Annotated in this window: 101 protein-coding genes, 6 tRNA genes, 3 rRNA genes, 1 pseudogene and 1 riboswitch (1 of these 112 only partly in view); of the genes and pseudogenes, 40 read left to right on the top strand and 71 right to left on the bottom strand. The window is 37.3% G+C overall.

Features of this window, described 5'->3' with window-relative positions; all coding sequences use genetic code 11:
• Positions 1–9 precede the first annotated feature (9 nt).
• Together GQS55_RS16800 and hemL are read left to right on the top strand one after the other, a co-directional pair.
• Positions 10–1020, top strand: a complete 1011-nt coding sequence (locus tag GQS55_RS16800) for an aspartate carbamoyltransferase (protein ID WP_201294526.1) — start codon at positions 10–12, stop codon at positions 1018–1020.
• A 79-nt stretch (positions 1021–1099) separates the two neighbouring features.
• The gene (gene hemL / locus GQS55_RS16805) at positions 1100–2407 is read left to right on the top strand and encodes a glutamate-1-semialdehyde 2,1-aminomutase (protein WP_159821584.1); all 1308 of its coding nucleotides are present in this window, start codon (positions 1100–1102) and stop codon (positions 2405–2407) included.
• Positions 2408–2454: 47 nt separating this feature from the next.
• On the opposite strand, the gene GQS55_RS16810 is transcribed toward hemL, so the two are convergent.
• Positions 2455–2844, bottom strand: a complete 390-nt coding sequence (locus tag GQS55_RS16810) for a hypothetical protein (RefSeq protein WP_159821585.1) — start codon at positions 2842–2844, stop codon at positions 2455–2457.
• Between the two features lie 106 nt (positions 2845–2950).
• Positions 2951–4186 (bottom strand): molybdopterin molybdotransferase MoeA, encoded by a 1236-nt coding sequence (gene moeA, locus GQS55_RS16815; RefSeq protein ID WP_159821586.1) that lies wholly within the window; start codon positions 4184–4186, stop codon positions 2951–2953.
• 218 nt (positions 4187–4404) lie between these two features.
• A riboswitch (molybdenum cofactor riboswitch) is annotated at positions 4405–4585 on the top strand.
• On the opposite strand from moeA, the gene moaA reads away from it, so the two are divergent.
• From moaA to GQS55_RS16865, 10 genes are all read left to right on the top strand, one after another.
• Complete coding sequence (moaA, locus tag GQS55_RS16820; RefSeq protein WP_159821587.1) at positions 4571–5542, top strand: GTP 3',8-cyclase MoaA; 972 nt, start codon at positions 4571–4573, stop codon at positions 5540–5542. Its footprint overlaps the riboswitch before it by 15 nt.
• A 1-nt stretch (position 5543) precedes the next feature.
• Positions 5544–6188: a molybdenum cofactor guanylyltransferase gene (gene mobA, locus GQS55_RS16825; protein ID WP_159821588.1), complete on the top strand. Its 645-nt coding sequence runs from the start codon at positions 5544–5546 to the stop codon at positions 6186–6188.
• 36 nt (positions 6189–6224) lie between these two features.
• Complete coding sequence (gene moaB / locus GQS55_RS16830; RefSeq protein ID WP_159821589.1) at positions 6225–6767, top strand: molybdenum cofactor biosynthesis protein B; 543 nt, start codon at positions 6225–6227, stop codon at positions 6765–6767.
• A complete protein-coding gene (gene moaC, locus GQS55_RS16835) occupies positions 6767–7267 on the top strand; it encodes a cyclic pyranopterin monophosphate synthase MoaC (RefSeq protein WP_159821590.1) in 501 nt (166 codons plus the stop codon). Before moaB ends, moaC begins: the two co-directional genes overlap by 1 nt.
• Before the next feature lie 84 nt (positions 7268–7351).
• Positions 7352–7600, top strand: coding sequence for a molybdopterin converting factor subunit 1 (gene moaD / locus GQS55_RS16840; protein WP_159821591.1), 249 nt, complete (start codon positions 7352–7354; stop codon positions 7598–7600).
• Between the two features lie 56 nt (positions 7601–7656).
• Positions 7657–8121, top strand: a complete 465-nt coding sequence (gene moaE / locus GQS55_RS16845) for a molybdopterin synthase catalytic subunit MoaE (RefSeq protein ID WP_159821592.1) — start codon at positions 7657–7659, stop codon at positions 8119–8121.
• A gap of 13 nt (positions 8122–8134) precedes the next feature.
• Positions 8135–8947 (top strand): molybdate ABC transporter substrate-binding protein, encoded by an 813-nt coding sequence (gene modA / locus GQS55_RS16850; protein WP_159821593.1) that lies wholly within the window; start codon positions 8135–8137, stop codon positions 8945–8947.
• A gap of 1 nt (position 8948) precedes the next feature.
• A complete protein-coding gene (gene modB, locus GQS55_RS16855; RefSeq protein WP_159821594.1) occupies positions 8949–9638 on the top strand; it encodes a molybdate ABC transporter permease subunit in 690 nt (229 codons plus the stop codon).
• Positions 9635–10798: a molybdenum ABC transporter ATP-binding protein gene (gene modC / locus GQS55_RS16860; RefSeq protein ID WP_159821595.1), complete on the top strand. Its 1164-nt coding sequence runs from the start codon at positions 9635–9637 to the stop codon at positions 10796–10798. Before modB ends, modC begins: the two co-directional genes overlap by 4 nt.
• Before the next feature lie 64 nt (positions 10799–10862).
• A complete protein-coding gene (locus GQS55_RS16865) occupies positions 10863–11624 on the top strand; it encodes a HesA/MoeB/ThiF family protein (protein ID WP_159821596.1) in 762 nt (253 codons plus the stop codon).
• A 165-nt stretch (positions 11625–11789) separates the two neighbouring features.
• Here the strand turns inward: GQS55_RS16865 and rmf are convergent, their stop codons facing one another.
• Together rmf and GQS55_RS16875 are read right to left on the bottom strand one after the other, a co-directional pair.
• On the bottom strand, positions 11790–11963 hold the full coding sequence (gene rmf / locus GQS55_RS16870) for a ribosome modulation factor (RefSeq protein ID WP_159821597.1): 174 nt from the start codon (positions 11961–11963) through the stop codon (positions 11790–11792).
• Positions 11964–12444: 481 nt separating this feature from the next.
• A complete protein-coding gene (locus GQS55_RS16875) occupies positions 12445–13962 on the bottom strand; it encodes a S10 family peptidase (protein WP_159821598.1) in 1518 nt (505 codons plus the stop codon).
• Between the two features lie 268 nt (positions 13963–14230).
• Here GQS55_RS16875 and GQS55_RS16880 point away from each other — a divergent pair, with 268 nt between their 5' ends.
• On the top strand, positions 14231–15103 hold the full coding sequence (locus GQS55_RS16880) for a transporter substrate-binding domain-containing protein (RefSeq protein WP_159821599.1): 873 nt from the start codon (positions 14231–14233) through the stop codon (positions 15101–15103).
• A gap of 24 nt (positions 15104–15127) precedes the next feature.
• On the opposite strand, the gene GQS55_RS16885 is transcribed toward GQS55_RS16880, so the two are convergent.
• Complete coding sequence (locus tag GQS55_RS16885; RefSeq protein WP_159821600.1) at positions 15128–15748, bottom strand: alpha-ketoglutarate-dependent dioxygenase AlkB family protein; 621 nt, start codon at positions 15746–15748, stop codon at positions 15128–15130.
• A gap of 240 nt (positions 15749–15988) precedes the next feature.
• Here GQS55_RS16885 and GQS55_RS16890 point away from each other — a divergent pair, with 240 nt between their 5' ends.
• A complete protein-coding gene (locus tag GQS55_RS16890) occupies positions 15989–16657 on the top strand; it encodes a GntR family transcriptional regulator (RefSeq protein ID WP_159821601.1) in 669 nt (222 codons plus the stop codon).
• A gap of 132 nt (positions 16658–16789) precedes the next feature.
• On the opposite strand, the gene GQS55_RS16895 is transcribed toward GQS55_RS16890, so the two are convergent.
• From GQS55_RS16895 to GQS55_RS16910, 4 genes are all read right to left on the bottom strand, one after another.
• Positions 16790–17008, bottom strand: a complete 219-nt coding sequence (locus GQS55_RS16895) for a DUF6500 family protein (RefSeq protein ID WP_159822961.1) — start codon at positions 17006–17008, stop codon at positions 16790–16792.
• Complete coding sequence (locus GQS55_RS16900; RefSeq protein ID WP_159821602.1) at positions 17008–17685, bottom strand: YoaK family protein; 678 nt, start codon at positions 17683–17685, stop codon at positions 17008–17010. The genes GQS55_RS16895 and GQS55_RS16900 overlap by 1 nt, the downstream gene beginning before the upstream one ends.
• A 105-nt stretch (positions 17686–17790) precedes the next feature.
• Positions 17791–17985 (bottom strand): DUF1289 domain-containing protein, encoded by a 195-nt coding sequence (locus GQS55_RS16905; protein ID WP_201294527.1) that lies wholly within the window; start codon positions 17983–17985, stop codon positions 17791–17793.
• A gap of 142 nt (positions 17986–18127) precedes the next feature.
• Positions 18128–18517, bottom strand: coding sequence for a hypothetical protein (locus GQS55_RS16910; protein ID WP_159821603.1), 390 nt, complete (start codon positions 18515–18517; stop codon positions 18128–18130).
• 321 nt (positions 18518–18838) lie between these two features.
• On the opposite strand from GQS55_RS16910, the gene GQS55_RS19900 reads away from it, so the two are divergent.
• From GQS55_RS19900 to GQS55_RS16920, 4 genes are all read left to right on the top strand, one after another.
• A complete protein-coding gene (locus tag GQS55_RS19900; protein WP_201294528.1) occupies positions 18839–19006 on the top strand; it encodes a helix-turn-helix domain-containing protein in 168 nt (55 codons plus the stop codon).
• 135 nt (positions 19007–19141) lie between these two features.
• Complete coding sequence (locus tag GQS55_RS19905; protein ID WP_201294529.1) at positions 19142–19465, top strand: IS30 family transposase; 324 nt, start codon at positions 19142–19144, stop codon at positions 19463–19465.
• Positions 19459–19635, top strand: a complete 177-nt coding sequence (locus tag GQS55_RS20200) for an IS30 family transposase (protein WP_201294530.1) — start codon at positions 19459–19461, stop codon at positions 19633–19635. The genes GQS55_RS19905 and GQS55_RS20200 overlap by 7 nt, the downstream gene beginning before the upstream one ends.
• A 309-nt stretch (positions 19636–19944) precedes the next feature.
• The gene (locus GQS55_RS16920; protein ID WP_159821604.1) at positions 19945–20787 is read left to right on the top strand and encodes a hypothetical protein; all 843 of its coding nucleotides are present in this window, start codon (positions 19945–19947) and stop codon (positions 20785–20787) included.
• Positions 20788–20820: 33 nt separating this feature from the next.
• Here GQS55_RS16920 and GQS55_RS16925 read toward each other — a convergent pair whose 3' ends face one another.
• Entirely contained in the window at positions 20821–21726 is a 906-nt protein-coding gene (locus GQS55_RS16925) for a DMT family transporter (RefSeq protein WP_159821605.1), read from the bottom strand.
• A 72-nt stretch (positions 21727–21798) separates the two neighbouring features.
• Entirely contained in the window at positions 21799–23778 is a 1980-nt protein-coding gene (locus GQS55_RS16930) for a RecQ family ATP-dependent DNA helicase (RefSeq protein WP_159821606.1), read from the bottom strand.
• Between the two features lie 316 nt (positions 23779–24094).
• On the opposite strand from GQS55_RS16930, the gene GQS55_RS16935 reads away from it, so the two are divergent.
• Positions 24095–25936, top strand: coding sequence for a DUF885 domain-containing protein (locus tag GQS55_RS16935; RefSeq protein ID WP_159821607.1), 1842 nt, complete (start codon positions 24095–24097; stop codon positions 25934–25936).
• 112 nt (positions 25937–26048) lie between these two features.
• On the opposite strand, the gene GQS55_RS16940 is transcribed toward GQS55_RS16935, so the two are convergent.
• Entirely contained in the window at positions 26049–26399 is a 351-nt protein-coding gene (locus GQS55_RS16940; RefSeq protein ID WP_159821608.1) for a RidA family protein, read from the bottom strand.
• 2 nt (positions 26400–26401) lie between these two features.
• Positions 26402–27049, bottom strand: coding sequence for a DUF2959 domain-containing protein (locus GQS55_RS16945; RefSeq protein ID WP_159821609.1), 648 nt, complete (start codon positions 27047–27049; stop codon positions 26402–26404).
• Positions 27050–27394: 345 nt separating this feature from the next.
• Between GQS55_RS16945 and GQS55_RS16950 the strand changes: the two genes are divergently transcribed.
• Positions 27395–27532, top strand: a complete 138-nt coding sequence (locus GQS55_RS16950; protein WP_159821610.1) for a hypothetical protein — start codon at positions 27395–27397, stop codon at positions 27530–27532.
• A gap of 302 nt (positions 27533–27834) precedes the next feature.
• Here GQS55_RS16950 and bla read toward each other — a convergent pair whose 3' ends face one another.
• The 3 genes from bla to GQS55_RS16965 form a co-directional block, all read right to left on the bottom strand.
• Positions 27835–28728 (bottom strand): class A beta-lactamase, subclass A2, encoded by an 894-nt coding sequence (gene bla, locus GQS55_RS16955; protein ID WP_159821611.1) that lies wholly within the window; start codon positions 28726–28728, stop codon positions 27835–27837.
• 75 nt (positions 28729–28803) lie between these two features.
• Positions 28804–29295 carry a GNAT family N-acetyltransferase gene (locus tag GQS55_RS16960; RefSeq protein WP_201294531.1) on the bottom strand — a complete coding sequence of 164 codons (492 nt, stop codon included), beginning with the start codon at positions 29293–29295 and terminating at the stop codon, positions 28804–28806.
• A gap of 148 nt (positions 29296–29443) precedes the next feature.
• On the bottom strand, positions 29444–30214 hold the full coding sequence (locus GQS55_RS16965) for a sulfite exporter TauE/SafE family protein (RefSeq protein ID WP_159821613.1): 771 nt from the start codon (positions 30212–30214) through the stop codon (positions 29444–29446).
• 824 nt (positions 30215–31038) lie between these two features.
• Here GQS55_RS16965 and GQS55_RS16970 point away from each other — a divergent pair.
• From GQS55_RS16970 to GQS55_RS16980, 3 genes are read left to right on the top strand one after another with little or no spacing between them, the layout of a single operon-like run.
• A complete protein-coding gene (locus GQS55_RS16970; protein WP_159821614.1) occupies positions 31039–31326 on the top strand; it encodes a hypothetical protein in 288 nt (95 codons plus the stop codon).
• Positions 31323–32933: a PepSY-associated TM helix domain-containing protein gene (locus tag GQS55_RS16975; RefSeq protein WP_159821615.1), complete on the top strand. Its 1611-nt coding sequence runs from the start codon at positions 31323–31325 to the stop codon at positions 32931–32933. The genes GQS55_RS16970 and GQS55_RS16975 overlap by 4 nt, the downstream gene beginning before the upstream one ends.
• On the top strand, positions 32930–33160 hold the full coding sequence (locus GQS55_RS16980) for a hypothetical protein (protein ID WP_159821616.1): 231 nt from the start codon (positions 32930–32932) through the stop codon (positions 33158–33160). The genes GQS55_RS16975 and GQS55_RS16980 overlap by 4 nt, the downstream gene beginning before the upstream one ends.
• A gap of 488 nt (positions 33161–33648) precedes the next feature.
• Here GQS55_RS16980 and guaA read toward each other — a convergent pair whose 3' ends face one another.
• Positions 33649–35226 (bottom strand): glutamine-hydrolyzing GMP synthase, encoded by a 1578-nt coding sequence (gene guaA, locus GQS55_RS16985; protein WP_159821617.1) that lies wholly within the window; start codon positions 35224–35226, stop codon positions 33649–33651.
• A 246-nt stretch (positions 35227–35472) separates the two neighbouring features.
• The gene (gene guaB, locus GQS55_RS16990; RefSeq protein ID WP_159821618.1) at positions 35473–36945 is read right to left on the bottom strand and encodes an IMP dehydrogenase; all 1473 of its coding nucleotides are present in this window, start codon (positions 36943–36945) and stop codon (positions 35473–35475) included.
• Positions 36946–37169: 224 nt separating this feature from the next.
• Between guaB and xseA the strand changes: the two genes are divergently transcribed.
• A complete protein-coding gene (gene xseA, locus GQS55_RS16995) occupies positions 37170–38504 on the top strand; it encodes an exodeoxyribonuclease VII large subunit (protein ID WP_159821619.1) in 1335 nt (444 codons plus the stop codon).
• Positions 38505–38568: 64 nt separating this feature from the next.
• On the opposite strand, the gene GQS55_RS17000 is transcribed toward xseA, so the two are convergent.
• From GQS55_RS17000 to ndk, 10 genes are all read right to left on the bottom strand, one after another.
• Positions 38569–39246 (bottom strand): PilZ domain-containing protein, encoded by a 678-nt coding sequence (locus GQS55_RS17000; RefSeq protein ID WP_159821620.1) that lies wholly within the window; start codon positions 39244–39246, stop codon positions 38569–38571.
• A gap of 149 nt (positions 39247–39395) precedes the next feature.
• Complete coding sequence (gene der, locus GQS55_RS17005) at positions 39396–40892, bottom strand: ribosome biogenesis GTPase Der (protein ID WP_159821621.1); 1497 nt, start codon at positions 40890–40892, stop codon at positions 39396–39398.
• A 167-nt stretch (positions 40893–41059) separates the two neighbouring features.
• A complete protein-coding gene (bamB, locus tag GQS55_RS17010; RefSeq protein ID WP_159821622.1) occupies positions 41060–42307 on the bottom strand; it encodes an outer membrane protein assembly factor BamB in 1248 nt (415 codons plus the stop codon).
• A 14-nt stretch (positions 42308–42321) separates the two neighbouring features.
• Entirely contained in the window at positions 42322–42978 is a 657-nt protein-coding gene (locus GQS55_RS17015) for a YfgM family protein (RefSeq protein WP_159821623.1), read from the bottom strand.
• A 22-nt stretch (positions 42979–43000) separates the two neighbouring features.
• Positions 43001–44281 carry a histidine--tRNA ligase gene (gene hisS / locus GQS55_RS17020; protein WP_159821624.1) on the bottom strand — a complete coding sequence of 427 codons (1281 nt, stop codon included), beginning with the start codon at positions 44279–44281 and terminating at the stop codon, positions 43001–43003.
• Positions 44282–44393: 112 nt separating this feature from the next.
• The gene (ispG, locus tag GQS55_RS17025) at positions 44394–45524 is read right to left on the bottom strand and encodes a flavodoxin-dependent (E)-4-hydroxy-3-methylbut-2-enyl-diphosphate synthase (protein WP_159821625.1); all 1131 of its coding nucleotides are present in this window, start codon (positions 45522–45524) and stop codon (positions 44394–44396) included.
• 27 nt (positions 45525–45551) lie between these two features.
• Positions 45552–46565, bottom strand: coding sequence for a RodZ domain-containing protein (locus GQS55_RS17030; protein ID WP_159821626.1), 1014 nt, complete (start codon positions 46563–46565; stop codon positions 45552–45554).
• The gene (pilW, locus tag GQS55_RS17035) at positions 46566–47798 is read right to left on the bottom strand and encodes a type IV pilus biogenesis/stability protein PilW (RefSeq protein WP_236559681.1); all 1233 of its coding nucleotides are present in this window, start codon (positions 47796–47798) and stop codon (positions 46566–46568) included.
• 69 nt (positions 47799–47867) lie between these two features.
• Positions 47868–49040, bottom strand: coding sequence for a bifunctional tRNA (adenosine(37)-C2)-methyltransferase TrmG/ribosomal RNA large subunit methyltransferase RlmN (locus GQS55_RS17040; RefSeq protein WP_159821628.1), 1173 nt, complete (start codon positions 49038–49040; stop codon positions 47868–47870).
• 265 nt (positions 49041–49305) lie between these two features.
• Positions 49306–49737, bottom strand: coding sequence for a nucleoside-diphosphate kinase (gene ndk / locus GQS55_RS17045; RefSeq protein ID WP_159821629.1), 432 nt, complete (start codon positions 49735–49737; stop codon positions 49306–49308).
• 438 nt (positions 49738–50175) lie between these two features.
• Between ndk and GQS55_RS17050 the strand changes: the two genes are divergently transcribed.
• From GQS55_RS17050 to GQS55_RS17065, 4 genes are all read left to right on the top strand, one after another.
• Positions 50176–51588 carry a solute carrier family 23 protein gene (locus tag GQS55_RS17050; protein ID WP_159821630.1) on the top strand — a complete coding sequence of 471 codons (1413 nt, stop codon included), beginning with the start codon at positions 50176–50178 and terminating at the stop codon, positions 51586–51588.
• A gap of 18 nt (positions 51589–51606) precedes the next feature.
• Positions 51607–53232 carry an acyl-CoA synthetase gene (locus GQS55_RS17055; RefSeq protein ID WP_159821631.1) on the top strand — a complete coding sequence of 542 codons (1626 nt, stop codon included), beginning with the start codon at positions 51607–51609 and terminating at the stop codon, positions 53230–53232.
• Between the two features lie 141 nt (positions 53233–53373).
• Positions 53374–55383 carry a cache domain-containing protein gene (locus GQS55_RS17060; RefSeq protein ID WP_159821632.1) on the top strand — a complete coding sequence of 670 codons (2010 nt, stop codon included), beginning with the start codon at positions 53374–53376 and terminating at the stop codon, positions 55381–55383.
• Positions 55384–55406: 23 nt separating this feature from the next.
• Positions 55407–56108, top strand: a complete 702-nt coding sequence (locus GQS55_RS17065; RefSeq protein ID WP_159821633.1) for a response regulator transcription factor — start codon at positions 55407–55409, stop codon at positions 56106–56108.
• A 37-nt stretch (positions 56109–56145) separates the two neighbouring features.
• On the opposite strand, the gene GQS55_RS17070 is transcribed toward GQS55_RS17065, so the two are convergent.
• The 6 genes from GQS55_RS17070 to GQS55_RS17095 all read right to left on the bottom strand — a co-directional run bounded on the left by GQS55_RS17070 (position 56146) and on the right by GQS55_RS17095 (position 62336).
• Positions 56146–57834, bottom strand: a complete 1689-nt coding sequence (locus GQS55_RS17070; protein ID WP_159821634.1) for an NAD-dependent malic enzyme — start codon at positions 57832–57834, stop codon at positions 56146–56148.
• 513 nt (positions 57835–58347) lie between these two features.
• Positions 58348–58560 (bottom strand): Fe-S cluster assembly protein IscX, encoded by a 213-nt coding sequence (gene iscX, locus GQS55_RS17075; RefSeq protein WP_159821635.1) that lies wholly within the window; start codon positions 58558–58560, stop codon positions 58348–58350.
• Between the two features lie 182 nt (positions 58561–58742).
• The gene (locus GQS55_RS17080; protein WP_159821636.1) at positions 58743–60281 is read right to left on the bottom strand and encodes an aminotransferase class V-fold PLP-dependent enzyme; all 1539 of its coding nucleotides are present in this window, start codon (positions 60279–60281) and stop codon (positions 58743–58745) included.
• 74 nt (positions 60282–60355) lie between these two features.
• On the bottom strand, positions 60356–60820 hold the full coding sequence (locus GQS55_RS17085; RefSeq protein WP_159821637.1) for an Lrp/AsnC family transcriptional regulator: 465 nt from the start codon (positions 60818–60820) through the stop codon (positions 60356–60358).
• 212 nt (positions 60821–61032) lie between these two features.
• Complete coding sequence (gene dtd / locus GQS55_RS17090; protein WP_159821638.1) at positions 61033–61470, bottom strand: D-aminoacyl-tRNA deacylase; 438 nt, start codon at positions 61468–61470, stop codon at positions 61033–61035.
• A complete protein-coding gene (locus GQS55_RS17095) occupies positions 61467–62336 on the bottom strand; it encodes a virulence factor BrkB family protein (RefSeq protein ID WP_159821639.1) in 870 nt (289 codons plus the stop codon). The genes dtd and GQS55_RS17095 overlap by 4 nt, the downstream gene beginning before the upstream one ends.
• Positions 62337–62508: 172 nt before the next feature.
• Between GQS55_RS17095 and GQS55_RS17100 the strand changes: the two genes are divergently transcribed.
• Complete coding sequence (locus GQS55_RS17100; protein ID WP_159821640.1) at positions 62509–62733, top strand: hypothetical protein; 225 nt, start codon at positions 62509–62511, stop codon at positions 62731–62733.
• A gap of 93 nt (positions 62734–62826) precedes the next feature.
• On the opposite strand, the gene typA is transcribed toward GQS55_RS17100, so the two are convergent.
• Positions 62827–64665 (bottom strand): translational GTPase TypA, encoded by a 1839-nt coding sequence (typA, locus tag GQS55_RS17105; RefSeq protein ID WP_159821641.1) that lies wholly within the window; start codon positions 64663–64665, stop codon positions 62827–62829.
• A 365-nt stretch (positions 64666–65030) separates the two neighbouring features.
• Between typA and glnA the strand changes: the two genes are divergently transcribed.
• The 4 genes from glnA (at position 65031) to glnG (ending at position 69775) form a co-directional block, all read left to right on the top strand.
• Complete coding sequence (glnA, locus tag GQS55_RS17110; RefSeq protein WP_159821642.1) at positions 65031–66437, top strand: glutamate--ammonia ligase; 1407 nt, start codon at positions 65031–65033, stop codon at positions 66435–66437.
• A gap of 174 nt (positions 66438–66611) precedes the next feature.
• The gene (locus GQS55_RS17115; protein WP_159821643.1) at positions 66612–67127 is read left to right on the top strand and encodes a DUF4124 domain-containing protein; all 516 of its coding nucleotides are present in this window, start codon (positions 66612–66614) and stop codon (positions 67125–67127) included.
• Between the two features lie 109 nt (positions 67128–67236).
• The gene (glnL, locus tag GQS55_RS17120) at positions 67237–68310 is read left to right on the top strand and encodes a nitrogen regulation protein NR(II) (protein WP_159821644.1); all 1074 of its coding nucleotides are present in this window, start codon (positions 67237–67239) and stop codon (positions 68308–68310) included.
• 64 nt (positions 68311–68374) lie between these two features.
• The gene (gene glnG / locus GQS55_RS17125) at positions 68375–69775 is read left to right on the top strand and encodes a nitrogen regulation protein NR(I) (protein ID WP_159822965.1); all 1401 of its coding nucleotides are present in this window, start codon (positions 68375–68377) and stop codon (positions 69773–69775) included.
• A 4-nt stretch (positions 69776–69779) separates the two neighbouring features.
• Here glnG and GQS55_RS17130 read toward each other — a convergent pair whose 3' ends face one another.
• From GQS55_RS17130 to murB, 24 genes are all read right to left on the bottom strand, one after another.
• Complete coding sequence (locus GQS55_RS17130) at positions 69780–70163, bottom strand: MerC domain-containing protein (protein ID WP_159821645.1); 384 nt, start codon at positions 70161–70163, stop codon at positions 69780–69782.
• A gap of 207 nt (positions 70164–70370) precedes the next feature.
• Positions 70371–71348: an elongation factor P--(R)-beta-lysine ligase gene (gene epmA / locus GQS55_RS17135; protein ID WP_159821646.1), complete on the bottom strand. Its 978-nt coding sequence runs from the start codon at positions 71346–71348 to the stop codon at positions 70371–70373.
• A gap of 211 nt (positions 71349–71559) precedes the next feature.
• Positions 71560–72744, bottom strand: coding sequence for an elongation factor Tu (tuf, locus tag GQS55_RS17140; protein WP_159821647.1), 1185 nt, complete (start codon positions 72742–72744; stop codon positions 71560–71562).
• 88 nt (positions 72745–72832) lie between these two features.
• Positions 72833–74932 (bottom strand): elongation factor G, encoded by a 2100-nt coding sequence (gene fusA / locus GQS55_RS17145; RefSeq protein ID WP_159821648.1) that lies wholly within the window; start codon positions 74930–74932, stop codon positions 72833–72835.
• A gap of 225 nt (positions 74933–75157) precedes the next feature.
• Positions 75158–75631: a 30S ribosomal protein S7 gene (gene rpsG, locus GQS55_RS17150; protein WP_159821649.1), complete on the bottom strand. Its 474-nt coding sequence runs from the start codon at positions 75629–75631 to the stop codon at positions 75158–75160.
• A gap of 119 nt (positions 75632–75750) precedes the next feature.
• A complete protein-coding gene (gene rpsL, locus GQS55_RS17155) occupies positions 75751–76125 on the bottom strand; it encodes a 30S ribosomal protein S12 (protein WP_011045492.1) in 375 nt (124 codons plus the stop codon).
• A 289-nt stretch (positions 76126–76414) separates the two neighbouring features.
• On the bottom strand, positions 76415–80623 hold the full coding sequence (gene rpoC / locus GQS55_RS17160) for a DNA-directed RNA polymerase subunit beta' (protein ID WP_159821650.1): 4209 nt from the start codon (positions 80621–80623) through the stop codon (positions 76415–76417).
• A gap of 114 nt (positions 80624–80737) precedes the next feature.
• Positions 80738–84766: a DNA-directed RNA polymerase subunit beta gene (gene rpoB / locus GQS55_RS17165; RefSeq protein ID WP_159821651.1), complete on the bottom strand. Its 4029-nt coding sequence runs from the start codon at positions 84764–84766 to the stop codon at positions 80738–80740.
• Between the two features lie 246 nt (positions 84767–85012).
• Positions 85013–85378 carry a 50S ribosomal protein L7/L12 gene (gene rplL, locus GQS55_RS17170; protein ID WP_159821652.1) on the bottom strand — a complete coding sequence of 122 codons (366 nt, stop codon included), beginning with the start codon at positions 85376–85378 and terminating at the stop codon, positions 85013–85015.
• Positions 85379–85484: 106 nt separating this feature from the next.
• Positions 85485–85979, bottom strand: a complete 495-nt coding sequence (gene rplJ / locus GQS55_RS17175) for a 50S ribosomal protein L10 (protein WP_159821653.1) — start codon at positions 85977–85979, stop codon at positions 85485–85487.
• Between the two features lie 346 nt (positions 85980–86325).
• The gene (rplA, locus tag GQS55_RS17180) at positions 86326–87024 is read right to left on the bottom strand and encodes a 50S ribosomal protein L1 (RefSeq protein WP_159821654.1); all 699 of its coding nucleotides are present in this window, start codon (positions 87022–87024) and stop codon (positions 86326–86328) included.
• Positions 87025–87027: 3 nt separating this feature from the next.
• Entirely contained in the window at positions 87028–87456 is a 429-nt protein-coding gene (gene rplK, locus GQS55_RS17185) for a 50S ribosomal protein L11 (RefSeq protein ID WP_159821655.1), read from the bottom strand.
• 255 nt (positions 87457–87711) lie between these two features.
• Positions 87712–88323, bottom strand: a complete 612-nt coding sequence (gene nusG, locus GQS55_RS17190; protein WP_159821656.1) for a transcription termination/antitermination protein NusG — start codon at positions 88321–88323, stop codon at positions 87712–87714.
• Positions 88323–88706: a preprotein translocase subunit SecE gene (gene secE, locus GQS55_RS17195; protein ID WP_159821657.1), complete on the bottom strand. Its 384-nt coding sequence runs from the start codon at positions 88704–88706 to the stop codon at positions 88323–88325. The genes nusG and secE overlap by 1 nt, the downstream gene beginning before the upstream one ends.
• A gap of 71 nt (positions 88707–88777) precedes the next feature.
• Positions 88778–88854: transfer RNA gene (locus GQS55_RS17200), tRNA-Trp, on the bottom strand.
• 303 nt (positions 88855–89157) lie between these two features.
• Positions 89158–90870, bottom strand: a complete 1713-nt coding sequence (locus tag GQS55_RS17205) for a potassium/proton antiporter (protein ID WP_159821658.1) — start codon at positions 90868–90870, stop codon at positions 89158–89160.
• Between the two features lie 1046 nt (positions 90871–91916).
• Positions 91917–93101 carry an elongation factor Tu gene (gene tuf / locus GQS55_RS17210; protein WP_159821647.1) on the bottom strand — a complete coding sequence of 395 codons (1185 nt, stop codon included), beginning with the start codon at positions 93099–93101 and terminating at the stop codon, positions 91917–91919.
• A 97-nt stretch (positions 93102–93198) separates the two neighbouring features.
• A tRNA-Thr gene (locus tag GQS55_RS17215) sits at positions 93199–93274 on the bottom strand.
• A 16-nt stretch (positions 93275–93290) separates the two neighbouring features.
• Positions 93291–93365, bottom strand: a tRNA-Gly gene (locus GQS55_RS17220).
• Positions 93366–93429: 64 nt separating this feature from the next.
• Positions 93430–93514, bottom strand: a tRNA-Tyr gene (locus GQS55_RS17225).
• 43 nt (positions 93515–93557) lie between these two features.
• Positions 93558–93633, bottom strand: a tRNA-Thr gene (locus GQS55_RS17230).
• 150 nt (positions 93634–93783) lie between these two features.
• The gene (locus tag GQS55_RS17235; RefSeq protein WP_159821659.1) at positions 93784–94506 is read right to left on the bottom strand and encodes a type III pantothenate kinase; all 723 of its coding nucleotides are present in this window, start codon (positions 94504–94506) and stop codon (positions 93784–93786) included.
• Positions 94500–95480: a bifunctional biotin--[acetyl-CoA-carboxylase] ligase/biotin operon repressor BirA gene (gene birA / locus GQS55_RS17240; RefSeq protein ID WP_159821660.1), complete on the bottom strand. Its 981-nt coding sequence runs from the start codon at positions 95478–95480 to the stop codon at positions 94500–94502. The genes GQS55_RS17235 and birA overlap by 7 nt, the downstream gene beginning before the upstream one ends.
• Position 95481: 1 nt before the next feature.
• On the bottom strand, positions 95482–96525 hold the full coding sequence (gene murB / locus GQS55_RS17245) for a UDP-N-acetylmuramate dehydrogenase (RefSeq protein WP_159821661.1): 1044 nt from the start codon (positions 96523–96525) through the stop codon (positions 95482–95484).
• Positions 96526–96852: 327 nt separating this feature from the next.
• On the opposite strand from murB, the gene GQS55_RS17250 reads away from it, so the two are divergent.
• Together GQS55_RS17250 and GQS55_RS20335 are read left to right on the top strand one after the other, a co-directional pair.
• Positions 96853–97876 (top strand): IS630 family transposase gene (locus GQS55_RS17250; RefSeq protein ID WP_442872160.1). Its coding sequence is split into 2 segments (ribosomal slippage): positions 96853–97307 and positions 97306–97876, totalling 1026 coding nucleotides; the frame shifts between segments, so codons are not numbered across the junction.
• A gap of 22 nt (positions 97877–97898) precedes the next feature.
• Entirely contained in the window at positions 97899–98282 is a 384-nt protein-coding gene (locus tag GQS55_RS20335) for a helix-turn-helix domain-containing protein (protein WP_442872199.1), read from the top strand.
• Between the two features lie 254 nt (positions 98283–98536).
• Here the strand turns inward: GQS55_RS20335 and rrf are convergent.
• The 4 genes from rrf to GQS55_RS17280 form a co-directional block, all read right to left on the bottom strand.
• Positions 98537–98651, bottom strand: a 5S ribosomal RNA gene (gene rrf, locus GQS55_RS17265).
• A gap of 209 nt (positions 98652–98860) precedes the next feature.
• Positions 98861–101755: ribosomal RNA gene (locus GQS55_RS17270) — 23S ribosomal RNA — on the bottom strand.
• Positions 101756–102280: 525 nt separating this feature from the next.
• Positions 102281–102356, bottom strand: a tRNA-Ala gene (locus tag GQS55_RS17275).
• 96 nt (positions 102357–102452) lie between these two features.
• A 16S ribosomal RNA gene (locus GQS55_RS17280) occupies positions 102453–103993 on the bottom strand.
• The 16S, 23S and 5S rRNA genes sit together here with 1 tRNA gene alongside, the layout of an rRNA operon.
• A gap of 796 nt (positions 103994–104789) precedes the next feature.
• On the opposite strand from GQS55_RS17280, the gene GQS55_RS17285 reads away from it, so the two are divergent.
• Positions 104790–105263, top strand: coding sequence for an RNA recognition motif domain-containing protein (locus GQS55_RS17285; protein ID WP_159821665.1), 474 nt, complete (start codon positions 104790–104792; stop codon positions 105261–105263).
• Between the two features lie 340 nt (positions 105264–105603).
• On the top strand, positions 105604–106698 hold the full coding sequence (gene trmA / locus GQS55_RS17290) for a tRNA (uridine(54)-C5)-methyltransferase TrmA (protein ID WP_159821666.1): 1095 nt from the start codon (positions 105604–105606) through the stop codon (positions 106696–106698).
• Positions 106699–106751: 53 nt separating this feature from the next.
• On the opposite strand, the gene fabR is transcribed toward trmA, so the two are convergent.
• Positions 106752–107387: an HTH-type transcriptional repressor FabR gene (fabR, locus tag GQS55_RS17295; RefSeq protein ID WP_159821667.1), complete on the bottom strand. Its 636-nt coding sequence runs from the start codon at positions 107385–107387 to the stop codon at positions 106752–106754.
• Between the two features lie 188 nt (positions 107388–107575).
• On the opposite strand from fabR, the gene GQS55_RS17300 reads away from it, so the two are divergent.
• The 3 genes and pseudogenes from GQS55_RS17300 to GQS55_RS20110 all read left to right on the top strand — a co-directional run.
• Positions 107576–108694: an acyl-CoA desaturase gene (locus GQS55_RS17300; RefSeq protein ID WP_159821668.1), complete on the top strand. Its 1119-nt coding sequence runs from the start codon at positions 107576–107578 to the stop codon at positions 108692–108694.
• 92 nt (positions 108695–108786) lie between these two features.
• Entirely contained in the window at positions 108787–110217 is a 1431-nt protein-coding gene (sthA, locus tag GQS55_RS17305; RefSeq protein ID WP_159821669.1) for a Si-specific NAD(P)(+) transhydrogenase, read from the top strand.
• Between the two features lie 271 nt (positions 110218–110488).
• Positions 110489–110881: pseudogene (locus GQS55_RS20110) on the top strand (phosphoglycerate mutase family protein); the annotation flags it as partial.
• Between the two features lie 99 nt (positions 110882–110980).
• On the opposite strand, the gene GQS55_RS17315 reads toward GQS55_RS20110, so the two are convergent.
• The 7 genes from GQS55_RS17315 to rpsS form a co-directional block, all read right to left on the bottom strand.
• Entirely contained in the window at positions 110981–112222 is a 1242-nt protein-coding gene (locus tag GQS55_RS17315; protein ID WP_159821670.1) for a malic enzyme-like NAD(P)-binding protein, read from the bottom strand.
• A gap of 1187 nt (positions 112223–113409) precedes the next feature.
• The gene (gene rpsQ, locus GQS55_RS17320) at positions 113410–113661 is read right to left on the bottom strand and encodes a 30S ribosomal protein S17 (RefSeq protein WP_159821671.1); all 252 of its coding nucleotides are present in this window, start codon (positions 113659–113661) and stop codon (positions 113410–113412) included.
• A complete protein-coding gene (gene rpmC / locus GQS55_RS17325; protein WP_159821672.1) occupies positions 113661–113852 on the bottom strand; it encodes a 50S ribosomal protein L29 in 192 nt (63 codons plus the stop codon). Before rpmC ends, rpsQ begins: the two co-directional genes overlap by 1 nt.
• Entirely contained in the window at positions 113852–114265 is a 414-nt protein-coding gene (gene rplP / locus GQS55_RS17330; RefSeq protein WP_159821673.1) for a 50S ribosomal protein L16, read from the bottom strand. Before rplP ends, rpmC begins: the two co-directional genes overlap by 1 nt.
• A 12-nt stretch (positions 114266–114277) precedes the next feature.
• Entirely contained in the window at positions 114278–114973 is a 696-nt protein-coding gene (rpsC, locus tag GQS55_RS17335) for a 30S ribosomal protein S3 (RefSeq protein ID WP_159821674.1), read from the bottom strand.
• A 12-nt stretch (positions 114974–114985) separates the two neighbouring features.
• Positions 114986–115318: a 50S ribosomal protein L22 gene (rplV, locus tag GQS55_RS17340; RefSeq protein WP_159821675.1), complete on the bottom strand. Its 333-nt coding sequence runs from the start codon at positions 115316–115318 to the stop codon at positions 114986–114988.
• 11 nt (positions 115319–115329) lie between these two features.
• Positions 115330–115343: the end of a 30S ribosomal protein S19 gene (gene rpsS / locus GQS55_RS17345; RefSeq protein WP_011041718.1), read on the bottom strand. 262 nt of this gene lie beyond the right edge of the window; the window shows 14 of its 276 coding nt (coding positions 263–276); the start codon falls outside the window, past its right edge; its stop codon occupies positions 115330–115332.

Here is a 115343-nt window from a genome sequence, read left to right on the forward strand (position 1 = left end):
CTTCTAAAAATGATGAAATTTCAAGGTAATCACATACTTTCAGTATCCCAATTTGATCGTGACGCAATTGCGAAGATACTCGATGTATCAGCACAAATGGCACCTTATGCCGCTCGTCAAAAGCGCTGTACAGTGCTTGATGGTGCTATTTTAAGTAATCTTTTTTTTGAACCAAGCACACGTACACGTGTTAGTTTTGGTACTGCATTTAACTTATTAGGCGGTTTTGTTCGTGAAACCGTAGGCCAAGAAAACTCGTCGTTAAGTAAAGGTGAGTCATTACTTGATACGGCTCAAGTTATTAGTGGTTATAGCGATGTTATTGCCATGCGACACCCACAAATGCATTCTGTTGAGCAATTTGCCAAAGGCAGTACTGTTCCGGTAATTAATGGTGGTGACGGTGCTAATGAGCACCCGACACAGGCACTGTTAGATTTATTTACCATACAGTCTGAAATGATGCATTATCAAAAAGGGTTAGATAACCTTGATATAGTGTTGATGGGTGATTTAAAGCACGGCCGCACAGTACACTCTTTATCTAAACTGCTTAGTCTTTATAATAACGTTAAAGTAACAATGGTTTCCCCGAAAGCATTGCAAATGCCTGACAGTGTTGTTTCCGCTTTAGAAAATGCGGGTCATCAAGTGGTGATTACCGACACCATGGCAGGTAATTTATCTTGCGACGTTATTTACCAAACTCGCATTCAACAAGAGCGTTTTGCCAGTAAAGATGAAGCCGACTTATATCGTGGACATTTCAGTTTAAACAAAAGTGTTTATCAAAAGTATTGCCGTGAAAACACGGTTATTATGCATCCTCTGCCAAGAGACTCTCGCCCTGAAGCCAATGAACTCGACATTGATCTAAATGATTTAGACAGCCTAGCTATTTTTAGACAAGCACAAAATGGTGTTTTAGTAAGAATGGCACTATTTGCATTAACTTTAGGTGTTGAAGATCAATTAACGCAATATGAAAAAAGCGTAAACTGGCACACAAATAAGCGTTAATTAATCAATAAATTTTATGAATGATACCTTGCCTATGCAAGGCCAGTCAGTAACCAATAAACCAAAAAGGGTTTTTACTATGAATGGAACAACAAGCCTTTCAACGAGTAATTCAGAGCAATTATTTGCTAAAGCAAAAAGTGTTATTCCTGGTGGCGTTAATTCACCAGTACGTGCATTTAGCAGCGTAGGTGGCACACCATCATTTATCAAACGCGCAGAGGGCGCTTACATTTATGATGCCGACGATAATGCTTACATTGATTATGTTGGTTCTTGGGGACCGATGATTTTAGGTCACAATCACCCTGCTATTTTGGATGCTGTAATTACTACAGCACAAAATGGCTTAAGTTTTGGTGCGCCAACAGAGTTAGAAATTACCATGGCAGAAAAAGTACGTGAATTAGTTCCTTCAATGGAATCTTTACGTATGGTTAGCTCTGGAACCGAAGCCACAATGAGTGCAATTCGCTTGGCTCGAGGCTTCACTGGCCGTGATAAAATATTAAAATTTGAAGGCTGTTACCATGGCCATGCTGACTCATTATTAGTAAAAGCAGGCTCTGGCGCTTTAACATTAGGTGTACCTAACTCTCCAGGCATTCCTGAAGATTTTGCTAAACATACCCTAACAGTTAGCTATAATAACTTGGCAGAAGTTAAAGAAATATTTGCTAAGTACCCAGACCAAATCGCTTGTATTATTGTTGAGCCTGTTGCTGGCAACATGAACTGTATTCCACCTGTGCAAGGCTTTTTGGAAGGACTACGTGATGTATGTGATGAGTATAACTCTGTCCTTATTTTTGATGAAGTAATGACTGGTTTCCGTGTTGCTTTAGGTGGTGCACAAGCACATTACAATATCAAACCCGACTTAACGACGTTAGGTAAAGTGATTGGCGGCGGCATGCCTGTTGGCGCTTTTGGTGGTAAAAAAGAGATAATGGATTACATTGCCCCTCTTGGTCCTGTATACCAAGCAGGAACACTTTCTGGTAACCCTATTGCTATGGCAGCAGGGTTAGCAGCATTAACAGAATTATCACAAGGTAATAAGCACCAGCAGTTAAGTGATGCTACTGAAAAATTAGCGATGGGCTTAAAAGCTGCTGCTGACCGAAACGGTATTGATTTAAATATCAACTATGTTGGCGCTATGTTTGGCTTCTTTTTCACTAGTGATGAAGCTCCAATCACAAGCTTTGAACAAGTAATGGCATGTGACAAAGACAAATTTAATCGCTTTTTCCATTTGATGCTTGAGCACGGTGTTTACTTAGCGCCATCAGCTTTTGAAGCCGGATTTTTATCAATGGCGCATACTGATGATATTATTGAAAAAACCCTTGAAGCTGCGGCTGAGTGTTTTGCTCAGTTGTAATAATTTAGGCATTGATTAATTTACATATAAGCCTATAAAAAGAGTTATCAGCTAACAGCAGATAACTCTTTTTTTAACCAATCAAAACCGTCTTGCCAACCTAAATCTATACCTGAGAAGTTTTTTAAATTCCAACTGTCTACGGCTCTTAGGTTTTTCATTTTTTGAGTTAGTACTTCGCTTTCATCGCTATAATTAATAACCGCAATAACTTTTAATTTTTCATGAGATGCAATGCTTAATTTTGCTTCAAATGAGTAGTCATAACGATTAACTTTATTGATGAGTAAGCCAAAATAACTTGAAAAATGTGTTGATAAAAACTCATCATATTCTTCTACCATTTCTATCGACATTTCAACGGATTTATTCACAATGACTTCCGCTATATTTTCATTAAGAATATTTATTGAACAAAAACTAAGTTCATGTTTCATCTCTATTTCCTCGTATACACACAATAATAATTATAACTAAACCTTAATAACTAGGTTTTTATATTTTCTCAACACAACAAACTATAGAACATTATGAACAATTAGTTTAAATAATAAATTGATCGAACAATTGAACAGTCACTACTTCTCCGGCATTAACTCTGCCTTGCGCAGCGGGTAACACAATAAAACAATTTGCTTGTACTAAGCTAGATAGAATACCAGAGCCTTGCGAACCTGTTGATTCAACTACATTCTCGCCTTGGTCATTAATACTAAGTACGCCACGCTGGAAGTCCATGCGACCTGGTGATTTTTTCAAATCTTTAACACATTTTACCTTTAAATGAGTGCGCTTTAACGGTTCTGCATTTTGCATTTTAGTTAAACCAAGCATTGCTAACTGGTGAAAAGTGACTAACGCTGAAACAGGGTTTCCTGGTAAACCAAAAAAAATACTATTGGGTAGCTTACCAAAAGCAAAAGGCTTACCGGGTTTCATTGCTATTTTCCAAAAACCAATTTCACCTAAATCATCAAGCACTGTTTTAGTGTAGTCCGCTTCTCCCACAGAAACACCACCAGATGAAATAACCGCATCCGCCTGTTTATCGGCACTAACAAAAGCCGCCTTTATTAAGTCGAAATCATCTTCAACAATACCAAAATCAATGACTTCAATATGCAGCTTTTCTAGCATGCCACGTAAAACAAAACTATTACTCTCGTAAATATCACCTGACGCCAATACTTGTCCTGGTAATTTAAGCTCATCTCCTGTCGAAATTAACGCAACTTTAACTTGGCGATAAACCTTAACGGCACTAATACCTAACGAAGATAAAATGCCAATATCTACAGCTGATAACTTGTGCCCTAAGCTAAAAACTGGCTGGCCTAATTGAATATCTTCACCAGCTTTACGTACATGAGAACCAGGTGATTTTTCATTAAGGAAGGTTATATTATCAGCATCTACTTGCACGTTTTCTTGCATTTCAACACTATCACAACTCTCTGGTATCTTTGCACCGGTCATAATACGAATGCACTCACCTAATTTACACTCACCTTCAAAAGGAGAGCCAGCCATAGAACGACCAACTAACGTTAATACTTTACTGGTTTGAAAACTCTCAATAGCAAAAGCATAACCATCCATTGCTGAATTATCATGATTAGGGACATTTAATGGGCTGTTAATCTCTTGAGCTAAAACATAATTAAGCGCTTGCGAAATTGGTATAGTTAACGTTTCTGTCACCGGTGTTATTTGTGACAACAAATTTTCTAACGCATCCTCAAATGGTAATAAACCAGGAACAGAACAACAATCAGACATGATAATCTCGCTTAATTTTTTATTTTTGAAATACCTTTGAATATCTTAAAATATTATTTTATTAATCATTCAAAGATCATATGGTCGCTATTATTACCTAATTAGTAGCAAAAGTAATTGTGCTTTTTATTGCCTATATACAGATTAAGACAGAAAATCAAAAAGTACTATTATGCTGGCTATTAAGTGGTATACTTTTTCTTGAGTCATAAGACTATATAATTATTTTACACCGAGCTTAAATAGTTAACGCCAGACTTTATAAAGACTGGCCATGTTATTTAAAGCCGTAGTAATTGTTTTCATTGAATAATTTATTGATAGCAATTTACTGCCAGGGTTAACAAGGAAACGCGTTAGCCTCCCTACATTTGGAAAGGTGATATGTTAAAAGACAATTTTGGCCGTAGGTTTTATTATCTACGCCTATCGATTACGGACGTTTGTAATTTCAAATGCACATACTGCCTGCCTGACGGTTATCAGTGTGACCAACCACGTGACTTTCTTTCTCTTGCGGAAATAAAACGTTTAACTTCTGCCTTTGCTAGTTTAGGTACGGAGAAAATTCGGATCACCGGTGGTGAGCCAGCACTTCGTAAAGATCTTCCTGAGATCATCCATGCTTGTAAACAAACTCAAGGCATTAAAAAAGTTGCTATCACTAGTAATGGTTTTAAATTGCCTGAACATTTACCGCATTGGTTAGATGCTGGCATTGATGCCATCAACATCAGTATTGATAGCTTAGATCCTCGTAAGTTTCATGCTATTACAGGGCATGACAAACTCAATACTATTTTAAAAGGTATTGATATGGCTTTAGCTGATGGACGCCCAACGGTTAAAGTGAACACAGTATTAATGCGCGAATACAGTGGCTACGATATTCAAAGCTATTTAGATTGGCTAAAAGATACTCCTGTCACCTTACGTTTCATAGAGTTGATGCAAACTGGCGATAATAAAGCCTTTTTTGATGCACAGCATGTGCAAGGCTCTCGCATAAAACAAAACTTAATTCTTGATGGCTGGTTACCCGTGCTACAAGATAGATCTGCGGGGCCTGCACAAGAGTTTTATCATCCTGACTATCAAGGTCGTATTGGGCTAATCATGCCCTACTCCAAAGATTTCTGTAGCAGTTGCAACCGCTTACGAGTGAGTTCATCAGGAAAATTACATTTGTGCCTATTCAGCGAAAACGGTTTGTCTTTACGCGAACAATTACAATGTGATGATATTGAACCATTACAAGCACAAATATTGTCTTTACTAGGTGATAAAAAAGCAACTCACTTCCTACATGACAAACTTACTGGCGGCACAAAACATTTAGCGATGTTAGGTGGTTAGTATGAAAAATATTGTAAACACTGCCCCGATAGATACTGCATTATTAAGTTATGAATGCTTAGGCGTCGTTCTTGCTGGTGGCTTATCTTCTCGTATGGGCTATGACAAAGCCAAGTTAGTTAGAGGCAATAATTCACTACAGTCTATGCTAGCCTTTTCTAAGCAAACACTGACTAACTCAGGTATTAATAACATTGTTGTTAGTGGTGACCAATATGACATACCCGATAAAGTAGAAAAGAGTGGTCCTGTTGGTGGCATTTTAAGTGTATTAGCCAAGTACCCTAATGTGAAATCATTATTAATACTGCCCGTTGACTTGCCTTTTATGACCGCAAAAGCCCTAACAGACTTACGTATTAAAGGAGAATTAAGCCATAAGGCAACATTCTTCGAAGGTCATAGTATTCCTCTCTACTTGCCTAACAGTTCTTATGTAGAATTATTTTTAACACAAGCATTTGCACATAATCTAACAAATGAGCATTCACTACTGAATAGTGGTGAGGCTAAAAAAGGTCCTTCAATTAAGGCCTTGTTAAAAAATATCCCACATCAAGCAATACAGATTAATGACAAAGCTGTTTTATTTAATACAAACACGCCCGAACAATGGCAACAAGCAAAACAGCAACTTAACTTTTAACCGATTAATTTAAACAGATAGCGTAAAGGATAACTTATGTCAGCACATGGCGGCACAACTTTCATTCCCTTAAATATTGCAGTATTAACTGTTTCAGATACTCGTACAGAAGACAATGATACTTCTGGTCAAGCATTAGTCGAACGACTCACAACCGCAGGTCATACACTAGTAGATAAAGCGATTGTTATTGATGATATATACCAACTGCGAGCTCAAGTTTCTAAATGGGTTGCTGATGATAGTATTAATGTCATTATTTCTACAGGTGGCACCGGCTTTACCGAGCGAGACAATACACCTGAAGCATTAATGCCTTTGTTTGATAAAAATATTGAAGGTTTTGGTGAAGTATTTCGCTATGTTTCATTAGGTGAAATAGGTACATCAACAATTCAATCGCGCGCTTTAGGTGGTATGGCAAATAAAACGGTCATTTTATGTGTGCCAGGTTCAACTAATGCATGTAAAACTGCCTGGGATAAAGTAATCAAAGAACAATTAGATGCTAGCCATAAACCATGCAACTTCGTCCCTCATTTAAATATTAACGCTGAACAATGCGAGACACGTAACTAATGAGTAGTTCAACAACATCAACATCACCAACACTTAGCCACCTTAATCAACAAGGCGAAGCTAATATGGTTGATGTGACCGAAAAAGCGATGACCTCACGTACCGCTACAGCGCAAGGTGTTATAAGCATGAACCGCGCTACTTTTGAATTAATTACGACAGGTAAACATAAAAAAGGCGATGTGTTTGCCGTTGCTCGTATTGCCGGTATTCAAGCAGCTAAAAAATGTAGTGATTTAATACCTTTATGTCATCCGTTGATGCTAAGTAAAGTACAAGTTGATTTCAGTTTAGACGAAGAGAACTCACAAGTGAAGGTAACAAGTCTTTGTCGTTTAACGGGACAAACCGGTGTTGAAATGGAAGCTTTAACGGCAGTATCAGTTGCTTGTTTAACTTTATTTGATATGTGTAAAGCCGCAGATCCTGCGATGGAAATTGGCAATATTAAAGTATTAACTAAAGAAGGCGGTAAGTCAGGACATTGGCAGTCTTTATAAAGAAATACTTTCCTAAGAGCCTTTTAAAATGTGAATTTATTCGTAAGTGAACATTTACTTACCTTCATTGAAAGAGAGAAGAACATGATAAAAATCGTTTTTTTTGCCGCCTTGCGTGAGCAACTTAATTGCAGTGAGCTATCCATAAATATCCAAGGCTTAACTACGGTTGCCGATGTAAAAAAACAACTGGCGAATACCGATGAGCAATGGCAACAAATTTTTGCTAACGATTCATTACTGTCAGCCGTTAATCACGATATGGTTAGTGATGAACAAACTATTAAATCTGGCGATGAAGTTGCTTTCTTCCCTCCTGTTACTGGCGGATAAATTTCCCCTTTACGAACAGCGACTCTTATTTAGCTAATAACAGAACAGGTTACAAGATGACAACAACTAATCGCTCAGAAATATCAATACAGATCGAAGACTTTAGCTTAGCAGATGAAGTTGCCTTACTTGAGAAAGATAATGCGACAGATGGCGCTGTGGTAACGTTTACTGGGCGTGTTCGTAATCAAAATGAAGGTAAGAGTGTTACTAGTTTAACCCTAGAGCATTATCCTGTGATGACTGAAAAATCATTATCAGCCATTATTAATCAAGCAAAAGAGCGCTGGAGCATAGGACGTGTAAAAGTTATTCACCGTATTGGAGAGCTATTTATTGGTGATCAAATTGTGTTTGTTGGCGTAACTAGCCAACATCGTAAAGATGCATTCGCTGCCAATGAATTTATTATGGATTACTTAAAAGTACAGGCTCCTTTTTGGAAAAAAGAAGCCAATAAAGACGGTGTTAAGTGGTTAGACGCTAAATCAAGTGATCAAAATAAAGCGGCCGTTTGGTAAGGGAAAAGAACCAATGAAACTGTATTCATTTACTCAATCACTTGCTAATAAAATAGCCTTCCTTTTACTCATCATTAGCATAATACATAGTAATCAAGCCCTGAGTGCTAATAAAGCAGAACAAAACAATGGTAGTCTTGAACCGCTACGTATTGCCGTAGCTTCTAACTTTACCACCCCATTAAAAGAGCTTTTAAGAGATTTTCATCAACAAACGAATATCAATACACAAATTATTAGCGGTGCGACTGGCGCTATGTTTATACAAATACAACATGGTGCCCCTTTCGATATTTTCCTAGCTGCTGATAGCATCAGACCAGCAAAACTTGAACAGCAAAGTTTGATCATTGCAAATAGTCGAAAAACTTATGCACTAGGACAATTAGCACTTTTATCAATTAATTCCACAGCAACATTAGCAGACTTACAACACTTGTATCAAAAGGAAAATCAACGCTTTGCTATTGCAAACCCAGATACTGCCCCTTACGGCAAAGCTGCTAAAGAAACTTTAGAGCATTTAGCGCTATGGCAACAATATCAAAATAAACTTGTTGTCGGCATTAATATCAACCAAACGTTTGCTCAAATTCGTACACAAGCAGTAAGCAACGGTTTAATAGCCAATAGCCAACTGGTATTAAATAACCTAGCTGGCGCTGTTATCCCTTCAGATTATCATCAGCCAATAGAGCAGCAACTTGTCATCCTAAAAAACAGTAAAAATGTCGATAACGCAAAAAAATTAAGTGAATATTTACTGTCACCCAGTGTGCAAAAAAAGATTGTTGATTTTGGCTATGCGGCGATAGAGCAACGGTAACATGATAAATTCTGATGTACTTGCCTTATTAACCACTTTGAAAATGGCGGCCTTAACAACCTTAATTTTACTACTTATTGGTACGCCTTTAGCCTGGTATTTAGCTAAAATGCGCAGTCGTTTTAAAGTTATTATTGAAGCAATTGTCGCCTTACCTTTAGTGTTACCGCCAACGGTGCTCGGCTTTTATTTACTTATTGCATTTTCACCGCAATATTTGCCTGGACAACTTTGGCAACAAGCAACAGGGCAACAACTCGCCTTTAGTTTTTCAGCTATTGTTATTGGCTCTGTGCTCTACTCTATGCCTTTTGTAGTACAACCCTTACAAAAAGCGTTTGAGCAACTAGGCGATCCTTTGCTAGAAGCGGGTGCAATGCTAGGTGCTGGACCAATGGATAGATTTTTTAATATTGTTTTACCTATAACCAAAGCAAGTTTTATTACTGCCGCCAGTTTAGGCTTTGCTCATACCGTAGGTGAGTTTGGTGTAATACTCATGATTGGTGGTAATATTCCCGGTGAAACAAGAGTATTGTCTATTGCCCTTTTTGATCATGTTGAAGCCTTCGATTATGCCAGAGCCCATGTGCTAGCAATTAGCTTATTAATTGGCTCTATGGTTTTGTTAGCCTCAATTTATCTATTGAATAGTCCAAGAAAGCAAACCATGAATAGGGCGAAGAGATGACCGATGTTTCATTAAACACTACTTACCCCTTATCTCTCGATATTCAACTTTGCTTTGAGCAACTTGACTTTGAACAGCATGGTTTTGAACAATTTCAATTAACCGTTAAGCAAGGACTCTCACTGGAAGGTATTACTGGTATTTTTGGCCATTCTGGCTCAGGAAAATCAACACTTTTACGTGCTATTGCCGGTTTAGAAAAAAAAATCACCGGTTCAATTACCTTAAATAATATCGACTTAATTGATAGTAAAAACAATATATTCATCAAAGCAGAACAAAGAAATATTGGCTTAGTATTTCAAGACTCGCGTTTATTCCCACATTTAAACGTTGTTGATAATTTGAAATTTGCAACTAAGCGCTGTAAGAATAATCGATTGAATTTTGATGAGATCATTAAGTTAACAGCGTTAGATAACCTTCGCCATAAATCTATTAATGAACTTTCTGGTGGGCAAAAACAACGAGTAGCACTTGCTCGTGCTATTTTAGCTGAGCCAACATTGTTATTACTTGATGAGCCGCTTAGCGCTCTTGATAGAAAAGCAAAAACGAGCTTATTAAGGTTAATGCTTAAAGTTCAAAATGAGCTTCAGTTACCCATGTTTTATGTCAGTCATTCACTTGATGAACTTCAGCAGGTATGTGATAAATTACTCGTATTATCGCAAGGAAAAATTATTGGTTATGATGCTATTCATACCATGATCCATCAATTAAATTATTCAGATGCAAACAGCGATATCGATGACATTATTCATCAACAAACCAGTTTATCTCTACCGATAAAAACCTTAGATAATGGTCAAGGTCTCGCAATATTAGCATTGAATGACGTTGAAAATATTTATTTACCTGCGCTTGATGACAGCTTTACACAAGAAACACTACGCTGCTTTATTCTAGCCAGCGATATTAGTATTTCATTAACCGAACCAATTAATTCATCTATCGTGAACCACCTTTTTGTCAAAATAGTTTCAATTAATACGATGAAAAATAAAGTGTTAATTACTGCCACATCAGTAGAAGGTAAAATAGAACAAACGTTTTTTATTAATATAAGTACCTTTTCACAACAAAAACTGGCACTTAATATTAATCAGCGCGTATATTTACAATTTAAAGCCAGTGCTGTTCGCACTTACCTTTATTGACGTTACAATATCAAAACATCAACAAATAAATTATACACGTTCACTTAAAATTAAAGGTATCACAGTGTTAACAACGCAAGAGCAGCTTAAGTATTCACGACAAATAATGATGGGTAAAATTGGTGAGCAAGGGCAAATAGCACTGCGAAATGCCAAAGTACTCATTGTTGGGGTCGGCGGTTTAGGTAACCCTGTTAGCCTATATTTAGCGGCTGCTGGTGTTGGTACCTTATATCTTGCTGATGGTGATAATATAGAGCTGAGCAACTTACCACGCCAAATACAGTTTGACGAACAGGATATTAATCAAAACAAAGCGGATGTTGCCGCAGAAAAACTTAGTACACAATTTCCTGACAGCAATATTGAAGCCATTGATGAAATGTTAGACCAAGAGTTGTGTGACTATTATGTTCCACAAGTAGATTTAGTCTTAGATTGCTCGGATAACATTCAAACACGTTATTTAATTAACCAGGCCTGTGTCACACATACTGTACCTTTAGTAATAGGCGCTGCAACGGGGTTTGACGGCCAACAACTACTTGTTGACCCTCGAAATAAAGACAGTGCTTGCTATCATTGTTTATTTCCAACCTCATTAAAAGCACCAACGAATAATTGCCAAACACTCGGTATATTAGGCCCTGTACTCGCTATTATTGGTGGTATGCAAGCCTTGCAAGCAATAAAAGTATTAACAGCTGATGGTAGTGAGAATAACGTTCAAATTAATAAGCTAAATTTATATGATGGTTTAGCAAATCAATGGCAACAATTTAATATGAAAAAACAACAAAACTGCAATGTGTGTGGGAACAAGTAATATTAAACTGAGGTAAGTATCAATATACATGTAAATAATAAGATTGACGGTAATGATTGATATCAAAAGCGTGATGATATCAATCATTTTACAAAGTATATTGACCGCCTTAAGCCTAATTAAGACTGCTTACCTAAGCTTAAGTTGCGCTATTTTCGTAAGGTATCATCTGAATAACCCCATATTTCTATCGGTTAAGGCTTCACGCCATCCCCCTAGCCACTCAGACTTAGCATCAATACATTGATAAGGGCAATGTTCTTTTGATTTACCACTTAAGCCCGCTTGGTAACCATTTGAGTGCGCTCTTCCTAACCGATCTCTTTTCTGTCTTTTCATTACTTAACACCTCGTAAAAAGTATCTTTTAAATTATCACTGAAAAATCAATGATGACAAGGCAGATTAATTGTTCATTATCGCTATATTTAATAAGTAAAATTAACCAATTGTACTCACATAAACTTCAATTAAAGCTTCAATGATAGCTTTAATAAAGATGCTCAATAAACAATCAACCGACAATTGATTTAAAATGATTTTGAAAGTGGTTGCAAGTATGAAAAACGTAAAAAAGTGTGAATAAAAGTCAGGTTAATATTCATCAGAATAAATAAGATTACAATAAAATTGCTTCTATCAAATAAAACAATTCTTTAGCGTAATAGTCTACTTTTCACATATAAACAGATGGTATAAAAATAAACTGCTTATATGAATTCAGTTTAAAAAAGGGGCAATAAAATGCCCCTAAAATAATACCTGATATTTGGAGGGAGTTAATTAACCATAATTCAAATCAACTAACTACCAACCGGGTATTAATACTTGGCAGCTTCATCTTCTGCCGGTAATGTTTGCTGAATAAATTGACGAACATCTTGGTTTGATTGTTTTAAATCTTCATGACGAAGATACATCATATGACCACTTCTATAACCTTTGAAAGATAAACGGTCACGCATTTGCCCACTAGGATCTAATTGCCACATAGTATACTTGGCGTCAAAGTAATTAGTTGCGCCGTCAAAGTAACCTGACTGAATCATCACATTTAAATACGGGTTTTGTGCCATCGCTAAACGTAAGTTTTCACCTGTATTGTTATTACTACGATTCCATGGATGTACATTACCAAACATATTGTATTTAACATCTGTTTTGTAATTTAGCTCTTCACGTAAATAATAATTAATCGCTGGCGTAAAGCTATGCAACCACGATGTTAACTCTGCGTTATAATCTGGACGAGAACCGGCAACTTTTTTATCAATCCCTAAATAACGTGAATCTAAACGGCCAATCGTTTGCTTTCTGTCGCGCAATAACTCTTTCCAAAAAAAGTTATTATTTATATCTAAATTATTTGCTATTATCGCATCAACAGACAAACCTGAGTACATAGACACCCATTTTGCGATATTTAGTTTTTCATCACTTGAAATAAAACCACCCTTTGCTAACGCTGGCATATATTCATTTATCGTAAATTGCTCTACTTCAGGTAATAACTCATCTAAATCTTTGGCTTGATATAGAGCTGGTAAAGCGTTGTGATACCAAGCAGCGGCAGCAAAATAAGGTAAACGATTAGCTGATTTCACAGGGCCATCTCGCTTAATGCCAATATCTGTTGGCGAGACTAAAATAACACCGTTCACATACATCCATTGCTGCTGTTGTAGCGCTAAAGCCAAGCCGGAAACTCGGGTAGTGCCATAACTTTCTCCAATTAAATACTTAGGTGAACGCCAACGGTTATTTCGAGTAACGAACGTATTAACCCACTCAGCTAAGTACTTAACATCAGCATTAACACCAAAAAACATGGCTTTTTGTTCTTCCTTACTAGGAATTTTACCGTCTTTATTAGGTAAAACTCTTGAATAACCGGTGTTTACAGGATTAACAAAAACAATATCTGCTACGTCTAAAATAGAATAAGGATTGGTTTTAACACCATAAGGTTGCAGTGGATAGCCTTCATCATCGACATTCAGCACTTTTGGGCCAGTATAAGCAACATGCATCCACACGGAAGCTGAACCTGGGCCACCATTAAATGAGATTAATAACGGACGTTTGCTATTATTTTTAATATCAGTGCGTTGATAATAGGTATAAAAAAGACTTGCCGTTGGGCTTCCCTCGTCATCCCATACCGGTTGAGTGCCCGTGGTCGCACTGTATTTTATTTTTTTACCATTAATTTTAGTGCTGTGTTGGCTGGTTTGCTTTTCATCAATAACAAGTTTGCGTTCATTTTTTGCAAAAGTTGCTGATGAAAGAGAGATACCAACCAAGAAAACGATAGAAGTAAGTGTCGTAAATAATTTCATTTCATATCTCAGTAATTAATTTGTTAATAAACTACCATAAAGATCATTACCTATCAGTTAATTAAGTTAAACCTACACAATAATAAGATTAAATTATTAATTTAAAACAGTAGGCTTAATTCCTGTCATTAATCGAGTAAACAAGTAAAAATGTTATCCCTCCCATTTTCAATAATCGAGCTATACTTACAATACACGGGGTTGAAAGATACGCATATATAAAACCTAATCGGTGCAATGTTATATATTTATATTCTCCTGTAATAACTTGAATATAAAGGAGAATAAAATAAAACAAACTCACTTAATAAAACTACTTATTATTATATTTTTTGTCTTTACACCTAGAGTAATAGCAATTGATACTGTTAAGTTATTAAAGCCGTTACTAGCGGACGATAAAAGATCCAATCATAAAAACGAAGTGATTATTCGATCGCTCCAAATTACAGAAGAAGAGTTTGGCCCTTTTCTGTTTGAAGCAATTGAAATGAGCATGACGCCTAAAAGAGCCTTTATATCTCTAAAAAACAAGGAGAATATTAACGCTTACATAGGGCCGTATAACAAAGCTTGGGATAGTGAAGTCAGCATAATTAAAATTCCTATCAGACAAGGCCTACTAAACTATCGATTATTACTCGTTCGTGAGTCACAACTTGCTCAGTTTAGTAAAGTTAAAAACCTCGAAGACTTAGGTAAGCTAAATGCAGGGCTTCAGCACCACTGGGCGACAACAAAGGTATTTGAAAGCCATGGTTTAAAAGTAACAACAACGCATAACTTTGAAGGTTTATTTCAAATGTTAAAACGGGCTAGATTTGATTACATTCCTAGAGCTGTCTACGAGATTTATGATGAACTTGAAAGGCGTCAACCTGATTTAAAGAGTCTCGTCGTCGAGCCAACACTGGCGCTATACCTCCCTATGTCGACTTATATTCATATATCACCACAAGAACCCCGTATAGCAAGGCGCATAGAAGTAGGATTACGTAAATTAATAGCCAATGGTGAAATTAAAATGATATTAGATAAATATTATGCCGATGATATTAACCGTGCTAATTTGAAAAATCGTAGAATCATTAAAATAAGTAATCCTGACTACAACGATATAAGTCTTGAGGGTATTAATTAGTTTTCTGACAAATTGCGGATTTATTTATTGTTGTATGGTTCTAAAAGTTAGATTAATTCTTGGTTCAAGTACTTTTTTAGTGGGTGGTAATCGGTGTAACCAGTGCTTTTGCGTTTCACCTTTCATCACTAATAAACTAGCTGGCTTTAACTGTAATGAAATCATTTCTTTATTTGTTTTATGTTTAAAAGCAAACTTACGTTCCGCACCAAAGCTTAATGAAGCAATCGCGCCATTATCTTTAAGGTCTGTTTCGCCGTCACTATGCCAAGCCATGCCTTCAGCTCCGCTATGATACAAATTAAGCAAACACGAATTATAGGTTTCATTCGTTTTCTGCTCTACGAGTTCTTTCAAATAATGAAGATTAGGCGTCCAAGGTAACGAATATTTAGTCGTATTTGAGTAGGTATAACTAAAGGGCTCTTTTTGACCTGAATCACCGTACCAAGCCACCTTTCGCTTAGTTTCAATTAATTTTCCAAGAATGATAGCTTGATCACAGCGCCAATCTACTTCGTCTAATAAGCGGTTAAAATAAAAATCAGCCTCTGTTAGCGACATTACTTCACCGTAAAAATTAACAACGCCATCTTGAGGCAGAATATTTATAGGCTCCGCTAAAAATGCATCGAATAAGTTCATGATCCCCCTCACACAACAACTGTAAAAATAAACAGTACCATGGTATTCATACATCATCAAAATTTTTTAGCTGTATATCGTTATTTAAATACGATAATTGAGTAACTTTCCATTAATAAACCTAAAGCAAGCTAAAGATTTATCCATGACTCTTTTTTTCGTTGATAATATCTTTATAATGAATTGTATAAAATAGAAAATCCCCTTCAAACCTATAACAGCAAACAATGGCATAAAATAATGGCAATTGAATACAAAACTCGTACCCAGCTCGTTGTGGAAGTTTTACGTGAAAAAATACTTAGTGGGGAAATAATTGCTGGCCAACCACTGCGTCAAGCCGCGTTAGCAGAAGAATTAAACGTTAGTCGTATTCCTGTACGAGAAGCATTATTACAACTTGAAGCTGAAGGTTTAGTCTCATTTGAGCCGCATAAAGGCGCAAGTGCTACTAGCTTAAACCTTGATCAAGTTGATGAATTATTTGAATTAAGAGCAATGATTGAAGGTGACTTACTTGCCGCATCTTTGGTAAATATCACTGATGAAGCTTTAATAGAAGCCAATGAATTATTAATTAAACTTGATAGCGCTCTAGGTAAGGAAAATGCAGCAAATACCTGGAGCGAGTTAAATTCAAGCTTTCATAATTGCTTGTATTCTGGCGCTAAACGACCGCAAACTTCTGATTTAGTGAATATTCTAAATAAAAATGCAGACCGATATATACGTATGCATTTATTGTGGGCTGGCGGTATTTCTAAAGCAGGTCCTGAACATGCCGAATTATTAGCTTTTTGTCAGGCGCGCGATATAGATAATGCTGTAGCAAAATTAAAACAACACATTCTTAGCTCTAGAGATGAAATTAAAGCATTTTTAGTGCAACGTGAATCAGGAAAAGTTTAATTTTTGATAGCTAAGCTGAATTTATTTATTATTTAAATAAGCTAAACAAGCCTTTACTAGCGCTAAGGCTTTCAGCGTTGACAGTTACGGAACGTTTTACTTTCTGATAAAATTAATTGTAAATAGTAAAAGTCACACATTATTTTCAACCATAGTTTTTATTTTATCAGCCTTCTCAAAATGATCTAACTGATGTGTTTGAATCCACCAAGTTGCCACTTCCATTAAAAGCGCTGGATTATCATTTTTATTAGCAAAAAAAGCATAAAATGATAATCCAACATTATTGCCTTTACTGGCTATTTTTTTATCACAAACGTCTATTATTTTTTGTCTTAATTCTATTTCCATCATTTACTATCCTTTTTTATAATGAATTTAGCATTGTAAACAGAATAAGACAGCGCTAACAACAAACAGATACCGGCCGGAACCATAAGTGCATAAAACCGGAAAAGACTAAAAAGATAGGCACCACAAGAGCCGCCAACAATAAATCCAAGAATAATTAACAAAAACAAAAGTCCCTTTCTTTTATCAAAATATTCTCCTCTTAATTTAGAGCCTATCATAATTCCTAAATCGGTAAATATCCCCGTTACATGCGTTGTTCTAATAACAGCACCACTATAAGTTGTTGCTAAGGCATTCTGTAATCCACAAGCCGCTGAAGCTAAATAATGTCCGAGCGAATAATTGTCTGATAAGAAATAAATAGAGCCGAACAAAAATATAGACTCTAACAATAATAACCCACTGTAATTACGTCCTAGCTTTAACGAACCACTACGTATGAAGTAGCCCGAAATTACCGAGCCAAAAAGAAAGCTAAGCATAACCAAAGCCAAATGAGTTACATCAGAAAAATCTGAATTGATAATGCCAGTGCCAAAAAGTGTTGCTGTGCCTGACAAATGAGACACTGATTGGTGTTTAAAGCCTAACAACCCAATAGAGTTAACAAGTCCTGCAACCAGTGCAAGTATAAATGAACCATATTCTACCCAGCGAGGTAATTTCGAAATCACGGTAATCCTTTTGGCTGTTAGTCCTGTCAATAAAGTAGTAAGTTACAATGGGAAGGTGATATTTTTAGATCATTTTTAAAACCGAATCTGTGGCAGATTCAATTGTTAGCGATTCTGTCGATTTAGTGCCATATTCTTTTTGCACCTAATAACTATTGCTGTTTTTTCTGCGTTAGATTTATTCATCCAACCTGTAATTTCCATTTTGGATCTACAGCATCCTATACAAATATCATTTTCATCTAAGCCACATTGGCCTACACAAGGAGTTATTATATTGTTCTTATTTACCATAATCATATTTATAAGACTTAACGATTGAAAGCAGCAAATAGTACTAATCTAATACCCTTAGTAACTATAAGCATTGAACTTTACCATTAAGTGTCAGCCACCTGTATTTATTTAATGTATTGTAGCATTTAGCTTTATTTATTTTTGGCTAAATTTTTAATACACCAACACTATTTAACCAATCATATGCTTGCTCTATGTTGTCACAAAAATTTGTTTCAACATTCGTTAAGGCCGTGTGACTATCTTCCATTAACACTTGTTGAAGAGACATACTACAAATAACCGCTTCATATTTTTGATTATTAATATTTCCCCATTCATTTAATTTATTAATTTCATCCCACATATCTGGCGTAGACAATTCCCATTGACTTAAATCTACTAAACACCCCCACGGTTTATCTTTAATGCTTTCAACATGTTCTTTGTATTCTCGACAAAGCCTTATCACTGTTTCAAGATTCCAAGCATCAAAACATTTAATAATTAATGTTTGATCAATTACTTCTATTTTAAAAGAACCATGTTCTTGCATTAGTACTCCTTAACACTCATAAAGCCCCATTTAACAGGCTAAAGATTGAAAAACTAACAACCTGTCAGTTTTCTGTATTTGCTTATTTATGCTTCTTTTATACTTATCTAAGAACTAAACATTGCAGTGCTGTAATACGATTAACTTCTGAAAATGGATATTAATAACAATTATGTAAATATTACCAAGTATATAATACTTACATAATTAGAGGTTTTACTCAAACTTGGATTCAAATAATAAGTGCATAACTTGAATAAGTAGAAAAATTGGTCAGCTGAATATATGTTAATCGCTTTTTCTCTGGCAAGAGATACAACAATGAAAACATATAAACAACTGACCTATGAAGAACGACGCCAGATTTATGCCTTAAATAAAAGTGCTATAAGTCAAAATAAAATTGCAGCGCTGCTCAGTGTTAGTCAATCAACGATTAGTAGAGAGTTATCTCGAAATACAGGATCACGCGGTCATCATATTAAATAAACCCACAAGCTAGCGCTATATCATGTAACTGATATACCGAAAAAACTCAAGCCCCCCCCCCCAAGTAATTTACCGTATTAAGCAAACCCAAAAATAGCGCGATAGCGTAGAATTTATGCATCGAAAGCACTCAAGATGACACCCCAAGTTATTGAGCTTATCAATCTAAAACTCAATAAAAAATGGAGTCCGGAACAAATTTCGGGTTGGCTCGAACTCAATGAATCATTCACTATTAGCCATGAAACTGTTTATCAAGATATCTGGCGGGATAACCAACGAGGTGACATGCTTTTCACCGCTTTACGTAGAAAATGCAAAAAGTATCAATCTCCTCATAAAAATAAACAATCAGGACGAGGATTTATCAAAAATCGCGTGAGTATTGATGAACGTCCACAAGTGGTTGATGATAGGAGTAGAATTGGTGATTGGAAAATTGATCTTGTTAAATGTTAAAACCCTTTCAAAAAGTAGTGAGCACAATCACAGCCGATAATGGTAAAGAATTAGATTATCATCAAGAAATGACGATAAAATTAGGTTGTGATGTTTATTTTGCGGATCCTTATTGCTCATGGCAACGAGAATTAAATGAAAATACTAATGGCTTGTTAAGGCAATATTGACCAAAATCCACAGAATTCAAGAAGGTAGTTCAATCAGAAGGTGGAAGCGGCCATAGTCCAGCTTAATAATAGACCGAGAAATAAGTTACATTATAAAACTCCAGCTCAATTAATGACTGAGCACATGGTAGCTATAATTACTTAACGGTTATGCACTTTGAGATTGAATCTGCCAAACCAAAAAAACTAATCTTTGGTTAACTATTTTTGAACCTTGTTTATAATACTGATGCTAGACAAAACATCTAAAAATTAACAACGTAATATTAGCAACTTATTATATTCAACAATAACTAAAGGCAATTATTAATGTTATCCACTTTTTTTAAAACAAAACCCGTTATTGATGAAACAAGCAAAGCATGGATTTTTGATACCTTTGCTTGGTGTATTGCTGAACTCGATGGTGAATTTTTCAAACATGACAGTAAATTAGTATTACCCAATAACACCTTCTATCCCGGTAGTTCAAATAGTGTAGAAGAAATGGCTAATACTATTTTTTCTAATACGATGAAGTATGCGGGAATGACCGCATGGCCAATAAAATTAGTGCCTGCTGAGCGCTTTATTCAAAAACCAATGCCACAACTATTATTTGCATCAAGACTTCGTGGTGAAAGCTGTAATATTAGTTGTAAAGTAAACAGCATGAATGACTCAACACCGGCTATCGACATTGCTTTTCATGTAAGCCAACTTAATCAACCTCAAGACTTAATAGCTTATTTGGTACAAATACAGACAGGTATTTTGGTGCATCAACATAACGCTATTCATTATGACGCTAACAATTCAACAAACACCTATGCCCCTGGCGGCAAAGAAGTATTGCCACAAACAATTGATTTAGTCGCTTGTTTTATGGGGTTTGGTGTTATTTTTGCTAATACAGCTTATCAATTTAAAGGTGGTTGCGGTTCATGTAACAACCGCAACCTAAACCGACAATCAGCACTACCCGAGCTAGAAACAGTTTACGCACTAGCGCTATTTTGTGTAATAAAGGGAATTGAAGTTAAACAGGTAAAAAAGGAACTAAAATCTCACCTATATAAACATTTTCGACAAGCCCACAAAGAAATATCACAGTATTTACAAGAAACAGATAACCCTGAACACATGAAATTACTGATAGCTCACGATAAATAAAAGAATGCATATTAATAGAGCGCTCAATACTCTTTAGCGCTTCCACAATACGTTTATTAATGCGCCTACCATGATTAATCCACCACCAACAATGGTGGTCGTCATAGGAACTTCGCTAAAGTACGTCCAACCTATAAATACTGAGAACAGTACTTGTACATAAGAGTATGCTGTTGCTTTGTTAGCATCAGCACAATGTAATGCTTTGGTTAGTCCTACTTGACCTACTTGGGTAAATATTCCCACAAAAATCAATAGCATTATCGCTGTTAAGCTAGGCACCACAAAGTCACCACCCAACATAATCATTGAAACAGGAAAAGCCACGAGAGGAAAGTAGAATATGATTACTGAACTATCCTCAGTTACCGTTAATTTCTTAACCAAAATATAAGCAACGGCACTACCAAAAGCCCCCAAAATCCCAGCACTAATGCTTAACCATGAGTATTGTATGCTAGGGTTTAAGAGTAAGTTAGGTTGCGCTAAACTTTCCTGAGCTAAGTTAGGATAAATGATGATCAACAAGCCAAGCAAGCTGATCACAATACAAGCGACAGTTGATCGTTGTATCGTTTCTTTTAAAAACCACAACGCCATAATCGCGGTAAACACAGGGTGTAAGTATTGTAATAACGTTGCTTCAGCTAACGGTAAAGTAGTTACCGCATAATAAACAAACATCAACGCAAAGGTTCCAACGGTACCCCGGGCAATTAACAGCGGCTTATTGTTACCCCATAGCGGAATATTTTTACGTTTAACATCAACATAGCTAATCACGGCTGAAACAATTGCTCTTGCTGCAACAATTTCAAAAACAGGAATACCTAAAGTACTCACTTCTTTTACACAAGCAGCCATTAAGGAAAAACCTAATGCTGATAGCAACATAAACCAAACACTCATTGGCACTGAATTTTTTAGGGTTATAAACATTAATTGTTGTACTCAGGTAATAAAATAGAAAGATGACCAACTGTTCAAATTTACTAAACAACGACATGTGATTTAGAAAGAACCCAATTGCGATAATTTATCTCGTATCGCTTGATATCGTTGTTGTTCACATGAAGCAAAACCTGATAGCTGTCTGACTTTATTGCGTCCAAAAATAGGTACTGTCATACCAGCAAAAAAACGACAGTAACTTTCTAACGTTAATGGCACCGTAATTTTGTTCGCTAAATGATTTTTCAACGCAGCAGCATCCGACATTAATACTTCATCACTGGGCCATGGTGACTGCGCTGAATGTTCAAGGTGAGCCACATTCCCTTTGCATACGCTACAATGTCCACAGATTACGGGTGCTTGTTTATCATCAAAATAACAACTTAAATTATAGCTTAAACACTTATCAAGTTGAAAAAATCGCACAAGAGCAGCAATTCGCTTAATTTCTTTTTGCTCTTTATCGAGAAAGTAATTATATAGGCTTGTTGCTAACGTAGGATCGTTAAGTTCATGACTATTAACCTTAAACACCTCTGTCATACGTGAAGTTTCTAACACAATCAATTGTTGTTCTTGCAAGTATTCTAGCGCCGCAATAACACGATTTCGCTCAATTGATTTGTCTTGTAATAACGTATCAAAGTTTAAGCTGCCCCAAACTTTTTTAAAGGCTGTGGCTTTGAATACCGTTGATAAAAAGTTGCGCCTTTGCTCATTAAACCCTGCCAACATCTGCTCAAGCGGTTGTAGGAGTTTGATTTTAAAATCTGCAAAATAGGCATACATAGGTTCAATCACGCCAGCAATCTCTAACTGAACCAATATAGTTTTTAACGGTAATTGCTTAATATTACTGGCATTGGACAGTGGTAATAGCTGTAATTCCCACTTACTCTCATATTGGGTAATTTGAGTTTCAGCTTTAATATTATCAATAATGCACTCTATACCACCCAGCTCAGGCGTATCACCATAAACAAAGTTCTCTACGGTATTTAATCCATCTAAATTTGCTAAAGTAACGCAGTGTGATAGCTCACCATCACGCCCTGCTCTGCCTATTTCTTGAGAGTAATTTTCGATAGATTTTGGTAAATCGTAGTGAAAGACAAAACGAATGTCACTTTTATCTATGCCCATACCAAAGGCAATAGTCGCAACAATAACCTGTATATTACCTGCCATAAAATCAGCTTGAATTTGACTGCGATTATCACTGTCAAACCCAGCATGATAAGCGCAAGCATTAACACCTGATTGCTGTAAATATGCCGCCACTTGTTCAGCTGTGTGCTGTAACGTAACATACACAATACCGCTATTTTGGCCGGCACTAGAGTAACGCTGTATTTGCTCAACTAACACTGTGTTTTTATTAGCGCTACTAACCGGCAATACCACTAAATCCAGGTTATGACGATAAAAACCAGTTTGAACAATATGTTGATCGTTAATGGCAAATTTTTCGGCCATATCTAACTTTACTTTTTTTGTCGCTGTTGCGGTTAACAATAGCGTTAATGGAATATTCAACTCTTTACGATAACTAGGCAGTTTTAAATAGTCAGGTCTAAAGTTATGACCCCATTCGGAAATGCAATGCGCTTCGTCTACCACTAACATTGAAACCGGCACCGATTGAATAAATTGCCTAAAACGCTCGTTCTTAAAACGCTCTACTGACACCATTAATATTTTAATTTCACCATTACGCACCGCAGTCATAACGTCCTGTGTTTGACTACCTTTTAAAGTGGAATCGATACTCGCGGCAGCAATACCTTTACTCGCTAAAAAAGCTAATTGATCTTTCATCAAGGCTAACAATGGCGAGACAACAAGCGTTAAATTGGGCAAGTGCAACGCTGTTAATTGATAACACAAACTTTTACCTGAGCCGGTAGGAAATATTGATAACGTTGATTGCCCAGCTAACAGCTGCTCAATCGTTTGCTTTTGTCCTAAACGAAATTGCTCAAAGCCAAAAATTGTATCAAGTGTTTCTAGCGGCGAATTTTGATTAATTCCGTTCATCGTTAACATTCCAATATAAATAATTTACTAACAAAAATTATAGCCCTATCATTGTTTTTAACACTAAAAAAATAAAGCACTAAGTATTTAAACAGTATGACATAAAGCGCACTTTGACTGAATGACTTTAACAAACACCTTCACAAAACAGCAGGATTAAAATCATTAATATCGCGTTATATAAATTTTATTTAATTTAACAAAACACCTCATTATTTAGTCGTAAATATAAGCCTATCTGTCGATAATTCATTGCATTAATTATTAAAATATAGGCAAACTGTTTAAATATAATTTCTAATAAAAGAGCCATCAAATGCTATCAAAAAAATCTATACTCGTTATTGCTATATCGAGTGCCTTATTAAGTGCTTGTTCGCAGCCTATAACAAGTAACGCAAGTACTTCAGTTGAACAAAGCAGTGCTAATGTAGCCATATCTGAATCAGAAAAAGCGAACCAATTATTTGATAGTATTTTCAAGGCAAGCATTGACCGTAATCCTGTTATGCAGACGTATCTTGGTATTAAAAAAGATTACGATAAATGGAATGACTTGTCTGAAGAAAATAGCGCAATTGAATTAGCTTTTGACAAAGCCGATTTAGAAAAAATTAAAACAATTGATACGGATAAATTAGATCCTCAAACATTGATTAGCTATCGCCTTTATGTTCAAAAGCTAGAAAACAGCATCAATGACTATAAATGGCGTTTTCATAATTATCCTGTTAATCAAATGTTTGGCACCCACTCACAAATTCCTGCTTTTTTAATTAACCAGCATTCAATTAGTAATATAAAAGAAGCACAAGACTATATAGCCCGTGTAAAAGGTGCTAAAAAGTTAATAGCCCAACTTGTTACTCAACTTAAATTAAGAGAAGACAAAGGAATAATTGCTCCTAAATTTGTTTTTGAGCATGTCATTCGTGACGCTAATAATATATTAGTAGGCGCACCATTTTCTGATGGTAAAGACAGTACAATTTTAGCTGACTTCACTGGCAAAATTAATAAATTAGAAATTACTAACGAAGAAAAAAGCTCATTGTTATCAGGTATTAAAACAGCATTAAACAACGAATTAAAATTTGGCTATGAACAATTAATTAGTTACTTAACGGCGTTAGAGAAGAAGGCCGATAATCGTGACGGTGCTTGGAAGTTTCCAAATGGTGAAGACTTTTATAATAATGCTTTAAAACGCACAACCACTACTGATCTTACTTCTGATGAGATTCATCAAATTGGTTTAAATGAAGTTGACCGAATTCATAATGAAATGCGTTTAATTATGGAAAAAGTCGGTTTTGAAGGCGATTTAGCCGCATTTTTTGATTTCATGAGAAACAGCAAGCAATTTTATTACGCTGGAGACGAAGCAGGACGTCAGCAATATTTAGATGAAGCAGTTGCTTTAATTGACGATATGAAAGGCCGCCTAGACAGCTTGTTTTTAAGTAAACCTAAAGCCGAATTGAAGGTTAAAGCCGTTGAAGCCTTTAGAGAAAAGTCTGCGGGTAAAGCATTTTATCAACAACCCGCGCCTGACGGATCTCGCCCTGGTGTTTATTATGCAAACCTTTACGACATGGAAGCCATGCCAACTTATCAAATGGCGGCTTTAGCTTACCATGAAGGTATTCCTGGGCATCATATGCAAATCGCGATAAAACAAGAATTAACGGGCATTCCTATGTTCAGAAAGTTTGGACGCTATACTGCTCATACTGAAGGTTGGGGATTATATTCAGAAATGATCCCAAAAGAAATTGGCTTATACCAAGACCCATATTCTGACTTTGGTCGTTTAGCTATGGAGCTATGGCGTGCATGTAGATTAGTGGTTGATACTGGTATTCATACAAAGAAATGGACAAGAGATCAAGGTATTACATACTACGTAACCAATACTCCTAACGCCAAGTCTGACGCAGTTAAAATGGTTGAGCGACATGTTGTTATGCCATCTCAGGCGACCGCTTATAAAATTGGTATGTTAAAAATATTAACGTTACGTGAAGGCGCTAAAAAAGCTTTAGGTGACAAATTTGATATAAGAGAATTTCACGAGGTGATTTTACGTAATGGGCCAGTACCATTGAACGTACTGACTCAACTCGTTAATGAGTATATTGAAGAGAAAAAAGCTTAATAGCGACTGACTTCATCAGTAGCTAAAGATAAGTACCTAAAACCGCATTTTTTAATGCGGTTTTTTATTGCCTTTTAGCTATTAAGTTCATGCATTATATAAAGAAAAATCTCTATATTTCAGCAGCTACCACTGAAATTTCCACCAATAAAGCGTCACGAGCCATTTTAGCCGAAACACATGCACGCGCTGGAGCATAACCTTCTGGAACCCAAGCATCCCAAACAGCATTCATGTCAGCAAAGTAGCTCATATCTTTAACATAAATAGTGGCTGATAAAATGTGTTTTCTATCACTGCCTGCTTGCAATAACAATTCATCAACTTTAGCCAACATGGTTTGCGTTTGTTCAGTAATATCCTTACTGGCATCAGCAGCAACTTGGCCACATAAATAAATCGTACCGTTATGCTTAACAATACGACTCATACGCTGTTTTGTTTCTAACCTTTCAATTGACAAAATTACTCCTCCAACATATCAATAAATTTTTGCGATTGTTCTATCGCTGCATTCATATCTTTAATTAACACGGCAACATCTTTTTGAATTGATACTATTTCACCTTGTAACGCACCAACCGCTTTAGCATTCAAATTATGTTTTAAAAATAGGCTATTATCTTTTAAAGCTGATAAAACTGGTGCCATTTTACTTTCCGCTTTATGCATCGACCTAATCAATGTTTTATAACGTCTTTGTGTTTCCTTTAGTTTTGATGCACTTTGTCTTTTAAGGTTAGCACTTGAAATTTCTTCTATTTCATCTTGCCACTCTTCAAATAAGGCTTCAGAAACATCTTCGATTTTTGCGATACGTAAACTAACAAGCTCAGCAGCTTCTTTAGAGTCTTCATACTGTTCTTGAATTTCGTTGTATTGCTCTTCAAGATCGCCACCATCAAAATTAATTAACGCCGTCATTTCAGCCAATGCTGACTTAAATTGCTCTTGCGCTTCTTGTTGCGATTCTTTGGCTTCTCCAACACGATCAACCATGATGTCACGCTTATGAATACCAACCTTTTCCATCGCTGAATAATAAGCGGTTGAACAAGATGCTAATGCCAATACACTAACAATAATGCATAACTTTTGACTAAATTTAATCATAGATTTCCCTAAAGTGATTTTGACCACTTAATCTGAGCGAATATTATGTTAATGGTATATCTATTAGCGTATTCGAGCAAAATAAATTTTTACCCTCTCACATAAATATTTACAAATAATTAACAATAAGTTCACTACCCGTAATCAATCTCAATTTGCTAACTATTGATAAATAACAAAGAAAATAATAAATAAACGCAATAACAATTTAATTTTAAAAAGGCAAAAAAAGGTAATAAAACAACAAAACATAATAACAAATCATAAAAAAACGACAAAACTTGCATTACAACAGTAAATAACGTAATAATATTACACAAAGTTAACTACAGAGAGATGATGATAATGAAAAATCAAAACAATTTAAAAGATACACAATCAGTAGAAGCAACAACTTTTGATTATGATAATAGCGATTTACCTCGTGATTTTGACATAAGAATAGAAGTAGCTGAACAACGTGAAGTTTTAGAAAGTCTGTAATATTGACAGCTTACCTTTTAATATTTGGGTGAAAAATACCATAAATATTAGAATGCTGTTACAAAATGAAGGTGTTATGTAAATAAGTGCCTAATCAACCAGATACCTAATCAATTAAGTGCTTAGGTTATAAAATGGCAGTTAATCATGTTTACTCACACCTCATTACAGGCCTACTTAATACTAAAAGCCTCTTAATAAAACGCTTAAAGTAAATCAACTTTATACGTTTATAATCAATTTACTGCCTTAAAATCGGGATTACGGGTTATTTAAATTTCCTAACCGCAAGCGTAACGAGGCTATTTTTTAAAATAATCCCAAGTAACCTTACTCACATCTGCAATTAATTTTTTATTAACCGCACTTTTTTCTGTGGAGTTACTAACTAAAACACTGATATAAAAATGTGTGCCGTCCGGCAAAAAAACTATACCAATATCATTTTCAGCCCCCGTTAATCCCAATTTATTTCTACCAGAACTACCCGTTTTATGCGCAACAATCGTACCTTTAGGTAATAGACCTTTAATTTTATCTTTACCAGTACCCGAGATTTTCATGGTATCCCATAAGAATTGATGACTGTTCTGAGAGAGTAAATGTTCTTTATTCTCATAAAATAATTTTAATACAGCAATAGCAGCATTAGCGGTTGTCCAATTCTCATACATTCGATCCCAAACTAATTGTTGTGTTATTTCATCATATTCAATAGCAACATCCATTATGCCCTGTTTATGTAAATAGGCTTCTACAACCTTCGTACCACCAACAATGTTAAATAATATATCGCAACCTACGTTGTCACTATAAGCGACTGTATACTTCAATACTTCCGCTAAGGATAAGTTTGCGCCATCGGGATACTCTTTACGAATTGGACTCCACAAATTGTTATCTAAATCTTTTGGGCTAATACTGATTCTATCCGACAAGCTCAAATTATTTTTATCAACTTGATCTAACACAGCTAAAGCAAGCTGATATTTGAAAACACTCTGCATTGGTAGCTTCTTATTACCATTTATTGAGATATATTCACTGCCATCCCCTGCCAAAATAGCCACACCAACGGTTGCGTTTTTACCTTCTAGTAATGAATTTATTTGTTGTTTCAAAGACTCACTTTGCTTGCTATATGAGTGAAACGAACATGAAAAAGCGATGATGATAAAAAGTAGTTTATAATTCATAGATTATCTTACGTGCTAATATTTATATTTAAAGAATGCGTGAACAGCTATAAGTATGCAAATTTTTAAAGTGATCTATTCTGCTTTTAGCGCTAACACCATTAATTGTGCATCATCACCGTAACTTGGGCAAACCATCTTGCTAGGTGTATAAACAAAGCCAAACTTACCCCAAAACATATTAGAACTTTGTACTGAAACAAGTAGTATTTTTGAAAAGCCTTGATGTTTGGCGTAAGTGATTAAGTTTTCCACCAATTTTTTAGCAATCTTTTTCCCTTTTGCTGCGTTAGCCAAAGCCAAGTCATGAAGATACAAAGTTGAGCTGTTAATGGCTCGCGTTTTTTCATGTAACTTAGGTGGTGCCTCATTTCCCCATGGATGAGCAAGCAAATAACCTACTATTTTATTTTCATCATCTACATACACTGCACATGTTGCAGGCGAAGCAAGCCATTTACTTTTTAGAATACTGACCGCTTCGGGCACAATATCAGTGTATGCCTCCGCCTGAATTTTCATGATCTCATCCCAGGAGTTTTCGGTTATCGCACTAATTGACATCATCATAAATTCCTTGCACATACATCCCGATAAAGACTAATAACTGCTTGCGACTATGTGTAACTAACCGAAACAGCGTAAATTGTGTTGTTGTCTAACCGTTTGAGCTTAGCCTCGTATGACTAGCTTAATTGGCTATCATTACTTTAGTCTACGCAAAAGTGACATAGAAAAAATATACTGTAATAACAGCGCTCATAAATATCACAAACCACCTGATATATTGTTGATTTAATTTCATGGAAATATGAGCAGAATAATATCCACCTAATAAAGTGCCAACAAGAACAATGCTCCCCTCTACCCATGCAATAGAATCGCTTAAAATAAATAATAGTATTGCAGCAAGCGATACTGCAGAAGAAACAACTAACTTTAATCCATTCATCACATTGATATTTTTATGACCAGATAAAGTCAAATAACTCAATATAACAATACCTAACCCGGCATTAAAAAATCCGCCATAGACGCAAACACTCAGTAATGATAAAGAGAGAAAAATAGATTTAAACTGTAATGCATATTTATTTTTTTCTGAGTAAGACTGCAATAATGTATTAGCTCTCCCACCAAATATAAATAACAAGGTTGCAAATAAAAGTAACCAAGGAATGACCTTTTCAAATGATGCTTCAGGGGTTTTTAACAATAAAAATGCACCAAGAGATCCCCCTAATAGGCTAAATAAAATCGTGAGCAACATTTCTTTTTTGTGCTCTTTTAATTTGTGCCTAAAAGCATAAGCTCCACTAAAATATCCGGCACACGAAGAAAAGGTATTAGTAGCATTAGCCATAAGTGGTGGCACGCCAACAAAAACGAGAGCAGGAAAGGTAATAAAACTTCCCCCACCCGCAATAGAGTTTAAAACCCCACCAATCAACCCCGCCATAAAAAGAAAAATAACATCAATCAACAAAGTTGTACTCCAGGTTTATTTAAAGCCGAATACCTCATTAAGAGGACGAGAATAGTAAATTAAATATCTAACAAAGCGAAACTTACTAACCCACTACTTGGGCTTGGTTTTGAATAAGTGAAAACAATAAAGCTATTGTACTCTAAAGTTGAAGGTATAATTCAGGGTAATAGTATTACTATGAAACAAGAATATCTGTTGTATAAGTAATATCAATCTTTGGTTGTGGCATCTAAACATGGCAATATTTATTTAAAGCATCTTCAATTGCCGTTTTAAGTGCACTTTCAGTCACATCATTGCCTTTAACCGAGAAATGTAAATTCACCGATTTATACACTCTAGGTTCGCTTTTTATTAGTTCAGATGTCAAATAGAGCTTTAGAAAGCCTAACAATTAACAGAGCAAAGCTTACGCATTATTCTACTGATGTTATTTTTAACAAATAACATAACACTTTGCCATTCAAAGATTTGACTAAATTAAGTAGCAATTTATATATCTTAAAAACGAACTTTTGGTTTATTTTCTTATATATAATAGAAACTTAACTTACTTGCACAGCATACAAAACTATTTATGTGTTTTTTTTATTTGTAGTTGTTTTGCAAAAAACCTTTAAGGTATAATGCTAATACCAACCATTATCATTAATATTACCACTAAGTTTTGAATTCACTTTTATCAACACTCGTGTTTTAAAAGCGCAGTTAGTTAGGTCTGCCATCTTAACTATTACAGACCTAGCCATGAGCAATGCTGAGTTTTAACTTACTGCTAGTGTGGTCTCCTAAGGTAACCACACATTAAGGGCAAATCAATAATGAACACAAAAAGAACATTTTCGGCGACTAAACGCCGGCATTTAATGGCTTGTATATTGGCGCTTATTACCGCCATTGTAATGATCCCTGGCATGACAACTTACTTACCATTCGCCATGGAAGAAAAAATACTTATCCCCATTATGCTATTTCCTCTTATTTGGGCTGGCTTATTTATTTATGCCTATATGGCTGAAAGAGCATGGCACCCTTTTGTGGTGATGTTAGTTATTTTATTTAGTCATGCCGGTTTAAGTTATATGGCATTGTCAGGGGCACAAGCATGAAATCAGTTACATTAAAAAAACTATTCTTATTACATAGTTGGGTTGGCATTGTTACTGCTATTTTGTTGTTTATAGTATGTTTTACTGGCGCTTTAGCCGTGCTGAGTCGCCCTGAATTAAAAATTTGGGCTAACCCCGAATTACATCAACTAAGTACGTTACCGAGCGAAAAAGTTACCGAGCTTATTAACCAATATCATCAAAAAGTACCTGAAGCCTTTGGTGAGAATATTCATGTATATTTACCCACAGGACATAACACTCACTTACTCACTTTATTATTTGAATCGCATGACGGTGATGAAAACTATACTGAGGAAGCCGTTTATGCGTATCAATTTGATCCTCGAAATTTTGAACTGGTCAAAGAATATTATGGTACGGCTGCCTATTTCTACGAACACCGTAAAACAGATGCTCCTTCATTTATTGGTCATTTTCATGCCGATTTACATCTAGGTCGACCTATAGGACTGATACTTAACGGCTTTTTAGGTTTAACTTTATTAGTGTCGACCATAACCGGTTTATTTATTCATCGTCAGCTAATTAAAGAGCTATTTACTTTTAGACGTAAAAAAGAGTTCGATGTTGTTGTCAGCGACGCACATAAAATTATGGGCATTTGGGGCAGCTTGTTTCATGGCATTATTGGTCTTAGTGGTGCATTTTTAGGGTTAGCAACAATTATATTACTACCTGCGGCTGCCTTTGTAAGTTTTGGTGGTGACCAAGAGAAATTAGTAGAGCGGTTTACTGCTATGCCAGAGCCCGTTATTTCTCATAACTATCAAGTAACAGATATCAATACTATTTTAATTGATGCACAAGCTCGTTACCCAAAAGCGAAAATTGTTGATTTAACCATTATGGCGCATAACGATGTTAATGCTGAGGTTTACCTGCGATTACTCGGTGGGGATGCAGTAGCTTCACAATTGTTACAATATCATGGTAATGGTGAATTTAGTAAATCGATGAGTAGTTTAGGCGATATTCCTGGCCCTGCTATCAAAGTTCTCACCTTACTATTCCCACTGCACTTTGGTAACTTCGCCGGTATTTTTGTTAAATTTATCTGGGCTTTACTTGGTTTAACAACCGCACTCTTGCCATTGTCAGGCATGATGATGTGGTTAGCTAAACGTAGCCGAGGTAGTAATCCGACATTATCTGAATTAGCTTATCAACGTTGGAACAGAGCCATTATTGGTAGTTGTGGTGGTTTAGTATTAGCGACCGCTATTTTATTTCCAGCCCAAGTTTTATTGAACAACTTAGTTGCGGTAGAGCTACATAATCAATATTTTGGACCACTATTCTTTTATTCGTGGTTAGCTTGGTTCTTGTTCGCTATTTTCCCTATTAATTATTACCGTTATTTACAAGTAACTCTGTTAGTTACAGGTATTTCATGTATAGCCGTTTTACCATTAAATGCTGTACTGTCATCAAGCCATGCTTTTATAGCGGATAACTTATTAGTAACCGTGGTAGATATAAGCTTTTTCGTTATTGGTCTGTTTACTGTTTATGCAACTAAATGCATAAATGTTAAACGCGTGGCCTTAGCACAAACGTCTATCAATCAAGAGGTAACAGCATGACATTTATTTACCTAACCCTAGGCTGCTTAATGTTAATCACTAGTAGCGTACTGTTAAGAAAAGCCAGCAGTACAAGTCGTTGGTTAAGCTTGGTAATATTTATAATTGCGTCAATATGCTTTATTGCTGTTTATGGCAGTATTGGTGGTGTTTTTATCGCTATCTCTGGCGGCTTGTTAACTAATTTATTTGTTGCTTTTATATTTGGTAAAGCAACAAATAAATAATATAACGACAAACGTTAATTTACATTGAGCATATAACTTTTACGGTTATATCCGCTTTTCTCGTTATTGGTTCTCACTGCTGACTTTGCTTTATTAGATGATTAGGGGATGAATTGCCTCCCCTTTCATTCTGCTTTTTCACTTACATTCCTATTATTAACATATTATACCAATCTCCTAACTATGTGATCATTCCTACTTACTAAAATCACCAACTATATCGTTATTTATTTAATAATTAGAACAACCAGTTATTGAAATAAACGCCTTGTATTTGGCCATTTTTTCTACGTATAAAATTGTCCACTTAACTAATGAAACTGGTATTAAAACTTAATGTTATTATTAGGTTGCCTCTATTTGACGTGCAATAAAAAACCCCAGTGTTTTTCAACAATGAGGTTTTAAGTATTCATCTAACATGCTCAGAAAACGCAGGTAGAACATTCAACGCCGAAATTGATTGTTATAACCCGTTTACAACAATGTTATTCCCATTCGATAGTAGCAGGCGGCTTGCCTGATATATCGTAAACAACACGCGAAATGCCATCAATTTCATTGATGATTCTGTTAGACACTAGGCCTAAGAAGTCGTATGGCAAATGTGACCAACGCGCCGTCATAAAGTCAATAGTTTCAACACAACGTAAGCTTACTACCCAGTCATATTTACGAGCATCGCCCATAACTCCAACTGAACGAACAGGTAAAAATACGGTAAATGCTTGGCTTACTTTAGTGTATAAATCATGCTTATGTAATTCTTCAATGAAGATAGCGTCCGCACGACGTAATAAGTCTGCGTATTCTTTTTTCACTTCACCTAAAATACGAACACCTAACCCAGGACCAGGGAACGGGTGACGGTAAAGCATATCGTATGGTAAACCTAATTCAAGGCCAATTTTACGCACTTCATCTTTAAATAATTCACGTAATGGTTCAACTAAACCTAACTTCATGTAATCAGGTAAGCCACCAACGTTATGATGAGATTTGATAACATGTGCTTTACCCGTAGCAGAAGCAGCTGATTCAATAACGTCAGGGTAGATAGTACCCTGTGCTAACCATTTGGCATTATCTAATTTGTTAGACTCTTCTTCGAATACATCGATAAATACATTACCGATAATTTTACGTTTAGCTTCTGGCTCACTTTCGCCAGCCAAACGATCAAGAAAACGATCTTCAGCATCAATTTTAATGATATTTAAACCAAAATGATCGCCAAACATATCCATAACTTGTTGACCTTCGTCTAAACGAAGCAAACCGTTATCAACAAATACACATGTTAGTTTGTCACCAATAGCGCGATGTAAAAGCATAGCGACTACTGATGAATCGACACCACCAGATAAACCAAGAATAACCTCGTCATCACCAATTTGTGCTTTCATTTTCTCGATAGCATCATCAATGATTGTTGCTGGTGTCCATAATTTTTCACACTGACAAATTTCAACAACAAAGTTTTCTAAAATGCGTAAACCTTGTTTAGTGTGAGTAACTTCTGGGTGAAATTGAACACCATAAAACTGCTTGTCTTCGTGTGCCATAGCACCAAAAGCACAGCTTGGCGTTTGACCAACAGTAACAAAACCTTCAGGGATACTAGCAACTTTATCGCCGTGACTCATCCAAACATCAAGTAAACCATTACCGTTTTCACCAACACTGTCTTCAACGTTATTAAATAACGCTGACTTAGCAATTAGTTCAACCGCAGCATAACCAAATTCTTTATGGTTAGAACTTTCAACACTACCACCTAACTGCTCAGCCATGGTTTGCATACCGTAACAAATACCTAATACTGGTACGTTAGCATTAAACACATATTCAGGTGCACGTGGTGAGTTAGCTTCAGTTACAGACTCTGGACCGCCAGCAAGAATAATACCTGTTGGGTTAAAGCCTTTAATTTGCTCTTCGGTTACGTCCCAAGACCATAATTCACAATAAACGCCAATTTCACGTACGCGACGTGCAATAAGCTGTGTGTATTGTGAACCAAAATCTAAAATCAGTATGCGGTGATCATGAATGTCTTTACTCATGTTTGTTTTCCTACTTTTACGTTCAAAATGAACGGTGTAAATTAAAGAAAAAGGCTGAGCACCCTACTTAAGGGTTATTGCTCAGCCTGTTGGAATTTTTTAGTTTTTCAATAAAGAAATAATCAAGAATGTTTTAGTTCTAAGCTAGTTAGCGTTAGAGCAAAGAAGAAGCACGGAGTTGACTTTAGTCAATGAGTACTTCTGATACCGCTATCACGCTAAATAGCACAGAAATGAAATATTCGACTAGCCCATTCTATAGTTAGGGGCTTCTTTTGTGATGGTCACGTCATGTACATGTGACTCGCCCATACCTGCTGATGTTATTTTCATAAACTCAGGCTTAGTACGCATCACTTCAATCGTTTCACTACCCGTTAAGCCCATAGATGAACGTAAACCACCCATTTGCTGATGAATAATAGCAGCAACAGGACCTTTATAAGCAACACGGCCTTCGATACCTTCAGGTACTAATTTGTCTGCTTCACCATCTGATTTTTGGAAGTAACGATCACTCGATCCTTCTTTTTGATCCATAGCACCTAAAGAGCCCATACCACGATATGATTTGTAGTAGCGACCTTGATAAAGCTCTACTTCACCTGGTGCTTCTTCAGTACCCGCTAATAAACTGCCAACCATAACGCAATGCGCGCCAGCGACAAGTGCTTTAGCAATATCACCTGAAAAGCGAATACCTCCATCAGCAATAACGGGAATACCAGTACCTTTTAAAGCTTCAACTGCATTTGATATAGCTGTTAACTGTGGAACACCAACACCCGTAACAATACGAGTTGTACAAATTGAACCTGGGCCTATGCCCACTTTAACAGCGTCAACACCTACATCAGCAAGCGCTTTAGCGCCAGCGCCTGTAGCAACGTTACCAGCAACTATTTGTAAATCAGGGTATTTATCACGTGTTTCTTTTACTCGGTCTAATACACCTTGAGAATGGCCATGTGATGTATCTATTAATAGTACATCTACACCGGCAGCAACTAGCGCATCAATACGCTCATCAGTTCCTGCACCAACACCAACAGCTGCACCAACACGTAAACGTCCAAGCTCATCTTTACAAGCATTAGGTTTGTTTTCAGCTTTTTGATAATCTTTTGCGGTGATAAGTCCTACCAATTTAAACGCATCATCAACCACTAATATTTTTTCAATACGGTTGCTATGCATTAAACCTAAGATTTCTTTTCGGGCGGCACCTTCTTTAACTGTGACTAATTTTTCTTTCACAGTCATCAATGAAGATACTGACTTAGTTAAATCAGTTTCAAAACGTAAATCACGGCCGGTAATAATACCAACTAAATTGTTTTGATTATCAACAACAGGGAAACCTGAAAAACCTAAGTCATCAGCTTTATGCATAACTTCTTCAATAGTAAAGTCAGTGCTAACGGTAACAGGATCTGACACGATACCGCTTTCATATTTTTTAACTTTAGAAACGTTATTCGCTTGTTCCGCTATGGTCATATTTTTATGAATAAAGCCTAAACCACCTTCTTGTGCTAAAGTGATTGCTAAACGAGCTTCAGTTACTGTATCCATAGACGCAGATACAATAGGTACGTTCAAATTAATCTTTCGTGTTAAACGAGTTTGTAGATTAGCTGTGTGGGGTAGTACTGTAGAGTGGGCCGGTACTAACAAAACATCATCAAAAGTTAATGCTTCTTGGGCAATTCGTAACATCGCAATATCACCAGAGTTAAGGAGAAAGGAGATACTAATTTTTTAAAAGTTAGTATCTAATATTGCGGCAGAATTTTAACTCTTTTCTTTGTTTAGGTAAACATAAATTTGTCTTTGAATCATTATTATTTTATGTAATAAAAGCAAAAAAAACACCCTAAATAAATTCCATCAAGATATACTGTCACTCAAACTAGCTCTACAGTATTAGCAATTAATTAGTTATGCCAGCACAACACATCCTTCAAGTCAGTGAACTCACACGAAAAGTACGCTTTATTCTAGAAAGTGAATTAAATACCGTATGGTTAACCGGTGAAATATCTAATTTTGTCGCAGCTAGCTCTGGTCATTGGTACTTATCGTTAAAAGACAATAAGTCGCAAGTGCGTTGCGCTATGTTTAAGGGGAACAACCAAAGAGTTCGCCTTGCGAACAATGCAAAACCACGTAATGGCCAACAAGTATTAGTGCGTGCCAAGGTTTCATTGTACGAACCCAGAGGTGATTTTCAGCTTATTATTGAGCAACTTGATGATGCTGGTGAAGGTTTATTACGTCAACAATATGAGCAATTGAAAAACAAGTTAACTGCGCTTGGTATATTCTCGCAAGATCATAAAAAGACAATCCCAACCACTATACAGCGTGTAGGTATTGTCACCTCACCTACTGGAGCCGCTGTAAAAGATATTCTGACGGTTTTAAAACGCCGTAACCCAAATATTCAAGTGACGATTTACCCTGCGTTAGTACAAGGACAATATGCTAGTAATGATATTTGCCACGCAATTGCACAAGCAAATAGTAGGCAAGAATGTGATGTACTTATTATAGGACGTGGTGGTGGCTCTTTAGAAGATCTCTGGCCTTTCAATGAAGAAATAGTGGTACAAGCTATTTATGATTCAGTTATTCCAACCATTAGTGCAGTTGGTCATGAAGTCGATACTACGTTGAGCGATTATGTCGCTGATTTACGTGCCCCAACCCCTTCTGCCGCAGCCGAGTTAGTTTCAAGTGATAGTGATGAACTAGTGAAAAAAATCACTATGCTAACATTACGATTAAATAACGCGATTACCAGAAATAATAACGTGTTAATTCAAAAGTTGAGCCATACGCAGCATAGATTAACGCAAGCACACCCTGAGCAACAATTACGCATCCACCAACAAAAGTCTGATGAGTTAAACTTACGCTTAATGCAGGTAATTAAGCGAACAATGCTGCAAACAAAGCAACAACCACAACAATTAGCGCAACGACTTAATCGGTTGTCACCCAATAAACAATTAATAGAATACCAAACAACGGTGAGCCAGTTAAAACAACGCCTCGTTAATGCTCAAAAATATAGCTTACAGCATAAAGGTGAATTGTTTGTACACTTAATTGAGCAACTGCAATTGGTTAGCCCATTAGCAACTATTGCAAGAGGTTATGGTGTGGTTCGAAATACTGAAGATAAAGTGATCAGTTCGATTAAACAAGTATCGATTAACGATGAAATACGTGTGCAAATTTCTGACGGTTTGATTAAAGCGAAGGTTATTTGAAGCTAAGGTTTACTTAAAAATGGTTTACTTAAGCAGGGCTTATTTAAAATAGTCATCTATCGTTTTATGCGGTCATAGTAGTTAATAGTAACTGGCGAACTTGTTCCTCGCTTGCCGATTCAAACTTCACACCAAAAGAAATGCCTTCATTATGCTGTTTCAAATTACATACCATACCATTTAACTTTAAATTCTCTAAAGCTTGCTCTTCTTCGATTACAATTTGAATATCTTTTTTATCTGATAACGCTAACTTTTCACCATTCATAATACTTAACTGACAACCTTTGCTAGATAAATTCTCTATCGTTGCTTGCCAATAATCTTCATCTATTTTTACTTTCGCTGGTATTTGGGTTTCTATACGAATAGATGAACGTAGGTTTTGTAAGCCAACGGTTCTAGGAAAATCTAACACCATAATACGAGAAGGCATTTGTAGCGTTTGTTTAATCGTACTGAGAAAAGCAACCACAACACCTTCATGGCCTTCAATTAAGCCCCTTACAGTAATCGCAGTGCCCTGCACTATATGTTGAGAAAACCTTCCTAGCTTACCCGCTTCAGGAAATTGTATTAATACATATTTTCCCGGAAGATAACCAATGAATGTTGTTCTAAACTTAGCACGTTGACCTGCAGGCGTAGAAATATCAATGTTGACCGTCGAACCTGCATGAAGTAATGCTAAATTGCGATCTAGACGGGTACTTGTATCAATACTTGAAGGTTTGTTAGACATAAATATGAATTTTTTTAAGTGTATCTAATCACACTAGTCAAATAGTAAATTAAAAGCAATGAATATAAGTAACGATTCTACAGTAGACTATTTAAGTTACTCGTTACGAAGAGCAGTTTCCAAAAAGAAAACTGCTCTTCGCTAACTCATCATTTATTATCTTTATTGTAACCTTGAGTTGCTCGAGCCATTTTCTTTTGCTCGGTAAACGTGAGCTTTTTCTTACCTGCAAATGGGTTAGTTGTATCTCTAAATTCGATACGAATAGGTGTGCCCATTATTTTTAATGATTTACGGTAATAATTCATTAAATAACGTCTATATGAACTAGGTAGTTTTTTCGCTAAATTACCGTGAATTACGATAATTGGTGGGTTATAACCACCAGCATGAGCATACTTCAACTTAATGCGTCGACCATTATGCATTGGTGGTTGATGATCAAATACAGCCATATCCAATATTTTCGTTACCATCGCCGTAGAAATTCGTTTAGTCGCACTGATAAAGGCTTCTTCAACTGATTCATATAAATGGCCAACACCGGTACCATGTAATGCTGAAATAAAATGAATTTTAGCAAAATCAATAAAACCTAAACGACGATCTAGCTCAGTTTTAATACGGTCTTTAACATGGTCATCTAATCCATCCCATTTATTTACCGCTAACACTAATGAACGCCCTGATTCTAAAATAAAGCCTAACAGACTTAAATCTTGATCAGTAATACCTTCACGAGCATCAATGATAAGTAAGCATACGTTAGAGTCTTCAATTGCACGTAAAGTTTTAATTACCGAGAATTTTTCAACAACGTCAGTTACGTTTTTACGACGACGAATACCAGCAGTATCAATTAACGTATATTTACGTCCATTATGCTCCATCGGAATATAAACACTATCGCGTGTAGTACCCGGCATATCATAAACCACTACACGTTCTTCACCGAGTATACGGTTAGTAAGTGTTGACTTACCTACATTCGGTTTACCGATAATAGCTAACTTTATCGTGTCGTGTTCTTTTGGCGCGTCTTCAACTTGTTTTGCTAACTCTTCCTCTGTTAACTCAACATCAAACTCATCGTCGTTAAAACTATCAAATTCATCATTTTCTATGCCATCAGGCTTAGGTTGACCTAACTCTTCAATGTGTGGCGTTAATGCCAACGTTAATAGTTGAGTAACACCACGGCCATGAGCCGCTGCAATTTTATGAACTTCTTCACCTAAGCTTAAAGCATAAAATTCTGCCACAGCAGAGTCAGCATCAATACCATCAACTTTATTGGCAACTAAAAATATTTTTTTATCTTTCTTACGTAGATAGTCGGCAATACCATAATCTGCCGATGTTAAACCGTCACGAGCATCAACTAAAAATAGCACTGCGTCAGCTTCTTCTACGGCCATTAATGACTGCTCAGCCATTAATGCATCAATACCCTCTTCATCACCATCAATACCACCAGTATCAATAACAATGAAAGGATGCTCTTCTACTTCAGCTTTACCGTATTGACGATCGCGGGTTAAACCGGGGTAATCTGCAACCAAAGCATTTCTAGAACGCGTTAAGCGATTAAATAATGTTGATTTACCAACATTGGGACGCCCGACAAGGGCAACGACTGGAAGCATGAAAACCTCAAAATTCAAAAATAGTCACTTAGATTTACTTAGATCTGATCTAAATAAAACTAAGGGCGTAAAAACAAATAACGGCCCCACATGCAAAAGCACCGGAGCCGTGTATACATAAAAGCAAACATATTTTTATTAAAATAGATTGCTTAGTTAAAGCTGACTTACTCGGTCGGCTTTATAATCTTTGGTGTTTCAATAGCTTGTAAGTCACCATCTCGTGATTGACTATACAAGATATTATCAAATACTGTTGGTGAAGTGTTAACGCCGCTACCATCAACTTTGTGACGAGCAACGATTTCACCCGTTTCTTGATTTAACCAATGTAAGTAACCTTCAAAATCACCAACAACAACATAGTCATCAATTAATGCTGGTCCGGTTACACCACGGTTCTCAAGATCTAAATTACTCCAACGCTCAATACCATTGATTCGATCAATAGCATAAACATGACCACGTAAGTTTGTTAGGAAAATAGTATTACGATAAATTGAAAGTTGACGATAAGATGAGTATTGACGCTTCCAAAGTAATCTACCACTTTGAAGGTCAATTGCAGCTAAATTACCACGAGATGATATAGCATAAACTTTATCACCAAAAACCACTGGTGTAGAATCAACATCAATAACACGTTCAAGCTCTGTAGAACCAGTTGCTTCACCTATTTCAGTAGACCAACCTTGTTGACCATTATCCAACAAGTACACATTAACGCCACCTTTACTGGTGCCAATTAACACACCACCAGAAGCAATAACTGGTGCACTAATTCCACGTAATGTTAAAGCAGGAACATCTTGCTCTACTTTCCATAACTCTTCACCCGTATCAGGGTTTAAGGCTTTTAAAATACCAGAAGATGTATTAACAAGCACAACACCAGCATCAACCGCCGGTGTATTAATAACTTCGCCTTTTATACTAGCATCCCACAGCACTTTACCGGTGAGTGCGTCTAAGGCGTATACTTTGCCATTTTCGCTACCAATAAAAACTTTATCTAATCCCGCTGCTGGACCACCAGAAAGTAACGCTGACACTCGGCTGTCCCAGAAACTGCGTTCGTTATTTATATCACTTAAATCCGTTTCCCACAGTTCTTTACCTGTTTTAGGATCAAAAGCAATAACATCACCTTCACGACTTGCACTATATACTTTACCGTAGGCAACAATAGGCTTTAGACGTGAAAAATAATCACCACTTCCATCACCAACACTTTCTTCCCATAACACGTTAGGCTCAAAACTTTGTTCGATCTCTGTTAACTCAGCAGGTAAATCACTGGTGTCTTCATCAGTTGAAGAGCATGAAAATAAAGTGCTAGAGAGCAATAACACAGAAAATACTTTCGCGTATTTACCAAGCAAAGCATTACTTGTTTGTTTTTTAGAAAAAAGCATTAAATGACCTTATTTTACTTCGCAACAGGAACTGTAGTGGTTAAATTAACGGTTGTCGCTAAATCATCTACTTTCATTTGTAAATTTGGGCTAGTAGCTAAACCATCAGAGGCAATAGCAACTTGATAAGCATTAAGTGCTAATTCTGTTTTATTTTGTAATAAATAAATATCGCCCTTTATTTCTTCAACGGCTGCAGTGAAAGATTCAGGAATAGGCTTACTTAATGTAGCTAAGGCTTCATCAAACTGCTCTTGCTGAATTTGAACACGCGCTAAACGCACACTAGCGATGCCTTTGATGCCATCACTTGGAGCCTTATCCACTGCAACTAACAACTGAGTTTGAGCACCCTGCCAGTCTTTTTGTTCTACAGCTTCTTTTGCTAATGCTAAAGCAGTTAACGAAGCATAACTTGTGGCTGAATTCTCACTAATGAATTTTGACGCATTTTCTGTAAATGCAGCTTTATCTTTAGTGCTTTCTTCCATTAATGCTTGATAGCTATCTGAAGTAGCTAACTCATCTTCGAGTTGACCATCTTTATAAAAATTAAAACCGATAAAACCAGCAAACCCAAGGGCAATACCAGCAATAATCATATTGCCATTCTTTTCCCAATAACCTTTAATGGCTTCTACTTGTTGCTCTTCTGTTTGATAAATTTCCACTACATCACCTTGACTAAAACTTTTAAATTAAATCACTTAACAAACTAGGAACTCTTTCAAAATCCACGTTTTGTTGTTCTTGTTGTCCGCGTAAATATTTAACCATAACACTTTGCTGTGCTATTTCATCTTCACCTAAAATTAACGCGATTTGAGCACCTGATTTATCAGCGCGCTTTAATTGTTTTTTCATATTGCCGCCACCACAATGGCATTGCAAGCGAATATTCGGTACTTGATCACGCCATTGCTCAGCAAGTTCATTTGCTTTGATTTGCGCATCATCACCTAAAATAACGACATATGCATCTACTTGTGGGCGAGCTTTAGCGACAACGTCTGTATTCGTTAGCATCAATACTAAACGTTCAATGCCTAATGCAAAACCAAAACCGGGTGTTGCTTTGCCACCTAATTGTTCCACTAAACCGTCATAACGTCCACCAGCACAAATGGTGCCTTGTGCGCCAAGACTTGTTGTAACCCACTCAAATACAGTACGGTTATAGTAATCTAACCCACGTACCAAACGCTCATTTAATACATAATTGATGCCTGCTGCATCTAATCTTTGGCAAAGACTGTCAAAATGTGCCTGTGTTTCTTCGCCAAAATAGTCAGATAACTTAGGCGCATCTGCCAGTGCTTCTTGTACTTGTGGGTTTTTACTGTCTAATACTCTTAACGGATTAGTAAGCATACGACGTTTCGAGTCTTCGTCTAATAACTCTTCACGCTCGGTTAAATAAATAACCAACGCATCTCTATAATTAGCTCGTTCGTCATTACTACCTAATGAATTCAACTCTAGTGTGACAAATTCATTGATGCCAAGTTCCCGCCATAAGCGAGAAGTTAGTAAAATAATTTCTGCGTCAATATCTGGAGTGGCAATACCAAACGCTTCTAGACCAAATTGATGGAACTGACGGTAACGTCCTTTTTGTGGTCTTTCATGTCGAAACATCGGTCCCATATACCATAAGCGTTGCTCTTGGTTATATAAAAGTCCATGTTGGTTTGCCGCACGTATACAACTTGCTGTTCCTTCAGGGCGTAATGTCAGACTATCGCCATTACGGTCGTCAAAGGTATACATTTCTTTTTCAACAATATCGGTTACTTCACCAATAGAGCGTTTAAATAATGCTGTTGATTCAACAATTGGCATACGAATTTCAGCAAAACCGTAATTACTAGCGACTCTGCGCAGTACATCTTCTACCATTTGCCAAACATTCGTTTCACTTGGCAAGCAATCATTCATACCTCGAACTGCTTGTAGCGCTTTATTTTTAGCCACTTATCGTATCTCTCTTTATTCTTAAAAAATCATTAATTTTTACGCAGCGCGCATTATAGCGAATATATAATACCGAATATATACTCATTCTCAAATCGAAGAATAACACTCTTTAATCGAGTGTTTTAAAATCAATTTGATTAGTTTGAGCTAAACGTTCATCCATTGCTTTCGCTTTAGCACGAATACGTTGCTCTAATTGATCAACTAAGTTGCCATTATCAAAGCGTTCTTTTTGACGAATACCATCAAGATAATAACCACTTTTTTTACTACTACCTGTTAATCCTAAGTCAGACACCATCGCTTCACCTGGACCATTAACAATACAACCTATAATAGAAACATCCATCGGGGTCATGATGTCTTCTATACGTTGCTCTAAAGCATTCACAGTAGCAACTACATCAAACTCTTGACGAGAACAACTAGGACAAGCAATTAAATTAATACCTCTACTGCGAAGTTTTAAGGATTTTAAAATATCAAAACCGACTTTAATTTCTTCTATAGGGTCTGCAGCTAATGAAATACGCAAGGTGTCACCGATACCTTGTGCTAATAACAGACCTAACCCTACTGACGACTTTACTGATCCTGAACGTAATCCGCCAGCTTCAGTAATACCAAGGTGTAATGGGTTATCAATTTGTTTAGCTAATAATTTATATGACTCAACGGCAAGGAACACGTCAGAGGCTTTCACACTCACTTTAAACTGATTAAAGTTTAGTCTGTCTAGAATATCGACATGTCGCATAGCAGATTCTAGCAATGCTTCAGGAGTTGGTTCAGTATATCTTTCTTGAATATCTTTTTCTAACGAGCCGCCATTCACACCAATGCGTATTGGAATATTATTATCGCGAGCACATTCAACAACACTACGAACACGGTCTTCTCGACCTATATTGCCAGGATTGATACGTAAACAGTCTGCACCATATTCTGCAACTTTTAATGCAATTCTATAGTCAAAATGAATATCCGTAACTAATGGCACATTCACTTGTTTTTTTATTTCACGAAAAGCTTCTGCAGCATCCATTGTTGGTACACTTACACGAACAATATCAGCACCTACCGCTTCAAGTGCTTTAATTTGCGCCACAGTAGCAGCAACATCTGTCGTTTCAGTATTAGTCATAGACTGGACTGTAATTGGCGCATCGCCACCAACAGGCACATTGCCCACCATAATTTGGCGAGATTTTCGGCGAATAATCGGAGATTCTTTAAACATATTTTAAAAACTTATCTAACAAACAATTTATAACGTGAGTGGTAAGGTAAATTTAGCAATATTACCTGCATTAAATTCAGACAAGTCGATAGCTTCGCCATTAAATTCAATATCAGCTAATTCTGGCTTACCCAAAGTGATCTTTAATGGTGCTTGACCTATAACAGTCATGATATAACCTGACTTTTTAACACCCCAAGCAATACGTTCACCTGTTGCATCAAAAATATTAACCCAGCAGTCACCTGAAAAAGTAAAAATAGCAGTATCAATGGCTGCGTTTTCCTCAATACTTTCTTCTTGTGCTAACACTGGGGCTGCATTAGATGCGTTTTCTGACACAACTTCATCTGAAGTACTCACTTGAGTTTCTAAGGTATCTGTATTACTTATATCTTCATCAAGGCTTACTTGATTAATTACGTCTTCTGAGGTGTCTTCCACAATATCACTTGGTATTTGAATACTTTCTGAGCCATCATCTAACTCAATGCTCTCTTCTTCAGTATTATTTTCCTCAGTGCTACCGGCTTCATTAACTACTTCACTCGCAGGAATTGACACTACTTCCTCATTGGCAACATTTTCGTCTGCGCCCTGTTTTGGCTCTTGTAGCCACCACATTATCATTAAGCCAAACAATATCGCAGCAATGATATAACTCAGCCACATTATCCGACTGTGCTCAGCTTGCTTCTCTGTTAAATTAGAAAAGCTTTGCATTTCACTCCGCTGAACTTTTGCAACATCAAGCATGTCATAAGCACTAAGTACTTCACTAACATCAACATTAACAAGTCGGGCATAACTTCGCAGATAACCGCGATTATAAGTAGCAGGTAATTTAGGATTGAATATATCTTGCTCAATACACTCCACTAGTTTTACTTTGAAATTCAATCTATTAGCAATGTGCTCAACAGTAAGTGATGCTTTTTCTCTTGCTTCACTCAGAATTTGACCTGGGCCAATCATTTCCATGTCTTCACTAAGTTCATCAAGTTGCTTGTTATCGACAGCGTCTATTATTTTTTCACTCATCTACTGATTTACCAACTTTGGGTCTTCTAAAAAGATTATATCTTTAATATAAAGTTTTTTATTAATGTTATTCCATCGACGCAACGATTCAACTTTTATATTATATTTCAACGAAATACCATACAAAGTATCACCTGCTTTGACTACATGGAAACCTGGCAACTTTTTAGACTGATCTTGCGTTCCAGTCTTTGGTTCTTCCTGAACTACATCAGAGCTTTCTATAGCTTTTTTTTCTTTTACTGTGCTTGGTTTAAGCGTAGATAAGTGTACTCTATTAACTTCTTTTTCAGCAACAACTTGTTTTTGTGTTTTATCTACACTTTCAGGTGAAGTTTTTTTACTTTTTTTAGGTGATAACTTTACTATTCGCTTCTTAGGTTTAGTCAGCGTATTCGTTGCTTTTAATAATTCATATCTTTTAGCCAGGCTATCTGCTTCTATCGAGGTAAGTTCATTAAGTAAATATTGCTGAGCCTCCCATGACTGAGGGAACATTTTCACTAGCATGGTGCCATAGTTTTTTGCCGTACCACGCTCGCCAAGTTTATAATGCACTTTATAAGATAATGCTAAAAATTGAGAAGTAAAGCGACGAGTAACTCTTTCAAAGCGCTGATTAAATGATTTAGCTTGCTTATAGTCCCCCATCGCATATTGTAGTCGTATCATTTGGAATAATATCGATGAACTACTAGGGCTATGTAAAATAGCTTTATTTAAATACATTTCAGCTTTAATAAAATCATCATTCTTCAAAAAACAAGAGGATAAATTCTCATAGCTTTTAGCCACTAAAAGATAGCTAGGTACCGCAATAGCTTTTAAAAATTGCTTTTCCGCCGCTTCAATCTTATCTTGCCGGCATAGATAAACACCGTAATTATTTAGCGTATCCGCATCATCACTTTTTATTGATAACGCCTTTTCATACGATGATATTGTTAACTTATGTTCACCAACAGTTTCGTAATAATGTGCAAAAGCGGTATATACTTGCACCATATTAGGTGCAAAGTTTTTTGCTTTTTCTAAGTTTTGTTTAGCTTGGGGCATATTGCCCATCTTCAAATAACCTAATCCTAACGAGATACGTGTTGCCGCCATGTCATCCGTATTAGCTTGATTTTGAACAACAGGAGTATCATCATTTTCATAGTTCTGTGTTACACAACCTGATAAAAACGCAGGAAGTAGGGTCAGAATTGCGATAAAGGCTCTTTTGCTAATCAAATATTTATCCATAATAGTCTGAACTTGCTTCATTAGTTGCTATGTTAGTAAAGTTTGATAGTAACGCGTTCAAACAATCTTTACCGCAATTTCGTCAGCTTTAGCTTGTTTTTTTTCTATTTGTATACTTTGTTGCTCTTGTGTACGTTTGGTTCGGTCTAAAACATCGCCAGCTAACTGTCCACAAGCCGCATCAATATCTTCACCACGAGGTCTTCTCGTTATTACAGTTAAGCCGTAACTTTGTAACACTTTATCAAACCTATCAATACGCGAATTACTTGGGCGTTTATAAGGAGAGCCAGGGTAATGATTAAAAGGGATTAAGTTAATTTTGCTCGGTAGATCTTTTAATACATGCGCTAAAGCATGCGCTTGCTCAGTTGAATCATTAACATGATCTAGCATTACATACTCGATAGTGGCTTGCTTGTTAGCTTTTGAGCCATCAATATAACGAGCTGCAGCAGATATAAACTCTTCCAGTGGGTACTTTTTGTTAATTGGTACCAACTCATCACGTAAAGTATTGTCGGGTGCATGAATTGAAATAGCCAAAGCACAATCAATTTTTTCTTTAAGCATATCTAGCGCAGGTACAACACCAGAGGTACTTACAGTAACTCTACGTTTAGACAGTCCATAACCTAAATCATTCAGCATAGTATCAAGCGCTGGAATAAGGTTTTTCATGTTAAGTAACGGCTCGCCCATTCCCATCATAACGATATTAGTAATAGGACGCTTACCGGTAATACGTGTTGCGCCAATATCATTTGCTACACGCCACACTTGACCAATAATTTCAGCCATAGATAAATTACGATTGAAACCTTGTTGTGCTGTAGAACAAAAAGTACATTCAAGGGCACAGCCTACTTGTGATGATACACATAAAGTAGCGCGATCATTCTCAGGAATCCATACAGTTTCTATTTCTTGGCCGCCTTCTAACACAAGCGCGTACTTAATAGTGCCATCGCTAGAAACTTGCTTTTGAGAGATTTCAGGTGATTTTATTATGCAGTTTCGTTGTAACTTTTCTCTCAACTTTTTATTTATATTTGTCATTTGTTCAAAATCAGAATAACCAAAATGGTAGATCCACTTCATTATTTGATCTGCTCGAAAAGGTTTTTCACCAATAGAGGCAAAATATTCACGTAGCCCTTTATGGTCCAAATTCAATAAATTTACTTTGGTATTTTCTTTGGCACTTACTTTCACGATAGGGTCGCTCATACAACAAACTCTCACAATTTATACTAAAAACAGAAAAAAGATAAAACAAGGTTACGAATTGTACGCTTTTCACGCGAAACCCGCAATTTTACCGTAAAGATAAAACACAAAAGGATTTTACTGATTGCTCAGTAAAATCCTTTATAATTTAATTCATTATTTAATCAAGAAAACAAACTGAATGCTAGAAGGCTTCACAGAGCGTACGTTAATACGAAAATAAAGCCGACGACAAGAACATCCGTTTTCTATGGTTAAAAATGAATTAACGAGTACGTGGACAAATCTCTTCTTCTGTGAAGAAGTAAGCAATTTCACGTGCAGCAGATTCTAATGCATCACTACCATGAGCAGCATTTTCATCAATGCTATCAGCAAGATCAGCACGGATAGTACCAGCTAAAGCTTCAGCTGGGTTAGTAGCACCCATGATTTCACGGTTTTTAAGAACAGCGTTTTCGCCTTCTAAAACTTGAACCATTACTGGACCAGAAGTCATAAATTCAACTAAAGCACCAAAGAAAGGACGCTCGCTATGTTCTGCGTAGAAGCCTTCAGCTTTTTCTTGGCTTAAATGTAACATTTTTGATGCAACAATTTTTAAACCAGCAGTTTCAAAACGGTTGTAGATTTGACCAATATAGTTTTTAGCAACTGCGTCTGGTTTTACGATAGAAAAAGTACGTTCGATAGCCATGATAAGCCCTTTTAATAGATTTAAATTTTAGTGTAAATGGGTAGAGACCAGAACAATAGACTGACACCTACAAATTTTGGCGCGATTATAAACCAAGTCGCACTAAATTCCTATATTAACTCGTTAATAATTATTTAAATCTAGTGAAAGGGAAAATATTTTCTGGTCCTTTAGTCGTAATGAATAAATATAGAAAATACACCATCTTTTGCTTTTGGACATAAAAAGTAAAAAGCTCAGTTAACACTAACATAAGCTGCATCCCAAGCTAGTTAAAGCTTGTCAACATTCACTATTGGTAAAAACACAAAAAACCAACTCGTCCACCTGTGAAAATATCATTTTAGCTTGTTACATTTGGTCACATTGTCGAAAAAATTCAGCAATAGTTTCATAGTTCACTGCGCATCAAAATAAAAAACAATAATAGGAATATTGATGCAACTGATTAAACGAGTTCACGGGGAAGAACAACCATATTGGCCAGCAGGACCATTTAAAATTAGATTACCTTTTGTGCATTACCGCTGGGAATTACCAGAAATGATACAAGGTTTTTTTATGTTCGTCGTTGGCTTGGCTATGATCCCTTTACTGGAAAGCTATTTAGGTATGCCATATGAAGCCGCTTTAGCTTTTACTTTTATTGCGGGTGTCGGCTATATTTTACCAGGCTTGCTTGGCGTACCACTCGTTCCTGGTTGGATAACGCCAGCCATTCCAGTGGTATTACTATATTTAAAAGGTTTTGAACCAGGCCCAGAGGCAATAAGAGCATTATTTGCGCTTCAAATTGAAGTCACTCTTATCTTTCTTATTTTAGGCGTTACTCGCCTAGGCTCCAAATTAGTTAGCGTTATTCCAAACTCTCTAAAGTGTGGCGTAATTATTGGTGCAGGTATGGCAGCTATGATGGGTGAATTAAAGATAGGTGGTCGTATTGATACAACCCCAATTTCATTAATTGTGGGCTCTATAATTTCAGCTTATATACTCTTCTCGTTATCTTTTAAAAATGTTATCAATGAAAATGCACTTGCTCGCAGAATTGCCAATTTCGGCATGGTACCTGGAATGATCATTGCCATGATAGTTGGCTGGCTTGTGGGTGAATATCCGTTACCTGAAATAGAATGGGGGATTACTAATCCTGACTTTACGTTGATGTGGCAGTACCTACCCTTTACGATTGGTTACCCAGAATGGGAAATATTTTTACTTGCTATCCCCACTGCAATAATTGCCTACGTTATCGCTTTTGGTGACATTCTTGTTGGCTTTACTTTAGTAAAACGTGTTGATCATCTTCGTGATGATGAAAAAATTGAAGAGAATGTTGACCGTGTTCACTTGGTTACAGCTATTCGAAATGCTTTACATGCGTTTTTTGCACCATGGCCTGGTTTGGCTGGACCAGTATGGACAGCCGCTCATGCAACAGTAGCAGAACGTTATGCCATGGGACGTAAATCGATGGAGTCAATTTACAGTGGTGGCGGTACTTTTTGGATAAGTGGTTTATTAGCGCTTTTGGCCTTGCCTTTAGTGACATTATTTAAACCTGTTTTACCGATAGCACTCTCTTTAACATTAGTACTTACAGCCTATATTTGTATCATGGTTGGCATGGAGCAACTGAAAAACTCAACGGAACGAGGTGTTGCCGGTATTGTCGCCGTTACGTTAGCCATGCCAGATCCTAAATCTACCATGTATGCTGTGTGTATTGGCATAATACTGTACTTCCTTATTGAGCGCCCTAAGCTTATGGGGAAACATAACAGCAAAGATAATATTATTTTTTCCGATGAAACTCAGCAAGAAGTAAATAAACCGAATAGTAATACTTAGCAAGAGGGGAACATACCAATGACTACAACAAACATTTTTGAACAATATTTAGAGCCTAGCGAAGCTAATTATACGGCATTGAGTCCCGTTGCGTTTTTAGAAAGAGCAGCCTTTGTTTACCCAAATAAAACAGCAACCGTTAATGCTGACATTCGACATTCATGGTTAGAGGTTTTTCAACGATGCACACGCTTTGCCAGTGCGCTGTCAAAACGTGGTATTGGTCGGGGCGATACTGTATCGGTTATAGCACCAAACATTAGCGAACACTTTGAAGTACATTTTGGTGTTCCTATGTCTGGCGCAGTTCTTAATTCAATCAATACACGTCTCGACGCTGAAGCGATTGCTTTTATACTCGTACATGCCGAAACAAAGGTATTAATTACCGATAAAGAATTTAGCCCTTTAGTAAAAAAAGCACTACGTATGATCCCACATAAGCCGCTAGTGATTGATATTGATGATCCTAATTTTAATGAAGGCCAATTGATTGGTCAGTTAACCTATGATCAACTACTTGAAGAAGGTGATAGTACCTTTGAAGCAATAAGACCTAACAATGAATGGGATGCTATTTCATTAAATTATACTTCAGGCACAACCGGTGACCCCAAAGGCGTGGTTTACCACTATCGTGGCGCCTACCTTAACGCGGTAAGTAATGTTATTTCATGGAATATGGGCGAGCATCCAGTGTACCTCTGGACACTACCTATGTTTCATTGTAATGGTTGGTGTTTTCCTTGGTCAATTGCAGCGACCGCTGGCACGAGTATCAGTTTACGACATGTACGAGCAGAGCCTATATTTGAGTTGATTAAAACCGAAAAAGTGGGTTACTTCTGTGGCGCTCCTATTGTTTTAAATATGCTAAATGGCGCAGATGATTCATTAAAATCTGATATTAACCATACAGTGAAAGTAATGACTGCTGGTGCGCCACCACCAGCTTCAGTAATTGAAGGAATGGAAGCTTCAGGCTTTAAAGTCACGCATACCTATGGGTTAACTGAGACATACGGCCCTTCTGTTGTTTGTGCTTGGCATGACGAATGGAATGATGAAAGCACTGAGCAACAAGCTAAGTTGAAATCTCGCCAAGGAGTTCGTTCGCCTATGCTTGATCAATTGATGGTAGCAGACCCTGAAACTTTAGCGCCAATGCCAAAAGATGGTAAATCTGTTGGGGAAATATTTATGCGCGGTAATTTAGTGATGAAAGGATACTTAAAAAACCCCTCAACAACTCAATCAGCCTTCAAAGGCGGTTGGCTTCACTCAGGCGATATAGCGGTTTGGCACAGCGATGGGTATATTGAAATAAAAGATCGCTCAAAAGATGTCATTATTTCAGGTGGTGAAAACATTTCAAGCGTTGAAGTAGAAGATATTTTATATCGTCACCCTAAAGTGCAAGAAGTTGCCGTGGTAGCCAAAAAAGATGATAAGTGGGGCGAAACGCCATGCGCATTCATTACACCAATACCGAATATAGACATAACAGAGCAAGAAATAGTAACTTTTTGTCGTGATAATATGGCACACTTCAAAACACCAAAAACCATTGTCTTTGGCGAATTACCGAAAACATCAACAGGTAAAGTACAAAAATTTATTTTACGTGAGCAAGCGAATAAGTAATATGAAAGTTTCGATCAAATAGTAGCTACCCAACCGTCCTTCCGCTACTATTTTTGGGCTGGCTTCTCGCCAGCCCTTTTTTTATACTATTTTTTAGCTTCCATTTTCCGATTAAATAAACTCGGTAAACACAGGTGATTAATGTTCCTCCAGCAAAAATTATTCCGTACTTTTTTCTCTGCCATCACAGCTACGCTACTGCTATTGTTTATTGGCATTTACTGGTATTCAGTACCTCTAATTAATAAAGAGGTCTATCAAATTGAAAAAAATGCGAGTCGTTTGGTATTAAATAATATTTTTGAATTAGCTAGCAATATGCAACTAGATTTAAAACCACCCAAAGAAGAAGTGGTAAACAGGCTGCAACAAATAATAAAAAAAAGTGTGATCGCAAAAACAGGTTATCTTTTCATTTTTGATGAACAAGGCAATATGCTATACCACCCTAACCCCAACATTAATGGTACTAACGCCGTAAAACTTAAAAATACCCATAATGGTAAATATATTTTACAAGAGCTTATATCCGTTGCGGATACAGGAAAAGAACTTGAATATAAATGGGATAAACCTACCGACGCAAATAATTACAGCCATAACAAAATATCGTTAGTAAGACACTTACCTGAGTTAGGTTGGTATATTTGCTCTTCTGTTTATATCGATGAATTACAAAGTAGTGGCAAACTTCTTAGCCAACGCATTTTAACTATGGGTTTTATTACCTTTATGTGTGCTATTTTTTTAGCGCTACTTTTTTCTTCCTGGATAACGAAACCAATTAATGCACTGGCATTAATTGCCAGAAAAGTAAGCCAAGGTGACTTAAACGTCACCAGCGGTATATCACGTAAAGATGAATTAGGCATTTTAGGTAAAGCATTTGACGATATGGTGCTACAAATGCGCGAAAATATAGAGATGTTAGACTTAAAAGTAGCGTCTCGCACACAGACTTTATCTACTACCAACGCACAACTACAGCAAGCCATGAGTGAAAGCCAACAAGCACAAAAACAACTCGCTCAAGTTCAACATATCAATGCTATTGGGCAACTTGCGGGAGGCTTAGCTCACGATTTTAATAATATACTTACCATCATTTTAGGTAACCTACATGCTGCTAAGCAAGATAATGAGCATAATGAAGCGTTATTATTACATTTACTGCCCGCAATAAAAGCATCACGTAAAGGCAGCGACATTACTAACCGTTTACTAGCCTTTTCAAGACGACAATATTTACGCCCTTGTCCGGTGAATATTACCGTACTGATTGATGAAACAATCGCGCTTTTAAAAGGTTCATTACCCAGTAAAGTAACGGTTAAAACAGACTATAGAGATAACAACCTTTATGTTTATGTCGATGAGAATCAATTAGAGAACTGCTTAATTAATTTAGTCTTAAATGCGAAAGATGCGATGCCAAACGGAGGAAACATCACAATAACAGTCAATAAAAAAACGGTAGAAGAGCCTTTACAATTTGATGAAGAAGTTATCTTCGCTGACTACATTGAAATCACGATTATTGACAATGGTTCTGGTTTTTCTGAACAAGCAATAAGTAAAGCATTCGAACCTTTTTTTACCTCTAAAGAAACTCATCAAGGTTCAGGTCTTGGCTTAAGTACTGCATTTGGTTTTATCAAGCAATCAAAAGGCTACATTCGCATTGCGAATCAAGAAAACGGTGGTGCGAAAATATCACTATTATTGCCCTTACTTATTTATAAAGAAGAAAATCTGTCGAAATCATCCCTTCATAACGAGAATAAAACCACAATCACAACTGACTTTTCAAATAAACTTATTTTATTAGTCGAAGACGATAATGATGTTCGTGCTATAGTTAGAAAGCAGTTAATAGCATTTGGCCTAAACGTTATCGAGGCAAATGATAGTGATGAAGCAGAACAACTTATTGATACTATTGATGACTTATACGGCATGGTTTCAGATATCAGCATGCCGGGCAATAAAGATGGATTTGAACTGGCTACACTGTTAAAAAGTCGATCGCCTGACTGTAAAATTGTTCTCATGAGTGGCTACTTTCATCCTCCGAATGAGCCCAGTGAAGACATGCCAATTTTGTTAAAAAAGCCCTTTGTGGCGAATAAACTATTTCAAGCATTACAATAAAAAACATCGAGGTGACGACACTTGTGAACACTAAACCTTTAATTTACGTTATCGATGATGAACCTGAGATATGCAGCTTAGTTTGCCAAGAGCTTGAACGTTATAACTTTAGAGCTCAGGCCTTTTATACTGGAAAAGAAGCTTTATTAGCAATAAAAAAACAATTACCTTCACTTTGTATTATCGATCTAGGTTTACCCGATATGGATGGCTTGTCATTAGTGAAAAAGCTTTTCGACGATAAAAAAATTGGCGTTATAATTTTATCGGGACGAAATAGCTTACCTGATAAAGTATTAGGTTTAGAGCTAGGTGCTGATGATTATATTGGTAAACCTTTTGATCCACGAGAGCTAGTAGCACGAGTAAAAAGCATTATTCGTCGACTTGTTGTTAGTGAATTACCTGACACAACATTGCAAACCGCCAGCTTTGGTGATTGGACCTTTGAACAATCGACACTTACTTTGTATAACGATCAAGGTGAGAGTTTTATGCTAAGCGCGGCTGAAGCTGAAATATTTATGATATTACTTAAAGCACCTCGACAGATATTGTCACGAGAGCGTTTACTTAGCCTTGATGCAACGTCCTTTGATCGCAGTATAGACGTTAGAATGTCGAGATTAAGAAAGAAAATAGAACAAGATCATAAAAACCCAAAAATAATAAAAACAGTTTACGGTGCGGGTTATATTTTTACCTTAGAGGTTACTTGGCAGTAAGTATGCTCACTGCCAAGTTGTTCATCTTATTATAAAATTATACGCTTGTACGCTTATATTGACGATATTCAGGGTTCCAAAAATTTTGCTCTATTTTCGCCAATAAATCAGCATCAGATAATTCAAGAGCCAAATCTTGCTCATAAGCAACTTTAGCAATAGCAAAAGCAATCTCTTTACTTAATTGTGCTATTTGAGTTAATGGTGGTAATAACTCTCCCTTCCCTGTGTTAGCTAATGGTGAAGCCGCTGCTAAAGTTTCACTAGCTACTTGCAACATTTTGTCTGTAATTCGACTTATATTCGCTGAGATAACCCCTAGACCAATACCTGGGAAGATATAGCTATTATTACATTGTGCTACAGGGAACGATTCACCTTGATATTCAACAGGATCAAATGGACTACCGGTAGCAATAATAACACTGCCTTCTGTCCAATTGATTACCTGGCTTGGTGTTGCTTCAACTTGTCTTGATGGATTACTAAGCGGGAAGATAATAGGCTTATCACAATGTTGTTTCATTGCTTTGATCACTTCTTCACTAAATAAACCAGCCTGTCCTGATACACCTATTAAAATGTCAGGTTGAGCGCCATGCATCACCTCTAATAATGATGCATATTCACCTTCAATATCCCAAGACTCTAACGCGATTTTATTTTGTACCAATCGCTCTTGGAAATCTCTTAACTCACTCATGCCTTGTGTTAATAAGCCAAATCTATCAACCATAAATACTTGGCTTCTAGCTTTTAATGGCGAAACGCCCTCACTAACCATCTGAGTAATTATTTGTTCTGCAATGCCACAACCGGCTGAACCAGCGCCGACAAAAGCAACTTTAAGTTGTGATAATTTAACACCTTTACTTCGAGAAGCCGCAAGTAAAGTACCAACCGTTACAGATGCTGTTCCTTGTATATCATCATTAAAACAACATATTTGATCACGGTATCGGCTTAAAAGCGGCATAGCATTTGGTTGTGCAAAATCCTCGAACTGCAAAAGAACCTTAGGCCATCGGCGTTTTACAGCGTCAATAAATAGCCCTAAAAACTCATCATACTCAGCTTGACCAATACGTTTATGGCGTGCTCCCATATACATTGGATCGTCTAATAACTTTTGATTATTAGTACCAACATCTAGCATAACCGGCAAAGTATAAGCTGGGCTAATCCCCCCACAAGCGGTATATAAAGAAAGCTTGCCAATTGGAATACCCATACCGCCAATACCCTGATCGCCTAAGCCTAAAATTCGCTCGCCGTCAGTTACAACAATTATTTTCACTTTATTTTTAGTCGCATTTCTTAAAATATCATCTATTTGATACCTGTCATCATAAGAAATAAATAAGCCGCGTGAACTACGATAAATGTCTGAAAACTGCTCACAGGCGTCACCAACTGTAGGTGTATAAATAATTGGCATCATTTCAGCTAAATGATTTTGTACTAATTTAAAAAATAATGTTTCGTTATTATCATGTATCGCACGTAAGTAAATATGCTTATTAATATCGGTATGAAAAGAACAATACTGACGATAGGCTCTAGCAACTTGCTCATCTATGGTTTCAAAGCGCGGCGGTAATAAACCAGTTAAGTTAAAGTTCATACGTTCTTGGGGATCAAAAGCACTACCTTTGTTTAATAGTGGTGTTTCTAATAACGTTGGACCTGCATAGGGGATATATAAAGAGCGCTTGCTTTTAGTCATATTTACTTACTGCTTATGTTGAGGTTTATGTTTATTAATTTTTAAATTAAAATTTTACTGTCTTGAGAGCTGCACGCGATGCATCATTATTTACGTGAATACCAGAAATACACTCAAATGATATTGATTGCAGTATAAAGGATATTTTCAGTTCGTCATAGGTTACACCAAAGAATTACTAAAACTAAGCGATAGCACTACTTAATGATATACACACTACCTAGTATAGGGAGAATTTATCATATGCTATAAAGAGATAGCTATGATTTCAAAGGAAGTATCGGTAATTTTATGGGTAAAGTAGTTCAATAATAATACGGCTGTCACTTTACACTATTAAAAGATTTTGAGGGTGTAACTGTGATGCAAAGTAATAGGCTAAAAAGCGCTATTGATAGAATAGCGATAACTTTTTAGCACTTATTACGTCAGGATAAAAGTATTACGTACAGTATCCTGAACTAACCAACTGAGCTTATAGATTGAACTGATAAACTAAGTTTATCCACTTAACTAATCAGCTTCATCTATCCAAGCTAATTGAATGGCTTCTAATACACGTTCACCACAATGGGCAGGATCATCATTAAAGCGCTCAAGATCAAGCACCCATTGACGAAGATCAGTAAAGTTTAATGTAAGTGGATCTACATCAGGATATTGCTCAATTAAATCAAGCGCTATCTCTAATGAATCAATCCACTTAAGTCCTGCTGAAGTATTCATTTTTTGTCCTATGTGCAATTAAAGTGTAAATTATATTTATGCTAAAATAATAAATGAAACCAAAAGTAGTCGGCTATTAACATTAATATAAGCCATAACAACAGCAACCGTGCTCTTTTGCAATATACACACTCAGTTTTCCACCATTGCCGTAGTTTTATCATAAGCGTGTTTTCAGTCATTTATTGGAAGAATCTTTTTAGCATAGATTTATTTACTCCCGATTCTACAATAGTTTCACTACAATACAACGGTTTAAAACCATTTATTCCAACATAGCTTTGTAACTTATCTTCCGATGAAATATTCTTTTCAAAATCACCTGTAGCAGGATTGAAACGATACTCTTTAGACCATGCCGCTATATTTTCAGTTAACTTGTTAATAGCCTCAACAACAAATTTCGCTTCTTCATTGCTTGTTGTAGGGTGAAAAGAAGCTCTAATCCAACCCGGCTTTTCACAATAATTTCCTTCGTCAATTTGTTGAGTAATTTGTTGTGAAGTATTCTGATCAACGTTAAGTAAAATATGGCCGTAAGTTCCGGCACATGAACAACCGCCACGTGTTTGAATGCCAAATTTATCATTAAGTAAACGTACAACTAAATTGTAATGCACATTAGTGATATAAAATGACACTATCGCTAAACGGTCAATAATTTCAGGCTCAAGCATATTTACGGTTTTGTTTTTACTTAGCTCGGCCATTACATATTCTGTTAGTTCTTGCTCTCGCTTAGCAATATTGTCTGTACCCATCGCATCTTTTACTTTGATAGCTAACGCAGTACGAATACATTGTAAAAAACCTGGCGTGCCGCCATCTTCACGTATTTCAATATTATTAAAGAAACTATGCTTTCCCCACGGATTAGTCCAAGTAACTGTTCCGCCACCCGGATGGTCAGGGATTTTATTTTTATACAAACTTTTATTAAAAATAAGTACGCCAGAGCTGCCTGGACCGCCAAGAAATTTGTGTGGTGAAAAAAAGATAGCATCTAAAGTTTGTAACTTATCAACCGGGTGCATATCTATATCAACATAAGGCGCTGAGCAAGCAAAGTCGACAAAACATAACCCGTCATGCTGATGCATGATTTCAGCTAATTGATGGTAAGGAGTTTTTATACCCGTAACATTTGAGCAAGCTGTGAATGAGCCTATTTTTACTTTACGATTCTTATACTTTACTAATAACTCTTCTAAGTTTTCTAAAGAAGGTAAGCCGTTTTTGTCACTAGCAACAATTTCTAATGTAACATCACATTCATACCAAGTTGTTTGATTAGAATGATGTTCCATATGTGTAATAAATACGACTGGCTTATCTTCCTCACTAAAATTAACTTGCTCAGCCATGCGCTCCGGAATTCTCAATCCTAGAATTCGTTGGAATTTATTCACAACATCGGTCATTCCTGCGCCAGAGGTAATTAAAATATCGTTATCACAGGCATTGACATGACGCTTGATCACTTTTTGCGCATCATGATAAGCCAATGTCATGGTACTACCCGTCAAATTAGTTTCTGTATGGGTGTTTGCTACATAAGGACCAAGTGTATGGCTAATATAACTTTCTATTGGCTGATATAAACGACCGCTTGCAGTCCAGTCAGCATAAATGATTTGTTGTTGCTTACCATCAATTTCATGCTCAAGGTTTTGTCCTATAATGTGCTGACGAAATTTAGAAAAGTGCTGCTCTAATGACATAAGTATCCCTTGTTCGATTAACCTCATGCGAGTTTAATCATTTATAAATAAGTAAGAGATAAGTAAACTAATCTTTAAGGAATCACCAATGGCAATTCTGTAGAGCGCTTAATCTCTTCCATGGCAAAACTAGAGGTAACATCAGTCAAGCTTGTTGCTTGAATAAAACGCTGATAAAAAGCATCATAACTAGCAATATCCTTAACCACTACACGCAGCAAATAATCGTATTCACCACTCATACGATAAAAATCGACCACTTCAGGAAACGCTGAAACAGTTTTAGAAAACTGTGACAACCAATCACTATCATGCTTACTAGTTTTGACTTGAACAAAAACCGATACGCTTAAATCTAATAATTTAGCATCAAGCAATGCGACTTTACGTTTGATGACTCCACTTTTCTCTAGTTTTTGTAGACGACGCCAGCACGGGGTTTTAGTTAATCCAACACGCTTAGCTAATTCATCAATCGCAATACTAACATCACGCTGCAGAATAGCAATAAGCCGCAAATCTATATCATTTAAGTGCATTTAATTCTAATTATTAATATTAATTTAGAACAAAATAACTTAATGACATTGTAAAATCAAATTTAGAGAAAAGTTATGCCCCAAAAGGGTCATTATGAGAAATACAATTTTTTAAAAAAAGTAGAAAAAATCAGGAATAAACTAATAATTTTTTATAAAAAAAGGAAATTTAGAAGAAATTTGCTTAAAATATTTTTACAAATGAGTAGTGCTTAAATAGTTAAAGTGAACGTTACTGGGCCGTCATTCAATAATTGCACTTTCATATCAGCACCGAATTTACCTGTTGGGACAGTAAAGCCTTTATCACGTAACTGTTGGCAGAAGAATTGATAGAGATCATTACTAAAGTCTGGCTTAGCTGCAGAAGTAAAACTTGGTCGCATCCCGCTACTGGTATCTGCTGCTAGCGTAAATTGCGACACAACTAAGATGTCGCCATTTGCTTGTTTGACATTCAAATTCATTTTTCCGTTTTCATCATTGAAAACCCTATAACCAGCAACTCGCTCGGCAAGCCGCTTAGCTTTTGCTTGTGAATCTTCAGGCTCAACGGCTAAAAAAACGAGTAGCCCCTGCTCTATCTCACCTATGACTTCATTATCAACGGTCACACTTGCCGAGCTTACTCTTTGAATTAATGCAATCATATTTTTGGGTTTTCCAATTCACTTTCTAGTTCATATTCCTGTAAAGATACCGTAATTACAGCCCCGCCTAATACAATTAACCAAGATAAATATACCCACAAAAATAAGATAGGTACTATGGCTAGTGCACCATATATTGCCTGGTAAGAAGGAAATGCAGCTAAGTATTCTGCAAATATTTTTTTCGCAAATTCAAATAAAATTGCGGCGACTAAAGCGCCAGAAAAAGCATATTTAAATGGTACTGCTTTATTGGGCACTAGCATATACAACAATACAAAAGCCGACATAGAAGACAATATAGGCAGCAGCCTAAAAAGTTGATCTGTAATACCAAAATTATCCTCAACGCCTATTGCGACTAATGAGACTATATAAGAGGAAATAGCAATGCTAGCGCCAACTAAAAGTGGCCCTAAGGTAAGTATCATCCAATACATAGAGAATGATGTTATAACACGGCGCTTTTGCGTTACTTGCCAAATATTATTAAACGTTTTATCAATAGAAGAGATTAATAACAAGGCAACAACAAATAGAAAAGATATAGCAACCGCTGACATTTTAGAGGCATTAGCCACAAACGACGCTAAATACTCTTGCACCACGCCGCTAGCCGCTGGTACAAAGTTTTCAAAAACCAGTTGTTCAACACTTTTATGAATATCAGCAAAAATAGGAAATGCCGTTGCTACTGATAATGCAACCACCATCAAAGGCACGAGTGACATTAAACTAACATAGGAAAGATGACCTGCCACAACAGGTAATTGTGATCTATTAATACGCTTTAACAAATAGTTAAAAAACGATAAATAATGCCGCCAAGGTAATGACTGTTTTACTTTTTCAAAAAATACGTACATGGAACTCATATAGATACCAATAGGATAATTTATGACTTTAGGGTGTATGAATAAACTTAAAATAGACAAAACTACTTGATCATAGTTATTCTATATTTCATTAATTTACTGATTTTTTAATAGTAAATATTATATTATGATATCAGCAACGAATTTACTAGCAAGGTGTGTTATGTCAAATCAAGGTTCTGGTGGCAATGTTATTGCTGCAATTTGTAATATATTTTTTCCGGGTCTCGGCCAATTAGTACAAGGAAGACTTTTACCGGCAATTATATTTGCGATCGTTTGTGTTGGCGGGTATGCATTGTGGTGGCTGATTATTCCTGCCATTATAGCCGCTATATTCCATTTATACTCTATTCTTGATGCTGCTACATTTAACAGTAATGGTTAATAAGCATTCATAATTTAGTTATATTTTTTTAACAAAAAAGGCCGGTTGATTTAACATCAACCGGCCTTTTAAATTAACTTAAGTAATTAATTATTACTTACCTGAACGGCCTTCACGTTTACGATCATTCTCTTTCAAGAATTTCTTACGTATACGGATGCTTTCTGGTGTTACTTCAACTAATTCATCGTTATCGATAAATTCTAATGCTTGCTCTAATGACATAATGATAGGCGGCGTTAATGTTTGTGCTTCATCTGTACCAGAAGAACGAACGTTAGTTAATTGCTTACCTTTAAGTGCGTTAACGGTTAAATCGTTATCGCGACTATGAATACCAATTACTTGACCTTCATAAATATCAATACCGTGACCAATTAACATACGACCGCGAGATTGTAAGTTAAATATAGCGTTAGTTAGTGCTTTACCTGTAGCGTTAGCAACCATTACACCATTTTTACGTTGGCCAATTTCGCCACCCTTGTGAGGTCCGTATTCAAAGAATGTATGGTAGATCAAACCAGAACCAGACGTTAATGTCATGAATTCAGTTTGGAAACCAATTAAACCACGGCTTGGCATAATAAAGTCCATACGGATACGACCAGTACCGTCTGGTGCCATATCCGTTAGTTCAGCTTTACGAACGCCCATTTTTTCCATAATCGGACCTTGATGTTGTTCTTCAACATCAATAGTTACTGTTTCGTATGGTTCTTCTAATACACCATTAACTTCACGAATAATAACTTCTGGACGAGATACAGCTAGCTCAAAACCTTCACGACGCATGTTTTCAATTAGAATACCTAAATGAAGTTCACCACGACCTGATACTTTAAATTTATCAGCATCTTCTAATTGCTCAACACGTAATGCAACGTTATGAATCAATTCTTTATCTAAACGATCTTTAATATTACGTGACGTTACAAATTTACCTTCTTTACCACAAAATGGTGAAGTGTTAACTTGGAATGTCATGTTGATTGTAGGCTCATCAACTGATAATGCAGGTAAACCTTCAACAGTCGTAGGACAACAAATCGTATCAGAGATTTTTAATTCGCCTAAACCAGTAATTGCAATAATATCGCCAGCAAAACCTTCAGCAACATCTAAACGCTCTAGTCCTAAATAACCAAATACTTTACCTACTTTAGCATTATGTACGCCGCCGTTAGCAAGTTGAATAGTTACTTGTTGGTTAGGTTTAACTGAACCACGAGTAATACGACCAACACCGATAACACCTAAGTAAGAGCTGTAATCAAGTTGAGAGATTTGCATTTGGAATGGACCATCTGGATCCGCTACTGGTTGTGGCACTTCTTTAAGGATAGTGTCAAACAATGGCGTCATATCTGTGCCAACTTCGCCTTCTTCAAGTGTAGCCCAACCGTTAATAGCTGAAGCATAAACCACTTTAAAATCAAGCTGTTCATCAGTAGCACCAAGGTTATCAAACAATTCAAAAACTTGATCCATAACCCAATCAGGGCGAGAACCAGGCTTATCAATTTTATTAATAACAACAATTGGCTTTAAACCTTGAGCAAACGCTTTTTTCGTTACGAAACGCGTTTGTGGCATAGGACCTTCTTGCGCATCAACAATAAGTAAAACTGAATCTACCATTGACATTACACGCTCTACTTCACCACCAAAATCGGCATGGCCAGGAGTATCTACAATGTTTACACGGTAGCCATTCCAGTTAATAGCCGTGTTTTTAGCTAAGATGGTGATACCACGTTCTTTTTCGATATCATTTGAATCCATTGTACGTTCTTCTAGACCGCCACGCGTATCTAGTGTACCCGATTGCTCTAATAATTTATCTACTAAAGTCGTTTTTCCGTGGTCAACGTGAGCAATAATTGCCACATTTCTTAATTTATCTAACACAGGCGTTACTCGCTGTTTCATTATTATTTAATACCACAACAAAACGCGGGGCTTAAATAACTAAGGCTTTAATTGGGCGCGTATTATACAGTTTTTTTATATTAAAAGATATTTTTTATCATAAACCTGCTTTATGACGTATTTGTGTCAAAATGGTACAAAATAGTACATGAAAATTGATCAAAATGAGATATAGTGACTTTCGGACTAGTATTTTGCACCAAAAAGATCTTATAGTGCACCATATTCGTGCAAACTGTTTTTTGCACACTTTATAAGCCATTGTTTTATCTATGGTTTATAATTGGCACAATATTAGCTTATGTATGTCAAAACTTTGGTCTATATCAAAAGAAATTTAAAACTAACTTCACTGGAGAGACAAAATGTCACAAGCAGTATTCGATTTAATAAAAGAACACGACGTCAAATTTGTTGACCTTCGTTTTACCGACACTAAAGGTAAAGAACAACATGTTTCTATTCCTCATCATCAAGTAAACGAAGATTTTTTTGAAGACGGTAAAATGTTCGATGGTTCTTCAATTCAAGGTTGGAAAGGAATTAACAAATCTGACATGGTATTAATGCCTGATGCAGATTCTGCTGTTTTAGACCCGTTTACAGACGCTGTAACATTAAACATTCGTTGTGATGTAGTAGAACCAGATACAATGCAAGGTTATAGCCGTGACCCACGTTCTGTGGCTAAGCGTGCTGAAGAATATTTACGTTCTACAGGTATCGCTGATACTGTATTAATTGGTCCTGAGCCAGAATTCTTCTTATTTGATGACGTACGTTTTCATACTGACATCAGTGGTTCTTTCTTTAAAGTTGATGATAAAGAAGCATGTTGGAATTCAGGTACTGAATATGAAGAAGGCAACATGGGACATCGTCCTGGCCTTAAAGGTGGTTACTTCCCAGTATCTCCAGTAGATTCTTCACAAGATATACGTTCAGCAATGTGTTTAGTAATGGAAGATATGGGCTTAGTTGTTGAAGCTCATCACCATGAAGTAGCAACTGCTGGTCAAAACGAAATCGCTTGTCGCTTCAATACTATGGTATTAAAAGCTGATGAAGTTCAAATTTATAAGTATGTTGTTCATAACGTTGCTCACGCATACGGTAAAACAGCTACATTTATGCCTAAGCCATTAGTAGGTGATAACGGTTCTGGTATGCACGTTCATCAATCTCTTGCTAAAGATGGTGTTAACTTGTTCTCTGGTGATAAGTACGGCGGATTGTCTGAAATGGCTATCTACTACATCGGTGGTATCATCAAGCATGCTAAAGCACTTAATGCATTCACTAACCCTGCAACTAACTCGTACAAACGTTTAGTTCCTCATTTTGAAGCACCTATTATGTTAGCTTACTCAGCGGCTAACCGTTCTGCTTCAATTCGTATTCCAGTAGTGCCAACACCAAAAGCAACACGTATCGAAGTTCGCTTCCCAGATCCAGCTTGTAACCCTTACTTAGCATTCTCTGCTATGTTAATGGCTGGCCTTGACGGTATCAAAAACAAGATTCACCCTGGCGATGCTATGGATAAAGATCTTTATGACCTTCCGGCTGAAGAAGCAGCAGAAATTCCACAAGTTGCAACATCATTAACTGAAGCATTAGATGCTTTAGCTGCAGATAACGACTTCTTAACTGCTGGTGGTGTTATGGATCTCGATATGATCAATGCCTACATCGAACTTAAACGCGCTGATTGTGAATTATTAAATACTTCAACTCACCCAGTAGAATTTGCGATGTACTACAGCGTTTAATTTTAACGTTAACAGTTAAGCATAATAATATTAAGCTCACTTCGGTGAGCTTTTTTTATGCTCTAATTATTTATCAGTAGTAAAATTATAAATTTTTGTATAAATTATAACTACCGATACCTAATCTCTGTGTATTTGGATATATCTAAAGGAACAAGATATACTTGATAAATTATGATTAAATTTTTATTACTATTAATACTTATATCCATCATTACTCCCATTAACGCGAGTACCACTAAAATATACCTTTGGCGTAATGAAGCTGGCCAACTAGTGTATTCAGATACCCCATCACCAGGCGCAGAAGAAGTAAAAACCAACCCAGGGCATGTAATAAAATCATCAAGCTCGATAGATATACAAGTACTTGATATTCAAAAAAAGATAGTACCTGAAGATTACAAAATCATAATTAATAACCCTAAAAATAATGACACAGTCCGTGATAATACGGGATCTGTTCTTGTTAGTGCTGTAATACAGCCGAGATTTAAGCGTGGCTTAAAAGTTCAGCTTATTTTAGATGGCAAAACTTATCAAAATCCTCAAAGTCACACTCAATTTTCTCTTCGAAATATTGACCGCGGTGAACATCAAATAAAAATGCAAGTATTCAACGAAGAAGGCAAGGTAATTGCATTATCTGAACCTATAACGTTTTATATGCATAGAGCCTCTATTAATTAGTGAAAATTAGCACTAAATAGCTGCATTTAGCACTGCAAATAAAACCTTTCTAGAATATACTAAATTGAGAGCACCAAATTAGTGCATCACTGTAGAAGCATGGGACTTTATGTTGCACACAAGACAAGATATCCAACGACTTAAATTAAGTTATCAGCAGACTCTCGCGAATCAATTAGTGACTGCGGTGCTTATACTCGATCAAAAATTAAATATTTGTTACCTAAACCCTGCTGCCGAAGCTCTGCTAATAAAGAGTTTATACAAACTATATGGCAGTCCTTTTGATTTAATATTCGCAAATACATCAATAACTAAATCACGTTTAGAACAGTTGCTTACGACGGGACAAGAATTTACTGATAGCGAAATAGTGATAGAGTTTAATAAAAATCATCGTTTTACAGCAGAAGTAACAGCCTCATCAGTCGAATTTTATCGTATTCCTCACATACTGATTGAGTTCAAACAAATTGATCAACAGAAACAAATCAGCCTTGAAATTTTTCAACATCAACAATGGATTGCTGCTCGCGACTTAATAAAAGGTTTAGCGCATGAAATTAAAAATCCGCTTGGGGGTCTTCGTGGTGCAGCTCAGTTATTAAATAAAGAGCTTGATGAAGAGCAGCAAGAATACACAGCGATGATTATAGAACAAGCTGACAGATTAACTAACTTAGTAGACCGTTTATTAGGTCCAAATCAATTACCACAAGTCAAAAGTTATAATATTCATTCTGTATTAGAAAAAGTATGCCAAGTGGTTAACTTTTCAAGCGAACAGGAAATAGAGTTAAAACGTGATTACGATCCCTCAATTCCTAACATAGAATGTGATCAAGAAAAAATACAACAAGCTGTATTAAATATTGTGAATAACGCTATTCAAGCAATAAAGTCAGACAATAAAATAACCATAAAAACACGAATAGCCAGTAATGCAACGATTAACGGTAAGCAAATAAAACTGGCAGTAAAAATTAGCATTATTGATGACGGACCAGGTATTCCAGAAAAGATACAAGATACGTTGTTTTATCCTATGGTATCAGGGCGATCAAATGGAACAGGTTTAGGGTTATCTATTTCGCAAACTTTAATAAATCAGCACCAAGGCAAACTTTCTTGCCAAAGTCGTCCAGGACATACAGAGTTTATAATACTCCTACCTTTAAGCTAGTTATACGCTTTTTTATTTAGGACTATGAAACACAACTTTAAAAATTAACACAAGAGAATACATGATGATTACTGAACAAGTATGGATAGTTGATGACGACAGCTCAATTCGCTGGGTGTTAGAAAAAGCCTTTACTAAAGCCAATATAACTACAGCCTCATTTGAAAGCGCCAGTAATTTATTAATAGCGCTTGATCATGATCAGCCAGAGGTCATTATATCTGATATAAGAATGCCAGATATTGACGGCATGAGTTTACTTAACACGATTAGTAAAGATCACCCTCATATTCCCGTTATTATCATGACAGCACATTCAGATTTAGACAGTGCTGTGAATGCTTATCAAGGAGGTGCATTTGAATATTTACCTAAACCTTTTGATATGGATGAAGCTGTAACACTGACAAAACGCGCATTAACACATGCTCAGGAACAGAATGCCAAGAACCAACAAAATGATGTTACCCCACTAGCGGCGGGCTTAATTGGTGAAGCCCCTGCAATGCAGGAAGTATTTCGAGCTATCGGGCGATTATCTCGTTCAAGTATCAGTGTTTTAATCAATGGTGAGTCAGGTACAGGTAAAGAATTAGTCGCTCATGCCCTGCACTCTCATAGCCCACGCTCTCAAGCACCATTCATTCCTCTAAATATGGCAGCTATACCTAAAGATCTTATCGAATCTGAGCTATTTGGTCATGAGAAAGGCGCATTTACTGGTGCAAATTCCGTACGCCAAGGAAGATTTGAACAAGCACATGGTGGTACATTATTTCTTGATGAAATAGGTGATATGCCACTCGAGATTCAAACTCGTTTATTACGCGTATTATCAGATGGTCAATTTTATCGGGTTGGCGGTCATTCACCAGTGCAGGTTGATGTACGTATTATCGCAGCAACTCATCAAAACCTAGAAGACAGAGTTAACAATAATGAATTTAGAGAGGATTTGTTTCATCGTCTTAATGTTATCCGTATCCAATTGCCTAGTTTACGCGAAAGAAAAGAAGATATAGTTCAATTAAGTCAGCATTTTCTCAAACAAGCCGCTAACGAATTAAGTGTTGAGCCTAAAACCATCAGCAAGAAAGCTGCTGCATTCTTAGAGCAATTTCAATGGCCGGGTAATGTTAGACAACTTGAAAACATTTGTCGATTTCTGACGGTAATGGCCAGTGGCCAAGAAATATTATTAGAAGATTTACCGAGCGAGCTTACTGAAAAAACAGTACAAACAAGTTCAACTAACGCATCATGGCAGTCAGCACTTAGCGATTGGATGGATCAAGAATTAGCGCAAGGCAGTAATGCAATCTTAGAAGTCGCTATGCCTGAGTTTGAGAAAATAATGTTAGAGCGTGCATTAATTTTCACCCAAGGCCACAAACAAGATGCAGCCAAAAAGTTGGGATGGGGAAGAAATACATTAACAAGAAAACTAAAAGAGTTAGATCTATAGCTAATTATGAAGGACTACATGTCTCATCGTCACATTGCTTACAGTTATTACATAACCTAAGATTAATAAAATGTGCTGCGATGATTAACGTTGCGCCACCGGCGATAAAGTAGATTTCTAATGCTTCAGAGAAATCATGCTTTATCCAATATAGAGCAATACCTAAATAGAGCAAATAAAAGGGATATAAGCGTCTATGATAACGTTTAAATCCCGAGAAAAGCGCTATAGTGCCTAGGGCTGCGGTCATTAATAAAAAGACATGCTCCCAAGTATGATCAGCTAAAAAGCTCAAGCCCAATAATGGTAAAATGGGCAGCAGAATAGGTAAAAGTATGCAATGTAGTGCACATAATGAAGTGGCTGTAATACCTATACGATCTAACATGGTTTTTCACTTTTCAAATTAAACATAAATAACACCTACTCTACTTTCATCAGTTTCACGCTATAAAGGTCATACAATATTTATCAATATAAACACGTATTATCTACAAATAGACTAGATTGACGAACAGTAAGGCAGCTAATTTTTTGCTATAATATCACAATTGATATGTTATAACATTAATAAAATAGGCCTGATGATAAAGTACTATGCATTAGCGATAGGAAAAGTGATAACTTGTTCTATGTGATCTGCATTCAAAGCCAGCATAATCAAGCGATCAATGCCTAAAGCAACACCTGAACATTGTGGTAAACCGTGTGATAACGCCGAAATAAAATTTTGATCGATACCTTTTTCTTGTAAATTTAAATCCTTTCTTTGTGCATTGTCTTCTTGAAAACGTTGAACTTGAACTTCGTGGTTTGTTAATTCATTAAAGCCATTGACTAACTCTACCCCTTGATAATAACACTCAAAACGTTGTGCTACCCTGTTATCAGCTGGGCATAATTTAGCTAAAGAGGCTTGAGACTTTGGAAAATTATAAACAAAGCATGGCTCACTTTGACCTATAAGTGGTTCAATAATTTCACAAAAAATAAACTGCAGTAGAATGTCATTATCATCTTCTTTTACTAACCAATCACTCAGCTTATTTTTGCTACTAATTAACGCAAGTAAATCATCACGTGAGGCAGTTAATGGGTCAAGGTCCGTATATTCGATAAATAAATCTTGATACGTTTTCTGGATGGGCTCAGCGCAATGTAGAATAGTTTTCAATAACTCTCCTACTTCATTCATTAAGTCAAAATGATCAAAATTAATTCGGTACCACTCAAGTAAAGTGAACTCAGGGTTATGATATTTACCAAACTCCTCATGACGAAATGCTTTAGCTATTTGAAAAATACAGCCATAGCCTGATGCTAATAAGCGTTTCATGTGAAATTCTGGCGACGTTTGTAAATATAAAGGAATAGATTTATTTATAGGACTGTCAGCAAGGAAGTTATATCGGCAAGTTAACCCTTCTAAATGTACATCAGTTACCGTTCCTTGAGATAAAGAAGGCGTTTCAACTTCAAGAACATCACGTTCAACAAAGAACTGACGAATCTGTTGTAATATTTTAGCCCGCTGCTGTGCATTTTCCCACGAGAGTGTTGACTGCCAAGACATGATGACCCTTTATTAGCTTTTATGTTTTCTTTTTTTAAAAACAAAAAAGGCCGCAGAAGCGACCTTTTCAATGTACTTATCTAATAGATAATATTGATGGATTAATTTAGTGCTAGATGCAGGGTTAGCAAAGCGGAAGCACAGAGTTGACATTAGTCAATGAGTACTTCCAATGCCGCTAACACAAACTCTAGCGCAAATTAGTTATCAATTAGTCTAGAATTGCAGAAACAACACCAGCACCAACAGTACGACCACCTTCACGGATTGCGAAGCGTAAACCTTCGTCCATCGCTACTGGGTTGATTAGCTCAACAACAAACTTAAGGTTGTCGCCAGGCATTACCATTTCAACACCTTCAGGAAGCTCTACAGCACCTGTGATATCTGTTGTACGGAAGTAAAACTGTGGACGGTAACCTTTGAAGAATGGAGTATGACGACCACCTTCATCTTTACTTAACACGTATACTTCTGATTCGAATTTAGTATGAGGTAAGATTGAACCAGGTGCACATAGTACTTGACCACGTTCAACATCTTCACGCTTAAGACCACGTAGAAGAACACCACAGTTCTCGCCAGCACGACCTTCGTCAAGAAGCTTACGGAACATTTCAACACCTGTACAAGTTGATTTTTGTGTATCACGGATACCAACAACTTCTACTTCTTCACCAACTTTGATGATACCACGTTCAACACGACCCGTTACAACAGTACCACGACCAGCGATTGAGAATACATCTTCGATAGGCATGATGAATGCACCGTCGATTGCACGCTCTGGCTCTGGAATGTAAGTGTCTAATTGGTCAGCAAGTTCAATTACTTTCGCTTCCCATTTTTCTTCGCCTTGTAAAGCACCTAGTGCTGAACCTTGGATTACTGGTAAGTCATCACCTGGGAAGTCATATTCAGAAAGTAGTTCACGGATTTCCATTTCTACTAATTCTAATAACTCTTCATCATCAACAACATCACATTTGTTCATGAATACGATGATGTAAGGAACACCAACTTGACGAGAAAGTAAGATATGCTCACGTGTTTGTGGCATAGGACCATCTGTAGCAGCAACTACTAAGATAGCGCCATCCATTTGTGCAGCACCAGTGATCATGTTTTTGATGTAATCAGCATGGCCAGGACAATCTACGTGTGCGTAGTGACGTGTTTCTGTATCGTACTCGATGTGAGAAGTATTGATTGTAATACCACGCTCACGCTCTTCAGGAGCATTATCGATTTGTGCGAAATCTTTAACTTCACCACCGTGAACTTTAGTTAATACCGCAGAGATAGCAGCAGTTAAAGTTGTTTTACCGTGATCAACGTGTCCAATAGTACCAACGTTTACATGTGGTTTATTACGTTCAAATTTTTCTTTAGCCATTTTTCAATTACCTTAAAGTTTCTTTTGCTATAAAAAATAAAAGCAACAGTCAAAATGACCGCGCTTGTTGTAAATCATTAATGGATCTCTAACGAGTTTCCATTATTTTTTGTGCTACCAATTTCGGTGCTTCATTATACTGCTGAAACTCCATAGAGTAAGATGCACGACCTTGTGTAGCACTACGCAAGTCGGTAGCATAACCGAACATTTCGGCTAAGGGTACCAATGCATTTACAATTTTCGAACCTGCCGGACCTTCGTCCATACCGTCTATAATACCTCGACGGCGGTTTAAATCACCTACAACATCACCCATATTGGCTTCTGGTGTAGTTACTTCAACTTTCATTATCGGCTCTAAAATAACAGGGTTAGCTTCAAGCGCCCCTTTTCTAAAGCCCATAGATGCAGCAACTTTAAATGCCATCTCGTTAGAGTCGACATCATGAAAAGAGCCATCATAAAGTGTAACCTTTATATCTAACAATGGATAACCAGCAATAACACCACTGTCCATTTGCTCTTTACAACCTTTTTCTATCGCAGGGATAAATTCTTTTGGTACAGCACCACCAACGATTTCGTTAATAAACTCGAAACCAGCACCTTCTTCATTTGGTTCCATTTTCAACCAAACATGACCAAATTGTCCTTTACCACCCGATTGACGTACAAATTTTCCTTCGACTTCAACCGTACTACGAATTGTTTCTCGATAAGAAACTTGTGGGTTACCCACATTACATTCGACACCAAATTCACGCTTCATACGTTCGACAAGAATATCTAAGTGTAGTTCACCCATACCCGATATAATAGTTTGCCCAGTTTCATCATCCGTTGCTACTTTAAATGATGGATCTTCTGCCGCAAGTTTACCTAATGCAACACCCATTTTTTCTTGTGCTGCAAGTGTTCTTGGCTCTACCGCAACCGAAATGACTGGTTCAGGAAATTCCATACGTTCTAGTGTAATTACGTTTCCACCGTCACATAAAGTATCACCCGTAGTCACATCTTTCAAACCTATTGCTGCAGCAATATCACCTGCACGTACTTCTTGAATTTCTTTTCTATCATTAGCATGCATTTGAACAATGCGGCCAAAACGTTCTTTTTTGCCTTTAACTGGGTTATATACACTGTCACCAGTTTTTACAACACCGGAATATACACGGAAAAAAGTCAGTGTACCAACAAACGGGTCAGTCGCTATTTTAAAAGCAAGTGCAGAAAATGGCGCACTATCCTCTGCTGGACGTGTACCTTCTGTTTCATCTTTATCGTCATTAATACCGGTAATCGCAGCTACTTCTGAAGGCGAAGGTAAGTATTCAATAACCGCATCCAGTACAGCTTGCACGCCTTTATTTTTAAAAGCACTACCACAGCCGCATAAGATTATCTCGTTGGCTATAGTTCGAGTTCGTAAACCTAATTTTATCTCGTCTTCAGTTAAATCACCTTCTTCAAGGTATTTATCCATCAACTCATCATTAGCTTCAGCAGCCTCTGATACTAAATTGTCACGCCACTCTTCTGCGATACCTTGCAAATCAGCTGGAATATCTTCATAGGTGAAAGTCATACCGTGATCACTTTCATTCCAATTGATAGCCTTCATTTTAACTAGATCAACAATCCCTTGAAAATCATCTTCAGCACCAATAGGAATATAAATAGGAACTGCATTAGCACCTAAACGTGTTTTAAGTTGCTCTACAACAGAAAAGAAGTCGGCACCCGTTCTATCCATTTTATTAACAAATACTATACGTGGTACGGCATATTTTTCCATTTGACGCCAAACTGTTTCAGTTTGAGGTTGAACACCAGATGAACCACATAAAACAAGTACTGCGCCATCAAGCACACGTAACGAACGTTCAACTTCGATGGTAAAGTCAACATGACCAGGCGTATCAATAATATTGATATGATGATCATCAAATTGTGCTTCCATCCCCTTCCAGAAACAAGTAATTGCAGCAGAGGTGATTGTTATACCACGCTCTTGCTCTTGCTCCATCCAGTCCGTAGTTGCTGCACCGTCGTGAACTTCACCAATTTTATGTGATAATCCAGTATAAAATAATATACGTTCTGTGGTTGTCGTTTTACCTGCATCTACATGCGCACAAATACCGATATTACGATAGCGCTCTATAGGGGTGATACGGGCCAATTTCAATTCCTCTTGCAGTTATTAATTTACTTAAAAGTAAAATTAAATAGCTAAATAATTAAATTAATTAAACATTCAATTTGATAAATTTTTAATTGATTTAACCATGTTAAAAAACACATATTGTAAAAACAAGTATGGCTAGCAAGAGTAATCTTGCTAGCCATGTGTCTACTCAGAGGTAAATCTCTAAAGTAAACATTACATTCAAACAGTACTTGGTTATTACCAGCGGTAGTGAGCGAATGCTTTGTTAGCTTCAGCCATACGGTGAACGTCTTCACGTTTCTTAACCGCTGAACCTTTGCTGTCAGACGCATCTAACATTTCGTTAGCTAGGCGCTGAGCCATTGATTTTTCACCACGTTTACGAGCTGCTTCAACTAACCAACGCATGGCTAGAGCATTACGACGCACTGGACGTACTTCAACTGGCACTTGATAAGTTGAACCACCAACACGACGAGATTTAACTTCGACTTGTGGACGGATGTTATCTAGGGCTTCTTCGAACATCTCTAAATGAGTTTTCTCAGTATTTTTATCAGTTAAAATGTCTAATGCACCGTAAACAATTTTTTCTGCAGTAGATTTTTTACCATCAACCATAAGGATGTTGATGAATTTTGCTAAAAGTTCGTTATGGAACTTAGGATCTGGCAATATTTTACGTTGCCCTACGACGCGTCTTCTTGGCATCTTAATTCTCCGTGTTATTCAGGTTTTACCCAAAATATATAAATTTTAAAAATTTGTTAATTTGGCCTTACTTAACGTTTCTCATCTTCTACCTACCGAGTAGGTAAAGAGGGGAAAACTTAAGATTTAGGTCGTTTAGCACCGTATTTAGAACGGCCTTGTCTTCTATCGCTTACACCAGAACAATCTAGCGCGCCACGAACGGTGTGATAACGCACACCAGGTAAATCTTTAACACGACCACCACGGATTAAAATCACGCTATGCTCTTGTAAGTTATGACCTTCACCACCGATGTATGAAGTTACTTCGAAGCCGTTAGTTAAACGAACACGAGCTACTTTACGTAATGCTGAGTTAGGTTTTTTTGGTGTAGTTGTGTACACACGAGTACAAACGCCACGACGTTGTGGACAAGCTTGCAACGCCGGAACGTTACTTTTTGTTACTTGTCTAACACGTGGTTTACGTACTAGTTGGTTAATAGTTGCCATTATAGCTCCTGATTAGATAAAACAATGGGTAATTGTATTGACTAAGTTTGCCAAATCACCCGCTAATAAACGTGAAATAATCTTACCTTAAAATTCAATGTCTACTAGGCACAGAATATAAGGTCGCGAAATTCTATAGGTCAACGGCCTAAGTGTCAAGTTATTAGTGTGCTTTAGGGTAACGATAGACATAAAAAAACCGTACTCAAAAGAGTACGGTTTTTATTTAACATTTGTTATTTAAAGGTTAAACAATCAGCTTAACCTTAAATAATTAGTTGTTAACGTATTACGAACCTAAGTCTGCACTTAGTGCATCAGCTAACGCTTTTTCAGCATCATCAGCAGATACTTTCGTATCTTCATGTGCGTTAAAAGCAGCTTTCGCTTTAGCGCGTTCTTGATGATAAGCATAACCCGTACCTGCAGGGATTAAGCGACCAACAATAACGTTTTCTTTCAAGCCACGTAAGCCATCTTTCTTACCAGCAACAGCTGCTTCAGTAAGTACACGAGTTGTTTCTTGGAAAGATGCAGCTGAAATGAATGATTCAGTTGCCAATGATGCTTTAGTAATACCCATCATTTGCATTTCATATTCAGCAGGCTGTTTGCCTTGCTCTTCAAGTTCACGGTTTGCGATATTAACGCGCGCCACTTCAACTTGCTCACCTTTAAGGAACTCACTATCACCCGCATCAAGAATTTCACACTTACGAATCATTTGACGTACGATAACTTCGATATGCTTATCGTTAATCTTAACACCCTGTAAGCGGTATACTTCTTGTACTTCGTTCACAATGTAGTTAGCTACTGGAGCTACACCACGTAAACGTAAGATATCGTGAGGAGACTCTGGACCATCGGCGATAACTTCACCTTTAGCCACTTGCTCACCTTCAAACACGTTTAATTGACGTGTTTTAGGTATCATCTCTTCGTATACTTCACCGCTAGGTTGAGTGATTAATAAACGCACTTTACCTTTAGTTTCTTTACCAAAGCCAATAACACCAGTTTTCTCTGCAAGGATAGCAGGTAGTTTAGGTTTACGCGCTTCAAATAAATCAGCAACACGAGGAAGACCACCCGTGATATCACGAGTTTTCGAACTTGCTTGTGGTATACGAGCTAATGCATCACCAATACTTACATCCGCGCCATCTTCAAGGTTAACGATTGCATTACCTGGTAAATAGTAAAGTGCAGGTATTTCAGTACCAGCAATCATTACATCTTTACCTTTAGCATCAACTAATTTCAATGCTGGACGCATTTCTTTACCACTTGCGCTACGTTGTGCAGCTTCAGTAATAACAATGCTTGATAAACCAGTTAGCTCATCTGTTTGACGAACCATAGTTACGCCATCAATCAAATCAACAAATTGAACTTTACCTTTTACTTCCGTAATGATTGGATGTGTATGCGGGTCCCAGTTGGCTATTGTATCGCCAGCAGTTACAGGTTGCCCATCCATTTTAGAAAGTACAGCACCGTAAGGTACTTTATAGTTTTCTGTTACACGACCCATTTCATCAATAACGGTTAACTCTGATGAACGTGAAGTTATTACTAGATGCTTATCAGAGTTAGTAACAAATTTAGCGTTCTGTAACTTCAGAGTACCTGAGTTGTTAACTTGAACACTATTTTCTGCTGAAGCTCTTGATGCCGCACCACCGATATGGAACGTACGCATGGTAAGCTGAGTACCAGGTTCACCAATTGATTGTGCTGCCACAACGCCAATTGCTTCACCTTGGTTAATCATATGACCACGAGCCAAATCACGACCGTAACAGTATGCACAAATACCAAAATCAGTTTTACAAGTAATAATTGAACGTACTTTTATTTGATCCACTGAGTTTTCTTCAATTAGATCACATAATGCTTCATCAATTAACGTGTTACGTGGAAGTAATACTTCTTCGGTGTTTGGAATTAATACATCTTCACAAACTACACGACCTAATACTCGTTCACGTAACGGCTCAACAACATCACCACCTTCAATTAGTGGAGTCATCAATAAGCCATCTTCTGTACCACAGTCATGCTCTGTTACCACTAAATCTTGCGCAACATCAACTAAACGACGAGTTAAGTAACCCGAGTTAGCTGTTTTAAGTGCTGTATCGGCCAAACCTTTACGTGCACCATGCGTTGAGATGAAGTATTCAGATACGTTCAAACCTTCACGGAAGTTAGCTTTGATTGGTGTTTCGATGATTGAACCATCTGGTTTAGCCATCAAGCCACGCATACCTGCTAACTGACGAATCTGAGCAGCACTACCACGAGCACCCGAGTCAGCCATCATAAAGATAGAGTTAAATGAATCTTGCTCTTCCATTACGCCGTCACGGTTTAACACTTGCTCTTTTGATAAGTTATCCATCATCGCTTTAGATACTTTTTCGTTCGCAGACGACCAAATATCAATAACTTTGTTGTATTTCTCACCAGCAGTTACAAGACCTTGGTCAAACTGTGCTTGAATTTCAGCAACTTCTGCTTCTGAATCTTCAATGATAGTATATTTAGCATCAGGAATTACCATATCGTCGATACCTACAGAGGCACCCGCGATCATTGCATAATGAAATCCTGTATACATAATTTGGTCTGCAAAGATAACTGTATCTTTCAAACCAAGATTACGATAAGCATGGTTGATCAATTTTGAGATAGCTTTTTTAGCTAACGGTTGATCAATAACATCATATGGTAAACCTTTAGGACAAACCTGCCATAAAATAGCACGACCTACCGTAGTATCACGTAAGCTAACTTTAGCTTCAAATTCGCCATCAGCATTTTTAATATGCTCAGTAATACGAATTTTAACACGAGCATGAAGTTCAGCAGCGCCAGTACGGTAAGCTTTTTCAGCTTCTTTAGTATCAACAAATACCATACCTTCACCTAAACCATTCACACGATCACGTGTTAGGTAATAAAGACCTAATACAACATCTTGTGAAGGAACGATGATTGGTTCACCGTTTGCTGGTGCTAATACGTTGTTCGTTGACATCATCAACGTACGTGCTTCCATTTGTGCTTCGATTGTCAACGGTACATGTACCGCCATTTGGTCACCATCGAAATCGGCATTGTATGCCGCACAAACTAATGGATGAAGATGAATTGCTTTACCTTCAATTAGCACTGGTTCAAACGCTTGGATACCTAATCTATGCAATGTTGGTGCACGGTTAAGCATTACTGGATGTTCACGGATTACTTCATCAAGTACATCCCAAACTTCAGCGCCTTCACGTTCAACTAATTTCTTAGCTGCTTTGATAGTTGTAGCTAAACCACGACGCTCTAATACACCGTAGATAAATGGTTTGAATAATTCCAATGCCATTTTCTTTGGTAAACCACATTGATGTAATTTCAATGTTGGACCAACGGTGATTACAGAACGACCTGAGTAATCTACACGCTTACCAAGTAAGTTTTGACGGAAACGACCTTGCTTACCTTTAATCATATCGGCAAGTGATTTAAGAGGACGTTTGTTAGAACCAGTAATAGCACGACCACGACGACCGTTATCTAAAAGTGCATCAACAGATTCTTGTAACATACGTTTTTCGTTACGTACGATAATATCTGGAGCAACTAAGTCTAGAAGACGTTTTAGACGGTTGTTACGGTTAATAACACGACGGTAAAGATCGTTAAGATCTGAAGTCGCAAAACGACCACCATCTAGTGGTACTAATGGACGTAAATCAGGCGGTAAAATTGGTAGAACATTCATAATCATCCACTCAGGCTTGTTGCCTGAAGCAGCGAATGCTTCCATTAATTTTAAACGCTTAGTGATTTTCTTACGCTTAGTTTCACTACCAATTTCAGGAAGCTCTTCACGCATTTGCGCTACTTCGCCGTCTAAATCAATTTGTTGTAGTAAAGCTAATACCGCTTCAGCACCCATTAAGGCGTCGAATTCATCACCATGTTCTTCTAACGCATCAAGATATTCTTCTTCCGTTAAAATCTGGCTTTTTTCTAGTGTTGTCATACCTGGTTCGGTAACAACATAAGATTCGAAATAAAGTACACGTTCAATATCACGTAATGTCATATCAAGTAATAAACCAATACGCGAAGGTAATGATTTTAAGAACCAAATATGAGCAACAGGGCTAGCTAATTCGATATGCCCCATACGTTCACGACGAACTTTAGTTAAGGTAACCTCAACGCCACATTTCTCACAGATAACACCGCGATGCTTTAAGCGCTTGTATTTACCACAAAGACATTCGTAGTCTTTTACTGGTCCAAAAATACGCGCACAAAATAAACCGTCACGTTCTGGTTTAAACGTACGATAGTTAATGGTTTCTGGCTTTTTAACTTCACCAAATGACCAAGAACGTACCAAGTCCGGCGATGCTAGACCGATGCGAATACCATCAAAATCTTCTGTTTGATTTTGTTGCTTAAGAAACTTAAGTAAATCTTTCACACTATTCTCCTGTCGGAGTTAAATCTCTAGAAGGAGGTAAATATCTTACCTCCCCCCCTTACTGCGTCACGGATTATGTTAATACCCCGTGTTCAGCTACTTATTACTTAGAGCCTAATCTAAGTCTAGTTCAATATTAATACCTAAAGAGCGAATCTCTTTAAGTAATACATTGAATGACTCAGGAATACCCGGATCCATGCGATGATCACCATCAACTAAGTTTTTATACATCTTAGTACGACCAGCAACATCATCAGATTTAACCGTAAGCATTTCTTGTAGAGTATAAGCCGCACCATATGCTTCTAATGCCCATACTTCCATCTCACCGAAACGCTGACCACCGAACTGAGCTTTACCACCAAGTGGTTGCTGAGTTACTAATGAGTATGAACCAGTTGAACGAGCATGCATTTTGTCATCAACTAAATGGTTTAGTTTCAACATATACATGTAGCCAACAGTTACAGGACGTTCAAACTCACGACCTGTACGACCATCAGTTAACGTAAACTGACCACTTTGTGGCATATCAGCAAGTACGAATAACTCTTTGATTTCTTTCTCAGCAGCACCATCAAATGCAGGCGTTGCAATCGGTAAACCTGCACGCAAGTTACCAGCTAAACGCAATACTTCATCATCAGAGAAACTAGCAACATCAACTTCTTGACGAGATTCACCTACATTATAAACTTCTTGAAGGAAGTTACGTAGTTTATGAATTTCTTGTTGCGCTTCTAACATACGGTTGATTTTCTCACCGATACCGCGACAAGCCATACCTAAATGAGTTTCTAAAATCTGACCGATGTTCATACGTGATGGAACACCTAACGGGTTAAGCACTACATCTACTGGCACACCGTATTGATCGTATGGCATATCTTCAACAGGTACTACGTTTGAAATAACACCTTTGTTACCATGACGACCAGCCATTTTATCACCTGGCTGAATACGACGTTTAACAGCTAAATAAACTTTAACTATTTTTAATACGCCTGGTTGTAAATCATCACCTTGAGTAATCTTACGACGCTTAACTTCAAATTTCTTATCAAAGTCTTCTTTAATGTTGTCGTATTGCTCGGCAATTTGTTCTAACTCAGCTTGTTGGCCTTCATCTGATAAGTTTTGTGTTAACCACTTATCACGAGACATTGAAGTTAGATCTGATTCACTTAAGCCTGCAGATAATAATAATTTCTTAGTACGTGCGTAAATACCATCTTCAAAAATGCTTAATTCATCGCCAAGATCTTTCTTAACTTCTTTAAGTTGCATTTCTTCAATTTCTACAGCACGAGCATCTTTTTCAACACCGTCGCGCGTAAATATTTGAACATCGATGATAGTACCTTTAACTGAATTTGGTACACGTAAAGAGCTGTCTTTAACATCAGCTGCTTTTTCACCAAAAATTGCTCGTAAAAGTTTTTCTTCTGGTGTTAATTGCGTTTCACCTTTAGGAGTAACTTTACCCACTAAAATGTCACCGCCATTAACTTCAGCACCAATATAAACAACACCAGCTTCATCTAATTTAGATAATGCTGATTCACCAACGTTAGGAATATCAGCAGTAATTTCTTCTGATCCCAATTTAGTATCACGAGCGATACATGTTAGTTCTTGAATATGAATAGTAGTGAATCTGTCTTCAATTGCTACACGCTCAGATAACAACATTGAATCTTCAAAGTTGTAACCATTCCAAGGCATGAAAGCGATACGCATGTTTTGACCTAAAGCCAACTCACCCATATCTGTAGAAGGACCATCAGCTAATACATCACCGCGTACTACTGGTTCACCCATACGACATACTGGACGTTGGTTGATACAAGTATTTTGGTTAGAACGTGTGTATTTAGTTAAGTTATAAATATCAATACCGGCTTCACCAGCATGCATTTCTTTTTCATTAACTTTTACAACGATACGTGAAGCATCAACATAACTAACAACACCACCACGTTTAGCAACCGCTGTTACACCAGAATCAACTGCTACAACTTTCTCCATACCAGTACCAACTAACGGCTTATCTACGATAAGTGTTGGTACAGCTTGACGTTGCATGTTCGAACCCATCAAGGCTCTGTTAGCATCATCGTGCTCTAGGAACGGAATAAGAGACGCCGCAACAGAAATAATTTGTTGTGGAGATACATCCATATACTGAACTTCAGCAGCTGATTTTAGCGTGAAGTCATTTTTATGACGACAACTAACTAAATCTTCAGTTAAGTTATTCTTAGCATCACATACAGCATTTGCTTGTGCGATAACAAAGTTACCTTCTTCAATTGCTGAAAGGTAATCGATGTCATCAGTTACTGCACCATCAATCACTTTGCGATATGGCGTTTCTAAGAAACCAAAATCGTTAGTACGTGCGTAACAAGAAAGCGAGTTGATCAAACCAATGTTTGGACCCTCTGGCGTTTCGATTGGACAAACACGACCGTAATGCGTTGGATGTACATCACGTACTTCAAAACCAGCACGTTCACGCGTTAAACCACCAGGGCCTAAGGCAGAAATACGACGCTTATGCGTCACTTCTGATAACGGGTTGTTTTGATCCATAAACTGAGACAATTGTGAAGAGCCAAAGAACTCTTTCACTGCCGCAGAAATTGGTTTAGCATTGATTAAATCTTGTGGCATGATCGCATCTAAGTCACCAAGACTTAAACGTTCACGTACAGCACGCTCAACACGAACTAAACCTACACGGAATTGGTTTTCAGCCATTTCGCCAACAGAACGAATACGACGGTTACCTAAATGATCGATATCATCAACTTCACCTTTACCGTCACGAATGTCGATAAGAGTTTTCATTACTGAAACAATATCTTCTTTAGATAAGACACCTGAACCAATATCGTCAGCATTACCAACACGACGGTTAAACTTCATACGACCAACAGTCGATAAGTCATAACGTTCAGAAGCAAAGAATAGATTATTAAATAATGTATCCGCAGCATCTTTTGTTGGTGGCTCGCCTGGGCGCATCATACGGTAAATTTCAACCATTGCTTCTAGGCGGTTTGTTGAACTATCCACACGTAAAGTATCTGACATATATGAACCAACATCGAATTCATTCATATACAAAGTAGATATTGTTTTATGACCTGCTTGGCTAAGCTCTGCTAATAACTCTAATGTTAATTCAGCATTCGCTTCAGCTACAACTTCACCTGTAGATTTATCGATGTAAGCTTTTGATAAAACTTTACCAACAATATATTCAGCTGGTACTTCTAGCTTTTCAATTTTTGCTTTTTCTAAAGAACGAATATGTCGTGCAGTGATACGACGACCTGATTCAATTAATACTTCACCTTTCTTAATTGAAATGTCGAACGTAGCAGTTTCACCACGTAGACGATCAGGAATAAGATCCATAACCAACTTATCACCTTTGATAACAAAGTTAGTTGTGTCATAGAAAATATCTAAAATTTCTTCTGTAGAATATTCTAATGCTCGTAGCATAATTGACGCTGGTAATTTACGACGTCTATCGATACGAACAAATAAGTTATCTTTTGGATCGAATTCAAAATCTAACCATGAACCACGGTAAGGAATAACGCGTGCGTTATATAAAACTTTACCCGATGAATGCGTTTTACCTTTATCGTGATCAAAGAATACACCAGGTGAACGGTGTAATTGTGAAACGATAACACGCTCAGTACCATTAATTACAAAAGTACCGTTATCTGTCATCAACGGGATTTCACCCATGTACACTTCTTGTTCTTTGATATCTTTTACAGTACCTGCCGGAGCTTCTTTATCGTAAACCACTAAGCGTAATTTAACGCGTAGCGGTGCAGAATAAGTTACACCACGTATTTGACATTCTTTAACATCAAATAACGGTTCACCTAAACGATAGCTTACATATTGTAATTCTGAGCTACCTGAATAAGCTTTAATTGGGAAAATAGAACGGAAAGCAGCCTCTAGACCGGTTTCACCTGTGGTATCAATATCAATAAACTTGCGGAAAGAATCGAGTTGAATGGACAACAAAAATGGATATTCCATTACTTGTACACTTTTACCAAAGTCCTTTCTAATTCGCTTTTTCTCAAAGTATGAGTAAGCCATGGGGTTCCTCAGCTTGCTGGTTATGGCCAAATCTGTCTTGTAAGTAATCCCTACATAGACAGGTTATTTAGATAATGTTTACGTCTAAACATTACTAGATGATCAAAAGTCATCTAACACTTAATAATGCACTGTTTTCTTAAAAAAACATATTATGTTTTTCTAGCAATAAAAAGCGCAAAAAGGCCGGTGACGTTTAAATCACCAGCCATGCCTTTTCAGGCAAATAATCTGTTTATTAACAGACTATTTGATCTCAACAGAAGCACCAGCTTCTTCAAGAGTTTTCTTAAGCTCTTCAGCTTCAGCTTTATCTACGCCTTCTTTAAGCGTACCAAGAGCTTCAACTAAGTCTTTAGCTTCTTTAAGGCCTAAACCTGTAGCGCCACGAACTGCTTTGATTACTGCAACTTTCTTCTCACCGAAGCTAGTTAAAACAACGTCAAATTCACTTTGTTCTTCAGCAGCACCACCAGCGTCACCGCCAGCAACAGCAACAGCTGCAGCAGCTGATACGCCGAATTTTTCTTCCATTGCTTCGATTAATGCAACAACGTCCATTACTGACATTTCAGCAACTGCGTTTAAGATATCGTCTTTTGAAATAGACATACTATAATTTCCTAATTTTTAATAAACAGATTCTTTTTATAAAAAATACTGTTTGAAATAACTATAAATACAAAAAGCTTGGTTATAAGCAATAAACTTAAATAACCTATGCAGCTTCCTGTTCTTTCTGATCGCGAACTGCAGCAATCGTGCGGACTAACTTGCCTGCAGATGCTTCTTTCATGACGCTCATTAAACGGGCAATAGCTTCGTCGTAAGTAGGTAGCTTAGCTAACATATTTACGTCTACAACATTACCTTCAAATGCAGCTGCTTTTAATTCAAATTTTTCGTTAGTTTTAGCGAAATCTGTGAATAAACGTGCAGCAGCACCTGGATGTTCGTTTGAAAATGCAATTAGTGTAGGTCCTTTAAATGTGTCATCAACACATTCAAATTCAGTACCTGCTACCGCACGACGTGCTAATGTATTACGGACAACTTTCATCCATACGCCATTCTCACGTGCTTGCTTACGTAGCACTGTAATTGCTTCAACTGTTACACCGCGGGCATCCGCAATAACAACTGATTGAGCGCCAGCGGCAGCTTCTTGAACTTCAGCAACAATTGCTTTTTTGTCATCAAGATTGATAGCCATTGGCTTTAACTCCTGGTTCACCGGGGTTTATGCCGGTATTTACAATCCCTAGAATACATAATTGCATACTAGGCCATTACGGCGAGGACCAGAATTTAAGGAAAAAATATCTGGGTAATCACCATCTACGTAGGAAATATTAAGTTCTTATCTTCATCAGAAATCCAGAAGGAAAACCTATCCAATAAAAACTCCTACGGTCTTGGACGGGGGTCATGTTATTGTTATCTAAAAGACTTCCATCTAAAAGCAGTAACACAACTCCTACCAAAATTTAAGGGGCGAGATTATAGGTTATAATTTCGCCCTTGTAAAGGTTCAATAATGAAACTTCACTTTAACAACATTAAGCTTGTACTAAGCTAGCTTGGTTAACGGCAACGCCGGCACCCATAGTTGTTGAAAGTGAAACTTTCTTAAGGTATTGACCTTTAGCATTTGCTGGTTTTGCTTTTTTAAGCGCTTCTAGCAAAAACTCTAAGTTTTCTTGCAATTGTGCAGGTTCGAAATCAGCCTTACCGATAGTAGTATGGATGATACCGTTCTTGTCGTTGCGGTAACGAACTTGACCAGACTTAGCGTTTTTAACAGCGCCAGCTACGTCAGGAGTTACAGTACCAACTTTAGGGTTAGGCATTAAACCACGAGGGCCTAAGATTTGACCTAGTTGACCAACAACACGCATAGCGTCAGGAGAAGCGATTACAACATCAAAGTTCATTTCGCCTTTCTTAACTAGCTCAGCTAAATCTTCCATACCAACTACATCGGCACCGGCTTCTTTAGCTTTTTCTGCATTTGCACCTTGTGTAAATACAGCAACACGTACATCACGGCCAGTACCATTTGGTAACACAGCAGCACCACGAACGTTTTGATCTGATTTACGAGCATCAATACCAAGATTTACAGCAACATCTACGCTTTCACGGAATTTTGCTGTAGCAAATTCTTTTAATAAAGAAACTGCTTCAGTGATATCATATTCTTTTGTTACGTCTACTTTTTCACGGATAAGACGAGCGCGTTTTGATAATTTAGCCATTGATTAGTCCTCTACCACTAAACCCATTGAACGAGCAGAACCCGCAATGGTACGCACTGCAGCTTCTAATGAACCAGCAGTTAAATCAGATTCTTTTGTCTTAACGATTTCTTCAAGTTGTGCTGTAGTAACAGTACCAACTTTTTCTGTGTTAGGACGACCAGAACCACTTTTAACACCAGCAGCTTTTAATAATAAATAAGCAGCAGGTGGAGTTTTAGTTTCGAAAGTAAACGAACGGTCATTATATACAGTAATTACTACTGGAACCGGAGCGCCTTTTTCTAAAGAATCTGTTTTCGCGTTAAACGCTTTACAGAATTCCATGATGTTAACACCATGTTGACCTAATGCAGGACCAACCGGTGGTGACGGGTTAGCTGCACCAGCAGCTACTTGTAGCTTGATTAAAGCTTGGACTTTTTTAGCCATTTTTAAATACCTTTATTGTGGGTAGTTAACGCAAATCACTGTGTAACAGTATTCGCTTCCCTGTTTACTAAACCGTATTTTCACTTTTTTAATTAAAAAAGGTAGATTTAGGTCGCGCTAAAAAAACGCGGCAGCGGATTATATATTAATCAACCACCAAATTTCAAGCACTTTTCGAATAAGCCTAATGAATAGATATAAAAAAACCAAAGGCTAAGCTTTGGTTTTTTTATTGATCATTTGATATACAGAAGCTTAACTTCCTTTTTCAACCTGACCAAACTCAAGATCAACAGGAGTTGAACGACCAAAAATAAGTACTGATACTTTAATTCTGTTCTTCTCGTAATCAAGTTCTTCAACAACACCATTGAAATCTGCAAATGGTCCGTCAATAACACGGATAACTTCACCTGGTTCAAACAATGTTTTAGGCTTAGGCTTATCAGTATCAACTAAACGTTGTAAAATACGATCCGCTTCTTTTTGGGTTATTGGTGCTGGTCTTTCTTTAGTACCACCAATGAAACCTAATACGCGTGGAACACTTTTAACTAAATGCCATGATTCATCATCTAGTTCCATATGAACTAGTACATAACCTGGGAAGAATTTACGAGAACTTTTACGCTTTTGACCAGCTCTCATTTCCACTACTTCTTCAGTAGGTACTAAAATCTCGCCAAACTTTTCTTGTAAACCATTAATTTCAATATGTTCAACTAATGTTTTTTGAACGCGACCTTCATAGCCAGAGAATGCCTGTACAACATACCATCTAAGCTTTGGATTTTGATTAACAACTTTTTCTTCTGCTTCTTCGCCTTCGCTACCATCAACAGAATTTTCAATAAAACCTTCAGACATTATAATACCTTCATACCTGTAATTAAGCCGACTGCCCAGAAAAGAACAGAATCTAAACCCCAAAGTAGTAATGACATTAACAATGTAACCACTAAAACAATACCCGTTGTTTGGATAGCTTCTTGGCGAGTTGGCCAAACGACTTTACGAACTTCAGTTCGTGATTCTTTAGCAAATGCAACAGCAGTACGACCCTTTAATGTTTGCATAGCAATTAAACCTGCAACACCTACAGCAACTACAACACCGACAGCGCGTAGTAATACTGATTCTTGACCATAATAATAGTTACCACCAATAGCAGCAATTAATAATAAGACAATAACGCCCCATTTTAAGCCGTCTAATGAGTTACTTGGTTGTTCTTCTGTACTTGCATTCATATTTCTATCCGTAATTGTCATCAAATGTGAAATTGTTTAGAAACGCGATTTACGCGAAGCCTTTATCAAAATGGCAGGGGTGGAGAGACTCGAACTCCCAACCATCGGTTTTGGAGACCGCTGTTCTACCAATTGGAACTACACCCCTACAATGCATTTAGCATTAAAAACGCCTACTAAAGCAATAGCTACACTTATCGGGTTTAATCTTAGTTTTTTTGGGAATTAAGAGATACTCGAGAAGTGAGGCGCTATTATACTCAGTCAATCAGTTTACTCAAGGGATATTTACAAGATAATCCATAGCAGCCCCATATAAAATTAGGTTTCGTTTTAAAAAATAGCCTTGAAGTAGTTAACTACCTAGGTGAATAAATAGGATTTCTTACATAATCCAACCTGATAGTTATCAGTATACAAAGCTAAAATCAAACGTCAAACATTGTGGATATTACTTATCATTAACTACCACACCTACAGTAATGATGCGTTGATCAACCATCTCTCTCACATACAAATGAATATTACCTAATTGAGCAACAGCATCTATGTAAGGCGCAGTATCGAGCGTTGACTTTATTACTTGTTCTAACGTATCTTGGCCTTCCCCCATAATATTAATGCCGTATGAATTCCCTATGTGATTTACACAAGTATTTCCTTTAACTTTCAGCTCTCTATTGGGTAGTTCTTCACTTTCAGTATCCAGTTTTCCTGAGAACACATAATCAACGAATGCTCGAATACTTGGCTTTAATACAATAAATATTTGATCTTCTGATTGTAGAAGTGTTGACCCACGTGGAGCTATAACCTTACCTGCTCGAGTGATCATAGCCATCACTGCATGTTCAGGAAGTGCTAAATGTGAGATACGTCGGCCTATAGCTGGAGAAGAGCCCCCTAAAGTATATTCAACAATATCGGCATCTACGTCACCTAGTGCTGTAATCTCGAGTGTGGCGGCTGGAGTTACCGGTGGTGGTAACGTTAGTTTTAATTTCTTCGCCATCCAGGCTAAACTTGAGCCTTGTAGTGTTGCTGAAATAAGGACAACAAAAAATACCACATTGAAAATAAGTGAAGCTCCTGGCAATCCAAAAATCAAAGGGAATATCGCTAAGATTATAGGCACGGAACCGCGTAAACCGACCCATGATACTAATGTGATTTCTCGTATATTAAAGCCCAATAGCGCTAAAGTTGGAATGACCGCAAGTGGCCTAGCAACAAAAATCAATACTAAGGCTATTAATAAACCTTCAAACCACACATCTAATAATGATGATGGCGTTATTAGCAAACCGAGTACAACGAACATAGTTATTTGACTTAGCCAAGCTAAGCCATCATGAAATAGAAAAGTACTGCGTTGAAAAACAAAACGGCTGTTACCTATGACGACACCAGTAATAAATACAGCTAAAAAGCCACTACCGCCGATATTAGCTGTAATACCAAAAGATAACATTCCACATGCAGCCACTAATACTGGATACAAACCAGCAGAAACCAGCTGAATACGATTAATCAATTTAATAGAAAGCCAACCTACGGTAAGGCCAACTAAGGCGCCTAGCCCCATTTGAGAGACAAACATCAATAGTAAGTCAGTACCAGGCTTCATTCCATTAACAAGTACTTCTAATAAGCCGACGGTTAGAAATATCGCCATAGGATCATTCGAGGCACTTTCGATTTCTAACGTTGCTTTTAACTTTTTATTTAAGTGGATACCTGCATTTCTCAATAATGAAAATACAGCGGCAGCATCGGTTGAGCCAACAATGGCACCAAGTAACATGCCTTGTAGTAAAGGAATATCTAAAATATAAGCCGCTGCTAATCCTGTAACGATACCCGTAATTAACACACCAATAGTAGCTAACGCAGACGCAGGTTTCCAAACACGTTTAATCGCTTTAAAAGGTGTTTGTAAGCCACCATCAAATAATATAATTGCTAATGCTAAGGTACCTAAGGAGTGAGCTGCGTCAGCATTATCAAAGAATATACCTCCCGGACCATCTTCACCCGCTAACATACCTACGATTAAAAATAGCACTAGGACAGGTAAGCCCAGGCGAGCAGATAGTTTACTCGATATGATACCAAGTAAAATAAGAACTGCTGCTAGCAATATTATTTGGTCAACTAAAAACATATTTACTCTCATTAATAGCTGCTGAGCAGCTAAGATTTATTGTAAAATTATATCTAAGATAAACACTTACTTAGCCTATCAATTAAATAACTACAGAATTGGTATTAAAAATCACATTGATAGATGAATAAAATATATATCTATCGGAAAATAGTCCATGCAAAGATAAGTATGACACTAGATTTTTTAGGTACTCCACAACTAGATTATATTAGAAGCCATCCATGACTAAAGTTGTATTGCTAAATTTTAATTTTGAGGAACACTCCTACCCTTACTTTATCAAATATTGTGCCACCATAATATTTTATTTTATTATATTTTTTTTCATAACCTATGAGAGCCTTTAAAAGTTATGTAAATAACATCAGTTTCTTTTTATTCGATGTTGATACAAAGCCCGTAATAATTGAACTACAGTGGTAAAGTAAATTAAATATACAGCCTATATATGGTGTATGTTTTGAAAATCAATAACGCAATATTTAAATATTTATAATTAGATCAATACAGTCATAACCAAGTAATATTAGAAGGAGATAATACCAACATCACTAACTATGTGATCATTTATACTTGTTAAAATCACCAACTACATCGTTATTTATTTAATTATTAGAACAACTAGTTATTGAAATAAACGCCTTGAGTTTGGCGATTTTTTCTACGTGTAAAAGTGTTCACCTAATTAATGAAACAGGTATAACATGAAATGAATAAAATATTTGGGTTTATAGCTGTAGTAGTTGGTACTAAAGATAAGGCAACTTAAGGTGGGTTGATTAATATATTTAACCTGAACTAAGTTTAAGGGATTTTTAACTAATTGATTAATCCCAAGGGCATTAATGTACATTAGTTTTTAAACAGTAAAAACAAAAAAGGCCGCAGAAGCGACCTTTTCAATGTACTTATCTAATAGATAATATTGATGGATTAATTTAGTGCTAGATGCAGGGTTAGCAAAGCGGAAGCACAGAGTTGACATTAGTCAATGAGTACTTCCAATGCCGCTAACACAAACTCTAGCGCAAATTAGTTATCAATTAGTCTAGAATTGCAGAAACAACACCAGCACCAACAGTACGACCACCTTCACGGATTGCGAAGCGTAAACCTTCGTCCATCGCTACTGGGTTGATTAGCTCAACAACAAACTTAAGGTTGTCGCCAGGCATTACCATTTCAACACCTTCAGGAAGCTCTACAGCACCTGTGATATCTGTTGTACGGAAGTAAAACTGTGGACGGTAACCTTTGAAGAATGGAGTATGACGACCACCTTCATCTTTACTTAACACGTATACTTCTGATTCGAATTTAGTATGAGGTAAGATTGAACCAGGTGCACATAGTACTTGACCACGTTCAACATCTTCACGCTTAAGACCACGTAGAAGAACACCACAGTTCTCGCCAGCACGACCTTCGTCAAGAAGCTTACGGAACATTTCAACACCTGTACAAGTTGATTTTTGTGTATCACGGATACCAACAACTTCTACTTCTTCACCAACTTTGATGATACCACGTTCAACACGACCCGTTACAACAGTACCACGACCAGCGATTGAGAATACATCTTCGATAGGCATGATGAATGCACCGTCGATTGCACGCTCTGGCTCTGGAATATAAGTGTCTAATTGGTCAGCAAGTTCAATTACTTTCGCTTCCCATTTTTCTTCGCCTTGTAAAGCACCTAGTGCTGAACCTTGGATTACTGGTAAGTCATCACCTGGGAAGTCATATTCAGAAAGTAGTTCACGGATTTCCATTTCTACTAATTCTAATAACTCTTCATCATCAACAACATCACATTTGTTCATGAATACGATGATGTAAGGAACACCAACTTGACGAGAAAGTAAGATATGCTCACGTGTTTGTGGCATAGGACCATCTGTAGCAGCAACTACTAAGATAGCACCATCCATTTGTGCAGCACCAGTGATCATGTTTTTGATGTAATCGGCATGGCCTGGACAATCAACATGTGCGTAGTGACGTGTTTCTGTATCGTACTCGATGTGAGAAGTATTGATTGTAATACCACGCTCACGCTCTTCAGGAGCATTATCGATTTGTGCGAAATCTTTAACTTCACCACCGTGAACTTTAGTTAATACCGCAGAGATAGCGGCTGTTAATGTTGTTTTACCGTGATCAACGTGACCGATTGTACCAACGTTAACGTGCGGTTTATTACGTTCAAATTTTTCTTTAGCCATTTTAAAATACCTCTGGGTATAGAATTAAGTTTAATTTTGCGTTTACTTTATATAGTAAATAAATTTAGGAAATAAAAGGATAGGGTAATCTAAGGAATGGTGCTGATAGGCAGATTCGAACTGCCGACCTCACCCTTACCAAGGGTGCGCTCTACCAACTGAGCCATATCAGCATTCATATACAAAGATTGGAGCGGGTGGCGGGAATCGAACCCGCTTCATCAGCTTGGAAGGCTGAGGTAATAGCCAGTATACGACACCCGCTAACTCTATCAGTTTATCTCTGCTTAGATTTATATTTGTATTACAAATATAAATCTAAAAAATATGGTGGAGGGAGGTGGATTCGAACCACCGAAGGCTGAGCCGTCAGATTTACAGTCTGATCCCTTTGGCCACTCGGGAACCCCTCCAGTATATTTACCTATTTCACTAACGAGTAGCGAATAGTATTAATGGTGCCGACTGCCGGAGTCGAACTGGCGACCTACTGATTACAAGTCAGTTGCTCTACCAACTGAGCTAAGTCGGCACTACATTAAGTGGTGCGAATTCTAGAGCAATGTTTTGTCCCTTGCAAGTCCAAATTTCAAAAATATCGATGTTTTTTTTACTTTAAGGATTCTTTAGTGCGTGTTTGATGTTTTTTTATCCAATGCAACTGAGTTAATTATAATATCCACTATATATAAGCTTCTATTCCATTAAAGACTAGCTCTGAAATTACTGTACTTTTGTGTGTTATCAATTGAGCAAGTGAATCACCATTTCCACCAGTAATAATTACCTCATCAAGAATTAATCCTTGATTCTCTATTTTTGATATTGCTAAATGAATTGCCCCGATGGTTGCAGCCCAAGCAGCATTATGTACATTTTCAGATGTATTAAATCCAAAAGCTAAACTCTCTTTTTCCTCTAAGTTTGCTTTAACTTGTGTTGTTTCAGATAGAACACTCGAAATTAATAATTTAACACCCGCTAAAATCCAACCACCTTGGTGTTGACCTGATGCCAATAAAAAATCGATTGTTGTTGCTGTACCAGCATCGATTATTAATAGATTTTTATTAGGGTAAAGCCTAGCCGCTCCAATTAGAGCCAACCATCTATCTACCCCTAGTTGATTAGGATCTTCATAACCTGAGACAATCTTGTTTTTCTTAATCTCACTATAGACTTGTTGATATACAATATTATTACCTAGACACCAAGCATTTATTTGGTCTGTAGCTGCTGTGTTACTTACACTCGCTACTACAACTTTTAGAACACTGGAAAAATTTTCACACAAAAAAGCATTTGAAATCGATTGATTCAAAATGGCCTGTTGTGGACTTCTCTTCCCCTGATTAACAAAACAATATTTTGTTCGAGTATTACCAATATCCAGCAACACTAACATTCATCACCTCTAAGACTGACCTCACCACCATATATTGTTTTCATTTTTCCATCTACTTCAAGAAGCAAAGCCCCCTGAACATTAACACCATGATAGATACCTCTAGTAACACGATCACCAGTAATTAATTTAACGTTCTTATCTTTATAAAAGTCTCTTGCGTGCCACTCATCAAGTATCCCGGATAAACCTTCATGTTGATATTGCTCTAATCTTTGCAATAAATGGTAGATTAAATGAGCGCTCAATAGGTTTCTATCAACCTTAATGTCACTATGACTTTGCAAATCCGTCCACTTTTGATCTATTCTAGTTGCGGCTTGTTGTGGTATATCAACATTAATACCAATACCAATAACACTATGGCTAGGTTCTAAAGCTTGCCCTTCTAAATCAATTAAAATTCCTGCTAATTTAACACCATCTAAATAAATATCATTAGGCCATTTAAGTTGCACTTTAATACGCGTTGCTGAATAAATAGCATCGCTAACCGCTAATGCACTAACTAGACTCAGCCCCATGGCAGCAGATAGACCCTGCTCTAAATGCCAATATATTGATAAATAAATCTGAGAACCAAAAGGAGAAACCCACTCACGCCCACGACGTCCACGACCTGCGCTTTGGTACTCTGCTAAACATACTTGTCCATGTGATAATTGATTTGGTAAACGTCTTAATAAATAACTATTTGTTGAATCAATTAAGGTATGAACTTCTATTTCAGGGATCACACTCCCCTGTGGAATAGCTTCGATAACTTTACTACGATCTAATAAAGATAATGGCTTCGATAACTTATAACCTTTCCCTGTAACACTATAGATATCTAATTCCATTTCTATTAATGCTTTGATATGCTTTGAAATAGCTGCACGGCTTATATTTAATTCTTCACCTAATGCTTGACCTGAAACAAAGTCGCCTCCTGAAAGCGCTTTAATTAAATGCTCTTTTACTACTTTTGTCATATTATTTATCCCAATCTACCATTGGTAGATCTATAAACTGTCGCTCTCCTTGCGAAGTTATCATTCGTACTTCTGGTGATAGTAGTATTTCAAATTTTTTATGGACTTCTTGTTGTACAAATTGTGCCAAGCCTAGAATATCTTTACCGTAATCGCTTTCATGATTGACTAATACTAATGCTTGGTTTTCATGTACTCCCACCTGGCTCTTACGATAGCCTTTTAAACCGGTTTGCTCAATTAACCAGCCAGCGGCAAGCTTTACATTACCGTTATCTTGAGAATAAAATGGAATCTCTGGATATATAGTTTTCAAACTAGCAAGCTTTTCAACACTGACTACCGGGTTTTTAAAAAAACTTCCCGCATTAGGTAGTTGGTCCGGATCAGGTAGTTTTGCTTGTCGTAAACTAATCACTTTGTCCATTACTTCTTTAGCATTTGCATCAGAAGGTAATTCATTCAAACCTGAATAAGATAAGTTCGCTTGCCATTTCTTAGATAACTTTAATACGACCTCTGTTATAACGCCCTTGTTAAGAAAAGCATTTTTAAATATGCTGTCTCGATAAGAAAAACAACACTCTTGGCTATCTAAAGTTTTAACAGTACGGCTTGAAAAATCAAACCACGTTACTTCAACGCAAAAATTTGACAACTCAACACCATAAGCACCAATATTCTGTACCGGAGATGCCCCTATACTGCCAGGAATCAACGCAAGATTTTCTAACCCATACACGCCATTATTGATACATAAACAGACAAGGTTGTGCCAGTTTTCTCCTGCACCAGCACGAACAAAATAGTTATCGGCTGTTTCGCTAATATCGATTCCTTTAAAGTCTGGTTTAATAATAATAGGTGCTTGGGTATCGACAAATAGAGTATTACTACCCTCGCCAAGAATATAGAATGGATTTAACGATAGATCTGGTAATGACTCTAAATCAGATAGAGTTTGTGGGAAATATACAATCGGTGAAGTACTTTTCACATTAAAACTATTATTTTTTCGCAAAGAAAATTGCTTACTTGATTTCATATCTATTCTATTAATCAATTTAGATACTGTTATTGTACTTAATATTTATATCAACACCAGTTAAAGCAAGTACTAAGCGATAAAAGATCCTTTACTTAACTAATATATTCTATTAACTGAATTAGTTTTTTATACGTAAACAATAGAAGAAAATTGTAAATTTAATTGAACTTTAAAAGATAAATACACTCTTACTTAATAGTTATGTTATCCCTTAGTGTTTCATGTTTATGCATCTATTTTTATAGATGCATTTTTTTTGTTTTTTTAGTGATACCAATTCCGATAATTTTGTGATCTAATGTAAGCTTAAATATAAGGCTTAAAATGACTCATAACTTATCACAGCTTATTTCATCAACGAGTAATGCAAGAATGCGATTACGATTGCTTGCTGTATCTCACTTTATCGATGGAAAAAATCGCACACAAATAGCTACTTTCTTGAAAGTTAGCCGCACTAGCGTTAATAAATGGATCCATACTTATTTACATGATGGCTTAGAGGGACTTAAAGAAAAAAAACATACAGGTCGCCCAAAATCTTTGGATGATAAGCAGCTGTCACAACTGAAAAGTTTTGTTATCAATTCTGCTATAAAACCGAGTGGTGGTAGGCTTCAAGGAAAAGATGTACAAGAATATATTGCGACAGAGTTTGGTGTTGTCTACCAAAAATCTAATGTATACGACACACGACACCAGCTTGAACTAAGCTGGGTAACAACACGTTCAAAGCACCCTAAGCAATCCATTGAGACACAAGAAACCTTTAAAAAAATTCCAATTTGAAACGATCGCCAAGATCCCGTTATCGATATCGCTTGATCAAGTCGATGTGTGGTTTCAGGATGAAGCGCGGTTTGGTCAGCAAAACACAACGACCAGAGTGTGGGCAGAAAAAGGAACGCGCCCTAGGGCAATCAAACAGCAGCAGTTTACCTACGCTTATTTGTTTGGCGCAGTCTGCATCACCAATGGAAAAACAGAAGCTATCGTAGCCCCATTAAGTAATATGGATGTGATGGCGTCACACTTAGCACTCATTTCAAAGGCGACAGAAGAGGGACGACATGCTGTAGTCTTGATGGATGGTGCCAGTTGGCATCAAAAGTATCTTGATGACGAATACAACAATTTGACGATCATCCATATTCCTCCCTATTCACCCGAGTTAAATCCAATTGAGCAAGTGTGGTCATGGATGAGGCAGAATGAAATAGCTAACCGTTGTTTCAAGGATTATGAGGATATTGTTGAGAAGTGCTCAGAAGCTTGGAACCGCTTCAGAAGTAATACTAAAAGGGTGATATCTCTATGTCACCGAGACTGGGCCATTATGACCAGTTAATTATCGGAATTGGTATCACTTTATCGATGGAAAAAATCGCACACAAATAGCTACTTTCTTGAAAGTTAGTCGCACTAGCGTTAATAAATGGATCCATACTTATTTACATGATGGCTTAGAGGGACTTAAAGAAAAAAAACATACAGGTCGCCCAAAATCTTTGGATGATAAGCAGCTATCACAACTGAAAAGTTTTGTTATCAATTCTGCTATAAAACCGAGTGGTGGTAGGCTTCAAGGAAAAGATATACAAGAATATATTGCGACAGAGTTTGGTGTTGTCTACCAAAAATCTAATGTATACGACACACTACACCAGCTTGAACTAAGCTGGGTAACAACACGTTCAAAGCACCCTAAGCAATCCATTGAGACTCAAGAAACCTTTAAAAAAATTCCAATTTGAAACGATCGCCAAGATCCCGTTATCGATATCGCTTGATCAAGTCGATGTGTGGTTTCAGGATGAAGCGCGGTTTGGTCAGCAAAACACAACGACCAGAGTGTGGGCAGAAAAAGGAACGCGCCCTAGGGCAATCTCACCGAGACTGGGCCATGATGACCAGTTAATTATCGGAATTGGTATAATTATGTGAGACAGCAAAAAGCCCGTCACTTTCGTAACGGGCTCTTCGGGTGTACCTTGCGGTACGAATAGAAGTTTAGCAATGTCCTACTCTCACATGGGAACTCCCACACTACCATCGGCGCTACTGCGTTTCACTTCTGAGTTCGGAATGGAGTCAGGTGGTACCACAGCGCTATTGTCGCTAAACAAAAAGGTTACAATCTTAGAAAGCTAACGTACACGGATGTACTAATGTCGATAATGTTCATGGATGAACGTTTTTATCGACTCTCTTTCGAGGTTTAAATATCGTTTTGTTCTTTATTCTGATTCAAGTAACACGTAAGTACGTGTGTTTTCTAATGTCAGTCTTCATACAATGCACTTCATAGTTCTAAAAACTACTTGGGTGTTGTATGGTTAAGCCTCACGGGCAATTAGTATCAGTTAGCTCAAGACCTCACAGCCCTTACACACCTGACCTATCAACGTTGTAGTCTCCAACGACCCTTTAGGGAGCTTAAAGCTCCAGTGAGAACTCATCTCAAAGCCTGCTTCCCGCTTAGATGCTTTCAGCGGTTATCAGTTCCGAACGTAGCTACCGGGCAATGCTATTGGCATAACAACCCGAACACCAGCGGTTCGTCCACTCCGGTCCTCTCGTACTAGGAGCAGCCCTCTTCAATTCTCAAACGCCCACGGCAGATAGGGACCGAACTGTCTCACGACGTTCTAAACCCAGCTCGCGTACCACTTTAAATGGCGAACAGCCATACCCTTGGGACCGACTTCAGCCCCAGGATGTGATGAGCCGACATCGAGGTGCCAAACACCGCCGTCGATATGAACTCTTGGGCGGTATCAGCCTGTTATCCCCGGAGTACCTTTTATCCGTTGAGCGATGGCCCTTCCATACAGAACCACCGGATCACTATGACCTACTTTCGTACCTGCTCGACGTGTCTGTCTCGCAGTTAAGCTGGCTTATGCCATTGCACTAACCGTATGATGTCCGACCATACTTAGCCAACCTTCGTGCTCCTCCGTTACTCTTTGGGAGGAGACCGCCCCAGTCAAACTACCCACCAGACAGTGTCCCCAAGCCCGATTAGGGCCCTAGGTTAGAACATCACGCATACAAGGGTGGTATTTCAAGATTGGCTCCACAAAATCTAGCGACTCTGTTTCAACGCCTCCCACCTATCCTACACATGTAGGAGCAATGTTCACTGTCAAGCTATAGTAAAGGTTCACGGGGTCTTTCCGTCTAGCCGCGGGTATACGGCATCTTAACCGCAAATTCAATTTCACTGAGTCTCGGGTGGAGACAGTGTGGCCATGATTACGCCATTCGTGCAGGTCGGAACTTACCCGACAAGGAATTTCGCTACCTTAGGACCGTTATAGTTACGGCCGCCGTTTACCGGGGCTTCGATCATCAGCTTCGACCTAAGTCTAACCGAATCAATTAACCTTCCGGCACCGGGCAGGCGTCACACCGTATACGTCATCTTTCGATTTTGCACAGTGCTGTGTTTTTAATAAACAGTTCCAGCCACCTGGTTACTTCGACTGCTCTGAGCTTAGGAAGCAAGTTCCATCACCCTGAGCAGCGTACCTTCTCCCGAAGTTACGGTACTATTTTGCCTAGTTCCTTCACCCGAGTTCTCTCAAGCGCCTTAGTATTCTCTACCTAACCACCTGTGTCGGTTTGGGGTACGGTTCCTATATATCTGAAGCTTAGAAGCTTTTCCTGGAAGCATGGCATCAATGACTTCATGTCCGTAGACACTCGTCTCGAGTCTCAGTGTTAACAGCAACCCGGATTTACCTAAGTCGCCCACCTACATTCTTTCACACGGACTACCAACGCCGTGCTCATCTAGCCTACTCCGTCCCTCCTTCGCAATATATAGAAGTACAGAAATATTAATCTGTTTCCCATCGACTACGCGTTTCCGCCTCGCCTTAGGGGCCGACTTACCCTGCCCTGATTAACATGGGACAGGAAACCTTGGTCTTTCGGCGGGGGAGTTTTTCACTCCCCTTATCGTTACTCATGTCAGCATTCGCACTTGTGATACCTCCAGCAAACTTCTCAATTCACCTTCAACGGCTTACACAACGCTCCCCTACCACTTAATCCTAAGATTAAATCCGCAGCTTCGGTGACTAGTTTAGCCCCGTTACATCTTCCGCGCAGACCGACTCGACTAGTGAGCTATTACGCTTTCTTTAAAGGATGGCTGCTTCTAAGCCAACCTCCTAGCTGTCTATGCCTTTCCACATCGTTTCCCACTTAACTAGTACTTTGGGACCTTAGCTGGCGGTCTGGGTTGTTTCCCTCTTCACAACGGACGTTAGCACCCGCAGTGTGTCTCCCGCATATCACTCATTGGTATTCGGAGTTTGCAAAGGGTTGGTAAGTCGGGATGACCCCCTAGCCTTAACAGTGCTCTACCCCCAATGGTGTTCGTGCGAGGCTCTACCTAAATAGATTTCGGGGAGAACCAGCTATCTCCCGGCTTGATTAGCCTTTCACTCCGACCCACAAGTCATCACCGCATTTTTCAACATACGTGTGTTCGGTCCTCCAGTTGATGTTACTCAACCTTCAACCTGCCCATGGGTAGATCGCCGGGTTTCGGGTCTATACCCTGCAACTAAACGCGCAGTTAACACTCGCTTTCGCTACGGCTCCCCTAATCGGTTAACCTTGCTACAGAATATAAGTCGCTGACCCATTATACAAAAGGTACGCAGTCACCCGACTAAATCGGGCTCCCACTGCTTGTACGTATGCGGTTTCAGGTTCTATTTCACTCCCCTCACAGGGGTTCTTTTCGCCTTTCCCTCACGGTACTGGTTCACTATCGGTCAGTTAGTAGTATTTAGCCTTGGAGGATGGTCCCCCCATATTCAGACAAAGTTTCACGTGCTCCGTCCTACTCGATTTCACTTAAAGGTTGCTTTAGTGTACGGGACTATCACCCTGTATCGTCTTACTTTCCAGTAAGTTCCACTAGCGCCCAATAAGCTTAAGGGCTGATTCGCGTTCGCTCGCCGCTACTAACGAAATCTCGGTTGATTTCTTTTCCTCGGGGTACTTAGATGTTTCAGTTCTCCCGGTTCGCTTCATTATCCTATGTATTCAGATAATGATACCTAGCTTATGCTAAGTGGGTTTCCCCATTCGGACATCTTTGGCTATAACGGTTTTTATCACCTCACCAAAGCTTTTCGCAGATTAACACGTCCTTCATCGCCTCTAACTGCCAAGGCATCCACCACATACGCTTAGTCACTTAACCATACAACCCTAAGTAGTCTTTTCTAATAAAAGAAATGAAAACAAAGTACACCGTGGAGACTAATCCACAGTAATTGTAAAGTCTGACATTTTCACGTACTCAATATATCCGAAGATATAAGATGAGTTACTTGATAAGACATCTTTGCTCTAAGAGCAAGTATGAATTCGATAATACATCCTTGGGGGATGCATTATCACCATTACAGCATTCACGATAAGAGAATGTTGTAACAGCTTGGTATTTATACTGTAACAAACAACAGCGCGACACCGTGTTTGTCATATAAATACCGATATTTATATCAGCTTTCCAGATTGTTAAAGAACTAATTTTTAACTCACATTCGGTTAAAAACTTGGTTTAAAAAACCAAACTTAAATTATCATCGCTTTGATAGATTAAGTTTGGTCTCTTTCTTCATTTAAAAGAAACGATGGTATTTTGATTTCTTTACAAGGCGCTTTGTGGTGACGTGTAGTCTTTTCTACACGAACTACGAAGCAACGTAGTAAAAAGTCAAAATGGTGGAGCTAAGCAGGATCGAACTGCTGACCTCCTGCGTGCAAGGCAGGCGCTCTCCCAGCTGAGCTATAGCCCCATCAGGGTTTCTTTCAATTTTGTTATCATGTAATTTGTGTGAATACTCTGAATATCTCTTAAAAGGGACATTCCATTATTCGTTTTTACTTCAAGATAAGGAGGTGATCCAACCCCAGGTTCCCCTAGGGTTACCTTGTTACGACTTCACCCCAGTCATGAAACACAAAGTGGTGACCGTCCTCCCGAAGGTTAAACTAGCCACTTCTTTTGCATCCCACTCCCATGGTGTGACGGGCGGTGTGTACAAGGCCCGGGAACGTATTCACCGTAGCATTCTGATCTACGATTACTAGCGATTCCGACTTCACGGAGTCGAGTTGCAGACTCCGATCCGGACTACGACAAGCTTTGTGGGATTCGCTCAACCTCGCGGTATTGCTGCCCTCTGTACCTGCCATTGTAGCACGTGTGTAGCCCATCCCGTAAGGGCCATGATGACTTGACGTCGTCCCCACCTTCCTCCGGTTTATCACCGGCAGTCTCCTTAGAGTTCCCGACATAACTCGCTGGCAAATAAGGATAGGGGTTGCGCTCGTTGCGGGACTTAACCCAACATTTCACAACACGAGCTGACGACAGCCATGCAGCACCTGTCACAGAGTTCCCGAAGGCACAAGTCTATCTCTAGTCTCTTCTCTGGATGTCAAGGGATGGTAAGGTTCTTCGCGTTGCATCGAATTAAACCACATGCTCCACCGCTTGTGCGGGCCCCCGTCAATTCATTTGAGTTTTAACCTTGCGGCCGTACTCCCCAGGCGGTCAACTTAGTGCGTTAGCTGCGCCACTCACGTCTCAAGGACACAAACGGCTAGTTGACATCGTTTACGGCGTGGACTACCAGGGTATCTAATCCTGTTTGCTCCCCACGCTTTCGTTCCTCAGCGTCAGTATCTGTCCAGGTGGCCGCCTTCGCCACTGATGTTCCTTCCAATCTCTACGCATTTCACCGCTACACTGGAAATTCCACCACCCTCTACAGTACTCTAGTCTACCAGTTCAAAATGCAGTTCCAAGGTTGAGCCCTGGGCTTTCACATCTTGCTTAATAGACCGCCTACGAACGCTTTACGCCCAGTAATTCCGATTAACGCTTGCACCCCTCGTATTACCGCGGCTGCTGGCACGAAGTTAGCCGGTGCTTCTTCTGTTGTTAACGTCACAGATGCTTGCTATTAACAAACATCCTTTCCTCACAACTGAAAGTGCTTTACAACCCGAAGGCCTTCTTCACACACGCGGCATGGCTGCATCAGGCTTTCGCCCATTGTGCAATATTCCCCACTGCTGCCTCCCGTAGGAGTCTGGGCCGTGTCTCAGTCCCAGTGTGGCTGATCATCCTCTCAAACCAGCTAGAGATCGTCGCCTTGGTGAGCCATTACCTCACCAACTAGCTAATCTCACTTGGGCTAATCAAATGGCGAGAGGTCCGAAGATCCCCCCCTTTGGTCCGTAGACGTTATGCGGTATTAGCAGTCGTTTCCAACTGTTGTCCCCCACCATAAGGCATATTCCCAAGCATTACTCACCCGTCCGCCGCTCGTCAGCAGATAGCAAGCTATCTCTGTTACCGCTCGACTTGCATGTGTTAAGCCTGCCGCCAGCGTTCAATCTGAGCCATGATCAAACTCTTCAATTAAAAATCGTTTGTGTAACCTCACCATTCTTACCTAAGTAAAAGTGATGTGTTACTGCTCAATGAATTCTGTCGTGATACCAGCAAAGCTGATATCGCATTACATAGTCGCCACCTATCTCGCTAGAAATAAGTAACTATATTTATTTGCATGAACATCATTCATTAAGCGTTTTTTTTGTTCCACTTTCCTAAGAAAGAAGAACTATGTAAAAACAAGTTAATGTGAGTATTCACACAAATTGCATGATAACTAATTGTTAAAGAAGATATCGAGTAACTAGGTTAGTCGATATAGATGAGAGTCGCATTCGCTCTTCACCTAACGATTTAAGCTTAACTTAATTCGTGTTGCTCGTTGCTGTTGCCCCGAAGCAGGATGCGTATCATACGCTTCCGAGTTTTAATGTCAACGTTTTATTTTGATTTATTTAAAAGTTTTTGTAAACTCTCAAACCCTTCATTCTAAAACGTTAAGTTAACTATTTATCATTAAAATGAAAGTAGATAACTTATTAAAACAGCCCGTTGATGATTCGTTTTGCCTGAACCCCTTGGAACTGGAGCGCATTCTAGAGATTTCTGGGAAATGGTCAAGGCTTTTCTTTAAAGTTTTATTCGTTCGAAGATAAATCGAACGAAATGTTTTCATTTCACACAATTTATCGTTATTAATTGCTATCTTGAATGTTTTTTACACTAATATAGTTGCACAATGACAAAAGGTGAGTAACATAGAAATGTAAATTTACATTTTGTTCTTATAAATTAATATTAAAATAATAATTAGGTATCCATTATGAAGTCTCCGAATATTTCAGCAATAGTTATAGCAGCCATTTTCGCTATTATTGCTTTTTTAGTTTTTAGTTCTATATCAGCTATTACACCTTTACTAATTGCTGTCTTTGTTTTTGTCAGTTCACTTATTGCTCCGCTTATTAACCTTCCTGGTAACAAAGGCCAATCAAGTATTCCATCTGATACTGATAATAATAACAATGATTTTAAAACACTCTATGTTGGTAACCTACCTTACCGTGCCAATGAAACCGCAGTAAGAGAATTGTTTGCTACTTATGGTCATGTTGAATCAGTAAGATTGATGAAAGATAAGCATACAGGTAAACGTAGAGGGTTTGGTTTTGTAGAAATGTCTGCAAGTGATTTAGAAAAAGCAATTACAGCATTAAATGATGCTGAATTTGAGCAACGTACTTTAAAAGTTAGAGAAGCTAAAGAACGTCCTGAAAGAGTTGAAGCAAGTGACTAACTCCCTCAGTGTTATTTACTTTAATAACTAATAATAAAAAACCCGATTAATATCGGGTTTTTTATTGCCATAAAACAAGCTTGAGTTACTTTTCGATATAACTCTACTTCCCTATAGTGTTATTGATGTGGGTTATGGCTTTATCTTTATTTCACAAAATAGAAGATATTACGTTTATATTGACTGCAACGCAGAAAAGCTAAACAAATATTCACTCTATACTAGACAAAACCTAAACTCACGCTAAAATTGCGCACTTCAATACTCAGGTTTATTAAAGTAACTGAGTGTCCTAACGAATTCTAGTATTCACAATAAGTAAACAATAAGGTAAGCATTTATGTTTAGTCATATTCATCCCGATAATTATGAACAGCAATTGTCAGAGAAAAACCAAGAAATGACCGCTCTATTTTCTTGCTTTAATATCCCTGCTGCAGAAATTTTTCCATCAGAGCCGTTAAATTATCGCTTACGTGCTGAGTTTAGAGTATGGCATCAGGGTGATGATCTCTATTACATAATGTTTAACAGTGAAACTAAAGAAAAATTTCGCGTTGATGAATTTCCTGTCGCTAGCCAATTAATAAATCAAGCGATGAAAGCTTTATTGATAGCAATTAAAGATTTAAAAGAACTACGGTACAAGCTATTTCAAGTAGACTTTCTTTCTACGTTAAGTGGTGAGCTGCTAATTAGCATGCTTTACCATAAACCTTTAGAGCCTACTTGGGAAGATGCTGCAAAAGCACTGAAAATAGAATTATCAGCAATAGCTCCGGTAGATATAATTGGCCGAGCTAAAAAGCAAAAAATTATCCTCGATAAAGATTATGTGATGGAATCTTTACAGGTTGGTGATAATAAGTTCACTTATCAACAAGTTGAAAATAGTTTTACACAACCAAACGGCAACGTGAATGAGCAAATGCTTTTATGGGCCCAAAAAGCGACGGTTGATGCCGGTGGAGACTTAATAGAGCTTTATTGTGGTAATGGTAACTTCAGTGTTGCCCTAGCTCAAAATTTTACACGTGTTTTAGGTACTGAAATATCAAAAACTTCGGTAAAGTCCGCACAAGTAAATATAAAAGCCAATAATATCGATAATATAAATATTGTTCGTATGTCTAGTGAAGAGTTTAGTCAAGCGATGAACGGTGAACGTAAGTTCAGACGTTTAGAAGGGTTCGATTTAACTACTTACAATTACGATACTGTATTAGTCGATCCTCCTCGTGCAGGTTTAGATAAAGATAGCGTCGAACTAGTGAGCCGTTTTAATAAGATTATATATATTTCTTGCAACCCTAATACGTTAAAAGAAAATTTAACTGACTTAACTAAAACACATACTATTGAGAAGTTTGCTTTATTTGATCAATTTCCTTATACCTCACACATTGAAGTAGGTGTGGTATTAACTAGAAAATAACTCTATCTTTAACCATGAGCTCTGCAATAAGACCTCATGGTTTGTGAACTTAGTTATTTATGCGTTTTTTTAGATATTTTACGTCTATCACTAAGTTCAGCAGCACCACGTGCAATAAAGCGAAGTTGTTGAATGGTCTGTTTTGATAACTGTGCTCTTTCTGATTTATCCTCCATATCTAATGCATCAGAGCCTGCGCTAAAAACAATAGTAACAGCGGCATTGGCTTGCATATATGCAACTTCTGTATCTAAATCTTTTGCATGTTGTAAATAATCACAAAGCTCCATAGTGAAATAACGAATTTCACGAATTACTGCAGCTCTAAACGCAGCTGAAGTACCTGAACGTTCTCGTAGCAATAAACGAAATACATTACCGTTACTTTCGATTAACTCCATAAATGTCTCGACAGATATTTGAATAACCGAACCACCTTTAGCAATACGTTGACGAGCTTGGCGCATTAACTGTCTTAATGTTAAACCCGCCTCATCTACTAATGTTAATCCAAGTTCATCCATATCACTAAAATGTCGATAAAATGAAGTAGGTGCGAGGCCCGCCTCTTTAGCAACTTCTCTTAAACTTAAACTGGAAAAACTTCGCTCAGCACTCAATTGATTCAAAGCGGCATCAATCAATAACCTACGTGTTTTTTCTTTTTGCTGGGCACGAATACCGCTCATAGTTTTCCTCTTTATAAAGCAATTTGGATTAGCACATTTATAACAAACCAATAATATCAGCTTCCTAACCCGAGTAAAAATATATTAATTACACTTGACTGGTTAGATGAACTCGCTAAACTATAACAATAGCGTACACGTGTACACTTAAATTCATATAAAATATTAGTTAAGAACAGCGAGATAAAATGAAAAAACCCCAGATTGTTTGGCTCAACGTCACTATTTTTATAGTTACTTTTTTAGTAGCTATTATTACTGTCCCTTATAGAGCAGTAACTACAGGCTTTGACAGCACAGAGTTAATATTTGCTTTAATCTGTTTTATTTATTGTGGTATGTCAATTACCGCCGGGTATCACCGTTTATGGTCACATAAAACCTACCAAGCGCATTCAAGCTTACGTTTCATTTTCGCTTTAGGTGGTGCATTTGCCTTACAAAATAGTATTTTGCACTGGTCTTCAGATCATAGAATTCATCATAAACATGTCGACAACAATGACAAAGACCCTTATTCAGCTAAAAAAGGATTTTGGTATTCACATATAGGTTGGATGTGTCGAGAATATCAAGCTCATCGTTACAACGATTATAATAATGTTCGTGATTTACAAAAAGACAATATTGTAATGTGGCAGCATAAGCATTATCTATTACTGACTATTTTGATGAACATTGGTGTACCTGTTGCTTTCGGTTTGTGGCATGGAGACATACTTAATAGTATTTTATTAGTCGGCTTCCTGAGATTAGTGTTAAGTCACCATACAACTTTTTTCATTAATTCTTTAGCACATATTTGGGGCAAACAAACTTACACCGACAAAAACACCGCAAGAGATAATGGCTTATTAGCTTTACTTACCTTTGGCGAAGGCTATCATAACTATCACCATATCTTTGAAAATGATTATCGAAATGGTATTCGTTGGTGGCAATTCGACCCAACAAAATGGCTGATAAAAAGTTGCCAATGGTTAGGTTTAACGACGAAATTACGTACTAGCCCTGAAGATAAAATAGAAAAAATGCGTTTAGCTATGACTCTAAAACGTAGCAAGGACAAATTAACTCGATTACCTAATGCAGATCAGGCTATTTTACATCTTCAACAAGAATACGATTTACTGATTAGTAAACTAAATGACTATTACCAAATTCGCAAAACTCTACTGACAGAAAAGCGAGAACAGGTATTAGCGGATGTTGAAAAATCTGAATTGATGAAACAATATAAAGAATTAAAAGTTAAATTGAGTGAGCAGCAAAAAAATTGGCATACTCTCACCGCAAAACTCACATAATAATCAATAAAATACAAATCAATTGATTACCATTTTCCTTAAATCCTGCTAATATTTTCATAATAAATGTAATCAGGGTTTGGGGAAAACTTTTGGCTAAAGCTAATACAACGAAATCAACGAGTGAGAAAACATTTGATTATGATGTAATCATTATCGGTACAGGTCCTGGCGGCGAAGGCGCTGCAATGGAACTATCAAAAAAAAATAAAAAAGTCGCTATTATTGAGCGTTACAAAGACGTTGGTGGCGGTTGTACTCATTGGGGGACAATTCCTTCAAAAGCATTACGTCAAAGTGTTAGTCGATTAACAGAATATAATGCTAGCCCTTTATTTCGTGGGCATAATAAAGCGAAGCGTTTAACCTGCGCAGAAATTCTAAACCATGCCTCTTCAGTTATAAGCAAGCAAGTACAGCTTCGTAGTGGCTTTTATGATCGTAACCAAGTAGAACTGATTACTGGTGATGCATCTTTTATTGATAGTAATACCATCCAAATTATAAAAAAGGATGGTTCAATAGAAAAAATTAGCGCTGAAAAAATTGTTATTGCTACCGGCTCACACCCTTATAGACCCGATGATATTAACTTTAATCATCCACGCGTATATGACTCAGACACTATTCTTTCCCTTAAACATGAGCCCCGCTCTATTATCATCTATGGCGCGGGTGTTATAGGCAGTGAATATGCATCGATTTTCCGTGGACTTAGTGTAAAAGTAGATTTAATTAATACGCGTGATCGACTTCTCTCTTTCTTAGATGATGAAATATCAGATGCTTTAAGTTATCACTTATGGAATAACGGTGTAGTTATTAGACACGGTGAGCAAATAAAACGTGTTGAAGCCACCGATCAATCCGTTATTGTATATTTAGAGTCCGGGAAAAAGATGCGAGCGGACTGTCTTTTATTTGCTAATGGGCGTACCGGTAATACTGCTGATTTAAACTTAGAAAATGCCGGATTAAAAGCAGATGGACGTGGACAGCTAAAAGTAAACAACAAATATCAAACCCATATTGAAAATATTTATGCAGTTGGCGATGTTATTGGTTATCCAAGCTTAGCCAGTGCCGCTTACGATCAAGGCCGATTAGCAGCATCAGCTATGATAGATCATCAAAGTACAGCTATGTTGATAGCTGACATCCCTACAGGTATATATACGATTCCTGAGATCAGTTCAGTTGGTAAAACAGAACAAGAATTAACAGAAGCAAAAATACCTTACGAAGTAGGCAGAGCACAGTTCAAACATTTAGCCAGAGCCCAAATCACTAATAGCTTAGTTGGCTCTTTAAAAATTCTTTTTCACCGTGAAACTAAAGAAATTTTAGGTATTCATTGTTTTGGTGAAAATGCTGCTGAAATTATTCACATTGGGCAAGCTATTATGCAACAAACTAATGGTGGTAATACTATTGAATATTTCGTTAATACTACCTTTAATTATCCAACAATGGCTGAAGCATTTCGTGTTGCCGCATTAAATGGATTAAATAGATTATTTTAACCCGTTTAATTTTAGGAAAATTGACCATGCCAGTAGTTACATAGCTTATTAAATTAAGTTATGTAACTTATACCTACTCTAATAAATGACTTCACTCGTGTTGGTGAAAATAGCCAATAAAATTATTAATCGGTAAGAAATGACAATGAATAATAAAATACTATTTATGGCAAGCTTAATATTATTTAGCTGTTTTAGCTTTGCTAATAATAATTATAGTATTTATTTAGTGAGGCACGCGGAAAAAATAGATAATTAAAAAGACCCAAAGCTAAGCGAATGCGGAAAGCAACGTGCTCAGCAATTATCAAAGATATTATCTAAAGTCAATATATCTGCAATATATAGCACTAAGTATCAAAGAACGATGCAAACTGCAGAGCCTATGTCTAGATTAGAGCAACTAAAAATACAGCATTATGATCCAAATAATTTAGAGTTGTTTTCACTACAATTAAAACAAGAAAAGAGAAATACGCTTATTGTTGGCCACAGTAATACTACACCAGTGTTAACAGAATTATTAGCTCAGCAAAAAGTAGCCCCATTAACAGAAGATAATTATCAGTATTTATACCAAGTTCAGATTTTAAATGATCAACCTATATTAACGATTTTACAACAACCTATAAGTTGCCAAACTATTAATAAAGGTTCTAAATAATTCCCCCTTATTAAGCGAGTAAATATTCCTTTCTCTCTTAAACAAAAAAAGGGTTAGATATAAATTATATCTAACCCTTTTTAGCTAATATGGTATCAATTAAAGCATATATTCTTCAGGCATAGGCAAAGCAGCAACGCCGGAATCAATCGCAGCTTGAGCAACAGCTCTAGCAACCACAGCCAACAAACGAGAATCCATTGGTTTAGGGATAATGTAATCTTTACCAAAACTTAGTTCTTTCACGCCACTAGCGGTTAAAACTTCAACTGGAACAGTTTCTTTTGCTAAGGCACGAATAGCATGAACAGCGGCAATTTTCATTTCATCATTAATAGTACGAGCACGAACATCTAACGCACCACGGAAAATAAATGGGAAACAGAGAACGTTATTTACCTGATTTGGATAATCACTACGACCCGTAGCAATGATAAGATCGTCTCTAGCAGCGAGTGCATCTTCAGGTTTAATTTCCGGATCTGGGTTTGAGCAAGCAAAAATTATAGGTTTAGGTGCCATTAGCTTAACTTGAGCTTGTGATAATAAATTAGGACCAGAAACCCCAACAAATACATCAGCACCAGTGATAGCGTCATCTAAAGTACGTTTATCGGTGTTATTGGCAAATAATTTTTTATATTCATTTAAATCATCACGACGTGAATGTATAACCCCTTTAGTATCCAGCATATAAATCTTCTCTCGCTGTGCACCACACTTAATCAATAATTCCATACAAGCAATAGCGGCAGCACCTGCGCCCAAGCAAACGATATTAGCTTGGTTTATATCTTTACCTTGAATATCCAAAGCATTCATCATACCTGCTGCAGTAACAATCGCAGTACCGTGTTGATCATCATGAAATACTGGAATTTTACAGCGTTCAATTAACGCTTTTTCTATAGCAAAGCATTCTGGAGCTTTGATATCTTCAAGGTTAATTCCACCGAAGGTGTCAGCGATGTTAGCAACGGTATTGACAAACTCTTCAACAGTTTTGTGTTTTACTTCAATATCAAATGAATCAATATTAGCAAAGCGTTTAAATAATAATGATTTACCTTCCATTACTGGTTTTGATGCCATAGGGCCTAAATTACCCAAACCTAAAATTGCAGTACCATTAGTGATAACAGCAACCGTATTTCCTTTTGCTGTATATTTATAAACATCGTCAGGGTTCTCAGCTATGGCTCTTACCGGCTCTGCGACACCAGGGCTATAAGCCAGAGATAGATCTTCACTCGTTTCAGCTGCCGTAGTTAATGCTACGCTAATTTTTCCTGGCGTTGGTAAAGAATGGTAATCAAGTGCTTGTTGACGAAGATCTGACATTATTATTTCCTAGTGCATTAGTTGGTTATATTATTATAAATGACAAGTTATTTACTATTATGTGATTCGTTTTTTATAGTGTATTGCATTGCTTATTACTTTATCAAGACCATTTAACTATATAGAATTGCTGCAAACTTTATTAAACATAAACTTTATTGAGTAATTAATCATATTATTTAACTAAATAACGAATATTAGAGCAGAGTATTATTAACAAAGTACTACTGATAACAGAGAAATACCATATATTAGAGCTGGTAACAGTTTCCTGAAAATAAGCCCGTTATCATAGAATATGTCGGAGAAGTTGTATGATTTTACGCTAAAGTACAATATTGACAGTTGTCATGAATAACCATTCAAGTGGTGACATTTTATAAGCTCCCGGAATGCCCCGTTAAAAGACAGGCATAAAAAAAGACCTTAACAAATAAATGTTAAGGTCTTTTTGATAACTATTTAAGTTTAAAAAGTATTAAAAATACTAATTAAGCTTTAGTAATTACATCAATACATTTCCACTTATCTTTATGAGCAGACTTAGAAAGTTATGTCAATTTCTTTTGCTTAACCAAAATACAGGCATAAAAAAAGACCTTAACAAATAAATGTTAAGGCCTTTTTGATAACTATTTAAGTTTAAAAAGTATTAAAAAATACTAATTAAGCTTTAGTAATTACGTCAACACATTTCCACGTACCTTTATGAGCAGGCTTAGAAATCATGTTAATTTTGCTTACTTAACCAAAATATGGACATAAAAAAAGACCTTAACAAATGAATGCTAAGGTCTTTTTAATAACTATGTAAGTTTAATAAATATTAAAAATATTGATTAAGCTTTAGTAATTACGTCAATACATTTCCACTTATCTTTATGAGCAGACTTAGAAAGTTATGTCAATTTCTTTTGCTTAACCAAAATACAGGCATAAAAAAAGACCTTAACAAATAAATGTTAAGGCCTTTTTGATAACTATTTAAGTTTAAAAAGTATTAAAAAATACTAATTAAGCTTTAGTAATTACGTCAACACATTTCCACGTACCTTTATGAGCAGGCTTAGAAATCATGTTAATTTTGCTTACTTAACCAAAATATGGACATAAAAAAAGACCTTAACAAATGAATGCTAAGGTCTTTTTAATAACTATGTAAGTTTAATAAATATTAAAAATATTGATTAAGCTTTAGTAATTACGTCAACTAATTTCCAGTTTTTAGACTTAGAAATTGGCGCAACTTCAGTAATAGTTACTAAGTCACCTTCGTTACATACGTTAGCTTCATCATGAGCTTTCAACTTAGTTGAACGCGTGATGTACTTACCATACATAGGGTGCTTAACGCGACGTTCGATCATTACAACGATAGACTTATCCATCTTGTTACTGATAACAACGCCTTGTAGTGTGCGGATTTTAGCTTCGCTCATTACTTACCTGCCTTTTCAGTGATGATAGTCTTAACACGTGCAATATTGCGACGTACAGTTCTTAGCAAATGAGTTTGTGCTAATTGACCAGTGCTTGCTTGCATGCGGTAGTTAAACTGCTCACGTAGAAGCTCTAGTAATTCAGCATTAAGCTCTTCAATGCTTTTTGCTTTAAGTTCACTAGCTTTCATTACATTACCGTCCTAGTTACGAAGGTAGTTTTAAACGGAAGTTTAGCAGCTGCTAAAGCAAATGCTTCGCGCGCTACTTCTTCAGGAACACCTTCCATTTCATAAAGAACACGGCCAGGAAGAATTTGGCAAACCCAATATTCTACTGAACCCTTACCTTTACCCATACGAACCTCAAGAGGTTTTTTGGTAATTGGCTTATCAGGGAAAACGCGTATCCAGATTTTACCTTGACGCTTAACATGACGAGTCATGGCACGACGAGCGGCTTCAATTTGGCGTGCAGTCATACGACCACGCTCAACCGATTTCAAACCGAAAGTACCGAAGCTAACTGAACTACCAACCTGTGCAAGACCACGGTTACGTAATTTAAATTGCTTACGGAATTTAGTACGTTTTGGTTGTAACATTACTTATTCCTCTTACTTCGCTTTGCGGTTGTTCTTTCTTTTAGGCTTAGCCGCTGGTTGTTCTGCCACAAGTGGCATTTTACCAATGATTTCGCCTTTAAAGATCCAAACTTTAATACCAATTACACCATAAGTCGTGTCGCCACGCGCAATTGCGTAGTCGATATCAGCACGTAATGTATGTAAAGGTACACGACCTTCACGATACCATTCAGCACGTGCAATATCAGCGCCGCCTAAACGACCGCTAACTTGAACTTTGATACCCTTAGCACCTAAACGCATAGCGTTTTGCACGGCACGCTTCATAGCGCGACGGAACATAACACGACGTTCTAATTGACTAGCAATACTGTCAGCAACAAGCTGCGCATCCATTTCTGGCTTACGTACTTCAGCAATGTTGATTTGAGCAGGAACGCCGGCAATTTTAGACACAGCTAAACGTAACTTCTCAACATCTTCGCCTTTCTTACCGATAACAACACCCGGACGAGCCGTGTGAATAGTTACGCGGATAGATTTAGCTGGACGTTCAATAACTACTTTAGATAGTGAAGCGCGTTTAAGCTTTTCTTTTAAAAATTCGCGAACCTTATGGTCGCCGTCTAAGTTGCTAGCAAAATCTTTGCTGTTAGCAAACCAAGTAGACGCGAAAGGTTTCGTGATACCTAGGCGAATACCGGTAGGATTAACTTTTTGACCCATACTAATATACTCCTAAGAATCAGACACAATCACAGTAATGTGACTAGTGCGCTTGATGATGCGATCGGCTCGGCCTTTCGCTCGTGGCATAATACGTTTCATTGTTGGACCATCGTCAATCATAATTGTTTTAACGAATAATTCATCAATATCTGCACCTTCATTGTGCTCTGCATTAGCAATCGCTGAATTAAGAACTTTTTTAACTAACTCGGCAGCAGATTTATTGCTGAAGGTTAATATTTCAAGTGCTTTTTCAACGTGTACGCCACGGATTTGATCCGCGACTAAACGTGCTTTTTGCGCAGAACCACGGGCAAATTTATGTATAGCAATTGCTTCCATCTAACTTCCCCTTACTTCTTCGCTT

It is taken from the genome of Colwellia sp. 20A7 (assembly GCF_009832865.1).
Taxonomy (GTDB): Bacteria; Pseudomonadota; Gammaproteobacteria; order Enterobacterales; family Alteromonadaceae; genus Colwellia.

Bases quoted from the DNA above. Each gene is read 5' to 3' on its own strand.
- GQS55_RS16800 (WP_201294526.1), top strand. From the start codon at position 10: ATGATGAAATTTCAAGGTAATCACATACTTTCAGTATCCCAATTTGAT.
- hemL (WP_159821584.1), top strand. From the start codon at position 1,100: ATGAATGGAACAACAAGCCTTTCAACGAGTAATTCAGAGCAATTATTT.
- GQS55_RS16810 (WP_159821585.1), bottom strand. From the start codon at position 2,844: ATGAAACATGAACTTAGTTTTTGTTCAATAAATATTCTTAATGAAAAT.
- moeA (WP_159821586.1), bottom strand. From the start codon at position 4,186: ATGTCTGATTGTTGTTCTGTTCCTGGTTTATTACCATTTGAGGATGCG.
- moaA (WP_159821587.1), top strand. From the start codon at position 4,571: ATGTTAAAAGACAATTTTGGCCGTAGGTTTTATTATCTACGCCTATCG.
- mobA (WP_159821588.1), top strand. From the start codon at position 5,544: ATGAAAAATATTGTAAACACTGCCCCGATAGATACTGCATTATTAAGT.
- moaB (WP_159821589.1), top strand. From the start codon at position 6,225: ATGTCAGCACATGGCGGCACAACTTTCATTCCCTTAAATATTGCAGTA.
- moaC (WP_159821590.1), top strand. From the start codon at position 6,767: ATGAGTAGTTCAACAACATCAACATCACCAACACTTAGCCACCTTAAT.
- moaD (WP_159821591.1), top strand. From the start codon at position 7,352: ATGATAAAAATCGTTTTTTTTGCCGCCTTGCGTGAGCAACTTAATTGC.
- moaE (WP_159821592.1), top strand. From the start codon at position 7,657: ATGACAACAACTAATCGCTCAGAAATATCAATACAGATCGAAGACTTT.
- modA (WP_159821593.1), top strand. From the start codon at position 8,135: ATGAAACTGTATTCATTTACTCAATCACTTGCTAATAAAATAGCCTTC.
- modB (WP_159821594.1), top strand. From the start codon at position 8,949: ATGATAAATTCTGATGTACTTGCCTTATTAACCACTTTGAAAATGGCG.
- modC (WP_159821595.1), top strand. From the start codon at position 9,635: ATGACCGATGTTTCATTAAACACTACTTACCCCTTATCTCTCGATATT.
- rmf (WP_159821597.1), bottom strand. From the start codon at position 11,963: ATGAAAAGACAGAAAAGAGATCGGTTAGGAAGAGCGCACTCAAATGGT.
- GQS55_RS16875 (WP_159821598.1), bottom strand. From the start codon at position 13,962: ATGAAATTATTTACGACACTTACTTCTATCGTTTTCTTGGTTGGTATC.
- GQS55_RS16885 (WP_159821600.1), bottom strand. From the start codon at position 15,748: ATGAACTTATTCGATGCATTTTTAGCGGAGCCTATAAATATTCTGCCT.
- GQS55_RS16890 (WP_159821601.1), top strand. From the start codon at position 15,989: ATGGCAATTGAATACAAAACTCGTACCCAGCTCGTTGTGGAAGTTTTA.
- GQS55_RS16895 (WP_159822961.1), bottom strand. From the start codon at position 17,008: ATGGAAATAGAATTAAGACAAAAAATAATAGACGTTTGTGATAAAAAA.
- GQS55_RS16905 (WP_201294527.1), bottom strand. From the start codon at position 17,985: ATGATTATGGTAAATAAGAACAATATAATAACTCCTTGTGTAGGCCAA.
- GQS55_RS16910 (WP_159821603.1), bottom strand. From the start codon at position 18,517: ATGCAAGAACATGGTTCTTTTAAAATAGAAGTAATTGATCAAACATTA.
- GQS55_RS19900 (WP_201294528.1), top strand. From the start codon at position 18,839: ATGAAAACATATAAACAACTGACCTATGAAGAACGACGCCAGATTTAT.
- GQS55_RS19905 (WP_201294529.1), top strand. From the start codon at position 19,142: ATGACACCCCAAGTTATTGAGCTTATCAATCTAAAACTCAATAAAAAA.
- GQS55_RS20200 (WP_201294530.1), top strand. From the start codon at position 19,459: ATGTTAAAACCCTTTCAAAAAGTAGTGAGCACAATCACAGCCGATAAT.
- GQS55_RS16920 (WP_159821604.1), top strand. From the start codon at position 19,945: ATGTTATCCACTTTTTTTAAAACAAAACCCGTTATTGATGAAACAAGC.
- GQS55_RS16925 (WP_159821605.1), bottom strand. From the start codon at position 21,726: ATGTTTATAACCCTAAAAAATTCAGTGCCAATGAGTGTTTGGTTTATG.
- GQS55_RS16930 (WP_159821606.1), bottom strand. From the start codon at position 23,778: ATGAACGGAATTAATCAAAATTCGCCGCTAGAAACACTTGATACAATT.
- GQS55_RS16935 (WP_159821607.1), top strand. From the start codon at position 24,095: ATGCTATCAAAAAAATCTATACTCGTTATTGCTATATCGAGTGCCTTA.
- GQS55_RS16945 (WP_159821609.1), bottom strand. From the start codon at position 27,049: ATGATTAAATTTAGTCAAAAGTTATGCATTATTGTTAGTGTATTGGCA.
- GQS55_RS16950 (WP_159821610.1), top strand. From the start codon at position 27,395: ATGAAAAATCAAAACAATTTAAAAGATACACAATCAGTAGAAGCAACA.
- bla (WP_159821611.1), bottom strand. From the start codon at position 28,728: ATGAATTATAAACTACTTTTTATCATCATCGCTTTTTCATGTTCGTTT.
- GQS55_RS16960 (WP_201294531.1), bottom strand. From the start codon at position 29,295: ATGATGTCAATTAGTGCGATAACCGAAAACTCCTGGGATGAGATCATG.
- GQS55_RS16970 (WP_159821614.1), top strand. From the start codon at position 31,039: ATGAACACAAAAAGAACATTTTCGGCGACTAAACGCCGGCATTTAATG.
- GQS55_RS16975 (WP_159821615.1), top strand. From the start codon at position 31,323: ATGAAATCAGTTACATTAAAAAAACTATTCTTATTACATAGTTGGGTT.
- GQS55_RS16980 (WP_159821616.1), top strand. From the start codon at position 32,930: ATGACATTTATTTACCTAACCCTAGGCTGCTTAATGTTAATCACTAGT.
- guaA (WP_159821617.1), bottom strand. From the start codon at position 35,226: ATGAGTAAAGACATTCATGATCACCGCATACTGATTTTAGATTTTGGT.
- guaB (WP_159821618.1), bottom strand. From the start codon at position 36,945: ATGTTACGAATTGCCCAAGAAGCATTAACTTTTGATGATGTTTTGTTA.
- xseA (WP_159821619.1), top strand. From the start codon at position 37,170: ATGCCAGCACAACACATCCTTCAAGTCAGTGAACTCACACGAAAAGTA.
- GQS55_RS17000 (WP_159821620.1), bottom strand. From the start codon at position 39,246: ATGTCTAACAAACCTTCAAGTATTGATACAAGTACCCGTCTAGATCGC.
- der (WP_159821621.1), bottom strand. From the start codon at position 40,892: ATGCTTCCAGTCGTTGCCCTTGTCGGGCGTCCCAATGTTGGTAAATCA.
- bamB (WP_159821622.1), bottom strand. From the start codon at position 42,307: ATGCTTTTTTCTAAAAAACAAACAAGTAATGCTTTGCTTGGTAAATAC.
- ispG (WP_159821625.1), bottom strand. From the start codon at position 45,524: ATGTTTAAAGAATCTCCGATTATTCGCCGAAAATCTCGCCAAATTATG.
- GQS55_RS17030 (WP_159821626.1), bottom strand. From the start codon at position 46,565: ATGAGTGAAAAAATAATAGACGCTGTCGATAACAAGCAACTTGATGAA.
- GQS55_RS17040 (WP_159821628.1), bottom strand. From the start codon at position 49,040: ATGAGCGACCCTATCGTGAAAGTAAGTGCCAAAGAAAATACCAAAGTA.
- ndk (WP_159821629.1), bottom strand. From the start codon at position 49,737: ATGGCTATCGAACGTACTTTTTCTATCGTAAAACCAGACGCAGTTGCT.
- GQS55_RS17050 (WP_159821630.1), top strand. From the start codon at position 50,176: ATGCAACTGATTAAACGAGTTCACGGGGAAGAACAACCATATTGGCCA.
- GQS55_RS17055 (WP_159821631.1), top strand. From the start codon at position 51,607: ATGACTACAACAAACATTTTTGAACAATATTTAGAGCCTAGCGAAGCT.
- GQS55_RS17060 (WP_159821632.1), top strand. From the start codon at position 53,374: ATGTTCCTCCAGCAAAAATTATTCCGTACTTTTTTCTCTGCCATCACA.
- GQS55_RS17070 (WP_159821634.1), bottom strand. From the start codon at position 57,834: ATGACTAAAAGCAAGCGCTCTTTATATATCCCCTATGCAGGTCCAACG.
- iscX (WP_159821635.1), bottom strand. From the start codon at position 58,560: ATGAATACTTCAGCAGGACTTAAGTGGATTGATTCATTAGAGATAGCG.
- GQS55_RS17080 (WP_159821636.1), bottom strand. From the start codon at position 60,281: ATGTCATTAGAGCAGCACTTTTCTAAATTTCGTCAGCACATTATAGGA.
- GQS55_RS17085 (WP_159821637.1), bottom strand. From the start codon at position 60,820: ATGCACTTAAATGATATAGATTTGCGGCTTATTGCTATTCTGCAGCGT.
- dtd (WP_159821638.1), bottom strand. From the start codon at position 61,470: ATGATTGCATTAATTCAAAGAGTAAGCTCGGCAAGTGTGACCGTTGAT.
- GQS55_RS17095 (WP_159821639.1), bottom strand. From the start codon at position 62,336: ATGTACGTATTTTTTGAAAAAGTAAAACAGTCATTACCTTGGCGGCAT.
- GQS55_RS17100 (WP_159821640.1), top strand. From the start codon at position 62,509: ATGTCAAATCAAGGTTCTGGTGGCAATGTTATTGCTGCAATTTGTAAT.
- typA (WP_159821641.1), bottom strand. From the start codon at position 64,665: ATGAAACAGCGAGTAACGCCTGTGTTAGATAAATTAAGAAATGTGGCA.
- glnA (WP_159821642.1), top strand. From the start codon at position 65,031: ATGTCACAAGCAGTATTCGATTTAATAAAAGAACACGACGTCAAATTT.
- GQS55_RS17115 (WP_159821643.1), top strand. From the start codon at position 66,612: ATGATTAAATTTTTATTACTATTAATACTTATATCCATCATTACTCCC.
- glnL (WP_159821644.1), top strand. From the start codon at position 67,237: ATGTTGCACACAAGACAAGATATCCAACGACTTAAATTAAGTTATCAG.
- glnG (WP_159822965.1), top strand. From the start codon at position 68,375: ATGATTACTGAACAAGTATGGATAGTTGATGACGACAGCTCAATTCGC.
- GQS55_RS17130 (WP_159821645.1), bottom strand. From the start codon at position 70,163: ATGTTAGATCGTATAGGTATTACAGCCACTTCATTATGTGCACTACAT.
- epmA (WP_159821646.1), bottom strand. From the start codon at position 71,348: ATGTCTTGGCAGTCAACACTCTCGTGGGAAAATGCACAGCAGCGGGCT.
- tuf (WP_159821647.1), bottom strand. From the start codon at position 72,744: ATGGCTAAAGAAAAATTTGAACGTAATAAACCACATGTAAACGTTGGT.
- rpsG (WP_159821649.1), bottom strand. From the start codon at position 75,631: ATGCCAAGAAGACGCGTCGTAGGGCAACGTAAAATATTGCCAGATCCT.
- rpsL (WP_011045492.1), bottom strand. From the start codon at position 76,125: ATGGCAACTATTAACCAACTAGTACGTAAACCACGTGTTAGACAAGTA.
- rpoB (WP_159821651.1), bottom strand. From the start codon at position 84,766: ATGGCTTACTCATACTTTGAGAAAAAGCGAATTAGAAAGGACTTTGGT.
- rplL (WP_159821652.1), bottom strand. From the start codon at position 85,378: ATGTCTATTTCAAAAGACGATATCTTAAACGCAGTTGCTGAAATGTCA.
- rplJ (WP_159821653.1), bottom strand. From the start codon at position 85,979: ATGGCTATCAATCTTGATGACAAAAAAGCAATTGTTGCTGAAGTTCAA.
- rplA (WP_159821654.1), bottom strand. From the start codon at position 87,024: ATGGCTAAATTATCAAAACGCGCTCGTCTTATCCGTGAAAAAGTAGAC.
- rplK (WP_159821655.1), bottom strand. From the start codon at position 87,456: ATGGCTAAAAAAGTCCAAGCTTTAATCAAGCTACAAGTAGCTGCTGGT.
- nusG (WP_159821656.1), bottom strand. From the start codon at position 88,323: ATGTCTGAAGGTTTTATTGAAAATTCTGTTGATGGTAGCGAAGGCGAA.
- secE (WP_159821657.1), bottom strand. From the start codon at position 88,706: ATGAATGCAAGTACAGAAGAACAACCAAGTAACTCATTAGACGGCTTA.
- GQS55_RS17205 (WP_159821658.1), bottom strand. From the start codon at position 90,870: ATGTTTTTAGTTGACCAAATAATATTGCTAGCAGCAGTTCTTATTTTA.
- tuf (WP_159821647.1), bottom strand. From the start codon at position 93,101: ATGGCTAAAGAAAAATTTGAACGTAATAAACCGCACGTTAACGTTGGT.
- GQS55_RS17235 (WP_159821659.1), bottom strand. From the start codon at position 94,506: ATGTTAGTGTTGCTGGATATTGGTAATACTCGAACAAAATATTGTTTT.
- birA (WP_159821660.1), bottom strand. From the start codon at position 95,480: ATGACAAAAGTAGTAAAAGAGCATTTAATTAAAGCGCTTTCAGGAGGC.
- murB (WP_159821661.1), bottom strand. From the start codon at position 96,525: ATGAAATCAAGTAAGCAATTTTCTTTGCGAAAAAATAATAGTTTTAAT.
- GQS55_RS17285 (WP_159821665.1), top strand. From the start codon at position 104,790: ATGAAGTCTCCGAATATTTCAGCAATAGTTATAGCAGCCATTTTCGCT.
- trmA (WP_159821666.1), top strand. From the start codon at position 105,604: ATGTTTAGTCATATTCATCCCGATAATTATGAACAGCAATTGTCAGAG.
- fabR (WP_159821667.1), bottom strand. From the start codon at position 107,387: ATGAGCGGTATTCGTGCCCAGCAAAAAGAAAAAACACGTAGGTTATTG.
- GQS55_RS17300 (WP_159821668.1), top strand. From the start codon at position 107,576: ATGAAAAAACCCCAGATTGTTTGGCTCAACGTCACTATTTTTATAGTT.
- GQS55_RS17315 (WP_159821670.1), bottom strand. From the start codon at position 112,222: ATGTCAGATCTTCGTCAACAAGCACTTGATTACCATTCTTTACCAACG.
- rpsQ (WP_159821671.1), bottom strand. From the start codon at position 113,661: ATGAGCGAAGCTAAAATCCGCACACTACAAGGCGTTGTTATCAGTAAC.
- rpmC (WP_159821672.1), bottom strand. From the start codon at position 113,852: ATGAAAGCTAGTGAACTTAAAGCAAAAAGCATTGAAGAGCTTAATGCT.
- rplP (WP_159821673.1), bottom strand. From the start codon at position 114,265: ATGTTACAACCAAAACGTACTAAATTCCGTAAGCAATTTAAATTACGT.
- rpsC (WP_159821674.1), bottom strand. From the start codon at position 114,973: ATGGGTCAAAAAGTTAATCCTACCGGTATTCGCCTAGGTATCACGAAA.
- rplV (WP_159821675.1), bottom strand. From the start codon at position 115,318: ATGGAAGCAATTGCTATACATAAATTTGCCCGTGGTTCTGCGCAAAAA.